Source organism: Clostridium sp. D43t1_170807_H7 (assembly GCF_015555905.1).
Taxonomy (GTDB): domain Bacteria; phylum Bacillota; class Clostridia; order Clostridiales; family Clostridiaceae; genus Clostridium.
On sequence record NZ_JADNLK010000014.1, the window covers coordinates 1 to 88380 of the forward strand.

The window sequence follows — 88380 nt, forward strand, 5'->3', positions numbered from 1 at the left end:
ACATATTTTAAATTATTCATGTTTGCATGGAAGAATTTTTAGTTGTATTTTGGAACAAAAGTTATGTATAAAATACAATTGATGATTTTGCAAAATATATTTTAAAAAGAGAATTTAAAGAAGATAATGTAAGTAATTTTATTGATGATATAATTAATGAGATTAATCCTTATAAATGTTATTTAAGTAGTGGGGCATCCAGAGATAAAATACAAATCAAATAAATATTAGCATAAAAGTGTATTTAATTTTGCATGAGAAAGTTACTTTAAGAGAATGCAAGAGTTAGGACTTTATAGTGGTGATATTGATGAAATTGCTGATAGGATAAAGAAGCTTAATTTAGATAACATGGAGGTTCAGTTTTTATATTTGTATTTATTGGGTTAATACTAATATTGCAATTTTTCAAACCAGAATTTAAAAGGTTTAAATTAGGAACTTGGTATGGAATTTGGATACTTATTTATGGAATCATTTCGAATATTCCTATTTTACCTTTTATGAATATTACAACAATAGTAATACATGTTATATCATTTAGTGTAGGTATTTTAGTAGGAACATTATTTTCTTTTATGATATAACAGAAAATAATGTTAACAATGTTAGATACAATAATGAAAAGAGAACCATATCATAAGTAAGTGAGAAAAGTAGTCTTAGCTAAGAAATATAAATAGCTGAGGCTATTTTTTATTTAAATTTAAAATAACTATTGAATCTAACGTTACGTAATAGTGTATTATAGTAATATGGAATAGGGGGAAACAGATTATGAATGTAAATATGGTGGCAAAGTTATTAGGAATAAGTATTAGAACATTACATTATTATGATGAAATTGGATTATTAAAGCCGGATAGTACTACAGAAGCGGGACATAGGCTATATTCTGATAAAAATGTAAATACATTAAAGGAAATATTGTTATTTAGATAGTTAGGAATGAATTTAAAGGCGATTAAAAAAATTTTAGATAGTCCTGATTATGATTCAAAACAAGTAATGGAAGCTCAAAAGCAGTTGTTGATAATAAAAAGGAACAGATTAAATCACTTAATAGAAAATATAAATGAATGTGCAGATGGTAATAATAGTAAGATTGATATTTCTGAGAGTGAGTGGGAATTAATATGGAACGATATTTACCATAAGCAAGGAGAGGTTCAAAAGGGGATTCTTCCCACAGTGATAGGTATTACTAAAAAGCTAAAAGAAAATAATGTTAAAAAAGTTTTGGATTTAGGGTGTGGAATGGGTAGACACTCTATATATCTTAAAGAAGCAGGATTTGATGTTACAGCTGCTGATATTTCAGAAAAAGCAGTAGAAACAACTAAAAAGAAAGCAATAAATTTAGGATATAAAATCGATACAGCTATATGTGATATTAGAGAATTACCTTTTAAGGATGAAACTTTTGATGCTATAGTTTGTGTATGGACTTCGGGGCATGGAACGTCAGAAGATATGAAAAAGCATGCTTTAGAAATGCTTAGAGTAGTAAAACAAAATGGAATTATTTTTGTAGACTATCCATCTATAGAAGATAATATGTATGGTATTGGAAGAGAAATAGAACCTAATACTTTCTTAGACAATATGCCAGGTGAAGAAAAAATACCACATCATTATTCAGATAAACAAGAGATAGATAAAATTTATGAAGGATATAGAAAAGAAATTAATTCATATACGTATTCATTTTATGATAGATGGAACAATGAGCATCATATAAAAGCTTACGTTTGTACTATAGAAAAAAGGGGAGTGAGCGAAGATGATTTATTATGCTAGTAGTGACTGGTTACCAACGGATAACAATCCCTTTAGTTATAATGGTTAAAGCATTATTTAGAACCAAAAGATTATTCAGAGTATATCATGCTTGATACACTAAATGGATGTGGTGAACTAGTTGTAAATTCACGACAACTAGGATATGTATGTACTAATGGTGATATGGTGTATACGCCTGGAGCTAGATTATACTTTGATGCTTATAAAATGATAGAAGATGGTTTAGTAGAAAGAGATGGGCTACATATCTTAAAGGTAAAAAAACAGGTTCCATTAGAAAAATATCTTGTAATGGTAGTTACAGAAAATATGGCATTAGATAAAAAGAACTGGACGCCTACAAGTTATACAGAATGGGCCAATAATTACTTTTTAAAATATGTAGAGAATATATAAAAAGTAAAATGTGAAAATCTCATTTGAAGATGTTACGGAGAACCGTATCATAAATAAATGCAAAAAGTAGTCTTAGTTAAGAAATATCAATGGCTAAGGCTATTTTTCACTTGAAAATAGTATATTATAAGTAATATAAAATTTACAAAATATGTTATGATATATATAGGCAATAAGCTAAAGTAAAAGATAAAAGATAGGAATTTCGTAGGGGGACTATAAATGAATAGAAATTATGTAATGACAGAACCAAAAGATTTAGTAAGGATTGAAATGAAAAATGCTGGATTTGACCTTGATAAAATAAGAATTCCAAGAAGAGTGTTTTTATTAGCTGATAGTATCTATGATGAAATGCTTGAAAGAAATTGTGGAACATATAAATATCCTTTAGGTGGTAAATTATATGTGTTTAATAACAATGAAGATATAGGATTTGTTAAAGGAGAAAGGTGTTCTCCGGGTATAGCAACTCAGGCGGAGGATTTAATTGCAGGTGGTGTTAAAGAACTTATACATATTGGTTTAGCAGGGGCATTACAGTCTGATATTAATGTAGGAGAAGTAATATTAACAGAAGGTGCATTTAATGATACTGCTGTTGCAAGGCTTTATGGATTTGACTATGAATTTATAGATATTTCTAAAGACTTAACAGATGAATTAAGTGAGTTGTTAATAGATAATTGTATCAGTGCTAAGAGAGGTAAACATTGGACCACTGATGCGGGATATAGAGAAACATGGGGGCAGGTTTCAGATTATAGAGATAAAGGTGCTTTATGTGTTGAAATGGAAGGTGTTGGACTATTTACAATAGCTAAATATAGAAATTGTTTTGCTTCTGCTATTTATGTAGTTACAGATACACTTAATGAAAATGGATGGAGCTTGGGGTGGGAAGGAAATCAAATTGGAAAATCAGTAGAAAAAGTAATTGATATGATTATCAATTATGTAGTAATATAAATTTAATTTTGTAGGAATGATTATTATTATAGAATATATAAGATTAATAATTTAATGATGCAAATATAGTAATAGATACCAAAAGGGCATTGGATTTGAATTCCAATGCTTTTTGATTATTTAAGATCCCATTTTGTAACTTCTCTTTGTACAACTTGGGTACTGTATTTACTTAGCTTTTCACCATCTATTGGAGGGGTAAGACCATTTACTATTGATAGTTTTCTCATATCTAAAATATCTGTATTATTCTTTTTAGTTTTTTGCTTTTCTACTTTAGTTTTTTCTATTGTAGATGGAGGTATATGTGCAAAATTTACTGCCTCATTTGTAAATGAAAAACCTTGAACTAAGTTACCTTTTATTTTATTAGGTGCTTCAAAACCTATTTCTTCACATTCTCCTTCATAACACATATCACTAAGATCTTAAATAATGTTTAATATTTACCATTATTTGTGTATAATTAAATAAGAAAGTAGTGTGTAATCATATTAGATTACCAACGGAGAATATGACGATAAATACAAATTTGGAGGATACCTTGTATGCACGGAGTGATTATAGGTGTTTCAGGAGGAGATTTAGCTTCAACAGCTTCTTTAAATGAATATGCTATTAAGCGGACTGGTAAAGAGCATCCGCATGTATTATTTATTCCAACGGCAAGTAATGATTCGGAAGGATATATAGAGAATATACAAAAATATTATCAAGGATTAGAATGTACTGTGTCTACATTGTGTGTAGTGACAGAAAAATATGAAAAAAAAGAAATAGAAAATATAATTAATGATGCAGATTTAATTTATATTGGCGGTGGTGATACAGAACAAATGATGAAAATATGGAAAGAATATAGTATTGATAAATTGGTTCAAAAAGCATATATGGATGGAAAGGTATTAACTGGAATTAGTGCAGGAGCTATATTATGGTTTAGCTATGGTTTTTCTGATAGCGATTATTTTAAAAATCCTGAAAATTGGGATTACAAATTTGTAAAATGCTTAGGTCTATTTCCATATGCTATATGTCCACATTATAATGAAGAAGGAAGAAATCGTTTTGATGATAGAATTAAGTGTTTGGGTATAGATGGAATTGCATTAGAAAATGATACAGCTATTATAATTGAAAATAATCATATGTATGTAAAAAAAGCAAGGGAAGATGCAAGAGCATATTTATTTAAGAATAACGGAGGAGGGTATCACAAAATACAATTAACTAATGAAATTTTCATATAATATCTATATATCAATCTAAAGCACCAGTAAATTACAAGTTTTGAAGATGACTATATTCGTAATATTAATATATTAGCTAACTATAAAAATGACTGAAGTATACAACAGTCATTTTTATTATTTTTAGCTTAATAATTACAGATTATATATTAATATTGACTTTGCCCTTAGGGTAAGATTTAAGATAAACATATAAATATTATAAGGAGGACAATAATGCTATCTATCGGTGAATTTTCAAAGATATGTCAAGTATCTACAAAAACACTTCGTTACTATGCTGAAATCGGATTAATTCTGCCTAATGAAATCAATTATGAAAATGGGTATAGATATTATTCTATTGAACAACTAGAAACTATGTTATTTATAAAGCGTTTGAAATCATATAATTTCTCTTTAGAGCAAATAAAAGTAATATTACAATCAGAAGAATTTAAGGATGAAAAGCTTTATTTATCACTTATAGAAAAGAGAAAAGAAATTGATAAACAAGTAAATGAGTTAAATATAATTTTAGAAGAATTAAATAATGACATATTAAATTTAAAACAAGGAAAATCGATTATGTCATATATGGAAAACTTTGATGTTAAACTTGTAGAGATACCCAATATGAATATTTTATATATTAGAAAAATGGTTCAACAATATGAATTTCCGCTAGAATACGCCAATTGCTTTGGTGAATTACTAAAACATATTGAAGATAATAAATTAACTATGACATCTCCACCAATGGTACTTTTTCATAGTGATGAATATAGTCCATTTGGGTTAGATACTGAGTTCGCTATTCCTATAAAAGAGTGTGTTAAAGGTACAAGAGATTTTAATCCAGGATTATGCTTAAAAACAGTTTTAAAAGGTTCTTATTCTGATTTGTCTTCTGTATATGCGAAACAACTTGAATATGCTGAAAAAGAAGGTTATATAGCTAAAGATGCTCTTTTTGAAGTATATGTAAATGATCCTACTCAAGTTGAAAGTGAAAATAACCTTATAACAGAAATTTATTATCCAGTTAAAAAAATAGGAACAAATTCTTAGATTAAAAAATAATGTTATTAATTAAAAATTTATTAAGAGTTAAAGGAAATATTGATATGAAACAAGATAAAGTGAGAAAGTTGGAAGATAAGATAAATAAAGATTATAATAATATTGCAGGTATTGTTGTATTAAAAGATGGAGAAATACAATATGAGAATTACTTTAATGGATGTAGTAGAGAAAGTACAATTCATATTTATTCAGTAACTAAAAGTATTGTTTCAATATTAATTGGAATTGCAATAGATAAGGGATATATCAAAAGTGTAGACCAAAAAGTATTAGATTTTTTCCCAAATTACATAGTTAAAAAAAGAGAAAAATCAATACAGAATATTACACTTAAAAATTTGATTAATATGACAGCTCCCTATAAATATATAATTCCTCCATACATAAAATATTTTACTAGTAATGATATGGTAAATTTCAGCCTTAATTACTTAGGGGGATTAGGTAAGATAGGAAAATTCAAATATACTCCACTTATAGGACCAGATATTTTATCAGGTATTCTTGCTAATGTAACTGGACAATCAGTCCTTGATTTTGCAAGGGAAAATTTATTTACACCACTGGGAATTAATATTTATGGAAATATTAGATTTAATAGTAAAGAGGAGCAATTAGCTTTTAATAATGCTACTAATATTAGTGGATGGGTAGTTGATAGCTGTGGAATAAATACAGCAGGATGGGGACTTACTCTATCTTCTATGGATATGGCAAAAATAGGCAAATTGTATTTAGATGGTGGTATATATAATGGAAAACAAATTGTATCTAGAAAATGGATAGAGGAGAGTACAACAGAACATAGCCGTTGGAAAAAGCTTAATCTTCCATATGGATATTTATGGTGGATTAACAATGGTATAGAAGATGGATTTGCGGCTATGGGTGATGGAGGAAATGTTATTTATGTAAATAAAGATAGAAATATTGTAGTTGCTATCACATCACTATTTAAACGTAATGTAACTGATAGAATAGACTTTATTAAAAATTATATCGAGCCAATATTTGAGTAGTAAAGTAAATTTAATGAGATGTTTATTGAAAAACTTAAGCACATCAACACTACTCTAAAGGAAAGAGTAGTGTTGATGTGCTTAATATGAGTGTGGAGGATGCTTGCCAGTTCTTTAATGATAATAAGAAAATAATTATACAATAAAATTAATAATTCCATATAGCGCATGGCATATCATAAACATAATTGATAATATAAAAGCAAATATATTTTTTCTTGCTATAGAAAGCAGCATAAATGCTACGCAAGGAGCAATACATAAATCTATAATTACCAATGCATTTACAATACCTATATAGTATAAAATCCATCCAGCAAAATATATAATTATGGAAACAATAATCAATTTAAACCATATTTTTTTCATTGGCTTTTGGCAATGTTTATTTTTAATTATACATAAAGCTATAACCATAATTACTTGAAAAATTGAAGCAAGCAGATCTATTACTGGAGTTATAGATTCATTCCTCAATATATCATTTGAAGTTGGAACTGCAAACCATATAAAATTTGGGATCATAATTATCAAGAATAAAAGTAATCCCAAAATATCAAAGCCAATTTTATATTTTCTTATTTCAAACATTATTTTATCTCACCTACAAATTCCTAGTTGTATATATAATAGCAAAAATAGCGTTACTTAGCATTATAATACTATTGTAAATTAAAACAGAGTTTAAATAAAAGTTATAGTTTAACGTTGATTTATGAATAATATTAATAATGTATACAAATATATAGATTAATGTTAATTTCAGTTGATAGAAAATATGGATTAAATTAAATAAAATAAGTATGAGGAGTATGAAAAATATGATTAGTAGAAATTTAAAAACTTTAAGAAAAAAGTATCAGTATACCCAAGATGATATAGCAGAGAAGCTTAATGTTTCTAGGCAATCAATAGCAAAGTGGGAAAGTGGAGAATCTACTCCAGATATATATAACTGCATTAAGCTCGCAGAATTATTTAATGTTAAATTAGATGATTTAGTTAATCATTCTGAAGAGGAATCAGGACTTGTAATACCACCTAAAGGTAAGTATTTCTTTGGTTCAGTTTTAGTTGGAGAAAGAGGTCAAATTGTAATTCCAAAAGAAGCAAGAGAGAAATTTAAGATAAAGTCAGGAGATAAACTATTGGTACTAGGAGATGAAGATAGAGGAATTGGTATTGTTCATGAGCGTGATATACTAAACTTTGTTGGAATGATTGGAATAGCAATGAAGGATGATTAAAATAAGATATGGGGGAAGGTACTATGGAAGCTATAAAGACTGTTAATTTAACAAAGCAATATAAAAATTTTATAGCTGTTGATAAATTGAACTTACAAATTGAGCAAGGAGAATTATTTTCTTTACTTGGTATTAATGGTGCAGGAAAAACTACAACAATAAAAATGCTTTCTTGCCTTACAAAACCTACAACTGGAGATGCTTTTGTTGGTGGTAATAGTATTATACATAATGAAACAAGTGTTAAAAATATTATTGGTGTTTCACCACAAGAAACAGCAGTTGCTCCAAATTTATCAGTGAAAGAAAATTTAGAGCTTATATGTGGGATTTACAGTTTTTCAAAAGAAAAAAGTAAAGCAAAAATAAAGGAGCTTTCAGAGCAATTCAATTTACAAAGTATTCTAGATAAGAAAGCAGGAAAACTTTCTGGTGGGTGGCAACGTAGAGTAAGTATTGCAATGGCTCTTATAAGTGAACCAAAAATATTATTTCTTGATGAGCCTACTTTAGGACTTGATGTTATTGCACGAAGTGAGCTTTGGGATATTGTTAGTTCTTTGAAAGGTAAAGTTACTATTATACTTACAACACATTATATGGAAGAGGCAGAGGCACTTTCTGATAGAATTGGAATTATGAAAAATGGGAAGTTATTAGCACTAGGAACTGCTAGTGAGTTAATTGAAAAGACAGGTACAGATAGATTTGAAAATGCCTTTATTTCAATAGTAAAGGAGGCTAAAATATGAGAATGCTTACATTTTCAAAAAGATGTGCAAAGGAAATTTTAAGAGATCCACTTAATATAATGTTTGGATTAGGTTTTCCAATTGTCTTATTGTTGCTACTTACTGCAATACAATCAAATATTCCAGTAAGTTTATTTGAAATTGAAAGTTTAACACCAGGTATTACTGTATTTGGTCTTTCATTTATGACACTTTTCTCTGCTACATTGGTGGCTAGAGATAGAGAAAGTGCTTTGCTACAAAGGCTATATACTACTCCATTAAAAGCTTTTGATTTTATTATAGGATATATAGTACCGATTTTACCAATTGCAATATTACAATGTACAATTTGTTATGTTGTAGCAAGCTTTCTTGGACTACCTGTTACGATAAATATTGTATATGCCATTTTAGCGATTATTCCTTTTGCAATTTTTCATATTGCACTTGGACTTTTATGTGGAAGCATTTTTAATGTAAAGCAAGTTGGTGGTATTTGTGGTGCTTTACTTACAAATCTATCTGCTTGGCTTTCTGGAGTATGGTTTGACTTAGAGCTTGTAGGAGGTGTATTTGGTAAAATAGCGAATTTATTTCCATTTGTACATGCAGTAGAGCTTGAAAGAGCCATGATAAATGGGGACTTTGTAGGAGCAATATCAAGTATCTATCCTGTTGTTATATATGCCATTGTTGTAGTAATTGGTGCTGTATTATTATTTTTATGGCAGATGAAAAAGCAATAACTATTTGTGTAGGTAGTCATTATTATTATATGAAGATACAAACTTTATTTAAGGTAAACATTAAAAGTATAGAAAGTATTAAATAAATATATATAATAAAATTATTAAGTTGATATAATATGCTGTTAAAGGTTGTCTATATAGGCAACCTTTAAGTTTAGATAAATAAAGATAAAATTTTGAAATATAGCCAAATAAATAGTTATTAGTATGAGTATCAATGGGTTCATTTATTTACAATACATTTGTTCTGATATAAAATAATATTAATTATAGATGTATTTTTTGAATTTTATAGGAAATGTAAAAATTAAATTTATGGATAATTTTTATTAATTATTATCTGTTGTATAAAATATATAGAATTCTAAAGAGTAAAGAAGAAAAAAATATATATGCTATTATTTAGTATAGTTTTAAAAAGGTATATGTGTTAAAGATTTACAGGTAATGAAATAATAAGAGAGATCTACAAATATAAAAGACATAAATTAATCTGTATAAATATGTGGTTCAAAGTTAAACTTAGCTGCTAAAAAAATTATTCTAAAAAATAAGGTTAAAAATATATGTAATATATATACATTGGAAAATATTAAAAGTACATTGGCAAAGGCTAAATCTTCTGGTATAGAAGGGACTGCTATTATAGACGTGGAAACAGTGGAATCAACTGAAGATAACGATTACGTTGAGTTGATATTAGAAAACATAGTGGTGACAGATATTAATATTTTTAAGCATAACGATATAAGAGAATATATACATTTTTACACTATTTCTAGGAAATCTGACAGAAAATTTGATATATATTTAAAAGGAATAACAAACCAGAATGAAACATGCAAAAAATTTGAGCTAATTGAAACACGCAAATTTGATGACAGAATAAATGAAATTAAAGGCGAATGTGGAGTAAGCTATTTTGACCAAACTGGTGAGGGATTTGGAGATAAAAAAAATCAATTGGAATGTCTAAAAGAAGAGTATAAAAAAATAATGGGAGAAGAATTAAATTTTCAGGTTTTACATTTTTGTAAGGCTAGAGATGCAAAGAAAACCTTCTTTCCATTAAAAGATCTAGCATCTATACAAACTGAGGAAGATTTTTTTGGAATCAATATTAGTATTAATGGAATAATAGTTAAAGAAAGAATTCCTATGAAAAATATTGGAGGTGGAGGTAATGGTGCAGTACAATACTATGCTGTATTTGAAACGAATAAACTTGGACACACGATAGACAGAAATGGGATTAATGCCAATGAAAATAATAGTGACTTCTTGAGAATAGTAAAAAATACTATGAAACTTATTGATACAATAGTACAACAGAAGGAAAACGTTTCAAATAAGATTATAAAAAAGGAAATAATAAATATAGGTGATTCAAAAACAATACAAGGGCTTTTTGGGGAGCTAGTTTGCATCAATAACGATAGTAATTTAATTAAGGATTGGGCTCCAATATTTAGGAGTAATAATGATAGAAAGCCAGTGGATTTTGAGGGGAAAGAAAAATTTGTTGAGACTAAAACCAAGCTATTAACTGGATCGATGCAGGATGATATTATTCATATAAACAGTGTAGACCAATTAGATCAATCCTGCGAAGTAGAATTACGAGTATTTTATTTAAAGAGATATCAAAATAGTGCCTCAAAAGGCCAAACAATACTTGAGCTTATTAGTGATGTTAGTGATGAACTTCCAGAAGAGGAGGTTGATGAACTATTTGTGGGTATAGGAAATTATTTAAACATAAGTGATTTTAAGATAGAGTATGATAGAATTATGAATCAAATCAAAAATGGGCTAGCAAATGAAAAATTATTGGATCGATTTGAAGTTATAAGAGAAGATATATATACAATTAATAAAGATTATATAGTCACAAAAGAAATGGAGAAAGATGGTTTTCAATCATATATAAATGGATATGACCTCGATTTAAAAAAAGTAAGAGATGCTAAGTATGAGTTTTCTAGTGTGTCTTATGAAGATAGCTAGTTTTATACAAACTTAAAATACTATTATTTAAGTGAACTTTATAGAGGAAAGACCGGTAACCTTAAAATTACCGGTTTTTAAAATAAGTATAGTTAACATTAAGAATATCTACTATTTTTTTATATGTTCTGTTTGATAATTATATTTTTATCTTCATAATTATATGCGCTATTAAAGCTTCTATTTAATAAATTAGAAATTTTATGTTGCACTAGGTTTCTAATAAGTCTAAGATATCTTAACTTTTGAACAAAAGTATTTAAGTATATATATTAATAATAGTATTAATATTAAAATGATAGCTGGTATTTTGTTAGACTTTTTATTAAATTCTATATTTTAAAATTAAAGCATTAATGTATTACAAATTAAACAAAAGTGGAGGTAAGCTAATTTTAACTCGACTTAAAAGTATAGGCTTATGGGGCTATACTTTTAGGAGCTTATGAGTATAAAGGATATAATACTTATGGCCCATGGAAGCTAATAGGAGGTATGAACAGAAATCATCTAAACTTAGATGAAATACAGAAAGCTATTGATTTTGTAGGAAGTATTAAATAAATATAATACGTTATTAAGGTTGTCTATATGGGCAACCTTTAAGTTTAGATAAATATATACATTTTCGTTTAAAAACAATAGAAATAAAAGTTACAATAATGAAAGATAAATGTAATGTAATAAGATATCAGATTAAAGAATCAGGAATTATAATAAAGGTATAAGGTTAATATAGCACTAAGGAGATGATAGTAATGAAAAAAGTATTAGAAGTTATAAAGGTACTTGGATTAGTTATATTAGTAGGTTATGATGAGGAAAAATTTCATTTAAAACATTAATAAGTTTTGAGGGGAATAATATGAATAAGATTTTTATAGTAGAAGATGAAAAGACAATAAGAGAGGAACTTAGTATATTTTTAAGTAGGTATGGATACAAGATTGAAGCACCAGATAATTTTGAAAATATTATAGACAAAATAAAAGATAGTGATCCAGATTTAATACTTTTAGATATAAATCTCCCTATATTTGATGGATATTATATTTGTAGGGAAATAAGAAAGTTTTCTGAAGTTCCAATTATAGTTGTCACAAGTAGAAACAGTGATGTTGATGAACTTATGAGTATGAATTTAGGAGCAGATGATTTTATAACTAAGCCGTATAATACTCATATTTTAGTAGCTAGAATAGAAGCTATATTAAAAAGAGTAAATAGGAATTCTAATGTATATGATATCATAGAGTATAATGGGATGAAAGTTAATCTATCCAATGGAACAGTTTCATATAGTGATAAGATTATTGAAATAACAAAAAATGAATTAAAAATAATTTCGTATTTAATAAAGAATAAGGGGAAAATAGTATCAAGAGAAGAGTTAATGAACTATCTTTGGGACTGTGAAATGTTTATTGATGATAATACACTATCTGTTAATGTTACAAGGATAAGAAAAAAACTTGCTGAGATTGGATTAAGCAATATTATAGAGACTAGAAGAGGGTTAGGGTACATAGTTGTATGAGTGTAATTACATATATAAAAGAAAGATTAGTATTTATAGTAATTAATTTAATTATAGCTCTTTTATTATCCCTATTAATGAGAGGTATATCAGTACCAATAAACATAATAGCAATAGTACTTTTTATATGGTTTATGCCATTAATAACATATATGAGTATAGAGTTTTTTAAATTTAAAAAGTATATAGATAATTTAACTGAAACAGCAAAAAATTTAGATATAAAATATTTACTACCAGAAGTTATAGATGAAGCAGGATTTCAAGAAGCAAAAATAATTAATAGTGTATTAAAGGAATGTAATGCATCTATGCATGAAAAGGTTAATTATTATAAAGATGAGCAGTCTGAATATAGAGAATATATAGAAACATGGGTTCATGAAATAAAAACTCCTATAGCATCTGCAAAGCTTATTTTAGATAACGATGACAGCATTTTAAGTAAAAGAGTAGGCTATGAGATTAAGAGAGTAGATGCTTTTGTTGAGCAGGTTTTATATTATGCTAGAAGTAGTGATGTAAGTAAGGATTACATAATAAAAGAATTTAACCTAAGAAGTGTAGTTATCGGAGCTGTAAAATCAAACAGCAGAGACTTTATAAATAAAAAAATTAAGATAGATATAAAAGAAATAGAAGGAATTATTTATAGCGATAAAAAGTGGATTGAATTTATAGTAAATCAGATTATTGTAAATGCAATAAAGTTCTCAAAGGAATATGGAGTAGTTTCAATATCCTCTAATATAAATGAGAATAATATAACTTTAACTATTAAAGATAATGGTGTAGGTATAAATGAGAAAGATATAAACAGAGTATTTGAAAAAGGCTTTACAGGGGAAAATGGACGAAGATTTGGTAAGTCTACTGGTATAGGTCTTTATTTATGCAAAAAGCTTTGTGATAAATTAGGAATAGGCATAGAATTAACTTCTAAGGTAGGAGAAGGAACAGAAGTAAAATTAAATTTTCCTATTGGAAAGTTTACTGATTTTTAATAAGAATAAAAATTAAAGAGTTAATGTATAGAAAAGCTGATAATATAACCTGAAATGTGGAAGAGGTTACATATCAGCTTTTTATATTTTAGATTAACTTGCAAAAATGTAAGATTACTGACATGTAGTTCAATATGTATTTATTCTATAGACGGATAAAATAAATAATGAAGGTATACCAATTAGATATTAACTTAATAATAAAAGTTTTAAGCAATAAGATTTACTTTGCAATTAAAATAAATGGAGGGAAAGTTATATGAAAAATATATTAAAGGTTGAAAAAATAGAAAAATATTATGGAAATAAAGGTAATATAACAAAAGCTATAGATAATATAAGTTTTAGGGTTGATAAAGGGGAATTTGTAGGAATAATGGGACCATCAGGTTCTGGTAAGACTACACTTCTTAACTGTATATCAACAATAGATAGTGTTACTACAGGAAACATAATTATAAATGATAAAGATATTACTAAACTGAAGTCAAAGAAACTAGAGCAGTTTAGAAAAGATGAGCTTGGATTTATATTTCAAGATTTTAATCTATTAGATACATTAACAGCTTATGAAAATATTGCTTTAGCATTAACAATTCAAGGGGTAAATCCTAGAGAAATTGATGACAAAATAAAGAGTGTAGCTAATAACTTAGATATAGTAAAAGTACTAAATAATTACCCATATCAAATGTCAGGAGGACAAAAACAGAGAGTTGCATGTGCAAGGGCAATAGTTACTAATCCATCTTTGATTTTAGCTGATGAGCCTACAGGAGCTTTAGATTCTAAGTCATCAAGGCTTTTATTAGATTCTTTTGAAAGATTAAATAGAGAATTAGAGGCTACAATTCTAATGGTTACCCATGATGCATTTACAGCTAGCTATGCTCATAGAATTTTATTTATTAAAGATGGAAGAGTTTTTAATGAGTTAGTAAGAGGAAATGATACAAGAAAAGAGTTCTTTAATAGAATAATTGAAGTTGTAACTTTACTTGGGGGTGATGTAGAAAATGTATTCTAAAATAGCAATAAATAATGTAAAAAAGAGTTTTAAAGATTATACTATATATTTTTTAACTATAGCACTTGCAGTATGTATATTTTATAGTTTTAATTCAATAGGAGCTCAGAAAGCAGTATTAGAGATGACTAATAGAACAGATGAGTATATAGACTTAATACAGATGCTGATATCTATATTATCTGTATTTGTTTCATTTATTTTAGGTGGACTTATACTTTATGCAAATAATTTCTTGATAAAAAAGAGAAAAAAAGAACTTGCAATTTATATGACATTAGGTATGAGTAAAAGAAAAATATCTAAAATATTGATATCTGAAACTTTAATAGTTGGAGTTGGGTCTTTAGTAGTTGGTTTATTGTTAGGACTTTTAGCATCACAAGGGTTATCTTTGTTTACAGCTAAACTTTTTGAGGCAGATATGTCTCAGTTTAAGTTTATAATATCAGGATCAGCGATTATAAAGACAGTACTTTATTTTGCTTTAATATTTGGAGTTATAATCATATTTAATACTAGAATTATTTCTAAATATAAACTTATAGATATGATAAATGCAGAGCGTAAAAATGAAGAGGTTAAAATTAAGAGTACATTAATATCATCTATAATATTTATAATATCATCAGCTATTTTAATAGCTGCATATTACCTTGTTACCAAGAGTGGATTAAATCCAGAGGATAATAGATTTAAATTGTCTATAATTTTAGGGATAATAGGAACAGTTGGGGTTTTCTTTGGGATATCAGGATTCTTATTAGCTATAATTAGAAAAAGTAAAAATATATATTTTAAAAATTTAAATATATTTATTACTAGACAAATAAGTAGTAAGGTTAATACTTATTTTATTTCAATGTCTATAATTTCACTTATGCTATTTGTTACTATAGTTTCATTATCAACAGGGTTTTCAGCTAAAAATGCATTAGAGGCTGGTATTGTAGCACCTTTTGATGCATCAGTAAAGCTTTTTACTGATGAAGATTGTAAATATAAAAGTGTAGAAGATATTATGAAAAAAGTTAATCATGATTTTAAGGATGATAAATATATCTTTTTCAATGAGTATAAAATAAATGGGATAGATGTTGCAGATATATTAAGAGATTATGCAGTTGGAAGCTTAAAAAAGGATATAGATAATGGGAAAGAAAGATGGGGATTTATTAAGGCACTAAAAATATCTGATTACAATAAAATAAGAGATATATATGGTGAAAAACCATTAAATCTAAATAATGATGAAGTTTTATTACTTTCAAATGCTGAAGGAGCTAAAGAATCAGTAAAGAATTTAATAAAGAGTAATACGACTATAGATATAAATGGAAAAGAATATAAAGTAGCAAATAAAGAGTATTTAAATGAAGCGATATGGAATTCATCTACAGCAGATAATACTTTAACACTGATAGTACCAGATAATATAAATGAAAATATGGAACTTGTTAGTGCATATATGGATGTAAATTATAATAATCCAAATGATATAAAAGCAGAAGAAAATATGAGGAAAACATTTAAGGCTATGGGAGGTACAACAAGTGAGGTTGGAAATTCTAACTCATACAAAGATAGCGAAGATATTAGTATGCTTCCTATGGTTATTACAACAAAGCAGTCAGTATATGCTTCTAATAGAGGAACAAGTACTATGATTTTATATTTAGCCTTATACCTAGGAGTAGTATTTTTAATTTCAAGTGGTGCAGTTCTAGCACTTCAACAATTATCTGAAGCAAGTGATAGTAGTGATAGATACAAGGCTTTAAAGAGAATTGGTGCAACTGAAAAAATGATAAATAAATCTATATTTAAGCAAACAGCAATATACTTTGTAATGCCTCTTATACCTGCAATAATAAGTTCAATAGTTGGAATAAATGTAGTAAATGATTTCTTAGAGATATTCGGAAAATCAAATATAATTCCAGCAGCACTTATTACGTTAGTAGTACTTATTATTGTTTATGGAGGGTACTTCTATGTAACATATACAGGATATAAAAGTATAATTAAAAATAATAAATAATTTCTATGATGATAAGAGTGAGCAATTAATTTGTTCACTCTTATTAATTTACATTATTATTAAATATGTGGTATATAATAAATAGGAAAGGTATGGATTGTTTATAAAGGAGAAAAATATGAAGGAAATATTATTAATAGAAGATGATTTAGATTTAGCTAGAGAGTTATCATTATCTTTAAATAAATGGGCATTTAAAGTTTATCAGATAGAAAGATTTGATGATATATTAAAAGAATTTTTAGAGAATAAACCTATGTTAGTAATAATGGATGTAAATCTACCTTATTTTGATGGATTTTACTGGTGTGAAAAAATAAGGGATATTTCAAAGGTTCCTATAATATTTTTATCTTCAAGGGATTCCAATATGGATGTAATAATGGGAATAAATAATGGAGGAGATGATTATATTACAAAGCCATTTTCTGTAGAAGTATTAATAAGTAAGATAAATGCTTTACTTAGGAGAAGTTATGATTATGTAAGTTCTGATTCACTTCTTTATTATGATGATATTATTTTAGATACAGAAAAATGTATATTGAAAAAAGCTGATAAATCAGTAGAGTTAACTAAAAATGAGTTAAAGATATTATCGGTATTAATAAAAAATAAAGATAAGTTAGTATCAAGGGATAAGATTATGATGAGTCTTTGGGATGATGATGAATTTGTAAATGATAATACTCTAACTGTTAATATAACAAGGCTTAGAAATAAGTTAAAGGATATAGGAGTTGAAGATTTTATAAAAACTAAGAAGGGATTAGGGTATATGGTATAGTGAGTATCAAAGAGTTTTTAAAAGAAAAGTTATCAAATTTTATTTATAGTGCAGTTTTATTTTTAATAATTAATATATATCTTTTTTCTTTAAATAGTATAAAAAATCTAAGTGATTTAATATATTTAGATATTTTAATTATAACGATATTTATTGGCTTTACTATTTTAGACTATAGAAAAATGAAAGATAGATATAGCTCTATAATGGAACTAATAGAAGATGAAAAGGATATTGATAGTTATTGTATAGATGATAATTTTTTAGAAGGAAAAATAATTAATTATATTATAGATTATAAGGATAAAAAACTTGAGAATGAAACTAAAGAGTGTGAAAATCAGTTGAAAGACATGGAGGAATATATTTCAAGATGGGTTCATGAGATAAAACTACCCTTAAGTGCTATGAAAATCATACTAGATAGAGATAGTGATGATATGATTTCAAGTATAGAAAATGAACTAGAGAAAATGAATTTTTTAGTTAATTCAGTTATGTATGGGAGTAGGGCTACGGCTTCAGCAGAAGATATTTTTATAAAAGAAGAGAATTTAAAAGATATTGTAAAAACAGCAGTAAAAAGTAATTCTTTCTTTTTAATAAAAAATAACATAAGTCCAAAACTAGGTGATTTAGATTTTAAAGTTTATAGCGATAAAAAGTGGGTTACATATGTTTTAGGTCAGCTAATAAATAATTCTATAAAATATTCAAAAGAAAATGGAGTTATTGAGTTTAGTGCTGAAGATAAAGGAGAATTTATTGAACTAAAGATAAGAGACAATGGTATAGGAATAAATGAAGAAGATTTAGAGAGAGTTTTTAATAAAGGATTTACAGGAAGTAATGGCAGAAACTCAGTTTATAAATCTACAGGAATGGGATTATATTTTTCGAAGAAGATAATTGATAAATTAAATCATAGTATTGAAGTTGAGTCAGTAAAAGATAAATATACTTTATTTAGAATTAGGTTTTATAAAATATCAGATTATCTTAGTGTTACAAAATTGTAACATTAGATGTTTAAAAGTAATGTTAAGTGAAGGAATCCTTAATGAAAAGCTATTAAAATAAGTATATAGTTTGAATTTGGAGGAAAGAAAATATGAAGGAAGTACTGAAGTTAAAAGATGTATCTAAGGAATATGGAACTAAAGGATTTAAATTTAAAGTATTAAATAATATATCTTTAAATGTGAAGGAAGGAGATTTTATTTCTATAATGGGGCCTTCAGGAGCTGGGAAAACAACTTTACTTAATCTTATATCTACTTTAGATAAACCAACTAAAGGGCAAATTTTATTAGACAATATAGATATAGCGAAAGTTAAAAATAAAGATTTATCAAAATTAAGAAGAGAAAAAATAGGATTTATATTTCAAGATTACAACTTGTTAGATAATATGAATCTTATGGATAATATAGCACTGCCACTTGCATTAGGTAGAAAAAGAAGTAAAGAAATTGAATATGAAGTTAGAAGAATATCAAAAATATTTGGATTAGAGGAGCATTTAAATAAATATCCTTATGAGTTATCAGGCGGACAGAAACAGAGAGGCGCTGCTGCAAGAGCGTTAATAACTAATCCTAAAATAATATTTGCAGATGAGCCTACAGGTGCTTTAGATTCAAAATCATCTTCAGATCTTTTAGAATGTTTAAAAAGAGCAAATGAAGAGGAAAATGCAACTATAGTAATGGTTACACATGATGCTATAAGTGCAAGTTACTCAAAGTCTGTCTATATGTTAAGTGATGGAGAAATAAAGTGTAGATTAGATTCTAACAATAATAAAAAAGAGTTCTATGGAAAAATAGTTGATATGCTGGCAGCTATGGGAGGTGCTGAGTAATGAGTATTTTTTCTATAGCTTATAATAACTTTAAAAATAATATTAAAGTTTATGGAATGTTTTTTATATCAATGATATTTTCAGTAGCAATACTAAGTAATCTTTTTATTCTTATACAAGGTGAAGCTTTTTCATTTTTAGGTGATATAAATGAAAATAATACAAAAGTTATTACTTCTGCAACAACAGTAGTACTTATTATCTTTATGATATTTTTTATATGGTATGCTACTAACATATTTTTAAAGAATAGAAAAAAAGAAATTGGTATATATACTTTTATGGGGATAGACTCATATACAACAGGTAAGATTTATTTTGTTGAAGTAATGCTTATAGGAATAACTTCTTGTTTACTAGGTACAGGTATAGGTATTTTATTATCAAAGTTATTTCAAATGATTATATTTAGATTTGCAGGTTTTAATATTGATATTAAATTTAATGTAGAGCCTAGAGCTATTTTTCATAGTGCCACAATATTTATGATTATATTCTTATTTATGAGTATAAGAGGTTTTATAAATATTGTGAGAAGTAATGTTATAGAGCTTTTAAATGCAAATAAGAAACAAGAGAAGATGCCTAAAATAAATTTTATGATTTATTTAATAGCAATTTTATCTTTAGCAATAATAGGTATAGGATATATTTTTGCAGTAACAACAAATTCATCAGGAAACGTATTTAATGCCTTTAAAGCTTTAGTTTTAGTAGTTATAGGAACTTATGGATTTTTCGGTAGTGTAGTCCCTATAGTATTTAATATTTTAATAAAAAATAAGAATATTTTATATAAAGGTGAAAGTATAATTACAATTAATAATTTAGCATATAGATTAAGAAAAAATTCAGCAACATATGCAACAATTGCAGGTGTTACAGCTTGTGCTATAACAGTTCTTGGAACAGCAGCATCTATGAAAACACTATATGATAATGCTGAGAAAAATGCTATGCTTTACACTTTTGCCTTTGCTTCAGAAGATAGTATTAATATAGATAATATAAATACTATTATTTCTAAAGTAAGCAAAGAAAAATATATAGTAGATAATAAAGTATTAATGGTAGATACATTAGACAATGGTTCTGAATTTGTAGGTAGTACTTTGGAAGGAGAAAAATTAACAACAAATGTAGTATCTTATAGTGAAGCTAAAGAGATATTTAATACAATAAATAATAAAAAGGGTAAAAAGTTATTAGAAGAAAATAAACTAGAATATAATCAGTGTATTTATCTTCAAAGACCAGGAACTTTAATGAGTATTGCTAGCAATCCATCTTCTGTAACTATAGGAGATACCAATTTAGAGATAACAGAATATACAAGAACAGAACTTTTAGGAAGCTCATTAAATAACAGTACAATTATAGTAAGTGATGATATGTATAATAATCTTAAAGCTTATGGTAGAGAAATAAATTTCTATGGTTTTAAATGTAGTGATGAAAAGTCAGTAGAAAATAATATTGAAAATATAAGCAATGAATTAGAAAATGCTAATGTTATTACGGATAATAGCTTAGCATATTATGGTGGATATGAGCTTCTTTCTGTATCTTGGTTAAAGATTGTTTATGCTATAGGAGCCTTCTTATTTTTAGTATTTATATTAGCTGATGGAAGTATAATTTATATGAAAGTATATAGTGATGCTAATGAAGATAAAGAAAAGTATAATACTCTATTAAAGATAGGAGCTGATAAAAAAGATATAAGTAATGTAATAAATAAAGAAGTAATGATATTTTATATATTACCGTTTATTGTAGGAGGAATTCATAGTCTCTTTGCAATAAAAGTTCTAAGTGATTTTATGAGTGAAAATTTATTTAGTGTTTATTTAATAAGTATTTTAGTATGTATTTTAATTTTTGGATTATTAGCAGTTTTATCTATAAATACTTTCAAAAAGATTATAAAGATTAGATAGAAAAATTAAATTTACTAATGAGAAATTTAAAAAGCTTAATTTAGATAATATTTTTGAACAAAAATTAGTATAGAAATAGATGCCCTAAATGGTTGTTATATACAATGATTTAGGGTTTTTATAAAAAGTTAATACTTTTAAATAATATACTCGTAAATGATGATAAAATTATAAAAAAATTCAACATTATGTTTGTGAATTAGTCAAATTTAATAAAGTATAAAAAGATTATAAATATATGATTTTAAATGATATTAAAGCTTTATCATTCTTAATATTATTGTTATATTTGGGGTTGTAATAATAGTATATATATAATGATAAGTAAATAATACTTAGGAGGTATAATTTTGAAGTGGTATAATGTTGAAACAGTAGAACAATTAAAGAGTATTGGAAAATTTAGAGAGGTTTCTAAAATAGTTAAAAATGATTGTGGGAAGATAATAAATGTAAAATTGGGAAGTTGGAAGAATCTTTATAATAGTATTATTGAATTAAAACAATTAATACATGAATTTGAGGGAGAGATAAATGAAGGTAATATAAATAATAATTATAATGATAATAAATATTTTATATCAAAAGCATCTGAATATATTTTTTATTTAGTTGAATTAGATGGTAAAGAAAGAATGGAGAAGCTTAAAGTTACTAGAAAACATTATTCAAATAAGAAAGTAGCAAAAGAATGGAGAGACAATATTGCTAAAGAGATTCATCCAGATGTATGTAAAATAAAGGATGCAGAAAAAGCAATAGCAAAATTGAATCAATTATATTCTGGTATGATAAGCAATGAAAAATAATGAAATAGTTCCATATAGTTATCCTATAAGAGATATAAATTTTATAATGCCAGATAAACCAAAGGAAGCTAGTGCAAAGGTAATAAAAGAATTACAAAACTCCTATAATAAATGTTGTTTTTTAGATGAAATTGGACAAGTTTGGTTTGAGGCTGAAAAGCTTCATTCCATTTTAAGAACTACAAAGATAAATGCCAAATTTTATATAGATAGAATCAGTGATGAAAGTAAGCTTTATTTTAATAATGAAGTTTATATATTAGGGTATGAAATTATTAAAATAATAGATAAATTTATTCAAGGTGAAGCAACAGGAAAAAGAACAATATATCTAAGATTTTCAGAAGCTATATATAAAGCAATAAGAGATACTCCAGAAGCTCAAGTATTAAGAACTAAGTATCAAATTACCCTTAAAGAAGAAAGAAAAAAACTTAAAAATAAAAGAATTAAAAAGTATAAAATTAAAAAGGATGAGTTAACAGATAATGCTTTAATTAAACATAGAGCAGAGTTTTCTCATATTAGGAGCTTTGCAATTTTTAAGGATATTGCAGATGACATTGAAAACGGTTTAATAGTTAATAAAAGTACTCATGAAATAATAACTAAAGAGGGAATTAATGATGAAGATGAATTATTAATATTATGTAAGGAAAAAGGATGGAAGACCGATTGGTATAATAAATTTAAGTGTTACTTTGAGTTAAATTAATCATTGTAAATTTCCAAAGACCAGTAATCATTATTCCTGGTCTTTAAAATATGTATAATTAACATTAAGAACTTCAGCTATTTCTTTTATAGTTTCTGTTTTGGGGATTCGATTTCCTTGTTCCCAATTACATAAACTAGTAAAGATCCTATTCAACAAATTAGCAAATTCATGTTGATTTAGATTTCTCTGAAGTCTAAGATATCTTAATTTTTGAGCAAATGTATCTAATTCCATATCTTGTAGTATAATAGCAGGTGAAAAGGCTGGACTTTTTGTTGGTCATACTGAAGCTATATGTACAGGTAGCTTAGCTGGTCATAATGCTGTAAGATTAATAATGGGAATGCCATTATTGATATTACCTTCTTCTATAGCTATAGGAGATTTGATTACATTTGCTAATGAGAAGGCTGAAACTAGGGAAGGTAGAAAGGATAGGTATACTTTTGCTGGAGCTAGTTATTTTAAGAGAATGCAAGAGTTAGGTCTTTATACCACTGATAAGGATGAAATTAATGATAGGATTAAGAAGGTTAATTTAGATAATATATTTGAGCAAAAATTAGTATAGATAGGTTAAAACCTCAAGGAGCTATTATGACAGACTTGGGGTTTTTATATTATTATCTTATATTATTTTAATTAATTTACATTGTAGCTTTCTACAAAATTAATACAATCTAATACTTTAATAGTGTGAAAACTAAGGAGAGTAAAATAAAGTATTAACGTTTTATCTTGAATATTACCCTGTATTTTACATATATTTATACAAAAAATATAATTAATAATTAATTAAATAAGGGGGGATTATCAAATGGTAAATAATAAGTTTAATTTACTTAGATTTATTATTGGAACAATTATACTGTTCTTTGCATTAGCTTTTACTACTTTAAGATTAGATTCACCATTATTATTCATAGCATCATTCGTAATTGCTCCAGTATGTGTCTGTTCTTTTAACAAGTATATAAATCTAAGACAAAGAAATTGCTATAAGGGATTAATAGCATTATTTGTTGTCACATTTATATTGATTGGAGTTAATCTAGTAAGTTGTGAGGATCAAGCAACAAATAAAAATGTAGTTGAAAAGAATGATGTAGTAGAAGAAACTGCAACTACAGTAATAAAGGAAGAAGAGTTTACTGAAGCAACTGTACATTTCATTAATACTGGTGATTCAGATTCAATATTAATTGTACAAGATGATAAGTCAGTTTTAATTGATGCTGGTGATAATGATGATGAATCATTAATAGTAAATTATCTAAATGATTTAGAAATAAAGAAAATAGATTATTTAGTAAATACTCATCCAGATTCAGATCACTGTGGGGGATTAGATTCAGTAATAAACAATTTTGAAATTGGAACATTTTTTATTGGTAATGGAAATGCGGATTCTCAAACATATACTGATGTAATTAATACTGCGGCTAATAGAGGTATTAATCCATCAGTGCCACTAGAAGAATCTAAGTTTGAATTAACAAATAGCAGTTATATTCAATTTTTTAATACAGCTGGTGGAAGTGATAGTAATGAAAGTTCATTAGTAACTTTATTTGTAAATAGAGAAGATAAATTTTTATTAACTGGAGATGCTGGAGCTGAAACAGAAAATAAAATTTTATTAAAGATGCAAGATGTTGATGTATTAAAAATAGGACATCATGGCTCTAACAATAGTACAACTCAAAGTTTTTTAGATAAAGTTAATCCGGAATATGCTGTAATTCTAACTGGAAAAAACAGTTATGGACATCCACATGCAGAGGTTTTATCTAAGCTAGAAAGTGCAAATATTGAAATTCATAGATCAGATGAATGTGGAGATATAATATTTAAATCAACAGGAGAAGGTGTTTTTACTGGATGTAAAGAAGGTAGTTACTTAGCAAATGATAAAGAGTCTAGAGAAGAGGCAGAAAGAAAAGCTGAAGAAGAAAGAATTGCTTCAGAAGCAAAAGCAGCTGAGGAGGCTAGGTTAGCTGAAGAAGCTAGATTAGCAGAGGAAGCTAGGTTAGCTGAAGAGTCAAGAGTTGCAGAGGAACAAAGAATAGCAGAACAGGAGAGGCTTGAACAAGAAGAAGCTGCACAGACACAAAATAATGTTAGTGAAATGGTTTGGATAACTGCAACAGGTAAAAAATATCATAGAACTAATAATTGTGGCAATACTAATTCAGCAAATGCGAGACAAATAACTTTAGAAGAAGCTCAAAAGAATTATGAGCCTTGTAAAAAGTGTTATTAGAATATAAGGAAAGTAGTAGTTGATAGAAGTATAATTTATATGAAAATATATAGTGATGCTAATGAAGATAAAGAAAAATATAATACTTTATTAAAGATAGGCACTAACAAAAAAGATATAAGTAAAGTAATAAATAAAGAAGTAATGATGTTTTATATATTATAATAAAAAGGCTGAAAGTAGAAAGGATAGGTATACTTTCATAGTAGCTAGTTGTTTTAAGAGAATGCAAGGGTTAGGTCTTTATGATGTTGATAATGATGAATTAAGAAGATTAATTTTGATAATATATTTGAGTAAAAATTAGTATAAATAGATAAAAACCTCAAGGAGCTGTTATGGCATACTTGAGGTTTTTATTATTGTAGGAAGAGGGTTGATTATATTTATGCCAGAACAGATTCAAGTTAATAATATAGAAAGTATAAGAGAGAGTGTGTGACATATTACATGTAAAAATATGGATTATTTTAATAAAAATGTTTATAAAAATAAAGTTATTATGTATAATTATTTTAAGGGATTAACAGTAGTGTAAAAATTAATATAATTTGAGGTGGTAAATAATATGTTAAAAAAATTAATGTCGATATCAATAATAGCTTTAGCTATGTTTATATTGGTATCTTGTGGACAAAGTGTATCAAAAGAAGTAACTCCTGAAGAACAATTTATTAAGATATTTGAAAAAGAATTAAATAAGAGATGGACAGAAGTGGAGAAACTAGACTCAAAAGAATTAGATGCAGATAAATATAATGAAGAGCTTATTAAGATAGTTACAAAAGAGTTAGATGAAATTAAAAAAGCGGCCGAAGATTTAACAGATGTATAGTTAAAAGAAATAGCTGAAAATTATATAAAAGGTGCTGAAGCCCAAATTGAATCGTTTAAAACAACTGATTATGAATTGCAATGGAAATATCAAGAAGAAGCTAATAAATTAAGAAAACCAGCAATAGTATCATTGGTTGAAAAGTATGGAGTTATAATTGATGAAGAACATGCGCAAACATATAAAGACTTTAAAGAATCTGCTAATATTATGGAGTTAGAAAACGAAGCAAAAAAATATGCTGAAAAACTTGCATTAGAAATGACATTTACAAAAATTGAAGATGAATATGGATCAGAAGAATTTAAAACAATTATTGAAAATTCTTCTGAAATAGATTTTGAATATTTAAGTTTTGTTGTTAAGTGTAAGGAGAGCAATGGAGTTACAGTTTCTACAGAATATATATATTTAAATGACTTTGGACCAGGAGAAAAAACAAAGGGAGTTATTTATTCATTTGAAGATGGTATTGAAACATTAGAAGTTAATCTAGATAGCTTCTATTTAAAATAGTAGTATTATTAAGATAATATAAAATAAATTTTAAAAATTAACCTATTCCCTTTAAAAGAAATAATTTAAATATATAGTAATTTAAACGATGATTTAGTTATGTGATTGAAATCATCGTTTTTTAGTTTATTTATATAAGAATAGATAGCTATTTGAGTGTGTAAGAATATGGAGATTCAATTACAATTTTAGTGTTTATTTATTTGAGAGATATTTTATTAAGTGAAATTATTAATATTTATTTAAAAAATAGTCTTAATTTTTTCATTAAATATACATACTATATTTAATTTTATAAATGGTATTATTTTTAAAATATATTAAATTACACTAATTTATTAACTGGAAAGCAATTAGAAGTATTTAATTATATTGTAAATAATATAAATGAACTACCTAAATTTAAGACTTGTGAGGAATTGGCAGATAAGTTAGGGGTAAGTCCTGCAACTATTAGCACGACACTGTTGAGATTGAGTAATTTTATGATTTTATTTCTAAGATAAGAGAGTGTATTAAAAAATATAGAAAAAAGTAGAGTTATTAAGTTAGAAAGGGAATTTACTTATGACTAGAGAGCAAATAATAGATAAGATTATAAATGAAATTAAAGAGAAATATAGTGAAATTAGTATAATGAAAAATAAGGATCATTATGTATTAGAAATAAATTATAAAAATAAGAAAAGAGTATAGAGAATATAAAAAATTAATGTAAAATTTGAGTTATATTAGGAGGTAATTTATGAAGTTATTTTCGTATCTAAGTATTATTGTTGGTTGTATGTTAGTTATAGTGTCAGCTATATGGAATCTGAGTGGTACTATGGGTTACATAATAACAACAATAGGTGTGTTATTATGTCTTTTAGGAATTTTTATAAACAAAAAAGTACGAGAATTCATATTTAATTTATTTATAAATTTCTTTTAAATAATTAAAATAGATAAATAATATTTCAATGAGAAATATATGAAGATTAATAGAGTTAAACTAGGAGAATAGTTTTTTATAGTATTAAGATAAGCAAATCATTTATGGTAATAATTAGGGGGGGTGGCTATGAACGAGGTTTTATTAGTAAAAAATACTGAGCAAATGTTAGAGGAAAATAATATTGAGTATAAACAATATTATATATTAAAAGCTTTAAGAAAAAGACAAGATGGCAATAAGTTTTCGTTTAATGACCATATTAGAGCATTAGTATATTCACTATTAAGTAATCAAAGAAAATGGAAGCAAATTTAAGAGCACTTAATAGAAATAGATAAAATTTTTTATAATTATGATAAAGAAAAAATATTAGAAACATCATATGAATATTTTGAAATTAAATTAAGGGCGATTTCATGTGGAAATAGAAATATTCATAATCAAATGTTAAGCCTACATGAAAATATAAGAACATTTGAAAAAATAGAAAAAGAATATGGTTCATTTGATTCATTTGTTTTAAGTGATACTATAAATAATATTGCAATACAGTTATCTACAAGTAATAGTAGATATAAGTTAAAACAAATAGGATTTGCATTAGCCTTAGAATATCTTAGAAACGTAGGTCTTGATGTAGGAAAACCAGATCTTCATATTAGAAGAATTCTATCAATAAAAAGGTTAGGATATTCTAAATATGAAGAGGTAAAAGAGAAAGAAGCAGTTAAAATTATAGATGATATTACTAGAGAAAGTGAAAATTCACCAATGTATATTGATTTAATACTATGGTCTTTTTGTTCAAATATTTGTGGTGAAACTCCTAAATGTGATATTTGTAAAATTAGAGAAAGTTGTAAGTTTAATAAATAATATTATTGTAGAGTATAGTATATAAATAATGTAATTATAAATGTTTACTAATGATTATTATAATTAAATATTAGATGTTTTTTAGAGTGTATAAAAGTCTCAAGAGTTTCTCTTGGGATTTTTTAGATTAAATAATTATTTAAATTTAATGTATATTTTAAGTAGATTACTATGTTGCTATGATAAATAAATACAACTATAGTATAATTAATATAAAGTAAACTAAAAAGTAAATTAATATTGATAATTAATACTTTAGAAAGAAAGGATACTTATAGATTGTTATGGCATATTCATTTATAGATTTAGCAAAAGAAACTTTTAAATTAGTTAAAGAACCATTAACACAAAAGGAGATATGGGAAAAAGCAAATGAACTTGATATTGCTAATAAAGTAGTGAGTAGTGGTAAAACACCATGGGCTACAATTGGAGCAAGGATTTATACAGATATTAGAGATAATGAAAACTCAGAATTTGTACAAGTAAATAAGAGACCGGCAAAATTTTATTTAAAAGAGTTAATTCAAACTGTATTCATTTGAACTAAAGATTAAATTGAACTTTAGCAATTTAAGAGAGTATTATTTCCAAGCAGTATCAAATTTAAGTTGGGCAAATGAAGGATATTTAGTTGCATTAGAAATTGATGATGAGCCGTTATTAAGAGATGAATTAAGAAGATTAAATAATTCTTTACGAAAAGGAATAATGTAGAGGGATAAGTGTTATAATAATTACGATTGTATTAAATATAGAGATGGTCATTTATTTAAATATATTTATTTTATGAAAGTATTTAAAATTAAAAAATACGTTTATAACCTAAGGAGGAATTATTATGGCAGGAAACAGAGTAATATGTCATTGTAAAAATGTAGACTATTTAGCAATAAGAAAGGCAATGGTAGCAGGTGCAAGAACTTTAGATGAGATAAAAGAAATGACAGGTGCAGCTACTGGTTGTGGAAGATGTGCAGGAGAAATTGAAAAAATATTAGCTTCTGTATGTGGATGTAAAAACACTTCTCTTGAAGATGTAGTAAAGGCTGTGAAAAATGGAGCTGATACAGTAGAAAAGGTTGGAGAAGAAACTGGTGCTGGAACATGTTGTGGAAGATGTAAAGGCTTAATACAAAATGTTATTGATATAAAGAGATAAAGTAAAATAGCTATATTAAAATTAATTTAAAGTTTTGATATAGCTTTATTTTTTTACGTAAATATATTTATAAAACTACATCAAATATATTTTAATCACAGGTAAAATATGGTACAATAAAGAAAAATGTACTGAAAGGGGAATGTAAGTTATGACACCATCTAATTGCTAATATAAATTAAATTTTTAATTTTATATTTTATAATGAGTGAAAATTCACCTAATTAAATAGGTTTTATTGTTGTGCTCTTTATGGAATTAGGCATTTAGAAGGTAACTTACTTTACTGAATACAGACATTATAGTTTTTTATATATTTTAGATAGATATTCTTTTAATTATAGTATTATGAAATAATATAAGAAAGTTTTTTATGTTATTTATCATAGTTTTTATGTAATATAATTAATTAGAATACTGTTATTTTTAAAGACTATATTAATAATGCAATTTTCAGACTGTAGGGAGAGTGAATCTTCTTACAGTTTTTTTGTTTTATAGCTTTATGCCTTTCTGTTTAGAGTTTTAAGATAAAAAGAAAGAAGGCGTGTTTATGTTTGAATTATTCATGCAGTAGTTGATGTTATTGTATATCATGATGATGGAACTTATTTATTAATGCAAAGAGATTGGAATAAACTAAGTTAATTCACACTGAAAGTTTTATTAATCCATATACGAATAAGTTTCGAAAGTTTATTAAGACATTATATTAGGAGAAGGTAATTACATGATTGGAAATATTGTCACAGTAATAATAGATATACCAATGGGAACTTATCACCCCAAGCATAAAGATATTTATTATCCAATTAATTATGGGTACATTAGAGGAATAATAGCTCCAGATGGGGAAGAACAAGATGCTTATATAATAGGAGTGAATGAACCAGTAGTAGAATTTACAGGTGAGATAATTGCTATTATTAATAGAGTAAATGACGTAGAAGACAAATGGGTTGTAGCACCAAAAGGCTTAAGATTTACTAGTTCTGAAATAAAAAAAGCAGTACACCAATCCTTGTGATGAAAGATATATATGTGAACGTGAAAAGTGGCTTAGTGAAGCTGTTGATGAAAATAGTAATTATGTTAAAAGTTTTAGACAGTGTGCTAAGGAGTTAGAAATAGGTGTTGTTATAACATATCTTTCAAAAGGAGAAAATAATCTTATTTCAGCAGGCGATACTGAAGAAGTTATATTAGTGGTAGAATTTGATTTAGATAATATAATTTTATACAAATGAGGATTAATCAATTACAAGAAGAAGGGGCAAAACCTATAATAGATTTAAAACCTAATTTAGAAGAGTATTATAAGAAACATTTATTTTACTATATGATGATTATGGTTTTGTAAAAAATAATAATTTTATGAACTATATAATAGAAGGTGAGAGATGAGCAAATATTATATATTTATAAAAGAGGGGAGAGTAGATAGATTTGTTTTTTACATAAATCTATCTACTCTCCTGGAACTTAAAAAGTGCTAGGTATATTGAAATATAAATACCTAGCACTTTTTTAATTTATTAAAATATTTTTTGATACACTTTTATTTAATTTAATATGCATTACTATCATAACTATCAAAATTAATAGCAAATATATAGGAAAAACTATCACACTTATATGATTTGCAATAATACCAAATAGCGGTGGCATTAATAAATTTCCCACATAGGCACTTGCCATTTGTACACCTATAATTGCTTGTGACTTATCTTTTCCAAAATTGCTAGGTGTAGAATGAATAATGCATGGATATATTGGAGCGCAACCAAGACCAATAGTAACTAAGCCTATTAGAGACACTTGATGGCCAAGAGGTAAACACATAATTATAATACCAATTAAGATTATACCTTGCCCTAAATAAATCATTTCTTTATCCTTTAATTTCATTGTAATAAATCCACTAATAGCTCTGCCTACTGTAATTCCTATAAAAAATAGGCTTCCATAACTTGTTGCTACTTCTAAGTCAAACCCATGTTGTAATACCAAGTAGCTACTAGCCCATAATCCAGCCGTTTGCTCTAAAGCACAATAACAGAAAAACATAATCATTACTTGTTTAGCTCCAGGAATATTAACTATTTCTTTTAAGGTAAGTACTTTATCTTTTTCATTTTCAGTCTCAGCTTCTTGCATACCATTTATAATAGGACGTTTTTTCCAAAGAGGTAAACTTAATATAATTATGACAGTTAGACCAACTTGAATTAGTGATATATAACGATATCCCATATTCCAAGTTTGTCCATTAAGTAATGCAAAACTCATAATATATGGACCTATACTAGCTCCAACACCCCACATGCAATGAAGCCAACTCATGTGATGACTCTTATAATGGAGTGCTACATAATTATTTAAGGAAGCATCAACACTACCGGCACCAAGGCCATAAGGTATTGCCCATAATATTAACATCCAATAAGAATTACTTATAGAAAATCCCCATAAAGCTATTGCTGTCATCAGAACACTAAAGGCTGTAACTTTACCTGTCCCTAATGATTTTGTAAGACGATCACTTTGTAAACTAGAAAAAATTGTACCAGCATAAGATACAGGAACATTAAATTCCTGATACATAGTGGGCCAAACAGATCCTAATAATGAATCTGGTAATCCTAAACTAATAAAAGCTAAATATATGACTGCTAATAATAAATTAAACATATTGAATTTCCCCCCTTATATACTTATACGATTATATCATCTTTATTAAAAATTTTGTGAATTTTAAGTTTTTATATTTGAATTTATTAATTTTTTATGATAATATTGTTCGTTGTTTCAAACAATTAGAAAAGAGAAATGGAGGGAATTTTATGAAAAATAAAATTATATCTAATACTATAATGTTTATAGTAATTTTATTATTTGTTAACTTGTTTGGGCGTATATTTGGAGCAAGTAACAACTTAGTAGGAGTTACTATACTAGTGTCGATATTAGTACTAATGCAAGAGGATTTAACTAAGAACTTATATAATAATTTTATAAAATTACTTTTTATAAATTTAATTTCAGGAATTTTCTCTAATATATCAAGTCATCATATATATTTGGGATTAGTTTTAAATTTTGTAGTTTTATTATTAATTGGTTATTTTTTAACATCTAAATTAAATAAGGTAATCCTTGTTCCTTTTGGATTACAATATTTATTTATGTTATATACTCCTGTAACAGGCAATGATTTTATAAAAAGACTAGTGGGACTAACGATTGGGGCATTTTTAATAATGCTGATTCAACTTATAGTTCATAGAAAGAGCAAAAATAATAAAATTGAAGTTAAAAATATAGAAAAAGATATTATAAATAAAGAGAGTGAATATATAAGAATATTTAATAAATTTGATATTCATCATGTAAGAGGAGCTTATGCAATTAGGGTAGCTTTAATTACTACAATAGCAGTATTTTTAGTAGATTTATTTAATTTACCTCAAGGACGTTGGATAGTATATACAATATTTGCAGTAACAGAGTTATATTCTGAACATTGTAGAGTAAGATCAAAACAGCGTTTACAAGGTACTATTATAGGTGTAATTATAATAATGTTATTATTTATGGTTATTAAAGATAATGCTATAAGAGGATTGCTAGTTTTAGTAGCTGGGTACTTAGATTCATATACTACCAACTATAGAGATAAAATTATATGTATAACTATGTCAGTAGTTGCTTCAATTTCATTAACTAATGGAACTATTATAACAGCTATAGAAAGAGTAGGTTATATATGTATAGGAATTATATTAGCTCTTTTAGCAGATAAATTAATATTTAATAAAAAATTAGAATGTGTAGACAAGCTTATATAAAAATATGAGCTTGTCTCTATTTTTTGCCAGTATGGAATTTTAAAGATGTAGGAGATACATAAAATAAGAATAAATATAAATAATTAATAAAAATAAAATTTAATATAATCTTATATAATATAGTCGTAAATGAAGATAAAATAATAATAAAAGGTAAATTGACCTATTCAAAACATAGCAATAAGTGCTAATTATTGTAAAATGTAAGTGATTTCTATATAATTAGATTATGTTAATGAAGAAGTTAATAATTATTAGAAGGGGGAGAGATATGGGGAAAAATAGAATGGTATATCATTATTGTTAGCTAATGAATATTCAATTAATGAGTTAACAATAAGTAAATCTGAGGCAACTTATAGGTAAAGTTTAATTTCAGAACGATGAAAAAAATTTTTAGTATAAAATACAAATAATTTTGAAACAAAACTATGATAAGATCATAAAAAACAAAGAGAGGATAGTTTTGATTAATATATTAGTAGTATAAAGATGATACAAATTTAAGCAAAGCAGTATGAGTTATATAAAATCTGTAAAAAAGAGATATAGAGAGGTTGTAAGTTTAAATGAGAGCTAAAAATACTAAAATAATAGTTTTAAAGATTCCAATAGTAAAGTGGCAGTTACGTATTATTATTTATCTTGTTACAATTTTACTTGCAGTGATATCTTTGGTACAGGTGAATATTAATATTGTAGATGAAGTATTCTCAGACTTTATATATGGCATAACTGGAGTAAACTTATGTATTGCAGTTTATTATGCATATACAGATATCAATTATATTGTAAAACAAATAATAATACCAGTTATCCACAAGTATTCTTTTACCAATCGCCTTATAAAGAGTTATAGATTTCGTACTGTATTTTGTACTTATATATCTTGATATTCTAATTTTAGCAGTAGCATCCTATACGTTTTATAAGATTATAGTAAGTGTAATAAATATTTTTAAAGCTAGAAAGTATCAATTGTTGTACCTAAATCTATGACTATAATACTCATTTTATTCCTACTAAAATAATATTATTTTATTACAAAGTTATTGGAAAAAAAAGTAAAATATGATACTATGTAAGTATTATAGAATTGGGGGGATAATAATGAAGAGAGCATGTATAGCATTAAGTTTATTAATGCTAATATCATTAAATGGATGCAAAAAAGTAGAAAAAGAAGATGAGAAAGCAGAAACAAATACAATAGAAGTTCAAGAAGATGTAAAAGATGAAGAAACAGAAGAGAGTATGGAAAAAGAAGATGACAATAAAGAAGATAATATAATACAATCAGATGATTTATATAGCTATGAAATAATAATAAATGGACAACATTATAAATTACCTTGTAAATATTCAGAAATTAAAGAAGCAGGCTGGGTGTTAACAGATGATGAGACTACAGAATTAAATCCTGATAGTTATGGGCTAACAGGCGCATATTTAGGGGATACTGATAATTATATGGGAGTATCAATTATAAATCTTTCAAATGATGTTAAACAGTTAAAAGATTGTTATGTTGGTTATATTTCTATAGATTTTAGTTATGACAAAAATAAAGATATCGATATCCTTTTACCACAGGGAATAACTATTGGATCAACAATTGATGAAGTAGAAGAAGCATATGGAGAACCAACATCAGATTATGAAGGTGAATATTACAGTAAATATACCTATGAAGCTCAAATTTATAAAAATGTTGAATTTACATTTGATGTTGAAGATAAAAAACTTATGAAAATTGAAATGAGAAATTTTGTAGATGAGCCATCTGATATTGAGACAGCATCAAATAGCACTACAAATGATAATGAAGTTTTAGAAGTTGATTATACGGCACCGACAGAGTTAGGAGATGATTTATTAAGTTTTAATGTTAAATATGAAGGTGTATTATATAATGTACCAATACCGGTATCTGAATTAGAAAATAATGGATGGGTCATTGAAAAAGCTCCAGTAGATAAAATACAAGCAAAAGGATCACAAGGTGGATTTAAATTAAGAAAAGATAATAATACATTAACAACTAGGATGTATAATCCCCATGATACAGAAACATCTATAAATAATTGTTTAGTTACTACTATTATAACTGATAACTATGATTCAAAATTTGATTTAGAAATGCCAAAGGGAATCACTGTTGGAGCTACTGAAAGTGATATAATATCAGCATATGGTGAAACAAATTTAGAGAAAGAAGAATCAAGTAATATAATTTATTATTCATATAAGAAGAGTGCTTTGGAATATGTAACATTTATTATGAAAAAAGAAGACAAAGTAGTATATAAAATTGAAGTTGAAAATGAACCTTAAGGGCTATATATAAATTTATTTAATTATGAATTTTAATACTGTAATATTACTGGAAATACTTATTTCTAGTAATATTTTTTTACATTTTAGTCTCCTATTATTGCAATATTTAATTGGAATGGATATCTAGTAATATATATAGCTTTAAATGAATAAGTAACAAGATATGTTGCTTGTAGAAGAGCTAAAAAAGAACAATGAAATAGAAGATAATTCTATTAAGTTTTAGGAACTAATTTATAAGTGGTTCCTTTTTTGTTTTTATGTTTGCATTAAAATAATATATTGAGGTTGTAATAAATTTACTACTGTTATTATATTTTGAAATATTTTTAATAAAATATAATATGAGGGGTGATGACGAGGGTGTGAAAAAGAGAAATATAGTAATTACAGATGTTGGGTTGATTCTTTTGGTTACGGTATTTATTGTATTGCCAATAGTTTTATTTCTAAATTGGATAGTAAGAAATGATGAGCTAATTATACTTATAAAAATATTAACAATAGTATCATCAATAGGATTAATATTAACTTCATGATTACCTATTACGGGGATTAGAGGCGTATTTTCATAATAACTAGCTACTATGTTTCTAAAATCATTAACTTGAGTTAATAAAATATTAGAATCATTGCTACCAGCTATAGAATCACCTAATACAACAATAAAATCAGCAGAAGGAATGAGCTTACTGCTTTCCTTTAACAATGAATGCAATATCTTTTTATTTATACCATTTTCTTTACCTTTTGAATCTCCAAAAACAATAAACCTCATTATTTCTCCTTACTTAAATTATTTCTCCATTTTTTTAAAATATCAGGTCTCACAATTTTAACATAGCTTAAAAATTGATTTTTATATCCTAAATCATTTAGAGCATTAATAATTAAAGTTGGATATACTACATTTTTACTCATGGCTCTAGCCGTATCTATAAGCTTTATATCTTCATTATCAGTTATAAAAATATGAAATAATGCTGTATCTAATCTTGAAAATCCAACTCTATACATAGCATCATATAATTCTAATATTTTATTAGATAATGCAGGGGTAAGTGAGTTATTCAGTAGATATTTATCTAAATCAATACCTTTTATTAATTCTCTTATAATGTAATTATCTCCATAGCTATATAGCTTAGGAAAATGACTATCATTTTGTGATATAATCAATGTAAATACTTCATTTTCACAATAATTTTTTCTTTTAAAAACTTTAATACATTTTTCTTCATCTATCTTGTATACTTTTCCCTGTGTACCTTTACCTAATAGTTGTAATTGATTTATATTTATATCACCATACAGTTTCATTTAACACCATTAAAACGTAATAATACAATAATATATGTATAAATAGAGTAAATTTGCTACTGTGAAATATGAAGGCAAGAAGTAAGAATATAGATATTTATTTTGAAATCTAAATGTATATTAATAGTTTATAGATATAAGGATTAATTTATAGATTTAGCAACTTTAAAGTTTTATCAAAACAATGAAGTGAAATTTATAAATGCAATAAATTAACAAATATGGTATAATTAAATAAAAGTCATATACTTATATAAAGCATTTCATATAATATAGAATTAGGGAGATTAAATTATGGGGAAATTTACAGAATATATTGGTTCGCAATTTGCAAATCCAAGAGGGGTTATAGGTAAATGTTGTTGTTTAATAATGAATTCTATTAACAAGGCTATGTATAAAAATATAGTTAAAAATATTTTTTTGCAAGAACAATCAAATATATTAGATATTGGATATGGAAATGGGTATTTAATAAAGAAGATATATAAAAAGTACAAGCCTAATATTTATGGTATAGATATTTCTGAAGATATGAAAAAGATAGCCACTAAAAAGAATAGTGCAGCAGTAAAAGTAGGAAAGATTAATTTAGAGGTAGGAGATTGTTGTAATTTAGATTATGAAGATAATACATTTGATGGAGTTACATCTGTAAATACAATTTATTTTTGGAGTGACACTTTAGTAGGTTTATCTGAAATACATAGAGTTTTAAAAAAGGATGCTATTTTCTATAATGCTGTATATTCAAAAGAGTTTTTGAAGAAACTTTCTTATACTAAAAAAGGCTTTAAATTTTTTGATAAAGATGAACTAATATCAATTGGAGAAGAAGCAGGATTTTCAAAGGTAGTGGTCAGTGATATAGTAAATGGGAAAAGTTATATTGTTAAATATATAAAATAAATAGAGAAGTTAGTAAGAGGTATAGTATATGAGATAGGAGATTTTGCAATATATAGTGTTTTACACATCGGTTTATAATTTATTTGAATTAAGCAGATTATTTAATATATCTATAGAAGAAATCTTAGTTTAAAAACAAACAACTAAGGTTTCTTTTTTTATATTAATGAACATAATATTTTAGATTATGACTTTTCATATATAACCCAAAATTATAGCTATTAAGAAAATGTAAGAAAAATATTAAAAATTGCAATAAATATCTTATATAATATACTCGTAAATAAGTATTAACAATAAAAAAACTAAGTACAATTCTATACTCTCTTTTAACTCACAATAATATATAAGTTTTCATAATATAAATAAAAGGAGTGATTACTAATGAAAATAGCAGTAAGAGGGGGACATTGTCCAAATGTACCAGGAGCAAAAGGGATATTAGATGAGTTAACAGAAGATAGAAAAGTAAAAGAGTCAGTAGTTAAGTATTTAAAACAACTAAATCATGATGTTTTAGATGTTACTCCTCCAAATTCAACTTCAACATCATCAGAAGATTTATATTATGGGGTTAATAAAGCTAATAACTGGGGTGCAAATTTATTTATATCTATTCATTTTAATAAAGCCTATGACTCTTATAATGGAGCATTAGGAAGTGAAGTTTGTGTATATTCTAATTTTGATATAGCGCAAAGAGTTGTTAATGCGTTAGGGAATTTAGGATTTAAAAATAGAGGACAAAAGATTAGAACAGGTCTATATGAATTAAGAAATACAGCTATGAAATCTATGATAGTTGAGACCTGCTTTGTGGAAGCTACTGAAGATGTAAAATTGTATAATAAATTAGGTCCAGATAAAATTGGTAAAGCCATAGCTGAAGCAGTAGCAAATAGTAATGTTAATAGCTAAGATGTAGAAATACCATCAACAAATAATGAGTCAAGTTCAAATAATGGTGATAACTGGGTTAGAAGATTACAAGAGGAGTGTAATAAGCAAGGTTTTAGCAATCAAACTGTAGATGGTATTCCAGGACCAAACACATTAAAAGGTTGCCCAATTATGAAAGAAGGTGCTAGAGGAAATATTACTAAATTGCTTCAAGAAAAGCTTATTTCACTAGGGTATAATACTAATGGAATTGATGGTATATTTGGTTCAGGAACTAAGGCAGCTGTTATAGCTTTTCAAAAATCTAAGGGACTTTTAACAGATGGAATTGTTGGAGAAAATTATTAAATATGTAATTGTTACGGCTAGAAATTAATCTTTCTAGCCGTTTTTGATCAGCAATATTCTTTTAATAATGTATAAAATAATATACTCGTAAATGATGATATAAACATAAAAAATAAAATCAAGTATAAAACATTTATAATTAAATAATTTTTAAAATAAAAAGCAATATTATTAACAAAATATAATGATATTGCTTTTTATATAAAGCTATATATAATATAAATTTCATGATATAATTTTAGACATTATAATATAGTAGGGGGACAAATTAATATATGACATTTGATAAGTTTATAATATGGTTAATGGCAATAGGTATACTTGTTGGTGCTATAGACCGATTATTAAAAAATAAATTTGGATTGGGAGAAAAATTTGAAGAAGGATTAAATTCGATGGGCCCTTTAGCACTTAGTATGGTTGGTATAGTTAGTTTATCTCCGGTAATATCTAATATTTTAGGACCTATAATAATACCTTTTTATAAATTTTTAGGAGCAGATCCGGCTATGTTTGCTTCAATTTTAGCAAATGATATGGGTGGGTATCAATTAGCCTTATCATTAGGAGAAAACAAAGAAATTGCTTTATTTTCAGGATTAATAGTTTCATCTATGTTAGGATGTACTATAGTATTTTCTATTCCTGTTGCATTAGGATTAATAGAAGAAAAAGATAAAGAATTTTTTGCAAAGGGATTATTAATAGGGTTATCAACTATTCCCTTAGGATCAATTGTTGGCGGAGTAATAATGAAAATAAATATAAAAATGCTTCTAATAAATATTATTCCTATTATTTTTGTTTCATTAATTCTAATTTTAGGATTAAAGTTTTTTCAAAATATATTTATAAGAGGGGTATTATATTTTGGAAAATTTATAATGATGATTACTACAATAGGTTTAGCTGCTGCAGCCTTTGAAAAGTTAACTGGTATAGTATTAATTAGGGGTATGTTGCCTATTGATGAAGGAATGAATGTAGTAATAAATATCGGAATAGTTCTTTTAGGAACATTTCCTATGTTAACATTAATAATAAATTTATTAGACAAGCCACTTAGAAAATTAGGAAGATATATAGGGTTAGATTCCACTAGTGTTGCAGGTATAATTTTTTCATTAGCCAATAGTATTCCTGTTTTTAAGATGTTAAAAGATATGAACAATAAGGGTAAAATAGTAAATATAGCATGGCTAGTTGCAGCTACATCAACATTAGGAGCTCATTTAGGATTTACTGCTGGTGTTGAATCAAAGATGATAATTCCAGTTATATTAAGTAAATTATCTGCAGGAGTATTTGCAATTATGATAGCATTAATTTTTACAAGAGATAGTGAAAAAAAGGTATATAGTAATATATAAGTTTTAGGGAAGTATTTTTGACTTCTCTTAATTTATCATAGTATATTAAGATTATTTTAGGGGGATTTAAATGAGATATTATATTAAATCAAAGTTATTTAAAATTAAAGAAGACTTTTGGGTTAAAAATAACAAAGGAGAAGATTCTTATTTTATAGATAAGGAATTTTTCAGTTTTGGATTACAATTTAGAGTAATAGAAAATAATAATGAAATATATAAGGTTAGAGAAAAACTGCTAAAGTTTATGCCAAGTTATGAAATATATGATGCTAATGATAATATAATAGGTATGGTAAAAAAACAGCTTACATTTTTTAAGGATAGTATATTTGTTGAAAGTAATTATGGCAATTTTGAAATTCAAGGAGATTTTTGGCATTATAGTTATACAATTAATCATAATGGAAGAACTATTGCAGTTATTGATAAGGAAATTTTATCATTTACAGATAATTACTATGTTGATATAAATTATGAGAATCATCCTTTTATAATAGCTTTAGTTATAATTATAGATAATATAATAGATAAGCGTAATAATAATTAAAAGAATTTAGAGCTATCCTTATTTTCAACTATATAAGGATAGCTAGTTTTTATTTATAATATTTTAAATTTTTATTATATAGGAAATTATTATGATGTTTTGAAATAATAAAGCATTTTCTTAAGAATTTCGAGTATAAGAAGAAAAAAAGTTATGAATATTTTACAAAAAAACATAAAACATAACTTTATTTACAATATATGTTGAAATAATTCGTTTTATGGAATAAAATAATATAAATTGTAAATATAAAAGGGAGAGAATAATGGTAGAAAATATTATAAATAAAAAATTAAGAGAAATTAAGGAAAAACCAATACTATATATAAATATTATTATGTTAACTTTAATATCACTAATTTTTATAAATATAATTTTTAAATTAGATAAAAATATGACATATACAGGGGTAGCATTAGTATTTATAAAATCATTTAATTCTATATTATCAATATTGGCGTTAGGAAGTTGTCTAATTTCATATTGTAGATTAAAAAATGATAGTGTTTTTATTATTAGTTTGATGTATTTAGTATGGTTAATAGATATACTTCTAGGGCATATAGATTATCTAAGCTTTTATTTTACCGAATATACTCTTTCAAATTACTTAACTATATCAACTTCATTAGCTAGGGTGTTTTTAATTATAGTAGCAATAATCCCTAGAAATAAATTTAAAAGTATTATTGTAAAAAATAAAACCTATTCATTATTATTTGTAATAGGATATACTGTGATATTAGGTCTTATAGAAAATACTATTAAGGTTAATAATTTATATCATTCAAATTTTGTTTTTGTAAATTATAATAGAATGTTAATTATAGTTTATATATTATGCTCACTTAAATTATTTATTACTGGTATGAAAGAAAAAGAATATTTATTTGTAGTTTTGTCATTAAGTATATCAATGCTAGCTATTAAAGCGATGATAGCTATATATGGAGTAAATAATATATCGTTTTATTTAAAATTAGTTTCAGTATCAATAACATATATTAGCTTTTTAATAATAATTTGTGGTGTATTTATAGAATTATATATGTATATATGCAGGACAAAGGTATTAAATAATAATTTTAAAGTGTTTTATGATTTATTTGAAAATAATAAATATATATTCATGTTTATATGTAAAGAAGATGGTGAAGTATTGTATGCTAATGAAAAACTAAGGTCCCATGGCTTAATTGGAAACAATATAAATTCATTTAAATTAGGAGAATTAATTAAAATAAAAAATAAGTCTTTATGGTCTGATGAAGTTACTACATTACTTAAGGATAATGGAGGGTGGAGAGGTATAATAAAAGATGATACTGATAATATTACTATGGATTGTACTGTTCAATTAATAGAGACAGATTACGAAAATGTTATATCTGTTTCGTTTATGGATATTTCTGATGAGATAAAAAGAGAATTAGAGTTAGAAAAGTTAAAAGTCTATGATAAATCTAAAAATGAATTTTTTTCAAATATATCTCATGAGTTAAGAACACCTTTAAATATAATATATTCTACACTTCAATTATTTAATATGTATAGTAAAAATGAAAATGTTGATTTTAAAAAAGTATATGAAAAGTATAAAAGGCCACTAGATATAAATTGTAAAAGAATGCAAAGGCTAATAAATAATATTGTTGATATATCAAAGATAGAGAGCAAGCTTTTAAGTGCCAATTTTATGAATTATGATATTATTAATATTGTGGAAGAGTTAACATTATCAGTTGTTGAGTACGCTTTGCTAAAAAATATTAATATACAATTTGATACTAATGTTGAACAGCATATTATAAAATGTGATGCATCTATGATTGAGAGAGTAATTCTTAATTTATTATCAAATGCAATAAAGTTTTCTGATTTAAATAAAAATATATTTGTTAATATTTTAGTAAATGAAGAGTGGGTTGAAATAGAAGTAATAGATGAGGGAATTGGAATTCCTGATATTAGTAAACAGATTATATTTGAAAAATTTGTACAAGCTGATAAATCTTTTACTCGTATGAATGAAGGTAGTGGAATAGGACTTAGTATTATTAAATCTCTAATTGATCTTCATGATGGAGAAATAAAATTAGAAAGTGAAGTGAATATAGGAAGTAAATTTAAAATATTATTGCCTAATTTACAGATTGAATCATCAGAAGCTAAAAGTTATTCTATTGATAAACACAATATAGAATTAGAATTGTCTGATATTTATGAGGTGTCTTAAATAATTAATGTAATTTTACAAAAATATTATCATTATACTGTAATTATTATCACAGTAATTCTGTTGCTTTTCGTGATATTATAGAAGAGATTGTATTATTAAGTATAAGTTTTATGGTAAAGAAAGAGGCAGATACATGAAAAAATTTATAAAAGAACAGATACTAAAAGTAGTAGATACACTAGAAATGATAATAGGAATACTTTTAGCAGTTTGTATTGCAATATCAGTTGTATATCTTATTTTTGATATTAAATCTATTTTTTCAAACAATAATTTAGAGGCATTTAATAATTATTTATCTATAGCCTTTAATTTTGTTATAGGAATAGAATTTATAAAGATGTTATGTAAGCATACTCCGGAAACAGTAATAGAAGTATTATTATTTGCTATTGCAAGACAATTAATTGTTGAACACATGACAATATTTCAAAATTTAGTTGGGGTAATAGCTATTGCAGTATTATTTGCTACAAGAAAGTATTTATTCTATAATTTTGATGAAGTAGATAAAACAATTTATAGAAGCAGTGAAAGAGTAAAAAGAATAAACTTTTTAGAACATATTAATATACCACATGATAATAAGGAAGATACTTTAGAAGATATTATTTTACGAGAAATAGAGTCTAGAAAGTTAGAATTAGGAACAGGTGTATGTATTTATTATCCAGGTTTTGCTTTAAGAGTAGCCAAAATAACTAATAATGTAGTTACAAGGGTTGAAGTAATAAGATCTATAAAAAATAAATAGATATTTCTATGAAAATATAAAGTTTAATATAAAGAAACAGTTAAAATCTCAAGGATTCTTATGAATCCTTGAGATTTTATGTATTAATGGTTTGTTTTAAATAACTTTTTAGTTTGCATATTATAAAGTAAACTAATAGTAAAGTTTTTAAAGTTTATTTTTAGTTTATAATTTACTATTATTATAGAAATAAAATTTATTTATATAGATAATTTAATAAGTAAGTCTTAATTAAAAATAAATTTTATATATAAATTATATTAATACTAAAGGTAGGGATATTATGATTAATATATTAGTTGTTGAAGATGATAAACATACGAGAAAACTATTAGAGACTATTTTAAAAAGAGAAGGTTATTCAGTTTTAAAGGAGGAAGATGGTATAAAAGCAATGGATGTATTAGATAATCATCATGTGGATTAGAGCATTTTATTGAAATATTACATGATGGATAGCTGATGTAATTCTTGTTATTAATATAAAGAATTTATGTTAGATATACTCATTTAATATGGATAATAATCTGAAAAAATAGTAAAATAGTATTAAAGGTTTTAGGGTATACCTAATATAAAAGTAGGTGAGTATTTTGAATGAATCAATTAAGGAATTGCTGAGATGGATTCTGAAATATTTAGTAATTATCGTAACTACTATAGCTTTAGTTCTAGCAGGAAATTTACTATTCATTGAAAGTCATAAAGTAATTTCTCAAAAAAAATCATTTATACTTTATACTATATCTTCAGAAAGTATGGCAGCTATTATGGTACTTATTGCTTCGGTTATATGTATAATAATATTTAAACTTAATAGCAAATTTTTAAGTAAAAAGGTATCTTCTAAAAGTAAGGAGAAGTTAATATATGATAATATTAATTCTTACAGCTCTTTAGTTAGATGGACCATAAAAGTTGATAGGAAGATAAATAAGTTCTCAAAAAGTAATTTAATTAAAGTATTATATATTGTTTTTGTAGTTGGAATTATTGTATTTAGTTATACTAACTATACTGCAGTAACAAATAATGAAATAATTCATAAAACAGTATTTTCGGATAAGGTATATAATTATGATGATGTTGAAAGGTTAGAATTAGGTTTTACTAAGGGTCAAGAAAGTAATGTATACTATAATTTAGTAATGAGAGATGGTACTAAAATAAGCTTAATTGGAGGGTCTATTGAAGTAGTTAATGAAAGTTATGAAAATGTTATATATGAAATAGATAGTAAATTGCAAAGTTTAGGAAAAGATAAAGTAATTGATGAGTTCTATATAGAAGATTTTAAAAATCAAGGCTATAGTCAAGATTATGTTGAAAGAGTACTAAGATTATTTGAAGAGTAAATATCCACCAGGTAAGCTGGTGGATATTTATTTATGTCTGAAAGCAATAATATTCAAATAGTAATATTAAATAATTAACCTGAATAAAATATGATATACAAAATAAAAGCTTTGTATAATATAAGAGATGAAGGAAGGATTGCAATGGATAATTTAGTATTCAACATATGTGAAAGAAGTGAAAAGGGAAGTAAAGTAAGAAAAAATGGAGAAATCCCATGTATTGTTTATGGAGATAATCATCATAAGTCTTTAGCTGCCAAAATGACTAAAAAAGAAATGATTAGATTATTAAGATATCCTAAGAGTTCAATTGTATCTTTAAAATTAAATGGAAGTTTAAAGAAGTGCATAGTTAAAGAAATGCAGCAGGATCCCTTTGGAAAGATAATTCATATAGATTTTCAAAGTATAAACAAAGGTGATATAGTTAAATTGAAGATTCCAGTAAATTTTGTTGGAGAAGAAGTCTTAGCATCTAAAAACTTATTATTAGAATCTTTTATTACAGATGTTGAATTACAAGGGGAAGCAGATAAATTTCCAGAAAATTTACTTGTAGATGTATCTAACTTAGAAGAGGGAAATCAAATTTTTATTAGAGATTTAGCTATACCAAGTGAAATGGTATTAGAAAGTAATAGAGATTTAGCTATGGCTAAAATAAGTTATAATTCTAATAATAAAGAATCAGATGAAGAAACAACAGAATAAGTAATTTTTATATAATTAATAAAAGTGATTATAGTATAAAATAAATGAAAAAAGCTTCTATTAGAAATAATATATTTTTAATAGAAGCTTTTTTGTATATTATAAAAATAACTATTGACTCTATAGTTACTATAGACTTTATCATGATTAAAGAAACAAAATATGGAGGTGTAATCATGATAAGAGAATTTTTTAAATATGCAGTTCCTTCAGCTTTAGCCATGTTTGTTTCATCTCTATATACAATAATTGATGGAATTTTTGTTGGACAAGGCGTTGGAGATTCTGCATTAGCAGCAGTTAATATAGTTATGCCATTTACTATAATGCTATTTGGTATAGCAACTATGTTTGCTGTTGGTGGGGGAGACCTTGTATCTAAGAATATAGGAAGTAATAATAAGGATAAAGCAATAAAAATATTTAGACAAGTATTTAAATTTTTACTAATTTTAAGTATAGGTATAAGTTTAATTTTTATAGTATTTTCAACACAAATAGTAAAAATACTAGGTGCTACAAATAACTTAGTTCCATTAGCTTCAACTTATTTAAAGTATTATAGTTTATTTTGTATTCCAAATTTAATAGGAATTGCCTTAAACAGTTTCGTTAGAAATGATGGTAGACCGAAACTTGCAATGATATCAACTTTATCAGGTGCAGTAACTAATATAGTTTTAGACTATATATTTATAGGATTATCACTTGGTGTACAACCATTATTAAGTTATAATTATGGTGCTAAAAAATCAAAAAAAATGTTAAAATATTATTCTATAACAATGAAGGCATCAATTTTAATAAATATTATATTTATAAGTATATGTTTTTTATTTGGAAAAGATATGATATTGATTTTTACGTCTGATACTATAATTGCTAATATTGCATATATAGGGTTAAACGTAACAAATATTGCATTTATAATGGTAGGTTTTAATTTAATAAGTACAGTTTATTATCAGTCAATAAGTATGCCTAAGATTTCAAATATTTTCTGTGCTTTTAGAAGCGTTATACTACTTTCCATATCATTATTTATTTTAGCTAAATTATTTAAAATTAATGGTATATGGATTAGTTTATTTGTTTCTGAGCTATTAACTTTTATTATATTGAGGTATTCTGTTAATATAAAGTCGTATACTGTGAGGGCTATTGACAATGCAAATTAACTTAGGAGATTTTTAATATGGAAACTTATTTTTCAGTTGGAGAAATATCTAAATTAACAAATGTTCCAATTCAAACATTGATATATTATGATAAAATGGGTCTACTTAAGCCTGCTTATATAAATGAACAAAATAATTATAGATATTATTCAGTAAATCAATTTATAAAGATTGATTTATTAAAGCAGTGCAAAGTTATAGGATTATCACTAAAGGAAATAGAAGAGTTATTAAAAAATGAAATATCAGTAGATTCTATGTTGAAATTAATAGATCAACAGCGAAAAGTATTAGATAATAAGATACAAGAGCTTGAAAGTGTTAAATCATATATTAACTTTTTAGGTGATAGATTAAAAGAAACTAAGAAAATAGAAGAAAATAAAATATTTATTAAGTATAATGATGAAAGAATAGTTAAGAAGTATAAATGTATATTAAAAGATCAAGAAGATATAGAACTAAATCTAAGAAAGGTTTTACTTGAATCAGAAAAAGAGAATTGGATGTTAAATTCAGAATTAGTATTTGAAGCAGCATTAGATATATTAGAAAGAGAGAATAAGGTAGTTTATACTGCTATAATGCTTTATAAGCATGAAAATGTAAGTGAAGGAACAGAAAATGTAATATTAGAAAAGGGAAAATACCTTACTATGTATTATGATGATAGCTATAAAAATAATTTAAAATACTATAAAATGATGTTGGACCATATTAATAAGTACAATATAGAACCGATAGGTAATTTTAATGAATTTTCTATATTATCCAGGGTGAATTCTAAAGAGGATGAAAAGTCTATAATTCAACTTGAAATAAAAATTAAATAAAAAAGGTTAATTAAAACGAAAATCCTATAAGAAATACGTTTAAATAATTTCTTATGGAATTTTCGTTTTAATTTACATGGTTACATTAGGAAAATAAGTATACAAACTGCATAGATAATATTTATTGCACCTAATATTATTCCTAAAATAGCTAATACTTTTCCTTTTTCTTGAGCTTTATATATTTGGGACAAACCTATTGCTGAAAGAACAACAGCTACAATTCCAACAATTCCCCAGAAGTTTAAAAAGCAAGAGATAATACCTAGGATAAAACCTGCAATAGATAAACTATTATAAGAACCGTTTGATTTTTGTAGTTGATTATTATTGTTATTTTCGCTCAAATTTAATACCCCCATTATTAATTAATAAATTATATGCTCAAATAAATATAATATGATTATTATCTTTATCTTTAAATGTTTCTTATTTTAAAATATATAATTTTATATTAATATAATATTTTTATCAGCTTTTTATATTTTATTGAGATATTGTTAATAATTTAATATAATGATGATAAATAAAAGCAATAAATAGGAAAGATGTGATTATAATTGAACAATAAATTAAAAGTAGATCTAAGAGATGTAATAGAAGCTATAGAATTTGAAGGAGAATTATTACAACATTACTATAACAAAAATACAGGAGTTATAATGTATATAGAGGATAGTAGCTCTGCAACTTACAAAGCTGATGATATACATAATTTAGATAATTTTGAAGAGTGGGAAAAGGAACTTATACTTTCACTTCATGATTTTAGAGAAAATCCAAGTGACTATATTCAACTTCCATCTTATGATGATATTAATGAATATAGTATGATGATTGAATTTTGTAATAATATAGAAGATATAGAATTAAGGAATAAAATATTAAATAGAAAAGATTCTTTTAGAGAGTTAAGGCAATCAATTGAAAATGAAGGTCTTATTAATAAGTGGTATGATTATAGAGAAGATGCTGAAAGAAAGTTAGCTATTAAGTGGTGTAATGATAATAATATAGAGTATTAAATTTAGAAAGGTTGAAACAAAATGATAAAACCAATTGTTAAAGATATAGTGTTTTTAAGTCAAAAATCAGAGCCGGCTACTAAAGAAGATATAGCTATTATAGATGATTTGGTAGATACATTAAGGGCAAATTTAGAATATTGTGTTGGTATGGCTGCTAATATGATAGGGGTTAAAAAACGTATACTAGTATTTACTATAGGTGATCTTATTATACCTATGATAAATCCGGTTATATTAAATAAAGAGAACAGTTATGATACTGAGGAATGTTGTTTATCATTAATTGGATTTAGAAAAACAACTAGATATGAAAAAATAGAAGTAGAATATTTAGATAGAAACTTTAATAAGCAAAGACAGATATTTAAAGGATTTACAGCACAAATAATCCAACATGAAATTGACCATTTTGAAGGAATAATAATCTAGGTTATATTAGTGCATAAAAAATATTTATTGATTAGTTTGTGTTAAATATGTTGATGTATTGGAGTCAATATACTTAGATACTATAAAAGAAGTAAATTAAAAAATAATATTTATTGAGATAAAGAGGATAAACTTGAGAAATTATAAAAATTTCTTGAGTTTTTTTATTTAATAAGTATAAATTCTAATAAGATACATTAAAGGTGTTAACATTAATATCAACTCAAATAATAGTAAAAAATTAAATTATTATTTCCATCTAACTAATAGTAAATTATTATCACTATTTTTACCTATTATAATTTTAATAGTTTGGTTTGTAATAGCAAAATTACAGATTTTTTCAAGTGCTATACTACCTAATATAGGACAAGTTGTAGAGTCTTTTGTAAATCAATTAACTAGTGGGCAACTGATAAATGATATATTAATTTACCTTCAGCAATTCCTTCAATATTTGTTGGTTTAAAACTAGGACTTGGAATATCATTAGATGGTAAAACAATATGCGGTCCAGATAAAGATAGAGCTATGATTTTTCAAGAGCATAGGTTGTTTCCATGGTTAACTATAACAGATAATATATCATTAGGTTTAGATAAAAGTAATAAAGAAGAAAATGATAAATTAATTAGAGAGCATCTAAAAATGGTAAAATTAGAAGAGTTCGAAAATGCATATCCAAATCAATTGTCAGGAGGAATATCACAAAGAGCAGCAATTGCAAGAGCATTAATAAATAATCCAAAAGTATTATTATTAGATGAACCTTTTGGAGCATTAGATGCTTTAACTAAAATTCAATTACAAAACGAAATTTTGAAAATTTGGTAAAGAGAAAAAACTACAATGATTATGGTTACTCATGATATTGAAGAAGCTATTTATTTAGCTGATAAAATAATAGTAATGTCTTCTAGACCAGGTAAAATAAAAGAAATTATAAATATAGACATTGGTAAATCAAGAGATAGAAGTAGTTATGATTTTGCAACTATTAAGAAACAAGTATATAAACACTTTTTTGATACTGAGGATATTTCAGTAGAATATACAATTTAAGAGAAGAGGAATTAAATAATGATTATACAATTAATTGACCAGAAAAACTGGAGGTTAATCTTATAAATTTTATTAGTTTAAAATTTATAATTTTAGCCTCCTTATTTTATTTGAAAGGAGAAATAAAAGGGAACATATATGCCATAAGTATATTTACGAGATATTAGCTTTGAACAGTATAAAATTAGATTAAGTTGAATTAATAAATACTACAGATGCTGAATCAGCGTTACAAGGTAATTCTGTAGATGCTGTAGTAACTACTGGTTGGAGTGAGGGATGATAATAAATTTGACTTTATTTCTTTAGATAGTACAGAAGATTCAATAAAAAAATTAGAAGAAAGTAAGGATTTTATGCTAAATAATCATATCATATCTAAAGATTTTGATATAAATTCATGGGTTGATAGATCTTTTTATGAAAAGGCAAATAAATAATGTATATTAAGGGAGGAATTAAAAATAGGTCATCCAACTATTTATCCAACAGGAGTAACAGTATATAACAAGGAAAAGGCATGGGGAGGATATACCTTATTACAAGTAAATGATTTAGGCGCATTACTAATAGATATGAATGGTAGAGAGGTCAATTATGGAAGGGGTTAAAAGGCTTTCCTAATAAACTTTTACTAGGTGGTTTTGTAATTGGAAGTACAGGAGAAAGGGTATGCAAGATATGCTTGATTTAATTCAAGTAGATTTAGAAGGTAAGATTGTTGGAAGTTTAATAAAACAGAGTATATAGAAGATAAAGGTGAAATACCACAATGGATGGCAAGACAGCATCATGATTATCAAAGAGAAGGTAGTTCAGTTGGTTATTATTCACCTAATAGTGAACCACTTGTTGATAGAGGAAATACATTAATTTTATGTCATGAAAATATTATAAACAGTGAGATATCACAACAATTACTTTTAGATGATAAAATAATTGAAGTTAATTGGGAAGGTGAAATAATATGGCAATGGAAAGCTAATGAACATTTTAATGAGTTAGATTTTGATGAAGCTGCAAAAAATATTCTTTATAGAGATCCTAACATGAGACCAGCAGGTGGAGGAATGGGTGATTGGCTTCATATAAATTCAGTGTCAACACTTGGACCAAACAAATGGTATGATAATAGTGATGAAAGGTTTAATCCAGAAAATATAATATGGGATAGTCGTGAAGCCAATATAATAGCAATAATTGAAAAAAGCACAGGGAAAATAGTATGGAAATTAGGACAAAATTATAATGAAAATGAAGAATTAAGAAAAATATGTAGTAGAGCTAAAAAATATACTACATATTTTTTTATATTAATATTTTGCTAATTTATTTAACACTATTAGCACAACTGTGAAATTGCTTTCATAGTATGATAAATGAGAGGTGATGTATATAATGTTACCAATACAAAGGAAAATAAGTTCTTTTAATTATTCAAGTAGAAATGGTAATAGTGTTAAGTATATAGTTCTTAATTATACTGGAAATAAGGGTGATACAGCTAAGAATAATGTTGATTATTTTTATGGTGGAGATAGAAGTTCAAGTGCACATTATTTTGTAGATGATAATTCTATCTGGCAATCAGTAGAAGAATTTAATGCTGCTTGGTCTATTGGGGATGGTCATGGTATATATGGTATTACTAATCAAAATTCTATTTCCATAGAAATGTGTTGTAATTATAATGGTATTATATCTGAAACAACAGAGAATAATACATTAGAATTAGTTAAGTATTTACAAAACAGATATAACATTGCTAGCAGCAATGTTGTAAGACATTATGATACAAGTCGTAAGATATGTCCTAATTGGTCAGAAAATAATTGGAACAGATGGACTTCCTTTAAAAATAAATTAGAAGGTAAGTATGGTTATGATAAGGAGATGAACTATTCTATGTATGTATTCAGTAAGAATTGGTATCTAAAAAAGTATCCAGATGTAGCTAAGAGTCCAATCTATAAGGATAACCCTTATAAACACTATGTTGATTATGGAAAGAAGGAAGGAAGATTACCATTGCCACCCATTCCAAAAGAATATAATGAAGGTGAGTATCTAGAGCTTAATCCTGATGTAGAAGCTGCAGTTAAAAAAGGCACCTTTGTATCTGGGGTGGATCATTATCTTCAATATGGATTTGATGAAAATAGAAAAGTTTGCAAATAAACTATTAAAATTGAATAATAAAAATGTTATTAAATATAAATGATAGTTTATATTATAAGCTTTTAAGAAAAAATCTAGCAGCTAGAAATAGATTTTCCCTGTAGAATTTATTCTATGGGGATTTTTGATGTTTAAATATAAATGGAAAATAATAAATAAAAATGATAAAATTATTATAATGGTGTAAAATAATTTATATTTAATGAAAGATTTGGAGGTAAAAATGAATATAGCTTGGATTGGAACAGGAGTCATGGGAAGTGCTATGGCTAAAAATTTAGCAAAGAATGGGCATAATGTTTCTGTTTTTAGCAGAACAATTTCAAAATGTGAACCATTAAAGGAATTTGGAATAGCGGTTAAAGAGAGTATTAAAGAATGTGTAGAAAATGCAGATGCAATATTTACTATTGTAGGTTATCCAAAGGATGTTGAAGAGGTTTATTTAGGGAATGAAGGAATCTTTCAATATGCAAAAGAAGGAGCTTACTTAGTTGATATGACTACTTCATCGCCGATTCTTGCTAAAAGATTATATGAATTAGGTAATAAATTTCATGTTTTAGATGCACCTGTATCAGGAGGGGATATAGGTGCACAAAATGCTACATTATCAATTATGGTAGGTGGAAATAAAGAGGATTTTGAATATATGTATAGTATATTTGAATGTATGGGTAAAAATATAATTTATTTAGGTGAAGCAGGTAGTGGACAAAACTGTAAGGCATGTAATCAAGTTGCTATAGCAGGTACAGTAGCTGCAGTAGCGGAATCAATTACTTATGCTAAAAAATCTGGTTTAGATCCTAAAATTGTTTTAGATGCTATATCAAAAGGAGCTGCTGGAAGTTGGCAACTTCAAAACAATGGCTATAAGATGATTGAAAAAGATTATGCACCTGGATTCTTTAATAAGCATTTTATAAAGGATATGAAAATAGCTAAGGAAGTTATGGAAGAAAAGGGTGAAGATTTACCTATTCTTAATAAGGTATTAGAAATGTATGAGGAATTAGAGAAAAATGGTTTCGGAGATTATGGTACTCAAAGTATAATAGAAATGTATTAATAATTATATTTTTAAAGGTTTTGAGGGAGTTTAGATAAGTTTAAAACTTCGGTAATTAATCTAACTAATAGTTATAAATTAAATGAAGTTTTTATATAATTTTTATAGAAAATTGTTATAGGAGAGTTTTGAATGAAAGTAATATTACTTAATGGAAGTCCAAAATCGAAAGGATGCACATATACAGCATTAAAAGTAATTGAAAATGAATTGATTAATGAAGGAATAGAAGTTGAATTCTATGAGGTTGGAAATAAGCCAGTAATAGGATGTATTGGATGCAATGCATGTAGAAAGCTTGGCAAATGTGTCCATGATGATTTAGTTAATGAAGTAAGCAAAGAGATGGAGAGTGCAGATGGCTTTATTGTAGGTTCTCCTGTTCATTATGCTGCTGCAAGTGGAGCAGCAACTTCATTTTTAGATAGGCTTTTTTATTCAACAGATAAGAATCATTTAAGACATATGTTTGGAGCAAGTATTGTTTCATGTCGTAGAGGAGGAGCTAGTGCTGCCTTTGATCAATTAAATAAATACTTTACAATAAATGAAATGCCTATAGTATCATCTGTTTATTGGAATCAAATACATGGAAATACTCCAGAAGAGGTTGTACAAGATTTAGAAGGTATCAGAACAATGAAGGTATTAGCAAGAAATATGGCCTATTTAATCAAGTGTAAAGAAGCTGCTAAAAATGTACCACTTCCTGAATTAGTTCCAGTAGAAAGAACAAATTTTATTAGATAAATATTTAATTTTATCTCAAGGTGTAATTTAGTATTTAGATTATACTTTGAGATAATTTTTTTGAAAATCATTTACAAATAATAGAATTACAGTTAATATAAAGGATAATATCATGATCATACTAACTTTAGCTAAGTAGTGAACAAATTATGTTATTCAAAATTTAAATTTGAATATGGGGTGATAACGATGTATTCCATTAGAGAACACATATTACAATTAGAAAGTGATTTATTAAAATCAGAAGTAAGAAAATCGGCACAAAGGATAAGTAATATATTAGCAGATTGTTTTATTGAGTTTTGTAGTAATGGAAATATATATCATTATAAAAATGGTGATGTATTTCAAGAGCAAGATGATAACAAAGAATTGTTTTGGCAAATTATAGATTTTAAAATAAATGAATTATCAGATGATTGTATTTTAGCAATGTATAAAGTGATAAAACACAATGAACCGAATGAAAATAAAAAATATTCTCTTCGTAGTACAATATGGAAATATATTGATGGGAAATGGAAAATGTTTTTTCATCAAGGAACATATACATCTAAATTTGATATATAAATAACTTGTTAAATACTAAAAAGTCAACAACAATAAAGATTGGAGGATTTGGTGAGAGTTTGTCACTTGTCATATACTCTTTCACTAAAAATAAATTATGAAAGTTAATATAAAAGATAAAGATGGATTAACAGAAGAAGAGTTTATTAAAGCATATAATCCAGCAAGGTATGAAAGACCTAGTGTTACTAATGATATTATTATTTTTACAACAGAAGATAAAGAAGAAGAGAATATACGTAAAGTTCCTAGAAAAGGAATGCAAGTATTATTGATAAAAAGAAAAGAACATCCTTTTATTGAAAAATGGGCTATTCCAGGTGGATTTGTGAGAATGAATGAAAGTCTACAAGAAGGAGCAGAAAGAGAATTAAAAGAGGAAACAGGAATAGATAAAGTCTATTTTGAGCAACTTTATACTTTTGGTGAAATTAATAGGGACCCAAGAACTAGAGTTATAAGTGTTGGTAATGTTGCACTAATTTCAAAGAATAGTGTAAAACCAATTGCTGGTGATGATGCCAAGGAAGTTCAATGGTTTTGGATAAGTAAAAAACTAATTAGTACTGAAAATTTTACCACTGATATTAAAAAGAGATATTTATTAAGTCTTGCTTCAGAAGATGATAAAATAAAAATAAATTATGAAGTAACTGAAATATTAGAGAAAAATATTTTTAGGCAAAAGAAAGTAAGCTATAAATTTCTAAATAGTAACAATGATGAATTAGCCTTTGATCACTATAAAATATTAGACTATGCAATTGATAGGATAAGAAATAAGATTCAGTATACTCCAATAGCAGTTAATTTATTACCTAGGCTTTTTACTGTAAAAGAACTTCAATATGTTTATGAAGCTATAATGGGAAAAGAGTTATTGAACTTTAGAAGAAAAATTGGAAATATGATAGTTGAAACTGATGAAAAGCTTGAAGGAAAGCCCTATCGCCCAGCACAAGTTTATAAGTTTAATGAAAACTGGGAATATGAGTTTTAAATAATTTAAAAAAATCTCATAAATTTATGCATTATTTATGAGATTTTTAATATACTATAATATAAAATCAAATTGATATTATCTATATGATATAAAGTAAATTATATTTTATTAACAGTAATAAAATATTTTTTTGAAAATACTTAATATCAAATTGAAAATAAGTAAAATGTTTAGGAGGTATTAATTTATGGGAACAGGAAGATGGTCAGAAAGAGATTGGAGAGAATATTCACAAAGGAATATTAGTGGAAGAGAGAGGGTAGAGGATATATATACTTCTATAAGTTTAAATCCAGATTTAGATCCAAGAGGAATAACTTATAGGGAAAGCTGTGATAGTATTGATAATCCAAATGCTACACCTATTATTATTGGATTAGATGTAACTGGTTCAATGGGATTTATTTTAGATAATATGGCTAGAGTAGGATTAAGAAATTTAGCTACTGAAATATATAATAAAAAGCCAATAAATGATCCACATTTGATGTTTATGGGAATTGGTGATGTTAAATGCGATAGTGCACCACTTCAAGTAACACAATTTGAAGCTGATATAAGAATAGCAGAAGCATTAACAAAGATATATCTTGAGAAAGGTGGCGGTGGAAATGACTGTGAAAGTTATACATTACCATGGTGGTTCGCAGCAATGCATACTAAGTGTGATAACTATATTAAAAGAGGTAAAAAAGGATTCTTATTTACAATAGGTGATGAATGTCCACCAGAAGATTTAAGTTCATATGAAATAGAAAGAGTTTTAGGGTATAAACCACAATTTAATACAATTTCAACTAGAGAGTTATTTAGGCTAGTTTCAGAACAATACGAAGTATTTCATATTGTTATTGAAGAAGGTAGTTACTGTAGATATTATCCTGAAAGAGCTTTAAATAGTTGGAGAAGTATTTTAGGTGAAAGAGTATTATCTTTAAAAAATCATGAGAATTTGGCAGAGCTTATAGTAGAAACATTACAAAGATTTAATGGAAGAGATTCTTTATATAGAAATAATGAACCAAGAAACTATTATGAAAATTATACTAGCCATGATTTTAAGACACAAAGAAAAAGGAAAATAGGATTTTTGAGATTTTAGTATAAAAATAATTTATGGAGGTATGGATTAATGAAAGAGGTAAAGGTAATAATAGGTGCAAACTTTGGAGATGAGGGAAAAGGATTAATGACAGATTATTTTTGTAATAAATGTGATAATCCAATTGTAGTTAGATTTAATTCAGGGGCTCAAGCTGGGCATACAGTAGTGACTCCAGATGGAAATAGACATGTTTTTGGTCATTTTGGAAGTGGAACCTTTAATAATACACCAACATTTTTAAGTAAATACTTTGTAGTTAATCCATTATCTTTTTTAAAGGAATTGAATGAGTTAAGGAAGCAAGGATTAAATCCTCAAATATATGTAGATGATGAATGTTTAGTAACTACACCTTATGATATGATTATAAATCAAATTGTTGAGATTTTTAGAGGTAAAAATAATCATGGTAGTTGTGGTTTGGGTTTTAATGAAACATTAGTTAGAAACTCAAAAGATAGGTTTAAGTTAAAAGTTAAAGATATATTAGATATAAATCTTAATAAAACTAAAGTTTATGAGATATTAATGGATATTAAAAATCATTATGTTAATAAAAGGTTAAAGGAACTTGGAGTAAATAACATTGACAATGAATTTAAGAGTATACTTGAAAATAATAACTTGATATTTAATTTTATTGAAGATATACAGGATTTTATAAAAGATATCAAAATAACATCATTTAAAGAAATAAATAGGAAATTTACAACGTTAATATTTGAAGGCGCTCAAGGTTTAATGCTCCATGAAAACTATAAGTACTTCCCTCATGTAACTCACTCAAAAACAGGCATGGAAAATGTAATTGAACTTTTGAATGAAGTTTATAGTGAATTTTCAAATGAAGCAAAAAATAAAATTAATATTGAAGTCATTTATGTAACTAGAAGTTATTTAACAAGGCATGGGGCAGGTCCGCTACCTGGAGAATTAAATTGTGCGCCATATAATAAAATAGTTGATTTAACCAATATACCAAATAGATTTCAAGGATGTTTAAGGTTTGCTTTATTAGATTTAGATTTATTAAATGAAAATATATATAATGATTTTAATAAAGTAATAAATAGCGGTTATAATATAAGAAAATCTTTAGCAATAACCTGTTTAGATCAAATTGATAATTTTGCAAAATATATTTTTGATAATAGTCTTAAAGAAAGTAACTTAAATACTTTTATTAATAATGTAATAAATAAAATTAAACCATATAGATATTATTTAAGTAAAGGAGCATCCAGAGCTACTATAGAAATGGTTGAGAATTAAATTTTATATTTAATAGTAGCATATACTATTAGAAGAATGATTGTAAAATATTAAGCCCTGAGTAAAAAGCTCAGGGCTTTTTTTGAATGATTTATTAAATTCAAATTAATTTCATTGTGAGGTGATAAATTTGGATGAAAAATTTATGGAGTTAGCCATTAAATTGGCAAAGAAAGGTGAAGGAAAAGTAAATCCAAATCCAATGGTTGGAGCTGTAATTGTAAAGGATGGAATTGTAATCGGAGAAGGCTATCACGAAAGATATGGAGAAGGACATGCTGAAGTAAATGCATTTAAAAGCTTAAAGGAAGATCCAAGTGGATCTACTATGTATATAACTTTAGAACCGTGCTCTCATTATGGTAAAACGCCACCATGTGCAGATAAAATAATTGAAAATAATATAAAGCGAGTGGTTATTGGAATGATAGATCCTAATCCATTAGTTGCAGGAAATGGAGTAGATAAATTAAAAAAGGCTGGTATAGAAGTAAAGGTTGGTGTATTAGAAGATAAATGTAAAAACCTTAATGAAGTATTTATAAAATATATATTAACTAAAAAGCCTTTTGTGGTATTAAAAACTGCTATGTCTCTTGATGGGAAAATAGCAACAAGAACTGGTGAATCTAAATGTGCTAATTATAGACGAAAAAAATGGACAGGTTGATTTAAGTGCTCTTATAAAAAAACTTGGGGAATTAAATATAGATAGTATTTTATTAGAAGGAGGGTCAACACTTAATTATTCTGCTTTAGAAGAAAGTATAGTTGATAAAGTAATGATTTATATATCTCCTAAAATTATAGGAGGAGAATCCTCTAAAACACCAGTAGGTGGAATAGGAATAGATAAATTAAATGATGCCTTTAAATTGAAAGATATTACTACCAATATTGTAGATGAAGATATTTTAGTTGAAGGATATATATGTTAGGTGGTGATTATATGTTTACAGGTATAATTGAAGAATTAGGTGTTATACAGGAAATAAAAAAAAGTAGCAAATCTTCAAAATTATTAATTAAAGCAAATAAGGTTTTAGAAAATACAAATGTAGGAGATAGTATTTGTACTAATGGGGTATGCCTTACTGTGACAGATTTAAAAGCAAATAGTTTTGAGGCTGATGTAATGGCTGAAACATTAAGAAGGAGTAACTTAGGAGATTTAACTGTTGGAAGTAAGGTTAATCTAGAAAGAGCATTAACACTAGAAAGTAGACTTGGAGGTCACATTGTAAGTGGACATATAGATGGAGTAGGCGAAATCATTTCATTAGTAAAAGAAGATAATGCTACTTGGGTAACCGTAAAAGCTAAAAGTGATATTTTAAGATATGTAGTGCTAAAAGGTTCAATAACAATAGATGGTATAAGTTTAACAGTTGCATATGTAGATGAAAATGTATTTAAAGTTTCAATAATACCTCATACTGCACAAGAAACTACATTGTTAAATAAATCTATTGGTGAAACTGTTAATCTTGAATGTGATGTGATTTCAAAATATGTTGAAAAGCTTATGGGACTTACAACAAAGGAAGAAAATAAAAAGAATACATTATTAACAGAAGATTTTTTAAAAGAAAATGGATTTTTTTAATTTGAAGGGAGTAATGGTTTATGTATAAATTTAATAGCGTTGAAGAAGCAATAAAAGATATAAAAGATGGAAAAATTGTTATTGTTGTTGATAATCCTAATAGAGAAAATGAAAATAATCCTAGGAAGATAGATGGTTTGGAAAGTTGTGGAATAGAGATTGTAAATAGAGTTCCAATTCAGATGAACCATAATGAGAAAAATGAGTTTTACTTACAAACTAAAAAAGAAAAACTTGGGCATATGCTTTAAAGTTATTAGAGTTTTATAGTAAAACCAATGAACAAGTATAGTTTATATTACTTTTAGAAAAATAAGGATTCAAGTTAAAAATGTAGGACAAGTTATAAATTAAAAATTATATAAAATGAATGAAAATTTAGGAGGAAGAAAAAATGAGAATAATAGAAGGAAATTTAGTAGCGGAAGGACTTAAGGTTGGAATAGTAGTAGGAAGATTTAATGAATTTATAGTATCAAAATTATTAGGTGGAGCTTTAGATGGTTTAAAGAGACATGGTGTAGAGGAAAATAATATAGATGTTGCATAGGTTCCAGGAGCATTTGAAATACCACTTGTAGCAAAGAAAATGGCTAAAAATGATGAGTATGATGTAGTAATTTGCTTAGGTGCAGTTATAAAGGGATCAACACCTCATTTTGATTATGATGGCACTCTGCATAATAGTATAAAAATATATAAACCTGCTTTTATGAAAGCTTATGATTATTTAGTTGCCAATGGTTATGCAAAGAAAAGAGAGTTTGAAGAAGAAGAAATAAGTAAATTTCTTGGTTTAAGTCCAAAGGATATGTGGAATACATTTATGCCTAATCTGCCAAAGTGTGAAAAAGAGAAGTGTAGTTCAATTATAGGATAAGCTATGATTGAATATATAGATAAAGGAGAAGTTCAGTTATATGATTGTACTATTGAAACACTTAATAAATTAAATGAATATGGATATAAATTAATATTTTTAAGTAATTGTAAGTCTAGTTATATGAATAAACATATAGAAAAATTTAATTTAAATAAGTATTTTATAGATTTTTATTGTAGTGAAGATTTTCACTTTATTCCTAAGTATGAAATTTTTAAGTTTATTAAGGAAAATTACCAAGGAGATTTTATTGTTGTTGGTGATAGATTTGTTGATATAGAATTAGCAAAAAAGCATAATTTATTTTCTATTGGTTGTAGTTATGGCTATGGAAATTATGATGAGCTTAAAGAGGCTGATTATATTATAGAGAATATTAAGGATATTATCCATATATTAGGGATATAGCTTTTATTAGCTATATCTCTTTTAAAAAAGTTAATAGTAGATATATTAAAGGAATAATGGTAGTAGATGTAGAATAAAAGAAATATGGTATATGGGTGTTTATAAGGAGGTGTATTATGACAATTATTAAAAATGAAATACCAATATTAGAATATGATGATAATGAACTTTCAGTTATAATGCCTAATCATGAGAAATTAGAGTTAAAACTACCTAAGAAAGCAGTCTTTGCTTTTTTAGGTAAGCATATTGATGAGTATGCTAATAAACACAATTGTAAGGTAGTTGCCGAATTTGAATCAGCAACTAAATCATATCCTATATACATAACTAATTATAAAGGCTATGAAATATGTTTATGTCAAGCTCCTGTAGGTTCTGCTGCAGCAACTCAAATATTAGATTGGTTAATTAGTTATGGAGTTAAAGAAGTAATATCGGCTGGTTCATGTGGTGCGTTGATTGATATACCAGAAAACACTTTTTTAGTTCCAACAAAGGCATTAAGAGATGAGGGAACTTCATATCATTATTTAAAACCTTCAAGATTTATTGAGTTAAATCAAATTGGGTTAAAAGCTATTGAATTTGCATTAAATGAGAATAATTATTCATATATAGAATGCATAACATGGAGTACTGATGGTTTTTTTAGAGAGACTAAAGATAAGGTTGATTATAGAAGAAGTGAGGGGTGCTCTGTTGTTGAAATGGAATGCTCAGCCTTAGCAGCATGTTCTAGTTTTAGGAACATAATATTTGGACAAATTTTATTTACAGCAGATACATTGGCTGATATAGAAAATTATGATGAGAGAGGCTGGGGTGGAGATTCATTTGAGATTGCTTTATCTTTATGCCTAGATTCTGTTATTAGTATAAAATGATTTAAATCTTTAAATTACTTTGATTATTCCAAAGAAGTCTGTATCAAAACTTATATATAAGTATTTTGATGCAGACTCTATTTATATTGTTTTTGAATTTTCATTAACATAATGGATAATTTGAATAACAATAAACTTTTCTATTTAACTCAACCTCCTAATACTTATTTCACCTGAATTTAATATTTTTATAGAACCATCATCATGTTTTATTACTAAAGAACCATCATTATTTATATCAATAGCTCTACCCTTGGAATAAATTCCACCACTTGTATACATTATCTCTTGATTTAGAATAATACTTCTTTTCTTATATTCTGAAATAAAGTTATAGTCTTTAATTTTGGGAATAATACTTAAAATATTATTCAGTATTTCTGCACAAAGTATATTTCTATTTATACCATTACTATTACCATTATAAAGAGAGTCTGCAATTTCTTTAAGATCATCTGGGAAATTATCTTTAGGATTATTAAAATTAATTCCTATTCCTAAAATTAAGTAGTCGATAGTTCCACTTTCAAAGTTAGTAGAAGCTTCTGTTAAGATACCACCTATCTTTTTATTATTTATATAAATATCATTTATCCATTTAATTTGACATTCTATGCCCGTAACTTTATGTATTGCATCACATATAGCTACAGATGAAGATGTTGTAATTAATACAGAATCCATTGCTGTTAGTGTTGGACGTAATATAATGCTCATATAAATACCTGTATTAGCTGGAGAGTAAAATGATCTGCCCATTCTACCTTTACCTTGTGTTTGTTCTTCTGAAATAACAACAGTTCCATGCTTAGCTCCAGATAAAGCTAATTTTTTTGCAACTTCATTAGTAGAGGAAGTTGTTTTATAAATATATATATCTACATTTGAAAAATCTTTATTTAAATATAGAGAAATACCTTCTTTAGATATAAGATCTGTATTATCTGCTAGGGAATATCCTTTGTTTGTTACAGCATTAATTGTATATCCATCATCTCTTAATGAATTTATAGCTTTCCAAATTGAAGTTCTTGATAGGTTTAAAGTTTTGGCCATTTCAGCGCCAGAAACCGTTTTTCCTTTATTTTCTTCTAAAACTTTTAAAACCTTACTTTTTAACATAATAATTTACCTCCTAGAAAAATTATATTGACTCAAAAATAGTTTGTCAATCAAGATATTAAAGTCAGTTAACAATTAAGTGTATATATTTATAAATAGGGTTAATTTGAAAAATATCCCAGAAAATTATGTAGATATAAAGTTGAGAAAAAAGTATTAATGTGACAATCATAAAAAAAGTCTATATAATATTAAATGAAGTTATGATAAAAGAAAGGGATGATTTAAAATGGGAGAAAGAAAAAATAAAGCAATAGAGTTGCATAGTAATAGATATACATGTTCTCAAGCTGTGGCATGTGCTTTTTGTGATTTAGTTGATGTGGATGAAGCTACAATGAAAGATATGGTTAGAAGATATAGTGGTGGAGCATATAAAGTATGTGGGGCTGTAATGGGTGCATATGTTATAGTTAATTACTTAAATGAAAATGTAAATCTAGAAAATCCAGCAGAACCAATTAAGGAAGATATAGAGCTGTTAAATGAAATAGAAAGAAGATTTAAAGAAAAAAATACATCAGTTTTATGTAAAGAATTAAAAGGAATTACTACAGGTACAGTTTTACGTTCTTGTAGAGGATGTGTAGAAGATGCAGCTGAAATACTAGAAGAAATAGTAAAGAAAAAGATGAATTGATGTTGTTAAATAAAGCTTATAAATTAAGGTAAGGTTGATTAATAAATTATACTAAAATTTAAGTAACTATATATGCAAAAATAAATATAATAACTGTGTGTCAATATTTAATGTTAATAATTAGTTATATAAAATAAGAAATTTATGGAACTTTTTATGTGCTTTATAAATCTAATAGGTATAAATTAAATTTTAGTTATGTAGTATGGGGGGTAAAAGAAGTGTTGAAGAAATTAATTTTATCAGAAAAAGATTATGAATATTTAACAAAAGGATTAGCTAGCGGGGTGGGCTTAGGAATAATAATTGGAGCTTTAGTAGAAGATATTTTATTTTTCTTTGCACTTGGAGGCATTTTAGGAATTATAGGATCAGGTATATTTTCATTTTATAGAAAATTTAAAGTAGATCATAAAATTTAATATTAATATTTTTTCATAAGAATTAAAAGGTTGTATCTAATAATTATTTATTATTAGTATAATCTTTTTTTTATTTTATAATAAACCTTATAAAAGTTAACAATGAAGCTACTAAAGTGAATATATTATTAATAATAATGAGAGTTAATTTAAAAGTAAGTATAACATTGAATAAATATACTGGAGGAATATAAAATGGATGTTAAAAAGCTTATATCAGAAATGACTTTGGTGGAAAAGGCAAGTCTTTGTTCGGGAAATGATTTTTGGCATACGAAACCTATTGAAAGATTGAAAATTCCTAACATTATGTTAAGTGATGGCCCTCATGGAATTAGAAAACAAGAATTATCAGGAGATAATTTAGGTATTTATAATAGTATAAAAGCAGTATGCTTTCCAACAGCATGCGCAACTGCATCATCTTTTGATTGCGAGTTAATGTACGAGTTAGGAGAAATATTAGCTATTGAATGTCAAAGTGAAAATATAGGCGTTATATTAGGTCCTGCTATAAATATTAAGAGATCTCCTTTATGTGGAAGAAATTTCGAGTATATTTCTGAAGATCCATATTTATCTTCACAAATGGCAAGTAGTTATATAAAAGGTATTCAAAGCAAAAATATTGGCACATGTCCTAAGCATTTTATTGCAAATAACCAAGAAACTAGGCGTATGACGTCTAGTTCTGAAATTGATGAAAGAACCCTTAGAGAAATATATTTGGCTTCATTTGAAAAGGCAGTAATTGATGCAAAACCTTGGACAGTTATGTGTTCATATAATAAGGTTAATGGTATACAAATTTCAGAAAGTAAGAGATTTTTAAATGATATATTAAGAGATGAATGGAATTTTGATGGATGTGTTGTTAGTGATTGGGGAGCAGTTAAAGATAGAGTAAAGGGGCTAGAGGCTGGTTTAGATTTAGAGATGCCATCATCTAATGGATTAAGGGATGAGTTAATAGTAAAGGCTGTTAAAGAAGGAAAGTTAGACATAAATACTCTTAATAAAGCCGTAGAAAGAATTTTGAATTTGATTTATAAACTTGAAGAAAATAAAAATACCAACACATTATATGATAAGGAGCTACATCATAAAATAGCTAGAAAAATAGAAAGTGAATCTATTATTTTATTAAAGAATGATAATATATTACCCTTAGATAGTGAATCTAAAACAGCATTTATCGGTTTATTTGCAGAAAATCCACGTTATCAAGGTGGAGGAAGTTCACATATAAATTCTTTTAAAGTAGAAAGTGCTTTAGACGCTGTCAAATCTAAACAAGAGATATTTTATGCTAAAGGATATAATATAGATGATGATATTATAGATGATAAATTAATTAATGAAGCAGTTAAATTAGCTAGTAATGTAGATACTGCTGTGATTTTTGCCGGATTACCAGATAGTTTTGAATCAGAGGGATATGATAGAAAACATATGAGATTACCAGAATGCCAAAATACTTTAATAGAATCAGTAAGTAAGGTTCAGCCTAATACCATAGTTATACTTCATAATGGATCACCAGTTGAAATGCCTTGGATAAATAATGTTAAAGGTATAATAGAAGTATATTTAGGCGGTGAGGCTGTAGGAGGTGCAACTATTGATGTATTATATGGTGATGTAAATCCAAGTGGAAAGCTAGCCGAAACATTCCCTATTAAATTAGAAGATAATCCTTCTTATATATTTTATGGTGGTGAAAAGGATAAGGTTGAATACAGGGAGGGAATTTTCGTAGGATATCGTTATTATGATAAAAAGAATGCTGAAGTATTATTTCCATTTGGATATGGTTTAAGCTATACAACTTTTGAATATTCTAATTTGAGATTAGATAAAAAGTCTATGAAAGATACAGAAACTTTAAAGGTATGTGTAGATATAAGTAATATAGGCAAAGTTTTTGGTAAAGAAGTACTTCAACTTTATATTGAAGATTTAGAGAGTACAGTTATTAGACCTATTAGAGAGTTAAAGGAATTTACAAAAGTAGCTTTAAAGCCTGGTGAAACTAAAACAGTAAAATTTGAATTATCCAAACGTGCTTTTGCTTATTACAACACTAAAATTAATGATTGGCATGTAGAAAGTGGAGAATTCAATATTGCTATTGGTAAATCATCAAGAGATATAGTTTGTAGAGAAAAAGTATTTGTTGAATCAACTGTGACTATACCTGTTATTTATGATGAAAATAGTACAATAGGTGATATTTTATCAAACCCTGAATCAGTTATCAAATTAAAGGCTTTATTTGATAAATATGCTTCAAAAAATGAATTTACAAGTATAAGTAAGGAGTACGCTTCATTAGAATCATTATCTCAAGAACTAATAGAAGAAACTATTAACTCTATTCCTTTAAGGCAATTAATTGTTTTTTTAGGTGGTGTATTTACTTACGATGATCTTAACGAAGTTATAAAATTGTTAAATGAATAAAATATAAATCTGAAATGATTTAGTTATCTATAAGATAATTGATACAAAGAATATACGTCAAAAAAGGTTATTGATTTGTTATATAAAATTGTTGATAACAACAATTTTATATAACAAATATTTATGCTGTATAGAAGATAAGTTATTAATATGATTTTAAAATAATCAGTATGAACTTTATATAAAATAATCTATACTAATATAAACTTAATTATTTTTATAATTTAGAGTAAAATATATAAAAAGTATAATAGTAAAGGAGTAAATATAATGGAAAATACAATAAATAGAATAAGAAAATTTAGAAAGGATAGAGAATGGGATCAATTTCATTCACCTTCTAATTTAGCAAAAGCAATTTCTATAGAAGCTGCAGAGTTATTAGAAGAATTTTTATGGGATAATGAAAATTATAATAAACAGAATGTTGAAGAAGAATTAGCTGATGTTATGGTCTATTGTCTACAGATGGCAGATGCTTTAAATGTTGATATAAATGATATTATTAATAAAAAAATGGATAAAAATGAAAAGAAATATCCAGTAGAAAAGTCTAGGGGAAACAGTAAAAAATATAATGAATTATAATTTTAAAGTTTTGTAATTATATGTATTGTAAATAAAATTAAAAAAATGTATAATTATTCTAAAACTTATAAGTAAAGGCAGGAAAGCAAATGAATAGGGGCAATTTAATTGATATTTTAAAAAATAAAATAGTAGTTCTAGATGGAGCTATGGGAACTAGTATACAAAACTTTAAGTTAACTGAAGAAGATTATAGAGGTGAGTTACTTAGGGATTTTAATAAAGAGCAAAAAGGTAATAACGATTTATTATCTATAACAAAGCCGGAAGTTATAAAAGAAATACATAGAAGTTTTTTAGAAGCTGGCGCAGATATAATTGAAACAAATACATTTAATTCAAATAGTATTTCACAAGAAGATTATGGTTTATCTCATCTAGTTTATGTTTTAAATTATAAATCAGCAAAACTAGCAAGAGAAATTGCTGATGAATTTACTGCAAAGAATCCTAATAAACCAAGGTTTGTAGCAGGCTCTGTAGGACCTACTAATAAAACAGCATCTTTATCACCAGATGTAGAAAATCCCGGATATAGAAATATAACTTTTGATGACCTTGTAGAATCTTATAGCGAACAAATTTCTGCACTTATGGATGGTGGAATAGATTGCTTATTAATAGAAACTATTTTTGATACATTAAATGCTAGAGCAGCTATAGTTGCAGCAAATAATGTTTATAAAACAAAAGGAAAAAGTCTTCCTATAATGATTTCAGGTACTTTAACTGATAAATCTGGAAGAACTTTATCAGGGCAAAAATTAGATGCTTTTGCACAATCTGTTAGAAATGAAAATGTTATTTCTATAGGATTAAATTGTTCTTTTGGTGGAGAAGATATAATACCATTTATAAAAGAATTGGCAAATACTCAAGATATGTTTATATCAGTTTATCCTAATGCAGGGTTACCTAATATTTTAGGTGAGTATGATGAATTACCTAATATAACTGCTGGATTTATAAGAGAATTAGCAGAAGAAAAAAAAGTTAATATAGTTGGTGGATGTTGTGGAACAACAGCAAGTCATATAAAAGCAATAGCTGATGCTGTAGAAGGATTACAACCTAGATCAATTCCTAAAATAAAAAGAGAAAGTATATATTGTGGACTTGAAGTAGTTATAAGTAATAAAGAAAATAACTTTATAAATATAGGGGAAAGAACCAATGTAGCTGGTTCAGCTAAATTTGCAAGACTTATTAGAGAAAAAAAATATGAAGAAGCGTTATCTATAGCAAAGGATCAAGTAGAAAATGGTGCTCAAATAATAGATGTTAATTTTGATGATGGCTTACTAGATAGTGCTAAAGAAATGGATTATTTCTTAAAACTGTTAGCATCTGAACCTGATATATCATCAAGACCTATCATGATAGACTCATCAAGATGGGAAGTTATTGAAGCAGGTCTTAAAAGTATTCAAGGAAAACCAATAGTAAACTCTATTTCTTTGAAAAACGGAGAAGAAGAATTCTTAAATCATGCTGAAGTTGTTAAAGAATTTGGAGCAGCTGTTGTAGTAATGGCATTTGATGAAGATGGACAGGCAGATACTTTTGAAAGAAAAAAAGAGATATGTGCTAGGGCATATGATTTATTAGTTAATAAATTGAAATTTCCACCACAAGATATAATATTTGATCCAAATATTTTGGCAATTGCTACGGGAATAGAAGAACATGATAATTATGCTGTTGATTTTATAAATGCAACTAGATGGATAAAAGAAAATCTTCCATATGCCAAAGTTTCAGGAGGAGTTTCTAATTTATCATTCTCATTTAGAGGTAATAATACTATAAGAGAAGCTATGCATTCAGTATTTTTATATCATGCAATCGAAGCAGGAATGGATATGGGAATTGTAAATCCAGGAATGATACAAATTTATGATGATATTCCAAAGGATTTATTAGAGCTAGTTGAGGATGTAGTTTTAAATAGGCGTAAAGATGCTGCAGAAAGATTATTAGATAAAGCAGAGGACTATAAGAATGGATCTACTACAACTCAAAGTAATAAAAATGCATGGAGAGAAAATAATTTAGATGAACGATTGAGCTATTCATTGGTTAAAGGGATAACTGAATATATTGAGGAATATTTAAAAGAAGCTGTTAACAAGTATCCTAAAGCTCTTAATATTATAGAAGGTCCATTAATGAATGGGATGACTAAAGTTGGAGAACTATTTGGAGATGGGAAAATGTTCTTACCTCAAGTTGTTAAGTCAGCAAGAGTTATGAAGAAAGCTGTTTCATTTTTACTTCCTTATATAGAAAAGGATAAAGAACAAGGTGAAACATCTAAAGCAGGTAAAATTCTTTTAGCAACAGTTAAGGGTGATGTCCATGACATTGGTAAAAATATTGTTGGTGTAGTTCTTGCTTGTAATAACTTTGAAATAATAGATTTAGGAGTTATGGTTCCTTGCGAAGATATAATAGAAACGGCTATTAAAGAAAATATAGATATAATTGGGCTAAGCGGTCTTATCACACCCTCTTTAGATGAAATGTGTCATATAGCATCTGAAATGGAAAAAAGAAATATGAATATACCAATAATAATTGGAGGAGCTACAACATCAAAACCACATACTGCATTAAAAATAGCTCCTAATTATAGTGGCACAATTGTATATGGATATGATGCTTCAAAAACAGTTGAAATATGCAAGAAGCTTTTAGGAGAGAATAAACATGAATATATTAAGTCTATTAAAGAAGAGTATGAAGAAATAAGAAATAATTATAATAAATATGAAAAGAAAATGATATCACTAGAAGAAGCTAGGGAAAAGAGACTTAAAATAGATTGGAATAATAGAATTATTTCTAAACCTAATTTTATAGGAATAAAGGAAGTTAGTGATTATAAAGTATCTGATTTAAGACCTTATATTGATTGGACATTCTTCTTTGTAGCATGGGATATGAAAAAGTTATATCCAGATATTTTAGAAGATTCAAACTATGGAGAAGAAGCTAAAAAGATATTTGATGATGCTAATAAAATGTTAGATTTTATAGAAAAAAATAATATTGTAAACATTAAAGGTGTCTTTGGAATTTTTAAAGCTAATTCAAACGGAGATAATATTGAAATTTATAATGAAGATAATAGTTTAGCTACAACATTTAATTTATTTAGAGAGCAAAGAGAAAAAAGCAAAGATGAGTATTTATGTCTTTCAGACTTTATTGCACCTAAAGAGTTACAAAAAGAAGATTATCTGGGTGGATTTATTGTAACAGCCGGTCTTGGAGCAAATGAATATGCTAAGAAGTTAGAATCAGAAGGTGATTCTTACAGTTCAATTATGTTAAAACTTGTGTGTGATAGGCTAGCTGAAGCTTTTGCTGAAAAGTTACATGAAGATATAAGGAAAGATTACTGGGGATATGCACCAAATGAAAATTTAAGTATGAAAGAGATATTTAAGGGTAGCTATAGAGGAATAAGACCAGCATTTGGATATCCATCACTTATTGACCAAAGTCAAATGAAAAGATTATTTGATATTTTAGATGGTGAAAATGTGACTGGAGTAAAACTTACTGAAAGTTATATGATGGATCCAGTATCTTCAGTATGTGGGTTATATTTTGCTTCAGAAGACTCAAGATATTTTAACTCTAATTTAATAGATAAAGATCAAGCTGAAGATTATGCAAGAAGATGTGGTTGGACTAAAGAAGAATTAGAAAATGCTTTACCTAATATACTATCATATAAATAAAATATATAGTTTAGGTAGATATATGGAAGGATAAACAAATGAATAAAAAATTAATTATAGAAAAAACAAAAGAATTTGTTAAGGAAAAGCTTTATGGTGAGGGGAGTGGACATGATTGGTTTCATATTGAAAGAGTATATAATTTATCTAGATATTTAGCAGAAAAAGAAAATGCAGATAGTTTTATTGTTGAAATGGCCGCTTTATTACATGATATAGATGATTGGAAGTTTTCAAGTAGTAATGATACTAATACTACTAATACAGAGGTATTTTTAAGAAAGATTCAAGTTAATGAGGAAGAATTAATTAAAATAATAAAAATTATTAATACTATTTCTTTTAAAGGAGGAGTAGTAGACTCAAGTCAAGAAACAATAGAAGGAAAAGTAGTTCAAGATGCAGATAGATTAGATGCTATTGGTGCCATAGGAATAGCTAGAACATTTGCTTATGGTGGAAATAAAAATAGAGTTATTTATGATCCTAATATTAAACCAATTAATTTTACCTCACTAGAAGAAGTAAAAAGTGAAAATAATCATACAATAAATCACTTTTATGAAAAATTATTAAAATTAAAAGATTTAATGAATACAAAATCAGCAAAAGAAATTGCTGAGAAAAGGCATAAATATATGGAAGAGTTTTTAAATGAATTTTATTCTGAATGGAATTTTAATTCAGATAATGCTTAATATAAAAACAGAGTTGAAGATTTCAACTCTGTTTTTATATTATATAATTAATTAAAATACAAGTAATTCCAGCAAATATTAATGAAACTGTATTAAGGCTCATTCTTATAGTACTTTTTAAATTAGATTTATTATAATTCTCCATCTTTAAAACTTCTAAATTAGCATTAGTAGCATACTGGGTATTGTTTTGACCTAATGACTGTAATAACAATTATATTATATTTCCAAGAATGTATTTAATTGACAAATATTTCAAATAGGTATATGATTTAAATATGAATTTATTTACAAAAATAATATAATATTAAAAAGCGTGTTAATAGAATCTGATAGAAAAGTTAATTCTGATCTAAAAGAGAGTGATTAATAAATTAAGTTAAAGTATATATAAATGCCTCTTTTCGTTTATATATATTATTTAGCTAGCTTTCTTTTTGATTAAGAAAGCTAGCTTTTTTTATAGTGAAAATTTGGAGGATGAGAATTATGAGAAAAATAGCTGTTATAAGTGCAATATTAGAAGAACCTAAAGAATGCCAAGAAAAATTTAATGGTGTAGTTTCAAGCTTTAGGGGAAGTATAAAAGGGAGAATGGGAATACCTTTTGAAGAAGGAATTTCAGTTATAAGTATTACTGTAATTGGTACATTAGAAGAAATAAATAGTTTAACAGGTAAGCTTGGTAATATTGATGGTGTAGTTGTAAAAACAGCTATTGCTAAAAGGGAGATTTAAATAAAAATATGCAAGTAAGGAACATTATAGACAAGCTATATAATACAACTAATGCATCAAGAGAAGAACTTTTATTTCTTTTAGATAATTTATCTCAAGAAAATAAAGCGTATTTAATAGAACAGTCTCATAAAGTTGCTCTAAAAAATTATGGTAAAAATGTTTATATAAGAGGTCTTATTGAATTTACAAATTATTGCATAAGAGATTGTAAATATTGTGGAATAAGAAAATCTAATGGTAAAGCTGATAGATATAGGCTTACTATAGAAGAGATTTTAGAATGTGCAGATATAGGCGATAGACTAGGATATAAGACATACGTATTACAAGGTGGAGAAGATCCATACTTTACTGATGAAAAGATGGTTGAAATCATAAAGAGGATAAAAGAAAAATATCCTAATAATGCAATAACTTTATCTTTAGGTGAGCGTTCATATAAATCATATGAGAAGATGTTTAATGCAGGTGCTGATAGGTATTTGTTAAGACATGAAACTGCTACTAAGGAATTGTATGATTCATTACATTCAAATGGAAGTTTTGAAAATAGAAGACAGTGTCTTAGAAACTTAAAAGAAATAGGATACCAAATAGGGGCAGGATTTATGGTAGGCCTACCTAATCAAAATAATAGTAACTTAATTGATGATTTAATATTCTTAAAAGAGTTAAATCCACATATGTGTGGAATTGGTCCATTTATTCCACATAAAGATACGCCACTTGCTAATGAACAAGCTGGAACTCTAGAAAAAACTACAACTATGTTAGCTTTAATTCGACTAATGTTACCTAAAATTTTATTACCGGCAACTACAGCTCTTGGAAGTATTGATCCACTGGGGCGTGAAAAAGGTCTTAAAGCTGGTGGTAATGTTGTAATGCCAAACCTTTCTCCAACTAGTGTTAGAGAAAAATACTCATTATATGATGGAAAAATATGTACTGGAGATGAAGCTGCAGAATGTAGATCATGTATTGAAAGAAGAATTAATGCTGCAGGATTTAACTTAGAGATTACACGTGGAGATAGCTTAGTATTAAGTGATAAGGAAAGAGAAAAGAGTAATAAAAAATTAGTTGATAACAAAAATAATGGAATTAAGTTAGATAATATTCTTTTTATAAATTAATAAGGAAGTGGAGAGAATTTAATGTATATTAATCATGAAGAGGTATATGAATTATTAGAAGAAGGAAAGAAGGCAACTAGAGAGGATATAATAAATATTTTAGAAAAAGCAAGAGAAAAGAAGGGAATTTCTCATAAAGATATTGCAGCATTACTTCAATTAGAAGATAAAGAATTAGAAGAAGAAATGTTTAAAGTTGCTGGAGAAATAAAAAAATCTATTTATGGGAAAAGAGTAGTTTTATTTGCACCATTATATATAAGTGATTATTGTGTTAACAATTGTGTTTATTGTGGTTATAAAAAATGTAATAGCTTCAATAGAAGAAAGTTAACTCAAGATGAAATAAAAGAAGAAGTTAAGATATTAGAAAAGATGGGCCATAAGAGGCTAGCATTAGAACTTGGTGAAGATCCAGTAAATGCTCCAATAGAATATGTTTTAGAAAGTTTAGACACGATTTATAAAACTCAAAACGAAAATGGAAATATAAGAAGGGTTAATGTAAATATTGCAGCAACTACAGTTGAAAATTATAAAAAACTTAAAGAGGCAAATATAGGGACCTATATTTTATTTCAAGAAACATATCATAAACCAACTTATGATGTAATGCATCCTAATTCATTAAAATCTAGCTATGAATATCATTTAAATGCTTTTGATAGAGCAATGGAAGCTGGAATTGAAGATGTTGGTGGAGGAGTATTATTTGGCCTATCAGACCCAAAATTTGAAGTTTTATCATTAATGATGCACAATGAACATCTTGAAAAAGAATTCGGAGTGGGTTTCCATACTATATCAGTTCCAAGACTTAGAGAAGCTGAAGGAGTTACTTTAGGAAATTTCCCTAATCTTTTAAGTGATGAAATGTTTAAAAAGGTAGTTGCTATAATTAGAATTGCAGTTCCTTTTACAGGAATAATTATGTCTACAAGAGAAGATGAAGAAATGAGAAGAGAAGCACTGAAATTTGGAGTAACTCAAGTAAGCTCTGGTTCTTCAACAGGTGTAGGCGGATATAAACAAAGAGAAGAAGGAAAAACCGTAGAACAGTTTAAAACATCAGATGAAAGAACGCCAATAGAAGTTTTAAACTGGTTATTGGATGAGGGATATATACCTAGCTATTGTACAGCATGTTACAGAAAAGGAAGAACAGGAGAGACCTTTATGGGCCTTGCAAAAACTGGAGAAATTCAAAAAATGTGTGAGCCAAATGCATTGATGACTTTAATGGAATATGCGTTGGATTATGGTGATGAAAGTACATGTAAAAAGGCAGAGAAATTAGTAATGAAAGAAGCTGAAAAAATAAATAATGAAGCTATAAGAAAATTCATTAATGATGGAATAATTAAATTAAAAGAAGGTCAAAGGGATATTTATATTTAGGAGGTCTAAATGAATAGTACACCAAATGCTAATAGAAAGCATATAGCAATATTCGGAAAAACAAATGTAGGAAAATCATCATTAGTTAATAGTATTTGTGGTCAAGAAATTGCAATTGTATCAGAAGTTGCAGGAACTACAACAGATCCAGTTTTAAAGGCCATGGAGCTTATACCACTAGGTCCAGTTTTATTTATAGATACAGCAGGGCTTGATGATAAAAGTGAAGTAGGTAAACTTAGAATAAAAAGAACAATGGATATGATGAAGAGGACAGATTTTGCCTTATATGTAATGGATGTAAATAACATAGATTCTAATGATTATGAAGAAATAAAATTAGAATTTAAAAAATATAATATACCTTATTTATTAGTTATAAACAAAATAGAAGATATAGAAAAAGATAAGTTAGACCAAATAAAAGAAAAATATACAGAAGCAATTTTTGTTTCTACTTACACAAAAGAAGGTATAGATAAGTTAAAAAATGAACTTATTAGTAAGTTACAAAATTCTGAAAATGAAATTCCTATAATAGGCGATTTAGTTCCTTATGGAGGAAAAGTTATATTAGTAGTACCCATAGATTCAGAGGCGCCAAAAGGCAGAATAATACTTCCACAAGTACAATGTATAAGAGATTGTTTAGATAATGGAATTAAGACATATGTAGTTAGAGACACAGAACTTGCTTCTGCTTTAGGAGATATAAAAGATGTAGATTTGGTAGTTACAGACTCTCAAGCTTTTAAAAAGGTAAGTGAAATAGTACCTGCAAATATTAAATTAACAGGATTTTCAATTCTTTTTGCTAATCATAAAGGTGATTTAAAGTCTTTTGTTAATGGAGCAAGAAAGATTGATTCATTAAATAAAGATTCTAAAGTATTAATATCAGAAAGCTGTACCCATAATATTTCTCATGAAGATATAGGAAGAATAAAAATACCTAAACTTTTGAATAAATATGTAGGTGCAGAGCTTAACTATGATTTTAGAGTTGGGCATGATTTTCCAGAAAATATTAAAGATTATGATTTAATTATTCATTGTGGTGGATGTATGATAAATAGAAAAACAATATTAAATAGAATTGATTTTTGTAGAGATGAAGAAGTTCCTATTACTAATTATGGTATAGTATTAGCCTTTTTAACTGGAATATTAGATAGAAGTTTAGAAATCTTTAAAAATAATTAGTTACTTTATTACAAATATCTTTATTAAAATAAATAATAAGGTTGTCCAATTGAATTGTGGCAATCTTATTATTTGTTTTATAACAATTATTAGATGAAGTATACTGAGTTTATTTAACTATATTTTAAAGTTACATTGATTTAAAAATATATCTGAACATTCATTAATAAAATTAATATAATCATCTTCATGGAGAATTATTGGGCATGTTGTACTAAAATTTTTATTTAAGCATTTATACTTAAAATCATTAAAAATATTTATTGATTTATTTAGCTTTATAGGGAGAAAATCGGTAAATGATGTTTCTATTATAGTTATTTTAGATATAAAGTTAACTATTGATTTTATATCATAATTTTTCATATTTTCATTTATTATTACATTAGACCTAAAATTTCTAAGATTATATTTAGAAAGAAAAAAATTTTCAACATTTTCGTCAAAATAGTTATCAAGCCAAAGATGAATATAATAACCCATAGCAAATGATTCCTCTGAATAGTTTAAACTCTTATTAGATAAATTTAATTTAAATTTTGTTAAATCACATTTATCGCTTGGATTCTCTTTAAAGTGAGAGAAACATTCCTTGGGAATATCATTAAAAATAACATAATAGTTAGGAGCAATATTACCTAATATTAAAAATATAACCATTTTGATGATAGAGTAATTTATATGGATGTTAATATGTCACAGAATGGAAAGGAAGTCCATGATAAACTTATAGAAATGATGAGTGAAATACCTTATATTAAATTTAATAAAAAAGATGGTAAAGATAAGATTTTTCATGTAACATTGAGTTCAAAAAGAATTCAAAATATATATGAAAAGCTATGGGATTATATAATAAAATTTCCTTGTAACTATAATTGTGAATTTGATAATATTTGCATTTATAAATGGGAAGATAATACTTGGGTATTGCATAAAGAATTTTTATTTAAGAAATAATTTAGAAATATAAAACATCGTAAAGCTTTCTTTATTGATGTTTTTTAATTATATAAACATATAATTAATATTGTGTACATAGATTATTATAGAATAATTACATATGGAGGAAATATGAAAAGAGTATTAATTATTAAACCATTATTATATGGTATTTTTATTTTACTTGCATATTATATTACATTTAAAACAGAATTATTTTTTACTAATGAAGAAGTAACAACATTTATTAGTTATATGGAACAAAGAAATAATTTTTTAGGTGCAACTAATTTCATGATATGGCTAGTAATAATTTCTGCATTAGTAGTAACAGCTTTAAATAAGATAGATAAAGTTAAAAAGCAATCATAAATTATATTTATAGAAATATAAATGAGATAAAATATAAAAAGATATTATAGATAATCACTAAGAATATGTGTTGTGTGATTATCTATTTTTTTATAAAAAAGCTTGTAAACCTTTAACATTTTAATCACTTTAACAACAAAAATTTACTAAAATACTAATAAAATATAAAAAAATAATAAAATATTTTAATAAAACTCTTTCTTTTTTGTAGATTTAATATTATAATATAAGAAATAATAACCTTATATGGTTATTATAGTAAACACAACTTACAATAGGATTAGTGATTATATTAAGGTACTCGATAAATTATTAAGTACAATTGGGGAAAAAGTAACTATATTATTTATATTAACTATAATTTAAAGTTTTAATAAGAATAGTTCATAAAATTTTAAGAAATCATTAAATCAAATTGTAATAAGTATTTTTATTTTAAAAGGGGGCAATTTCAATGAAAAATCCAAAATTGAAAAAACTATGTGCAGTATTAATGGCTGCAACTATTAGTACATCTCTATTCGTTGGATGTGGTAGTAATGATACATCTAATGAACAAAGTAAATCTAATAGTACTTCTACAGAGGTAAAACAGGAGATTATTTATAACTTAGGAGCTGATCCACAAACAATTGATCCAGTGCTCAACACAGCTATAGATGGCTCAAATATTATTGTTAATGCTTTTGAATGTTTAATGGTACTTAATGATAAAAATGAAGCTGAACCTGCTGCAGCTGAAAGTTATGAAGTTTCTGATGACGGTTTAGTTTATACATTTAAGCTAAGAGAAAATGGTAAATGGTCAGATGGACAACCAGTTACAGCTAATGATTTCTACTATGCTTGGATGAGAGGAATGGATAAAAATACTGCTGCTGAGTATTGCTATCAATTCTTTTATATTAAAAATGCTGAAAAATATTACAATGGGGAAGTTTCAGCAGATGAAGTTGGTCTTAAGGTATTAGATGATTATACTTTAGAAATTACATTGGAAGCACCTACTGCATACTTTACTCAATTACTAGCTCATCAAACTTACTCACCAGTAAGAGAAGATATTGTTTCTGCTAATCCAGATACTTGGGCTACTAGTCCTGAAACATATATTGGGAATGGGGCATTTAAATTAGTAAAATGGGATATGAAAGATCAATTAATATTTGAAAAGAATGAAAATTATTGGGATGCAGATAATGTAAAATTAGAAAAATTAACATTTAAGTTAGTAACAGATGAAACAACTGCTTACTCTGAATTAAAATCTGGTAATTTTGATGTTGTAAATTCTGTTCCTTCAAATGAAATTGAACCTGGTAAAGAAGAAGGTTTAGTTCATATAATACCAAAGCTTGGTACCTATTTCTTTGCAATTAATGTTGGTAAACAAAATAATCTAGGTGATGATGTAAAGAAAGCATTAAGTAATAAATTAGTAAGACAGGCTATGTGTTTAGCTATTGATAGGCAAGAAATAATAGATAATGTTGGTAAAGCTGATCAAGTTGCTGCTTATAGCTTTGTTCCACTAGGAATTCCATCAACAGATGGAGGTGAATTCTCTGATAAAGAATATTATGATCCGAAAGATATGGAAGGGAATATTGAAAAAGCAAAGGAATTATTAAAAGAAGCAGGCTACGAAAATGGCAAAGGACTTCCAACTATTGAGTTAATGTATAACTCAGAAGGTTCTCATAAAGACGTTTGTCAGATTGTACAGCAAAATTTAGCTGAAGTTGGTATAAATGTTGAATTAACAAATCAAGAATGGGCAGTATTTTTAGATACAAGACAAAATGGGGATTATCAAATTGCAAGACATGGTTGGATTGGTGACTATAGTGATCCTATGACATTCTTAGATATGTGGGTAACTAATGGTGGTAATAATGATGCAGGATTTAGCAATGCGGAATATGATTCCTTAATAGCTGAAGCAAAAATTGAAACTGATATTGAAAAGAGGGAATCATTATTAAGAGAAGCAGAATATATATTAATGGATGAAATGCCTGTTATTCCAATATATTTCTATACAACAGTAATGGGATGGAATGACGATGTTGAAGGTATTTTAGTAACAGCTTTAGGTAAAGTTCATTTTAAAAATGCTTATAAAGTAGCAAAATAATCAAAAAGAGAGTCAAATTTGACTCTCTTTTTGATTATAAATATAAAAATACACCTAAAAACCACAATAAAATTTAATTGTTTTAGGTCTAAACCTTTAATATTTACAACTATAAATAAACTTTTTAAATAAATTTAAGGTTGTATTATCATATGGCGCCATCATTTCAGGATGCCATTGTATTCCTACTACAAATGGTTTATTTATCATTTCAATAGATTCAATAATTCCATCAGGAGATATAGACGTATTCTTAAAATTAGGGGCAACTTCTTTAACTGCTTGGTGATGAGCACTATTAACAATGTAATTATTACCAAATATTTCGTGTACAATGCTATTTTCTTCAATATAAACAGGATGGCACTTTTCAGAAAGATGACTTTCTTGTTTATGAAGAATTGGTGAATCTGTAGCATATGATATATCTTGATGTAATGTTCCACCACAAGCAACATTAAGAATCTGACATCCTCTACATATTCCTAATATGGGCATATTTAATTCAAGGGCTTTTTGGGCTAAATTAATATGATACCAATCAACTAAATCGTTACAATTTCCTAAAAGGGGTCTAGGAAGCTCTTTATATGATAGTGGATTAACATCAATACCTCCTGGAAGTAATAATCCATTACATATAGATAATTGATCACTTAAAATATCAATATCATTTATTAAAGGCAAAATAACAGGAATTCCTCCAGCATCTGCAATTGCTTTTGAATAGTTATTATTTATTCTAGTAAAATCTTCACCTGCAAATTCTATTCTAGAATCCTTAACTATTCCACCAGCTATAGCAATCAGTGGTTTTTTCATTTTATCGCCTCCTTGAAATAAATCTTCATTATATATTATACGAAAAAAAGGAAATTTTTTAAACATTTATAATGAAAAAATGTATATATTTATAATATTGTTTTCTATTAATATGTTATTATGGGAACGAAATCCAATAGAAATTATAAGATGTATTGTAAGCATTTATGGAGGTAATATAAAATAGTAACTATATCAAAATCAAATTATACTTATGATAAAATGATTATAGATTTACAATCTTTCAAAAAAATATATAGAGATAATTTAGATATAAATATTATTGGTAAATCTCTTGATAATAGAGATATTTACGAAGTAATATTAGGAAAAAGTAATAGTGAAAAACATGTATTAATCCATGCAGGAATTCATGGTAGGGAATATTTAACATCTTTATTAGTTATGAAGCAAATAGAATATTATTTAAATAATTATGAAAGTAAAGAATATTGTGGAATTAAATATAGAGATTTATTTAACTCAGTAGCATTTCACTTAATTCCAATGGTAAATCCAGACGGAATTACAATAAGTCAAATAGGAGTAAAAGGAATAAGAAGTAAAGAATTAAAAGATTCTATTTATGAATGCTATTATAATGATTTAAACTGTAGATATACTTGTGATAGATTTAAAAGTTATCTAAGAAAATGGAAGGCAAATGCTAGAGGAGTTGATTTAAATAGAAACTTTAATGCTGGATGGGACGAAATAAATCAAAGTAAAAAATCTTCATTTGAGAATTATAAAGGAGAGTTTTCTAATTCAGAACCTGAATCTAAAGCACTCGTTAATTTAGTTGATAAATATAATTTTATTTATACAATTAGTTACCATTCATCAGGAAATTTAATTTACTGGGATTATAAGGATAGTTTAGTTAAAAATGAATGTAGTAAACTAGCAGATCTTATTGCATGTGTAACAGGATATACAAAAGAAAAAAGTGATAGTGAATGTGTAGAAGTTGTTCCTGGTGGATTTAAGGATTGGGCTTCATCTAAATCAAATAATCCAATACCAAGTATAACTATTGAAGTTGGCCTAGGAACATGTCCTTTAAAAAATTCAGAGTTTAAAGATATTTGGAATGCTAATTATAAAGTTTTAGCAGCTATTGCATATATGTTGAAATAGTATTGGAATTGATTCTATATTAGATATTGAAATTATTTCCAAAGATAAAGTATAATAATATTAAGTGATATCATTAGTAGAAAGGAAATTATTAATATCTAAATATGAACAAAAAGAGATTTGTAATTAAAGTTGAAGATAATAATAGAAAACTTCCAATTGAAGGTGAGCCAAATAGTATAATAGATTTAGTAGAAAATAATAAGGTTAAGCAAAGAAGAATTTTCGATGAAAATGGAAAGGTTATAAAAGATATTGATACTTCAAATCATAATCAGCCTAAGTTTCATCCCATGGGTGCTCATAAACATGTGTACAATTTTGATAATTATAATCATCCTCATGGAAGAAGTGAAGATTTAACGGCTGAGGAAATAGCTCAAAATAATGATATAATTTTTGAAGGAATTAATCATCATTATAATTATGTCAATGATGATATTGATTAAATATAGTAAATAAACTATATATTCACATATACCCAATAAAAATTTCAAAATACTAAAAATTAATATAATAAAAATAGAAGTAAAAAATACCAATTAAACAATTTTGGTATTTTTTTCTTTATATAGTAGACAAATGTATTTAACCCATGTATAATGTAAAAAAACGACATAAAAAGCAATAAAATGATAATATATATTATAGTTTGTTATTAAATAGTCATTGGGGTTATTAATAAAATATAAATATTACAATTTGTAATGAAAAACAATATAATATGTTAATTACAATAAAGCTACAATATATATTTAGAATATTAATTCTTACACAGGGGGTTAAAATATGATTAATATTAAAATTTTAGAAGAATTATCAAATGCATTTGGACCATCAGGATTTGAAGATGAAGTTACAAATGTAATTAAGAAACATTGCAATGAAATGATAGTAGAAAATGATTCTATGAATAATGTTTATGCAAAACTAAAAAATTATGATGGTAATAAATTAGTTGTTATGTTAGATGCCCATACTGATGAAGTTGGATTTATGGTCCAAGCTATTAATGATAATGGATTATTAAGTATTGTTCAATTAGGAGGATGGCATAATACAAACATTCCAGCACATACTGTTTATGTTAGAAATAGATATGGTGAACTTATTAAAGGCATAACAACTTCTAAGCCAGTTCATTTTATGACAGCTAGTGAAAGAAGTAGTAATTCATTAGAAATAGAGAATATTTTTGTAGATGTTGGTGCAAGTAGTAGAGAGGAAGTTTTAGATGTTTTTAATATTAGAGTTGGAGATCCAATAGCTCCAAAAGTTGAATTTGATTTTAATGAAAAAAATGGAGTTTGTTATGGCAAAGCTTTTGATAATAGAATAGGATGTTTTTGTATTATAGAAACATTAAAAGCATTATCTGAAATAAGTGGATTAAATGTAGATGTTGTTGGAGCTTTTGCAGCTCAAGAAGAAGTTGGTACTAGAGGAGCTCAAGTTACATCTCAAGTTGTTAATCCAGATTTAGCAATAGTTTTTGAAGGTTCACCAGCAGATGATTTATATTACTCTAAAAATATATCACAAGGTGCATTAAAAAATGGAACACAAATAAGAAATCTAGATCAAGGTTATATAGCAAATCCTTTATTTAGTAGACATGCAGAGGAAATTGCTGAAAAGCATTCAATAAAATATCAAAATGCAGTTAGACGCGGGGGATCTACTAATGCCGCGAAGATAAGTTTAACTTATAAGGCAGTACCAGTATTAGTTTTAGGTATTCCATCAAGATATGTTCATAGTCATTATAACTACTGTGCTAAAGAAGATATAGAAGCATCAGTATCATTAGCTGTTGAAGTAATAAAAAGTCTTACTGAAGAAGTTATTAATAATATTTTAAGAAAATAATATTAATTAACATTCGAAAAGAATTAGAATTATCTGACATATATGAAGTATTAAACTAGTTTGAGTAGCAAATTTGCTACTCTTTTAATTTTTATAATATAAAATAAATTAAAAGTCATTTTCTTAATGAATACATAATATTAATAAACTAGGTATATTGTTAATTCTATGGGGGATATATGAGATACTTAGTAGAGATAATAATCAATATTGTACTAATTCTTCTTTATGTTATAGTATCAACATTAGAAAATAAAACTATTTCAACAATTTTTTCAATAGTATTAATAATACTATTGATATTCTCACTTTTAAGAATAAGCGTAAATTTAATAAAAGAGAAAAGAAAAAAGAAAATAATTTTTATACTAACAAATATATTTCTAATTATTGTAGTCTCATTATGGAATTATACTATTAATAACTTAGAAGAAATTATAAACGTATTTGGAAGTTACTATATTTCAAATTTAGAGACAGATAATTATAATTCTGAATTTAATGAAATTAATTATAAAGATGTTAAAATATTATATAAAAATAATATAGAAGAAGCAATTCCTTTCTTAAAAGAGTATATAGATAATTCAAAGTATGATTGTGAAAGAATATTTGACGAAGTAAATATCTCATTAACAATAAAATTAGATTATAATAAAGATGTGTTTTTATCTAGGTTTGGTAGAAATATGGATAATCTATCTGCATATTATATTGATTCTCTTAAAACGATTTATATGTATGTTGATAATTCTTATGATATTTTAAATGATAAAAATAATTTTAGTAAAATATTAACTCATGAGATATCACATTATTATTTTTCACAGTTTTTAAAAGAAAATAATATCTTAGCTAAAAATGTACCAGTATGGATAAATGAGGGGATAGCAGATTATATATCTCAGCGTATACAATATTTTAGCTATGATAATTCTGAATTTATTCCATTTAAAAAGCTCTCCAGTGCAAATGATTGGAATAATATAACCTCTGGAAAACAATATATACAAAGTTTTTATTCAATAAATAAAATTATAAGCATGAATAATGAAACTGTTATTAAAAATTTATTACTTGAATTAAAAAATTCTGACTTTAATATAGCTTTTAAAAAAGTGGTTGGTGAAGAGTTTCCTACATTTGAAAATAATATTAAAAATGAAATGCAAAATGTAAAAAATAAAAAAGCCTAATATTAAATCTAATGGTAAAATTTAATATTAGCCTTATTTTTTATACTATGTATAAATTATAGCTATACTAGAAAATATATAAATAGAAATATAATAAATAATATAGCATTAAAATTTATTTAACAATGCATTAAAAATACGATTTTAAAGGAGACTTTATGAAAGATAAATATAAATTAACAAATGGATATTTTAAATTGGAAAATACATATTCAACTCTTCCCAAAAATTTATTTTCATTTCAAACTCCTAGTAAAGTACCTAATCCTAAGTTAGTAGTTTTTAATAAAACATTAGCTCAAGATTTAGGATTAAATGAAGAGTTTTTACAAAGTGATGAAGGTATACAATTTCTGTCTGGAAATAAAGTTTTAGAAGAGACAAGTCCTATTGCCCAAGCTTATGCAGGACATCAATTTGGTCATTTTACAATGTTAGGAGATGGCAGAGCAATTCTTTTAGGAGAATTAATATCAAAGGATAATGAAAGATTTGATATCCAAATTAAGGGTGGAGGAAGAACGCCTTATTCTCGAGGTGGAGATGGGAAAGCATCTTTAGGGCCAATGCTTAGGGAATATATTATAAGTGAAGGAATGCATGGCTTAGGAATTGCAACAACTCGTAGCTTATCTGTAATCACAACTGGAGAAGAAATAATTAGAGAAAATTTATTACCAGGTGCAGTATTAGATCGTATAGCAAAAAGTCATATACGTGTTGGTACATTCCAGTTTGCAAGAAATTTTTGTGATATTAATGATCTTAAATTATTAGCTGATTATACGATAGAAAGGCATTTTAATAATGATAAATATGATAAAAATCCTTATTTATACTTGCTTGATGAAGTAATAAAAAATCAAGCAATGCTCATTTCAAAATGGCAATTAGTTGGATTTATTCATGGTGTTATGAATACAGATAATATGTTAATAAGCGGAGAAACTATTGACTACGGTCCTTGTGCATTTATGGATGTTTATGATCCTAATACTGTATTTAGTTCTATTGATATTAATGGCAGATATGCATATGGTAATCAACCTAAAATTGGAGTTTGGAATTTAACAAGATTTGCGGAATCATTATTACCTTTGTTAGATAAAGATACTAATAAGGCAATTGAAATTGCAGAGAAATCGTTAGCTAATTATGGAACTTTATATAATAAATATTGGGAGGATGGAATGAGAGCTAAACTTGGAATATTTAATTTTGAAGAAGATGATAATAAGCTTATTTTTTCTCTTTTAAACATTATGAAAGATTATAAAGCTGATTATACAAATACTTTTCGTAATCTAACCTTAGAGAATTTAACAGAAGATGAAATATTTAAAAGTGATGATTTTAAGAAGTGGTATAAAATTTGGCAAGAAAGATTAATAAGACAAGAAAAATCTAGTGATGAATCTAGACATCTGATGGAAATAAGTAATCCAACAGTTATTCCACGTAATCATAAAGTTGAAGAAGCTTTATATGATGCAGTTAATAATAATGATTATACCCTTATGAAACAACTTTTAGATGTAATTAAAAATCCTTATGATTATTCAAACATAAATGAAGAGTATTCAAAAACACCTAAGCCTACAGAATGTGCATATAAGACTTATTGTGGTACTTAATTTTTAATTAAGACTCTATAAAAAAGCTAAAAAGTTAGCTAGTGATGAAATCTTATTATATAAGTGAATACTTAGGTGGTAATGGATACTTAAGTGTTTATATAACAGGAATAATCATAGGAAATAGTAAAATACCTCATAAAAAAAGTATTTTTCAATTCTTTGATGGTGTATCCTGGTTAATGCAAATTTTACTATTCTTCTTACTTGGATTATTAGCTTTTCCATCCAAGATACCATCTGTGATGCTTAAAGGTGTGTCGATTTCAATATTTATGATTTTCATAGCAAGGCCAATTGCAACATTTAGCATATTAAGTTGGTTTAAGGTTCCAATTAAGCAACAACTTTTTATTTCATGGGTTGGAATTAGAGGAGCTGCATCAATAGTTTTTGCTATATTTGCTGTAACATATGGGGTTCCTATAAACTATGATATTTTTCATATAATATTCTTCATGGCTCTATTCTCAGTAGCAGTACAAGGTACTCTTATACCTACTGTAGCAAGAAAGCTTGATTTAATTGATGATGAAGAATCTGTTCTAAAAACATTTAATGATTATAAAGAAGATAAAAGCACTAAATTAGTGGAATTTACTATTAGTAATAATAATCCTATGGCTAATAAAAGTATTATGGATGCAAATATTCCTGAAGACATACTTGTTGTTATGGTAAAGCGTAAAGATAAAGTAATAATTCCAAATGGAAATACGGTTATAATGCCAGAAGATATATTAGTTGTTACAGCTAATGATTTAAAAAAATGTAGAAAACATGGTAATAGCATGAAAAATAACAAATAAGTATTATAGTCTTAAAATTAACTATAATAGTGCATTTTTTCTTGAATAATTTTACAGTTGAATAAAAAGTAAACTTTAACAAGCTATTTTTAATGACTCAAAAATTACTTCTATTGGTATACCACTTGCGGCAGATTCGTAAATATATAAAACTTTAGATTTTTCTAAATCCTTTTTAGCAGCTTTATATCCAATGTTAAAGTGATAGGAATTGTTAGAATATATTTTGCAATAAGTATAATTTACTAACATTATTGTTAAATATCTATTGATACTTTTTTCACTTCTTACTTGATAGCTATTTAAACCTAAATATGTTTTACAATCTCTAAAGAACGGTTCAATCGCCCAACGGTCAGTATATTGAGTTAAAGTGTCTAAGGGATTTAAGGTCTTATCCAAAGATATAAAAGCTTTTAATGCTTTATCTTTTTGAAAGGAATCTTTAGGGTAACTTAAAATAATAGAAATATTTTTTCTATCCTTCAGTTTGCCAAGATAATTATAGATATAATATTGTTTTTCTTTAACGGTGACAAGGTCAAAGTCTTCAATATTCAATGATTTAGCAAATTGATGAAGTTTTATTCCTAGTCTTTCATGACCTTCTGGGAAAATAACTCTGTTAGTTTTCAAAGCTCCAATATAACTATAGCCGGCTTTTTCAGAGGAATTAAAAATATCTTTGCAACTATACCAACTATCACACAAAATATAACCTTTATTCTCAGGTTTAGGAAGTGTTGAAATTAAATTTTGAGTTAATTTTATTTTACTCATAAATTCTTTATCGTAGATATCAATTGAATATGGAAGAACTAACCCGCCACACGATA

At 26.2% G+C, this 88380-nt stretch carries 89 protein-coding genes and 7 pseudogenes; 86 read left to right on the forward strand and 10 right to left on the reverse strand.

Annotation, left to right across the window (positions count from 1 at the left end; translation table 11 throughout):
• Nucleotides 1–777 precede the first annotated feature (777 nt).
• From I2E98_RS16020 to I2E98_RS10160, 4 genes are all read left to right on the forward strand, one after another.
• Nucleotides 778–942: a MerR family transcriptional regulator gene (locus I2E98_RS16020; protein WP_243251056.1), complete on the forward strand. Its 165-nt coding sequence runs from the start codon at nt 778–780 to the stop codon at nt 940–942.
• A 6-nt stretch (nt 943–948) separates the two neighbouring features.
• Nucleotides 949–1800, forward strand: coding sequence for a MerR family transcriptional regulator (locus I2E98_RS10150; RefSeq protein WP_243251058.1), 852 nt, complete (start codon nt 949–951; stop codon nt 1798–1800).
• Nucleotides 1801–1887: 87 nt separating this feature from the next.
• Nucleotides 1888–2199, forward strand: a complete 312-nt coding sequence (locus I2E98_RS10155) for a hypothetical protein (protein ID WP_195468807.1) — start codon at nt 1888–1890, stop codon at nt 2197–2199.
• 222 nt (nt 2200–2421) lie between these two features.
• Nucleotides 2422–3168 carry a nucleoside phosphorylase gene (locus tag I2E98_RS10160; RefSeq protein ID WP_195468808.1) on the forward strand — a complete coding sequence of 249 codons (747 nt, stop codon included), beginning with the start codon at nt 2422–2424 and terminating at the stop codon, nt 3166–3168.
• A 116-nt stretch (nt 3169–3284) separates the two neighbouring features.
• Here I2E98_RS10160 and I2E98_RS10165 read toward each other — a convergent pair whose 3' ends face one another.
• Nucleotides 3285–3584, reverse strand: coding sequence for a hypothetical protein (locus I2E98_RS10165; protein WP_195468809.1), 300 nt, complete (start codon nt 3582–3584; stop codon nt 3285–3287).
• Nucleotides 3585–3716: 132 nt separating this feature from the next.
• On the opposite strand from I2E98_RS10165, the gene I2E98_RS10170 reads away from it, so the two are divergent.
• The 3 genes from I2E98_RS10170 to I2E98_RS10180 all read left to right on the forward strand — a co-directional run bounded on the left by I2E98_RS10170 (nt 3717) and on the right by I2E98_RS10180 (nt 6502).
• Complete coding sequence (locus I2E98_RS10170) at nt 3717–4418, forward strand: peptidase E (protein WP_195468810.1); 702 nt, start codon at nt 3717–3719, stop codon at nt 4416–4418.
• Nucleotides 4419–4634: 216 nt separating this feature from the next.
• Entirely contained in the window at nt 4635–5468 is an 834-nt protein-coding gene (locus tag I2E98_RS10175) for a MerR family transcriptional regulator (protein ID WP_195468811.1), read from the forward strand.
• 56 nt (nt 5469–5524) lie between these two features.
• Nucleotides 5525–6502: a serine hydrolase gene (locus I2E98_RS10180; protein ID WP_195468812.1), complete on the forward strand. Its 978-nt coding sequence runs from the start codon at nt 5525–5527 to the stop codon at nt 6500–6502.
• A 135-nt stretch (nt 6503–6637) separates the two neighbouring features.
• Here I2E98_RS10180 and I2E98_RS10185 read toward each other — a convergent pair whose 3' ends face one another.
• Nucleotides 6638–7093, reverse strand: a complete 456-nt coding sequence (locus tag I2E98_RS10185; RefSeq protein WP_195468813.1) for a hypothetical protein — start codon at nt 7091–7093, stop codon at nt 6638–6640.
• Nucleotides 7094–7323: 230 nt separating this feature from the next.
• Between I2E98_RS10185 and I2E98_RS10190 the strand changes: the two genes are divergently transcribed.
• The 27 genes and pseudogenes from I2E98_RS10190 to I2E98_RS10315 all read left to right on the forward strand — a co-directional run bounded on the left by I2E98_RS10190 (nt 7324) and on the right by I2E98_RS10315 (nt 30582).
• Nucleotides 7324–7749, forward strand: coding sequence for a helix-turn-helix domain-containing protein (locus I2E98_RS10190; RefSeq protein ID WP_195468814.1), 426 nt, complete (start codon nt 7324–7326; stop codon nt 7747–7749).
• Between the two features lie 23 nt (nt 7750–7772).
• Nucleotides 7773–8501, forward strand: coding sequence for an ABC transporter ATP-binding protein (locus I2E98_RS10195; RefSeq protein ID WP_195468815.1), 729 nt, complete (start codon nt 7773–7775; stop codon nt 8499–8501).
• Entirely contained in the window at nt 8498–9229 is a 732-nt protein-coding gene (locus I2E98_RS10200) for an ABC transporter permease (protein ID WP_195468816.1), read from the forward strand. The genes I2E98_RS10195 and I2E98_RS10200 overlap by 4 nt, the downstream gene beginning before the upstream one ends.
• A gap of 663 nt (nt 9230–9892) precedes the next feature.
• Nucleotides 9893–11239, forward strand: a complete 1347-nt coding sequence (locus I2E98_RS10205; RefSeq protein ID WP_195468817.1) for a PD-(D/E)XK motif protein — start codon at nt 9893–9895, stop codon at nt 11237–11239.
• 865 nt (nt 11240–12104) lie between these two features.
• Nucleotides 12105–12776: a response regulator transcription factor gene (locus I2E98_RS10210; protein ID WP_195468818.1), complete on the forward strand. Its 672-nt coding sequence runs from the start codon at nt 12105–12107 to the stop codon at nt 12774–12776.
• A complete protein-coding gene (locus I2E98_RS10215; RefSeq protein WP_195468819.1) occupies nt 12773–13780 on the forward strand; it encodes a sensor histidine kinase in 1008 nt (335 codons plus the stop codon). The genes I2E98_RS10210 and I2E98_RS10215 overlap by 4 nt, the downstream gene beginning before the upstream one ends.
• A gap of 259 nt (nt 13781–14039) precedes the next feature.
• Nucleotides 14040–14807 carry an ABC transporter ATP-binding protein gene (locus I2E98_RS10220; protein WP_195468820.1) on the forward strand — a complete coding sequence of 256 codons (768 nt, stop codon included), beginning with the start codon at nt 14040–14042 and terminating at the stop codon, nt 14805–14807.
• Nucleotides 14797–16848 (forward strand): FtsX-like permease family protein, encoded by a 2052-nt coding sequence (locus I2E98_RS10225; RefSeq protein WP_195468821.1) that lies wholly within the window; start codon nt 14797–14799, stop codon nt 16846–16848. Before I2E98_RS10220 ends, I2E98_RS10225 begins: the two co-directional genes overlap by 11 nt.
• A gap of 118 nt (nt 16849–16966) precedes the next feature.
• Complete coding sequence (locus I2E98_RS10230; protein ID WP_195468822.1) at nt 16967–17635, forward strand: response regulator transcription factor; 669 nt, start codon at nt 16967–16969, stop codon at nt 17633–17635.
• Entirely contained in the window at nt 17635–18654 is a 1020-nt protein-coding gene (locus I2E98_RS16320; protein ID WP_195468823.1) for an ATP-binding protein, read from the forward strand. The genes I2E98_RS10230 and I2E98_RS16320 overlap by 1 nt, the downstream gene beginning before the upstream one ends.
• A 92-nt stretch (nt 18655–18746) precedes the next feature.
• Entirely contained in the window at nt 18747–19499 is a 753-nt protein-coding gene (locus I2E98_RS10240; protein ID WP_195468824.1) for an ABC transporter ATP-binding protein, read from the forward strand.
• Nucleotides 19499–21439, forward strand: a complete 1941-nt coding sequence (locus I2E98_RS10245) for an FtsX-like permease family protein (RefSeq protein WP_195468825.1) — start codon at nt 19499–19501, stop codon at nt 21437–21439. The genes I2E98_RS10240 and I2E98_RS10245 overlap by 1 nt, the downstream gene beginning before the upstream one ends.
• A gap of 350 nt (nt 21440–21789) precedes the next feature.
• A complete protein-coding gene (locus I2E98_RS10250) occupies nt 21790–22248 on the forward strand; it encodes a hypothetical protein (protein WP_195468826.1) in 459 nt (152 codons plus the stop codon).
• Nucleotides 22238–22963: a hypothetical protein gene (locus tag I2E98_RS10255; protein WP_195468827.1), complete on the forward strand. Its 726-nt coding sequence runs from the start codon at nt 22238–22240 to the stop codon at nt 22961–22963. The genes I2E98_RS10250 and I2E98_RS10255 overlap by 11 nt, the downstream gene beginning before the upstream one ends.
• 253 nt (nt 22964–23216) lie before the next feature.
• A pseudogene (locus I2E98_RS10265) lies at nt 23217–23537 on the forward strand (FAD-dependent oxidoreductase); the annotation flags it as partial.
• Nucleotides 23538–23783: 246 nt separating this feature from the next.
• A complete protein-coding gene (locus I2E98_RS10270; protein WP_195468829.1) occupies nt 23784–25229 on the forward strand; it encodes a ComEC/Rec2 family competence protein in 1446 nt (481 codons plus the stop codon).
• Between the two features lie 39 nt (nt 25230–25268).
• Nucleotides 25269–25394 carry a hypothetical protein gene (locus tag I2E98_RS16200; protein ID WP_279324977.1) on the forward strand — a complete coding sequence of 42 codons (126 nt, stop codon included), beginning with the start codon at nt 25269–25271 and terminating at the stop codon, nt 25392–25394.
• 403 nt (nt 25395–25797) lie between these two features.
• On the forward strand, nt 25798–26064 hold the full coding sequence (locus I2E98_RS10275) for a hypothetical protein (RefSeq protein WP_195468830.1): 267 nt from the start codon (nt 25798–25800) through the stop codon (nt 26062–26064).
• 75 nt (nt 26065–26139) lie between these two features.
• Complete coding sequence (locus I2E98_RS10280; RefSeq protein WP_195468831.1) at nt 26140–26580, forward strand: hypothetical protein; 441 nt, start codon at nt 26140–26142, stop codon at nt 26578–26580.
• A 567-nt stretch (nt 26581–27147) separates the two neighbouring features.
• The gene (locus I2E98_RS16205) at nt 27148–27276 is read left to right on the forward strand and encodes a hypothetical protein (protein ID WP_279324978.1); all 129 of its coding nucleotides are present in this window, start codon (nt 27148–27150) and stop codon (nt 27274–27276) included.
• 49 nt (nt 27277–27325) lie between these two features.
• Nucleotides 27326–27514 carry a hypothetical protein gene (locus I2E98_RS10290; protein WP_195468832.1) on the forward strand — a complete coding sequence of 63 codons (189 nt, stop codon included), beginning with the start codon at nt 27326–27328 and terminating at the stop codon, nt 27512–27514.
• Nucleotides 27515–27643: 129 nt separating this feature from the next.
• Nucleotides 27644–27832: a hypothetical protein gene (locus I2E98_RS10295; protein ID WP_195468833.1), complete on the forward strand. Its 189-nt coding sequence runs from the start codon at nt 27644–27646 to the stop codon at nt 27830–27832.
• 129 nt (nt 27833–27961) lie between these two features.
• Nucleotides 27962–28393 carry a hypothetical protein gene (locus tag I2E98_RS10300; protein ID WP_195468834.1) on the forward strand — a complete coding sequence of 144 codons (432 nt, stop codon included), beginning with the start codon at nt 27962–27964 and terminating at the stop codon, nt 28391–28393.
• A 284-nt stretch (nt 28394–28677) separates the two neighbouring features.
• Nucleotides 28678–28938 carry a winged helix-turn-helix domain-containing protein gene (locus tag I2E98_RS16030; RefSeq protein WP_243251060.1) on the forward strand — a complete coding sequence of 87 codons (261 nt, stop codon included), beginning with the start codon at nt 28678–28680 and terminating at the stop codon, nt 28936–28938.
• Between the two features lie 13 nt (nt 28939–28951).
• On the forward strand, nt 28952–29110 hold the full coding sequence (locus I2E98_RS16035) for a hypothetical protein (protein WP_243251063.1): 159 nt from the start codon (nt 28952–28954) through the stop codon (nt 29108–29110).
• 124 nt (nt 29111–29234) lie between these two features.
• On the forward strand, nt 29235–29555 hold the full coding sequence (locus I2E98_RS10310) for a (2Fe-2S)-binding protein (RefSeq protein ID WP_195468835.1): 321 nt from the start codon (nt 29235–29237) through the stop codon (nt 29553–29555).
• A gap of 730 nt (nt 29556–30285) precedes the next feature.
• Entirely contained in the window at nt 30286–30582 is a 297-nt protein-coding gene (locus I2E98_RS10315) for an inorganic pyrophosphatase (RefSeq protein ID WP_195468836.1), read from the forward strand.
• A gap of 500 nt (nt 30583–31082) precedes the next feature.
• Here the strand turns inward: I2E98_RS10315 and I2E98_RS10320 are convergent, their stop codons facing one another.
• Complete coding sequence (locus tag I2E98_RS10320; protein ID WP_195468837.1) at nt 31083–32246, reverse strand: MFS transporter; 1164 nt, start codon at nt 32244–32246, stop codon at nt 31083–31085.
• A gap of 152 nt (nt 32247–32398) precedes the next feature.
• Between I2E98_RS10320 and I2E98_RS10325 the strand changes: the two genes are divergently transcribed.
• Both I2E98_RS10325 and I2E98_RS10330 read left to right on the forward strand, forming a co-directional pair.
• On the forward strand, nt 32399–33403 hold the full coding sequence (locus tag I2E98_RS10325) for an FUSC family protein (protein WP_195468838.1): 1005 nt from the start codon (nt 32399–32401) through the stop codon (nt 33401–33403).
• Nucleotides 33404–34513: 1110 nt separating this feature from the next.
• On the forward strand, nt 34514–35737 hold the full coding sequence (locus tag I2E98_RS10330) for a hypothetical protein (RefSeq protein ID WP_195468839.1): 1224 nt from the start codon (nt 34514–34516) through the stop codon (nt 35735–35737).
• A gap of 232 nt (nt 35738–35969) precedes the next feature.
• On the opposite strand, the gene I2E98_RS10335 is transcribed toward I2E98_RS10330, so the two are convergent.
• Together I2E98_RS10335 and I2E98_RS10340 are read right to left on the reverse strand one after the other, a co-directional pair.
• Nucleotides 35970–36518: a metallophosphoesterase gene (locus I2E98_RS10335; protein ID WP_195468840.1), complete on the reverse strand. Its 549-nt coding sequence runs from the start codon at nt 36516–36518 to the stop codon at nt 35970–35972.
• Nucleotides 36518–37060, reverse strand: coding sequence for a hypothetical protein (locus I2E98_RS10340; protein WP_195468841.1), 543 nt, complete (start codon nt 37058–37060; stop codon nt 36518–36520). Before I2E98_RS10340 ends, I2E98_RS10335 begins: the two co-directional genes overlap by 1 nt.
• 294 nt (nt 37061–37354) lie before the next feature.
• Between I2E98_RS10340 and I2E98_RS10345 the strand changes: the two genes are divergently transcribed.
• The 12 genes from I2E98_RS10345 to I2E98_RS10400 all read left to right on the forward strand — a co-directional run bounded on the left by I2E98_RS10345 (nt 37355) and on the right by I2E98_RS10400 (nt 48210).
• Nucleotides 37355–37969 carry a class I SAM-dependent methyltransferase gene (locus I2E98_RS10345; RefSeq protein ID WP_195468842.1) on the forward strand — a complete coding sequence of 205 codons (615 nt, stop codon included), beginning with the start codon at nt 37355–37357 and terminating at the stop codon, nt 37967–37969.
• Nucleotides 37970–38353: 384 nt separating this feature from the next.
• Nucleotides 38354–38887, forward strand: coding sequence for an N-acetylmuramoyl-L-alanine amidase (locus I2E98_RS10350; protein ID WP_195468843.1), 534 nt, complete (start codon nt 38354–38356; stop codon nt 38885–38887).
• 153 nt (nt 38888–39040) lie between these two features.
• Nucleotides 39041–39217, forward strand: a complete 177-nt coding sequence (locus I2E98_RS16045; RefSeq protein ID WP_243251065.1) for a peptidoglycan-binding domain-containing protein — start codon at nt 39041–39043, stop codon at nt 39215–39217.
• A 275-nt stretch (nt 39218–39492) separates the two neighbouring features.
• Entirely contained in the window at nt 39493–40587 is a 1095-nt protein-coding gene (eutH, locus tag I2E98_RS10360) for an ethanolamine utilization protein EutH (protein ID WP_195468844.1), read from the forward strand.
• A gap of 70 nt (nt 40588–40657) precedes the next feature.
• A complete protein-coding gene (locus I2E98_RS10365) occupies nt 40658–41137 on the forward strand; it encodes an LURP-one-related family protein (protein WP_195468845.1) in 480 nt (159 codons plus the stop codon).
• A gap of 265 nt (nt 41138–41402) precedes the next feature.
• Nucleotides 41403–43373: a HAMP domain-containing sensor histidine kinase gene (locus I2E98_RS10370; RefSeq protein ID WP_195468846.1), complete on the forward strand. Its 1971-nt coding sequence runs from the start codon at nt 41403–41405 to the stop codon at nt 43371–43373.
• A gap of 136 nt (nt 43374–43509) precedes the next feature.
• Nucleotides 43510–44130, forward strand: a complete 621-nt coding sequence (locus I2E98_RS10375) for a hypothetical protein (protein WP_195468847.1) — start codon at nt 43510–43512, stop codon at nt 44128–44130.
• A 283-nt stretch (nt 44131–44413) separates the two neighbouring features.
• Entirely contained in the window at nt 44414–44557 is a 144-nt protein-coding gene (locus I2E98_RS10380) for a response regulator (protein WP_195468848.1), read from the forward strand.
• Between the two features lie 166 nt (nt 44558–44723).
• Nucleotides 44724–45485 carry a hypothetical protein gene (locus tag I2E98_RS10385; protein ID WP_195468849.1) on the forward strand — a complete coding sequence of 254 codons (762 nt, stop codon included), beginning with the start codon at nt 44724–44726 and terminating at the stop codon, nt 45483–45485.
• Between the two features lie 144 nt (nt 45486–45629).
• Nucleotides 45630–46199 (forward strand): 50S ribosomal protein L25, encoded by a 570-nt coding sequence (locus tag I2E98_RS10390; protein WP_195468850.1) that lies wholly within the window; start codon nt 45630–45632, stop codon nt 46197–46199.
• A 176-nt stretch (nt 46200–46375) separates the two neighbouring features.
• On the forward strand, nt 46376–47377 hold the full coding sequence (locus tag I2E98_RS10395; protein ID WP_195468851.1) for an MATE family efflux transporter: 1002 nt from the start codon (nt 46376–46378) through the stop codon (nt 47375–47377).
• A gap of 17 nt (nt 47378–47394) precedes the next feature.
• Nucleotides 47395–48210: a MerR family transcriptional regulator gene (locus I2E98_RS10400; RefSeq protein WP_195468852.1), complete on the forward strand. Its 816-nt coding sequence runs from the start codon at nt 47395–47397 to the stop codon at nt 48208–48210.
• A gap of 80 nt (nt 48211–48290) precedes the next feature.
• Here I2E98_RS10400 and I2E98_RS10405 read toward each other — a convergent pair whose 3' ends face one another.
• The gene (locus I2E98_RS10405) at nt 48291–48557 is read right to left on the reverse strand and encodes a DUF4190 domain-containing protein (RefSeq protein WP_195468853.1); all 267 of its coding nucleotides are present in this window, start codon (nt 48555–48557) and stop codon (nt 48291–48293) included.
• 213 nt (nt 48558–48770) lie between these two features.
• Here I2E98_RS10405 and I2E98_RS10410 point away from each other — a divergent pair, with 213 nt between their 5' ends.
• The 19 genes and pseudogenes from I2E98_RS10410 (at nt 48771) to I2E98_RS10495 (ending at nt 62463) form a co-directional block, all read left to right on the forward strand.
• Nucleotides 48771–49235, forward strand: a complete 465-nt coding sequence (locus I2E98_RS10410) for a UPF0158 family protein (RefSeq protein ID WP_195468854.1) — start codon at nt 48771–48773, stop codon at nt 49233–49235.
• A gap of 21 nt (nt 49236–49256) precedes the next feature.
• Complete coding sequence (locus tag I2E98_RS10415) at nt 49257–49667, forward strand: peptide deformylase (RefSeq protein ID WP_195468855.1); 411 nt, start codon at nt 49257–49259, stop codon at nt 49665–49667.
• A 504-nt stretch (nt 49668–50171) separates the two neighbouring features.
• On the forward strand, nt 50172–50501 hold the full coding sequence (locus I2E98_RS16325; RefSeq protein WP_347708031.1) for an ATP-binding cassette domain-containing protein: 330 nt from the start codon (nt 50172–50174) through the stop codon (nt 50499–50501).
• Between the two features lie 15 nt (nt 50502–50516).
• Nucleotides 50517–50729, forward strand: a complete 213-nt coding sequence (locus tag I2E98_RS16330) for a hypothetical protein (RefSeq protein WP_347708030.1) — start codon at nt 50517–50519, stop codon at nt 50727–50729.
• A 272-nt stretch (nt 50730–51001) separates the two neighbouring features.
• Nucleotides 51002–51169 carry a hypothetical protein gene (locus I2E98_RS10425; protein WP_195468856.1) on the forward strand — a complete coding sequence of 56 codons (168 nt, stop codon included), beginning with the start codon at nt 51002–51004 and terminating at the stop codon, nt 51167–51169.
• A gap of 24 nt (nt 51170–51193) precedes the next feature.
• Nucleotides 51194–52000: pseudogene (locus I2E98_RS10430) on the forward strand (aryl-sulfate sulfotransferase); the annotation flags it as partial.
• 127 nt (nt 52001–52127) lie between these two features.
• Nucleotides 52128–52907: a peptidoglycan recognition family protein gene (locus tag I2E98_RS10435; RefSeq protein WP_195468857.1), complete on the forward strand. Its 780-nt coding sequence runs from the start codon at nt 52128–52130 to the stop codon at nt 52905–52907.
• Nucleotides 52908–53130: 223 nt separating this feature from the next.
• Nucleotides 53131–53979, forward strand: coding sequence for an NAD(P)-dependent oxidoreductase (locus I2E98_RS10440; protein ID WP_195468858.1), 849 nt, complete (start codon nt 53131–53133; stop codon nt 53977–53979).
• A gap of 132 nt (nt 53980–54111) precedes the next feature.
• Nucleotides 54112–54729 carry a flavodoxin family protein gene (locus I2E98_RS10445; RefSeq protein ID WP_195468859.1) on the forward strand — a complete coding sequence of 206 codons (618 nt, stop codon included), beginning with the start codon at nt 54112–54114 and terminating at the stop codon, nt 54727–54729.
• Between the two features lie 189 nt (nt 54730–54918).
• Entirely contained in the window at nt 54919–55299 is a 381-nt protein-coding gene (locus I2E98_RS10450) for a DUF4440 domain-containing protein (protein WP_195468860.1), read from the forward strand.
• Nucleotides 55300–55396: 97 nt separating this feature from the next.
• Nucleotides 55397–56299 (forward strand): NUDIX domain-containing protein, encoded by a 903-nt coding sequence (locus tag I2E98_RS10455; RefSeq protein WP_195468861.1) that lies wholly within the window; start codon nt 55397–55399, stop codon nt 56297–56299.
• A 190-nt stretch (nt 56300–56489) separates the two neighbouring features.
• On the forward strand, nt 56490–57404 hold the full coding sequence (locus tag I2E98_RS10460) for a hypothetical protein (protein WP_195468862.1): 915 nt from the start codon (nt 56490–56492) through the stop codon (nt 57402–57404).
• 30 nt (nt 57405–57434) lie between these two features.
• Nucleotides 57435–58679: an adenylosuccinate synthetase gene (locus I2E98_RS10465; RefSeq protein WP_195468863.1), complete on the forward strand. Its 1245-nt coding sequence runs from the start codon at nt 57435–57437 to the stop codon at nt 58677–58679.
• A 130-nt stretch (nt 58680–58809) separates the two neighbouring features.
• Nucleotides 58810–59617: pseudogene (gene ribD, locus I2E98_RS10470) on the forward strand (bifunctional diaminohydroxyphosphoribosylaminopyrimidine deaminase/5-amino-6-(5-phosphoribosylamino)uracil reductase RibD).
• A gap of 11 nt (nt 59618–59628) precedes the next feature.
• The gene (locus I2E98_RS10475) at nt 59629–60285 is read left to right on the forward strand and encodes a riboflavin synthase (protein ID WP_195468864.1); all 657 of its coding nucleotides are present in this window, start codon (nt 59629–59631) and stop codon (nt 60283–60285) included.
• Between the two features lie 113 nt (nt 60286–60398).
• Nucleotides 60399–60536: pseudogene (locus tag I2E98_RS16050) on the forward strand (bifunctional 3,4-dihydroxy-2-butanone-4-phosphate synthase/GTP cyclohydrolase II); the annotation flags it as partial.
• Nucleotides 60537–60679: 143 nt separating this feature from the next.
• A pseudogene (ribH, locus tag I2E98_RS10485) lies at nt 60680–60952 on the forward strand (6,7-dimethyl-8-ribityllumazine synthase); the annotation flags it as partial.
• 216 nt (nt 60953–61168) lie between these two features.
• The gene (locus I2E98_RS10490) at nt 61169–61576 is read left to right on the forward strand and encodes an HAD-IA family hydrolase (RefSeq protein ID WP_195468866.1); all 408 of its coding nucleotides are present in this window, start codon (nt 61169–61171) and stop codon (nt 61574–61576) included.
• Nucleotides 61577–61692: 116 nt separating this feature from the next.
• The gene (locus I2E98_RS10495; RefSeq protein WP_195468867.1) at nt 61693–62463 is read left to right on the forward strand and encodes a nucleoside phosphorylase; all 771 of its coding nucleotides are present in this window, start codon (nt 61693–61695) and stop codon (nt 62461–62463) included.
• Between the two features lie 144 nt (nt 62464–62607).
• Here the strand turns inward: I2E98_RS10495 and I2E98_RS10500 are convergent, their stop codons facing one another.
• Nucleotides 62608–63585 carry a biotin--[acetyl-CoA-carboxylase] ligase gene (locus I2E98_RS10500; protein ID WP_207737599.1) on the reverse strand — a complete coding sequence of 326 codons (978 nt, stop codon included), beginning with the start codon at nt 63583–63585 and terminating at the stop codon, nt 62608–62610.
• A 229-nt stretch (nt 63586–63814) separates the two neighbouring features.
• Between I2E98_RS10500 and I2E98_RS10505 the strand changes: the two genes are divergently transcribed.
• From I2E98_RS10505 to hydF, 10 genes are all read left to right on the forward strand, one after another.
• Nucleotides 63815–64225, forward strand: coding sequence for a C-GCAxxG-C-C family protein (locus I2E98_RS10505; protein ID WP_195468868.1), 411 nt, complete (start codon nt 63815–63817; stop codon nt 64223–64225).
• A 221-nt stretch (nt 64226–64446) separates the two neighbouring features.
• Nucleotides 64447–64647, forward strand: a complete 201-nt coding sequence (locus I2E98_RS10510; RefSeq protein WP_195468869.1) for a hypothetical protein — start codon at nt 64447–64449, stop codon at nt 64645–64647.
• Between the two features lie 195 nt (nt 64648–64842).
• On the forward strand, nt 64843–67110 hold the full coding sequence (locus I2E98_RS10515) for a glycoside hydrolase family 3 C-terminal domain-containing protein (protein ID WP_195468870.1): 2268 nt from the start codon (nt 64843–64845) through the stop codon (nt 67108–67110).
• Between the two features lie 270 nt (nt 67111–67380).
• Complete coding sequence (locus I2E98_RS10520) at nt 67381–67698, forward strand: nucleotide pyrophosphohydrolase (RefSeq protein WP_195468871.1); 318 nt, start codon at nt 67381–67383, stop codon at nt 67696–67698.
• Between the two features lie 89 nt (nt 67699–67787).
• Nucleotides 67788–71447 (forward strand): methionine synthase, encoded by a 3660-nt coding sequence (gene metH, locus I2E98_RS10525; protein ID WP_195468872.1) that lies wholly within the window; start codon nt 67788–67790, stop codon nt 71445–71447.
• A gap of 38 nt (nt 71448–71485) precedes the next feature.
• On the forward strand, nt 71486–72145 hold the full coding sequence (locus I2E98_RS10530) for an HD domain-containing protein (RefSeq protein ID WP_195468873.1): 660 nt from the start codon (nt 71486–71488) through the stop codon (nt 72143–72145).
• Between the two features lie 489 nt (nt 72146–72634).
• The gene (locus I2E98_RS10535; RefSeq protein ID WP_195468874.1) at nt 72635–72883 is read left to right on the forward strand and encodes a TM1266 family iron-only hydrogenase system putative regulator; all 249 of its coding nucleotides are present in this window, start codon (nt 72635–72637) and stop codon (nt 72881–72883) included.
• An 8-nt stretch (nt 72884–72891) separates the two neighbouring features.
• Nucleotides 72892–74022 (forward strand): [FeFe] hydrogenase H-cluster radical SAM maturase HydE, encoded by a 1131-nt coding sequence (hydE, locus tag I2E98_RS10540; RefSeq protein WP_195468875.1) that lies wholly within the window; start codon nt 72892–72894, stop codon nt 74020–74022.
• Nucleotides 74023–74043: 21 nt separating this feature from the next.
• On the forward strand, nt 74044–75420 hold the full coding sequence (hydG, locus tag I2E98_RS10545; RefSeq protein ID WP_195468876.1) for a [FeFe] hydrogenase H-cluster radical SAM maturase HydG: 1377 nt from the start codon (nt 74044–74046) through the stop codon (nt 75418–75420).
• 9 nt (nt 75421–75429) lie between these two features.
• Entirely contained in the window at nt 75430–76623 is a 1194-nt protein-coding gene (hydF, locus tag I2E98_RS10550) for a [FeFe] hydrogenase H-cluster maturation GTPase HydF (protein ID WP_195468877.1), read from the forward strand.
• 117 nt (nt 76624–76740) lie between these two features.
• Here the strand turns inward: hydF and I2E98_RS10555 are convergent, their stop codons facing one another.
• Nucleotides 76741–77106, reverse strand: coding sequence for a hypothetical protein (locus I2E98_RS10555; RefSeq protein WP_195468878.1), 366 nt, complete (start codon nt 77104–77106; stop codon nt 76741–76743).
• Nucleotides 77107–77286: 180 nt separating this feature from the next.
• Between I2E98_RS10555 and I2E98_RS10560 the strand changes: the two are divergent.
• The 3 genes and pseudogenes from I2E98_RS10560 to I2E98_RS10570 all read left to right on the forward strand — a co-directional run.
• Nucleotides 77287–77583: pseudogene (locus I2E98_RS10560) on the forward strand (2'-5' RNA ligase family protein); the annotation flags it as partial.
• A 114-nt stretch (nt 77584–77697) separates the two neighbouring features.
• Nucleotides 77698–77937 carry a hypothetical protein gene (locus I2E98_RS10565; RefSeq protein ID WP_195468880.1) on the forward strand — a complete coding sequence of 80 codons (240 nt, stop codon included), beginning with the start codon at nt 77698–77700 and terminating at the stop codon, nt 77935–77937.
• A gap of 454 nt (nt 77938–78391) precedes the next feature.
• A complete protein-coding gene (locus I2E98_RS10570) occupies nt 78392–80074 on the forward strand; it encodes a peptide ABC transporter substrate-binding protein (RefSeq protein ID WP_195468881.1) in 1683 nt (560 codons plus the stop codon).
• A gap of 96 nt (nt 80075–80170) precedes the next feature.
• On the opposite strand, the gene I2E98_RS10575 is transcribed toward I2E98_RS10570, so the two are convergent.
• Entirely contained in the window at nt 80171–80896 is a 726-nt protein-coding gene (locus tag I2E98_RS10575; RefSeq protein ID WP_195468882.1) for a gamma-glutamyl-gamma-aminobutyrate hydrolase family protein, read from the reverse strand.
• A 222-nt stretch (nt 80897–81118) separates the two neighbouring features.
• On the opposite strand from I2E98_RS10575, the gene I2E98_RS10580 reads away from it, so the two are divergent.
• The 6 genes and pseudogenes from I2E98_RS10580 to I2E98_RS10605 form a co-directional block, all read left to right on the forward strand.
• Nucleotides 81119–82036: a M14 family zinc carboxypeptidase gene (locus tag I2E98_RS10580; RefSeq protein ID WP_195468883.1), complete on the forward strand. Its 918-nt coding sequence runs from the start codon at nt 81119–81121 to the stop codon at nt 82034–82036.
• A 104-nt stretch (nt 82037–82140) separates the two neighbouring features.
• A complete protein-coding gene (locus I2E98_RS10585) occupies nt 82141–82485 on the forward strand; it encodes a hypothetical protein (protein ID WP_195468884.1) in 345 nt (114 codons plus the stop codon).
• 340 nt (nt 82486–82825) lie between these two features.
• Nucleotides 82826–83905, forward strand: a complete 1080-nt coding sequence (locus I2E98_RS10590) for a M42 family metallopeptidase (RefSeq protein WP_195468885.1) — start codon at nt 82826–82828, stop codon at nt 83903–83905.
• Nucleotides 83906–84084: 179 nt separating this feature from the next.
• Nucleotides 84085–85101 (forward strand): hypothetical protein, encoded by a 1017-nt coding sequence (locus tag I2E98_RS10595; protein WP_195468886.1) that lies wholly within the window; start codon nt 84085–84087, stop codon nt 85099–85101.
• A 158-nt stretch (nt 85102–85259) separates the two neighbouring features.
• Nucleotides 85260–86735 (forward strand): protein adenylyltransferase SelO, encoded by a 1476-nt coding sequence (locus tag I2E98_RS10600; RefSeq protein ID WP_195468887.1) that lies wholly within the window; start codon nt 85260–85262, stop codon nt 86733–86735.
• A 50-nt stretch (nt 86736–86785) separates the two neighbouring features.
• A pseudogene (locus I2E98_RS10605) lies at nt 86786–87544 on the forward strand (cation:proton antiporter); the annotation flags it as partial.
• A 75-nt stretch (nt 87545–87619) separates the two neighbouring features.
• Here the strand turns inward: I2E98_RS10605 and I2E98_RS10610 are convergent.
• Nucleotides 87620–88380, reverse strand: a 761-nt coding sequence (locus tag I2E98_RS10610; RefSeq protein ID WP_195468888.1) for a transposase, incomplete at its 5' end; no start/stop codon positions are given.

Coding starts and splice junctions, on each gene's coding strand:
- I2E98_RS16020 (WP_243251056.1), top strand. CDS start 778: ATGAATGTAAATATGGTGGCAAAGTTATTAGGAATAAGTATTAGAACA.
- I2E98_RS10150 (WP_243251058.1), top strand. CDS start 949: ATGAATTTAAAGGCGATTAAAAAAATTTTAGATAGTCCTGATTATGAT.
- I2E98_RS10155 (WP_195468807.1), top strand. CDS start 1,888: ATGCTTGATACACTAAATGGATGTGGTGAACTAGTTGTAAATTCACGA.
- I2E98_RS10160 (WP_195468808.1), top strand. CDS start 2,422: ATGAATAGAAATTATGTAATGACAGAACCAAAAGATTTAGTAAGGATT.
- I2E98_RS10165 (WP_195468809.1), bottom strand. CDS start 3,584: ATGTGTTATGAAGGAGAATGTGAAGAAATAGGTTTTGAAGCACCTAAT.
- I2E98_RS10170 (WP_195468810.1), top strand. CDS start 3,717: ATGCACGGAGTGATTATAGGTGTTTCAGGAGGAGATTTAGCTTCAACA.
- I2E98_RS10175 (WP_195468811.1), top strand. CDS start 4,635: ATGCTATCTATCGGTGAATTTTCAAAGATATGTCAAGTATCTACAAAA.
- I2E98_RS10180 (WP_195468812.1), top strand. CDS start 5,525: ATGAAACAAGATAAAGTGAGAAAGTTGGAAGATAAGATAAATAAAGAT.
- I2E98_RS10185 (WP_195468813.1), bottom strand. CDS start 7,093: ATGTTTGAAATAAGAAAATATAAAATTGGCTTTGATATTTTGGGATTA.
- I2E98_RS10190 (WP_195468814.1), top strand. CDS start 7,324: ATGATTAGTAGAAATTTAAAAACTTTAAGAAAAAAGTATCAGTATACC.
- I2E98_RS10195 (WP_195468815.1), top strand. CDS start 7,773: ATGGAAGCTATAAAGACTGTTAATTTAACAAAGCAATATAAAAATTTT.
- I2E98_RS10200 (WP_195468816.1), top strand. CDS start 8,498: ATGAGAATGCTTACATTTTCAAAAAGATGTGCAAAGGAAATTTTAAGA.
- I2E98_RS10210 (WP_195468818.1), top strand. CDS start 12,105: ATGAATAAGATTTTTATAGTAGAAGATGAAAAGACAATAAGAGAGGAA.
- I2E98_RS10215 (WP_195468819.1), top strand. CDS start 12,773: ATGAGTGTAATTACATATATAAAAGAAAGATTAGTATTTATAGTAATT.
- I2E98_RS10220 (WP_195468820.1), top strand. CDS start 14,040: ATGAAAAATATATTAAAGGTTGAAAAAATAGAAAAATATTATGGAAAT.
- I2E98_RS10225 (WP_195468821.1), top strand. CDS start 14,797: ATGTATTCTAAAATAGCAATAAATAATGTAAAAAAGAGTTTTAAAGAT.
- I2E98_RS10230 (WP_195468822.1), top strand. CDS start 16,967: ATGAAGGAAATATTATTAATAGAAGATGATTTAGATTTAGCTAGAGAG.
- I2E98_RS10240 (WP_195468824.1), top strand. CDS start 18,747: ATGAAGGAAGTACTGAAGTTAAAAGATGTATCTAAGGAATATGGAACT.
- I2E98_RS10245 (WP_195468825.1), top strand. CDS start 19,499: ATGAGTATTTTTTCTATAGCTTATAATAACTTTAAAAATAATATTAAA.
- I2E98_RS10255 (WP_195468827.1), top strand. CDS start 22,238: ATGAAAAATAATGAAATAGTTCCATATAGTTATCCTATAAGAGATATA.
- I2E98_RS10270 (WP_195468829.1), top strand. CDS start 23,784: ATGGTAAATAATAAGTTTAATTTACTTAGATTTATTATTGGAACAATT.
- I2E98_RS16200 (WP_279324977.1), top strand. CDS start 25,269: ATGAAAATATATAGTGATGCTAATGAAGATAAAGAAAAATATAATACT.
- I2E98_RS10275 (WP_195468830.1), top strand. CDS start 25,798: ATGTTAAAAAAATTAATGTCGATATCAATAATAGCTTTAGCTATGTTT.
- I2E98_RS16205 (WP_279324978.1), top strand. CDS start 27,148: ATGACTAGAGAGCAAATAATAGATAAGATTATAAATGAAATTAAAGAG.
- I2E98_RS10290 (WP_195468832.1), top strand. CDS start 27,326: ATGAAGTTATTTTCGTATCTAAGTATTATTGTTGGTTGTATGTTAGTT.
- I2E98_RS10295 (WP_195468833.1), top strand. CDS start 27,644: ATGAACGAGGTTTTATTAGTAAAAAATACTGAGCAAATGTTAGAGGAA.
- I2E98_RS10300 (WP_195468834.1), top strand. CDS start 27,962: ATGTTAAGCCTACATGAAAATATAAGAACATTTGAAAAAATAGAAAAA.
- I2E98_RS16030 (WP_243251060.1), top strand. CDS start 28,678: ATGGCATATTCATTTATAGATTTAGCAAAAGAAACTTTTAAATTAGTT.
- I2E98_RS10310 (WP_195468835.1), top strand. CDS start 29,235: ATGGCAGGAAACAGAGTAATATGTCATTGTAAAAATGTAGACTATTTA.
- I2E98_RS10315 (WP_195468836.1), top strand. CDS start 30,286: ATGATTGGAAATATTGTCACAGTAATAATAGATATACCAATGGGAACT.
- I2E98_RS10320 (WP_195468837.1), bottom strand. CDS start 32,246: ATGTTTAATTTATTATTAGCAGTCATATATTTAGCTTTTATTAGTTTA.
- I2E98_RS10325 (WP_195468838.1), top strand. CDS start 32,399: ATGAAAAATAAAATTATATCTAATACTATAATGTTTATAGTAATTTTA.
- I2E98_RS10330 (WP_195468839.1), top strand. CDS start 34,514: ATGAAGAGAGCATGTATAGCATTAAGTTTATTAATGCTAATATCATTA.
- I2E98_RS10335 (WP_195468840.1), bottom strand. CDS start 36,518: ATGAGGTTTATTGTTTTTGGAGATTCAAAAGGTAAAGAAAATGGTATA.
- I2E98_RS10340 (WP_195468841.1), bottom strand. CDS start 37,060: ATGAAACTGTATGGTGATATAAATATAAATCAATTACAACTATTAGGT.
- I2E98_RS10345 (WP_195468842.1), top strand. CDS start 37,355: ATGGGGAAATTTACAGAATATATTGGTTCGCAATTTGCAAATCCAAGA.
- I2E98_RS10350 (WP_195468843.1), top strand. CDS start 38,354: ATGAAAATAGCAGTAAGAGGGGGACATTGTCCAAATGTACCAGGAGCA.
- I2E98_RS16045 (WP_243251065.1), top strand. CDS start 39,041: ATGAAAGAAGGTGCTAGAGGAAATATTACTAAATTGCTTCAAGAAAAG.
- eutH (WP_195468844.1), top strand. CDS start 39,493: ATGACATTTGATAAGTTTATAATATGGTTAATGGCAATAGGTATACTT.
- I2E98_RS10365 (WP_195468845.1), top strand. CDS start 40,658: ATGAGATATTATATTAAATCAAAGTTATTTAAAATTAAAGAAGACTTT.
- I2E98_RS10370 (WP_195468846.1), top strand. CDS start 41,403: ATGGTAGAAAATATTATAAATAAAAAATTAAGAGAAATTAAGGAAAAA.
- I2E98_RS10375 (WP_195468847.1), top strand. CDS start 43,510: ATGAAAAAATTTATAAAAGAACAGATACTAAAAGTAGTAGATACACTA.
- I2E98_RS10380 (WP_195468848.1), top strand. CDS start 44,414: ATGATTAATATATTAGTTGTTGAAGATGATAAACATACGAGAAAACTA.
- I2E98_RS10390 (WP_195468850.1), top strand. CDS start 45,630: ATGGATAATTTAGTATTCAACATATGTGAAAGAAGTGAAAAGGGAAGT.
- I2E98_RS10395 (WP_195468851.1), top strand. CDS start 46,376: ATGATAAGAGAATTTTTTAAATATGCAGTTCCTTCAGCTTTAGCCATG.
- I2E98_RS10400 (WP_195468852.1), top strand. CDS start 47,395: ATGGAAACTTATTTTTCAGTTGGAGAAATATCTAAATTAACAAATGTT.
- I2E98_RS10415 (WP_195468855.1), top strand. CDS start 49,257: ATGATAAAACCAATTGTTAAAGATATAGTGTTTTTAAGTCAAAAATCA.
- I2E98_RS16330 (WP_347708030.1), top strand. CDS start 50,517: ATGATTATGGTTACTCATGATATTGAAGAAGCTATTTATTTAGCTGAT.
- I2E98_RS10435 (WP_195468857.1), top strand. CDS start 52,128: ATGTTACCAATACAAAGGAAAATAAGTTCTTTTAATTATTCAAGTAGA.
- I2E98_RS10440 (WP_195468858.1), top strand. CDS start 53,131: ATGAATATAGCTTGGATTGGAACAGGAGTCATGGGAAGTGCTATGGCT.
- I2E98_RS10445 (WP_195468859.1), top strand. CDS start 54,112: ATGAAAGTAATATTACTTAATGGAAGTCCAAAATCGAAAGGATGCACA.
- I2E98_RS10450 (WP_195468860.1), top strand. CDS start 54,919: ATGTATTCCATTAGAGAACACATATTACAATTAGAAAGTGATTTATTA.
- I2E98_RS10455 (WP_195468861.1), top strand. CDS start 55,397: ATGAAAGTTAATATAAAAGATAAAGATGGATTAACAGAAGAAGAGTTT.
- I2E98_RS10460 (WP_195468862.1), top strand. CDS start 56,490: ATGGGAACAGGAAGATGGTCAGAAAGAGATTGGAGAGAATATTCACAA.
- I2E98_RS10465 (WP_195468863.1), top strand. CDS start 57,435: ATGAAAGAGGTAAAGGTAATAATAGGTGCAAACTTTGGAGATGAGGGA.
- I2E98_RS10475 (WP_195468864.1), top strand. CDS start 59,629: ATGTTTACAGGTATAATTGAAGAATTAGGTGTTATACAGGAAATAAAA.
- I2E98_RS10490 (WP_195468866.1), top strand. CDS start 61,169: ATGATTGAATATATAGATAAAGGAGAAGTTCAGTTATATGATTGTACT.
- I2E98_RS10495 (WP_195468867.1), top strand. CDS start 61,693: ATGACAATTATTAAAAATGAAATACCAATATTAGAATATGATGATAAT.
- I2E98_RS10500 (WP_207737599.1), bottom strand. CDS start 63,585: ATGTTAAAAAGTAAGGTTTTAAAAGTTTTAGAAGAAAATAAAGGAAAA.
- I2E98_RS10505 (WP_195468868.1), top strand. CDS start 63,815: ATGGGAGAAAGAAAAAATAAAGCAATAGAGTTGCATAGTAATAGATAT.
- I2E98_RS10515 (WP_195468870.1), top strand. CDS start 64,843: ATGGATGTTAAAAAGCTTATATCAGAAATGACTTTGGTGGAAAAGGCA.
- I2E98_RS10520 (WP_195468871.1), top strand. CDS start 67,381: ATGGAAAATACAATAAATAGAATAAGAAAATTTAGAAAGGATAGAGAA.
- metH (WP_195468872.1), top strand. CDS start 67,788: ATGAATAGGGGCAATTTAATTGATATTTTAAAAAATAAAATAGTAGTT.
- I2E98_RS10530 (WP_195468873.1), top strand. CDS start 71,486: ATGAATAAAAAATTAATTATAGAAAAAACAAAAGAATTTGTTAAGGAA.
- I2E98_RS10535 (WP_195468874.1), top strand. CDS start 72,635: ATGAGAAAAATAGCTGTTATAAGTGCAATATTAGAAGAACCTAAAGAA.
- hydE (WP_195468875.1), top strand. CDS start 72,892: ATGCAAGTAAGGAACATTATAGACAAGCTATATAATACAACTAATGCA.
- hydG (WP_195468876.1), top strand. CDS start 74,044: ATGTATATTAATCATGAAGAGGTATATGAATTATTAGAAGAAGGAAAG.
- hydF (WP_195468877.1), top strand. CDS start 75,430: ATGAATAGTACACCAAATGCTAATAGAAAGCATATAGCAATATTCGGA.
- I2E98_RS10555 (WP_195468878.1), bottom strand. CDS start 77,106: ATGGGTTATTATATTCATCTTTGGCTTGATAACTATTTTGACGAAAAT.
- I2E98_RS10565 (WP_195468880.1), top strand. CDS start 77,698: ATGAAAAGAGTATTAATTATTAAACCATTATTATATGGTATTTTTATT.
- I2E98_RS10570 (WP_195468881.1), top strand. CDS start 78,392: ATGAAAAATCCAAAATTGAAAAAACTATGTGCAGTATTAATGGCTGCA.
- I2E98_RS10575 (WP_195468882.1), bottom strand. CDS start 80,896: ATGAAAAAACCACTGATTGCTATAGCTGGTGGAATAGTTAAGGATTCT.
- I2E98_RS10580 (WP_195468883.1), top strand. CDS start 81,119: ATGATTATAGATTTACAATCTTTCAAAAAAATATATAGAGATAATTTA.
- I2E98_RS10585 (WP_195468884.1), top strand. CDS start 82,141: ATGAACAAAAAGAGATTTGTAATTAAAGTTGAAGATAATAATAGAAAA.
- I2E98_RS10590 (WP_195468885.1), top strand. CDS start 82,826: ATGATTAATATTAAAATTTTAGAAGAATTATCAAATGCATTTGGACCA.
- I2E98_RS10595 (WP_195468886.1), top strand. CDS start 84,085: ATGAGATACTTAGTAGAGATAATAATCAATATTGTACTAATTCTTCTT.
- I2E98_RS10600 (WP_195468887.1), top strand. CDS start 85,260: ATGAAAGATAAATATAAATTAACAAATGGATATTTTAAATTGGAAAAT.